The sequence below is a fragment of the Margalitia sp. FSL K6-0131 genome, assembly GCF_038008735.1.
GTDB classification, from domain to species: domain Bacteria; phylum Bacillota; class Bacilli; order Bacillales; family Bacillaceae_C; genus Margalitia; species Margalitia shackletonii.
In genome coordinates this window covers 5,015,419-5,130,761 of sequence record NZ_JBBOZS010000001.1, presented here as the reverse complement: position 1 = coordinate 5,130,761, position 115,343 = coordinate 5,015,419, and the positions used below count along the sequence as shown (strand labels likewise).

101 protein-coding genes, 3 rRNA genes, 2 riboswitches and 1 other annotated feature (2 of these 107 only partly in view) are annotated in these 115,343 nt (G+C 38.2%); of the genes, 79 read left to right on the top strand and 25 right to left on the bottom strand.

Annotation, left to right across the window (positions count from 1 at the left end):
- The 29 genes from NSQ59_RS25055 to NSQ59_RS28040 all read left to right on the top strand — a co-directional run.
- A protein-coding gene (locus tag NSQ59_RS25055; protein WP_340832984.1) for an FtsK/SpoIIIE domain-containing protein crosses the window boundary here: on the top strand, positions 1-526 show its end. The gene continues 857 nt to the left of window position 1, outside the view; only the last 526 of its 1,383 coding nucleotides appear in the window; its start codon lies off the left edge, out of view; it ends in the stop codon at positions 524-526.
- A 2-nt stretch (positions 527-528) separates the two neighbouring features.
- Positions 529-735, top strand: coding sequence for a DUF7695 domain-containing protein (locus NSQ59_RS25050; RefSeq protein WP_340832983.1), 207 nt, complete (start codon positions 529-531; stop codon positions 733-735).
- A gap of 287 nt (positions 736-1,022) precedes the next feature.
- Entirely contained in the window at positions 1,023-1,526 is a 504-nt protein-coding gene (locus NSQ59_RS25045) for a peptidase (protein WP_340832982.1), read from the top strand.
- Positions 1,507-2,535 carry a replication initiation factor domain-containing protein gene (locus NSQ59_RS25040; protein ID WP_340832981.1) on the top strand — a complete coding sequence of 343 codons (1,029 nt, stop codon included), beginning with the start codon at positions 1,507-1,509 and terminating at the stop codon, positions 2,533-2,535. The genes NSQ59_RS25045 and NSQ59_RS25040 overlap by 20 nt, the downstream gene beginning before the upstream one ends.
- 20 nt (positions 2,536-2,555) lie before the next feature.
- A complete protein-coding gene (locus NSQ59_RS25035; protein ID WP_340832980.1) occupies positions 2,556-2,762 on the top strand; it encodes a DUF3173 domain-containing protein in 207 nt (68 codons plus the stop codon).
- The gene (locus NSQ59_RS25030) at positions 2,759-4,006 is read left to right on the top strand and encodes a tyrosine-type recombinase/integrase (protein WP_340832978.1); all 1,248 of its coding nucleotides are present in this window, start codon (positions 2,759-2,761) and stop codon (positions 4,004-4,006) included. The genes NSQ59_RS25035 and NSQ59_RS25030 overlap by 4 nt, the downstream gene beginning before the upstream one ends.
- A 55-nt stretch (positions 4,007-4,061) precedes the next feature.
- A complete protein-coding gene (locus NSQ59_RS25025) occupies positions 4,062-4,454 on the top strand; it encodes a hypothetical protein (protein WP_340832977.1) in 393 nt (130 codons plus the stop codon).
- Positions 4,455-5,169: 715 nt separating this feature from the next.
- The gene (ltrA, locus tag NSQ59_RS25020; RefSeq protein WP_055737770.1) at positions 5,170-6,429 is read left to right on the top strand and encodes a group II intron reverse transcriptase/maturase; all 1,260 of its coding nucleotides are present in this window, start codon (positions 5,170-5,172) and stop codon (positions 6,427-6,429) included.
- A 224-nt stretch (positions 6,430-6,653) separates the two neighbouring features.
- Positions 6,654-6,755, top strand: a riboswitch (purine riboswitch).
- A 109-nt stretch (positions 6,756-6,864) separates the two neighbouring features.
- Entirely contained in the window at positions 6,865-8,193 is a 1,329-nt protein-coding gene (locus NSQ59_RS25015) for an NCS2 family permease (RefSeq protein WP_055741294.1), read from the top strand.
- 142 nt (positions 8,194-8,335) lie between these two features.
- Positions 8,336-9,178, top strand: a complete 843-nt coding sequence (gene glcT, locus NSQ59_RS25010) for a glucose PTS transporter transcription antiterminator GlcT (RefSeq protein WP_055741293.1) — start codon at positions 8,336-8,338, stop codon at positions 9,176-9,178.
- 189 nt (positions 9,179-9,367) lie between these two features.
- Positions 9,368-11,446, top strand: coding sequence for a glucose-specific PTS transporter subunit IIBC (gene ptsG, locus NSQ59_RS25005; RefSeq protein ID WP_055741292.1), 2,079 nt, complete (start codon positions 9,368-9,370; stop codon positions 11,444-11,446).
- A gap of 353 nt (positions 11,447-11,799) precedes the next feature.
- Positions 11,800-13,350, top strand: a 16S ribosomal RNA gene (locus NSQ59_RS25000).
- A gap of 188 nt (positions 13,351-13,538) precedes the next feature.
- Positions 13,539-16,473 (top strand): 23S ribosomal RNA (locus tag NSQ59_RS24995).
- A gap of 227 nt (positions 16,474-16,700) precedes the next feature.
- A 5S ribosomal RNA gene (gene rrf / locus NSQ59_RS24990) occupies positions 16,701-16,817 on the top strand.
- The 16S, 23S and 5S rRNA genes sit together here, the layout of an rRNA operon.
- A gap of 353 nt (positions 16,818-17,170) precedes the next feature.
- On the top strand, positions 17,171-17,368 hold the full coding sequence (locus NSQ59_RS24985) for an NETI motif-containing protein (protein ID WP_055741708.1): 198 nt from the start codon (positions 17,171-17,173) through the stop codon (positions 17,366-17,368).
- A gap of 86 nt (positions 17,369-17,454) precedes the next feature.
- Positions 17,455-17,555, top strand: a riboswitch (purine riboswitch).
- A gap of 130 nt (positions 17,556-17,685) precedes the next feature.
- Entirely contained in the window at positions 17,686-18,174 is a 489-nt protein-coding gene (purE, locus tag NSQ59_RS24980; RefSeq protein WP_340833202.1) for a 5-(carboxyamino)imidazole ribonucleotide mutase, read from the top strand.
- Positions 18,167-19,291 (top strand): 5-(carboxyamino)imidazole ribonucleotide synthase, encoded by a 1,125-nt coding sequence (gene purK / locus NSQ59_RS24975; protein WP_055741710.1) that lies wholly within the window; start codon positions 18,167-18,169, stop codon positions 19,289-19,291. The genes purE and purK overlap by 8 nt, the downstream gene beginning before the upstream one ends.
- Before the next feature lie 18 nt (positions 19,292-19,309).
- The gene (purB, locus tag NSQ59_RS24970; protein WP_055741711.1) at positions 19,310-20,605 is read left to right on the top strand and encodes an adenylosuccinate lyase; all 1,296 of its coding nucleotides are present in this window, start codon (positions 19,310-19,312) and stop codon (positions 20,603-20,605) included.
- A gap of 278 nt (positions 20,606-20,883) precedes the next feature.
- The gene (purC, locus tag NSQ59_RS24965) at positions 20,884-21,606 is read left to right on the top strand and encodes a phosphoribosylaminoimidazolesuccinocarboxamide synthase (protein ID WP_055741712.1); all 723 of its coding nucleotides are present in this window, start codon (positions 20,884-20,886) and stop codon (positions 21,604-21,606) included.
- On the top strand, positions 21,599-21,853 hold the full coding sequence (purS, locus tag NSQ59_RS24960; protein WP_055741713.1) for a phosphoribosylformylglycinamidine synthase subunit PurS: 255 nt from the start codon (positions 21,599-21,601) through the stop codon (positions 21,851-21,853). The genes purC and purS overlap by 8 nt, the downstream gene beginning before the upstream one ends.
- Positions 21,850-22,533 carry a phosphoribosylformylglycinamidine synthase subunit PurQ gene (gene purQ / locus NSQ59_RS24955; protein WP_340832975.1) on the top strand — a complete coding sequence of 228 codons (684 nt, stop codon included), beginning with the start codon at positions 21,850-21,852 and terminating at the stop codon, positions 22,531-22,533. Before purS ends, purQ begins: the two co-directional genes overlap by 4 nt.
- Complete coding sequence (gene purL, locus NSQ59_RS24950; RefSeq protein ID WP_055741715.1) at positions 22,517-24,739, top strand: phosphoribosylformylglycinamidine synthase subunit PurL; 2,223 nt, start codon at positions 22,517-22,519, stop codon at positions 24,737-24,739. The genes purQ and purL overlap by 17 nt, the downstream gene beginning before the upstream one ends.
- Positions 24,724-26,145, top strand: a complete 1,422-nt coding sequence (purF, locus tag NSQ59_RS24945) for an amidophosphoribosyltransferase (protein WP_055741716.1) — start codon at positions 24,724-24,726, stop codon at positions 26,143-26,145. The genes purL and purF overlap by 16 nt, the downstream gene beginning before the upstream one ends.
- Before the next feature lie 11 nt (positions 26,146-26,156).
- Positions 26,157-27,197 carry a phosphoribosylformylglycinamidine cyclo-ligase gene (purM, locus tag NSQ59_RS24940; protein ID WP_340832974.1) on the top strand — a complete coding sequence of 347 codons (1,041 nt, stop codon included), beginning with the start codon at positions 26,157-26,159 and terminating at the stop codon, positions 27,195-27,197.
- Positions 27,197-27,796 carry a phosphoribosylglycinamide formyltransferase gene (gene purN, locus NSQ59_RS24935; RefSeq protein WP_340832973.1) on the top strand — a complete coding sequence of 200 codons (600 nt, stop codon included), beginning with the start codon at positions 27,197-27,199 and terminating at the stop codon, positions 27,794-27,796. Before purM ends, purN begins: the two co-directional genes overlap by 1 nt.
- Positions 27,777-29,306, top strand: a complete 1,530-nt coding sequence (gene purH / locus NSQ59_RS24930) for a bifunctional phosphoribosylaminoimidazolecarboxamide formyltransferase/IMP cyclohydrolase (protein ID WP_340832972.1) — start codon at positions 27,777-27,779, stop codon at positions 29,304-29,306. The genes purN and purH overlap by 20 nt, the downstream gene beginning before the upstream one ends.
- A 280-nt stretch (positions 29,307-29,586) precedes the next feature.
- Positions 29,587-30,843 carry a phosphoribosylamine--glycine ligase gene (gene purD, locus NSQ59_RS24925; RefSeq protein WP_126647648.1) on the top strand — a complete coding sequence of 419 codons (1,257 nt, stop codon included), beginning with the start codon at positions 29,587-29,589 and terminating at the stop codon, positions 30,841-30,843.
- A 390-nt stretch (positions 30,844-31,233) separates the two neighbouring features.
- The gene (locus tag NSQ59_RS24920; protein ID WP_340832971.1) at positions 31,234-32,409 is read left to right on the top strand and encodes a histidine kinase dimerization/phospho-acceptor domain-containing protein; all 1,176 of its coding nucleotides are present in this window, start codon (positions 31,234-31,236) and stop codon (positions 32,407-32,409) included.
- On the top strand, positions 32,379-32,480 hold the full coding sequence (locus tag NSQ59_RS28040; protein ID WP_445669223.1) for a hypothetical protein: 102 nt from the start codon (positions 32,379-32,381) through the stop codon (positions 32,478-32,480). The genes NSQ59_RS24920 and NSQ59_RS28040 overlap by 31 nt, the downstream gene beginning before the upstream one ends.
- Before the next feature lie 56 nt (positions 32,481-32,536).
- Here NSQ59_RS28040 and NSQ59_RS24915 read toward each other — a convergent pair whose 3' ends face one another.
- Entirely contained in the window at positions 32,537-32,875 is a 339-nt protein-coding gene (locus NSQ59_RS24915; RefSeq protein ID WP_437177122.1) for a YgaP family membrane protein, read from the bottom strand.
- A gap of 115 nt (positions 32,876-32,990) precedes the next feature.
- On the opposite strand from NSQ59_RS24915, the gene NSQ59_RS24910 reads away from it, so the two are divergent.
- From NSQ59_RS24910 to NSQ59_RS24875, 8 genes are all read left to right on the top strand, one after another.
- On the top strand, positions 32,991-34,733 hold the full coding sequence (locus tag NSQ59_RS24910) for an adenine deaminase C-terminal domain-containing protein (protein WP_055741723.1): 1,743 nt from the start codon (positions 32,991-32,993) through the stop codon (positions 34,731-34,733).
- A 189-nt stretch (positions 34,734-34,922) separates the two neighbouring features.
- On the top strand, positions 34,923-35,960 hold the full coding sequence (locus NSQ59_RS24905; protein WP_055741724.1) for a DUF3048 domain-containing protein: 1,038 nt from the start codon (positions 34,923-34,925) through the stop codon (positions 35,958-35,960).
- A gap of 21 nt (positions 35,961-35,981) precedes the next feature.
- Positions 35,982-36,293, top strand: coding sequence for a YerC/YecD family TrpR-related protein (locus NSQ59_RS24900; RefSeq protein WP_055741725.1), 312 nt, complete (start codon positions 35,982-35,984; stop codon positions 36,291-36,293).
- 613 nt (positions 36,294-36,906) lie between these two features.
- Entirely contained in the window at positions 36,907-38,166 is a 1,260-nt protein-coding gene (gene ltrA, locus NSQ59_RS24895; RefSeq protein WP_055737770.1) for a group II intron reverse transcriptase/maturase, read from the top strand.
- Between the two features lie 349 nt (positions 38,167-38,515).
- A complete protein-coding gene (locus NSQ59_RS24890; RefSeq protein ID WP_055741726.1) occupies positions 38,516-39,466 on the top strand; it encodes an ABC transporter permease in 951 nt (316 codons plus the stop codon).
- Positions 39,459-40,406 (top strand): iron chelate uptake ABC transporter family permease subunit, encoded by a 948-nt coding sequence (locus NSQ59_RS24885; protein ID WP_055741727.1) that lies wholly within the window; start codon positions 39,459-39,461, stop codon positions 40,404-40,406. Before NSQ59_RS24890 ends, NSQ59_RS24885 begins: the two co-directional genes overlap by 8 nt.
- Complete coding sequence (locus tag NSQ59_RS24880; RefSeq protein ID WP_055741728.1) at positions 40,403-41,161, top strand: iron ABC transporter ATP-binding protein; 759 nt, start codon at positions 40,403-40,405, stop codon at positions 41,159-41,161. The genes NSQ59_RS24885 and NSQ59_RS24880 overlap by 4 nt, the downstream gene beginning before the upstream one ends.
- 177 nt (positions 41,162-41,338) lie before the next feature.
- Entirely contained in the window at positions 41,339-42,286 is a 948-nt protein-coding gene (locus tag NSQ59_RS24875; protein ID WP_055741729.1) for a siderophore ABC transporter substrate-binding protein, read from the top strand.
- Positions 42,287-42,946: 660 nt separating this feature from the next.
- Here the strand turns inward: NSQ59_RS24875 and katA are convergent.
- Positions 42,947-44,398: a catalase KatA gene (gene katA / locus NSQ59_RS24870; protein ID WP_055741730.1), complete on the bottom strand. Its 1,452-nt coding sequence runs from the start codon at positions 44,396-44,398 to the stop codon at positions 42,947-42,949.
- A gap of 362 nt (positions 44,399-44,760) precedes the next feature.
- Here katA and NSQ59_RS24865 point away from each other — a divergent pair, with 362 nt between their 5' ends.
- From NSQ59_RS24865 to NSQ59_RS24850, 4 genes are read left to right on the top strand one after another with little or no spacing between them, the layout of a single operon-like run.
- The gene (locus NSQ59_RS24865; RefSeq protein WP_055741731.1) at positions 44,761-45,324 is read left to right on the top strand and encodes a 2-phosphosulfolactate phosphatase; all 564 of its coding nucleotides are present in this window, start codon (positions 44,761-44,763) and stop codon (positions 45,322-45,324) included.
- A gap of 1 nt (position 45,325) precedes the next feature.
- Positions 45,326-46,183, top strand: a complete 858-nt coding sequence (locus tag NSQ59_RS24860) for a phosphotransferase (RefSeq protein WP_055741732.1) — start codon at positions 45,326-45,328, stop codon at positions 46,181-46,183.
- The gene (locus NSQ59_RS24855; RefSeq protein WP_055741733.1) at positions 46,183-46,788 is read left to right on the top strand and encodes a GNAT family N-acetyltransferase; all 606 of its coding nucleotides are present in this window, start codon (positions 46,183-46,185) and stop codon (positions 46,786-46,788) included. Before NSQ59_RS24860 ends, NSQ59_RS24855 begins: the two co-directional genes overlap by 1 nt.
- 11 nt (positions 46,789-46,799) lie before the next feature.
- On the top strand, positions 46,800-47,204 hold the full coding sequence (locus NSQ59_RS24850; RefSeq protein WP_055741734.1) for a hypothetical protein: 405 nt from the start codon (positions 46,800-46,802) through the stop codon (positions 47,202-47,204).
- 25 nt (positions 47,205-47,229) lie between these two features.
- Here NSQ59_RS24850 and NSQ59_RS24845 read toward each other — a convergent pair whose 3' ends face one another.
- From NSQ59_RS24845 to NSQ59_RS24835, 3 genes are all read right to left on the bottom strand, one after another.
- Complete coding sequence (locus NSQ59_RS24845) at positions 47,230-47,412, bottom strand: hypothetical protein (protein WP_055741735.1); 183 nt, start codon at positions 47,410-47,412, stop codon at positions 47,230-47,232.
- An 11-nt stretch (positions 47,413-47,423) separates the two neighbouring features.
- Positions 47,424-48,689 carry a helix-turn-helix domain-containing protein gene (locus NSQ59_RS24840; RefSeq protein ID WP_055741736.1) on the bottom strand — a complete coding sequence of 422 codons (1,266 nt, stop codon included), beginning with the start codon at positions 48,687-48,689 and terminating at the stop codon, positions 47,424-47,426.
- Positions 48,690-48,866: 177 nt separating this feature from the next.
- Positions 48,867-48,992 carry a hypothetical protein gene (locus NSQ59_RS24835; protein WP_268888408.1) on the bottom strand — a complete coding sequence of 42 codons (126 nt, stop codon included), beginning with the start codon at positions 48,990-48,992 and terminating at the stop codon, positions 48,867-48,869.
- A gap of 347 nt (positions 48,993-49,339) precedes the next feature.
- Between NSQ59_RS24835 and NSQ59_RS24830 the strand changes: the two genes are divergently transcribed.
- The 7 genes from NSQ59_RS24830 to NSQ59_RS24800 all read left to right on the top strand — a co-directional run bounded on the left by NSQ59_RS24830 (position 49,340) and on the right by NSQ59_RS24800 (position 59,695).
- On the top strand, positions 49,340-50,029 hold the full coding sequence (locus tag NSQ59_RS24830) for a heptaprenylglyceryl phosphate synthase (RefSeq protein WP_055741737.1): 690 nt from the start codon (positions 49,340-49,342) through the stop codon (positions 50,027-50,029).
- A gap of 57 nt (positions 50,030-50,086) precedes the next feature.
- A complete protein-coding gene (pcrA, locus tag NSQ59_RS24825; protein WP_055741738.1) occupies positions 50,087-52,300 on the top strand; it encodes a DNA helicase PcrA in 2,214 nt (737 codons plus the stop codon).
- Between the two features lie 29 nt (positions 52,301-52,329).
- Positions 52,330-54,336, top strand: coding sequence for an NAD-dependent DNA ligase LigA (gene ligA / locus NSQ59_RS24820; protein WP_055741739.1), 2,007 nt, complete (start codon positions 52,330-52,332; stop codon positions 54,334-54,336).
- 233 nt (positions 54,337-54,569) lie between these two features.
- Complete coding sequence (locus tag NSQ59_RS24815) at positions 54,570-55,718, top strand: CamS family sex pheromone protein (protein WP_055741740.1); 1,149 nt, start codon at positions 54,570-54,572, stop codon at positions 55,716-55,718.
- 303 nt (positions 55,719-56,021) lie between these two features.
- Positions 56,022-57,614, top strand: coding sequence for a malate synthase A (gene aceB / locus NSQ59_RS24810; protein ID WP_055741741.1), 1,593 nt, complete (start codon positions 56,022-56,024; stop codon positions 57,612-57,614).
- A gap of 15 nt (positions 57,615-57,629) precedes the next feature.
- A complete protein-coding gene (aceA, locus tag NSQ59_RS24805; protein WP_055741742.1) occupies positions 57,630-58,907 on the top strand; it encodes an isocitrate lyase in 1,278 nt (425 codons plus the stop codon).
- 161 nt (positions 58,908-59,068) lie between these two features.
- The gene (locus NSQ59_RS24800; protein WP_055741743.1) at positions 59,069-59,695 is read left to right on the top strand and encodes a Rok-like winged helix domain-containing protein; all 627 of its coding nucleotides are present in this window, start codon (positions 59,069-59,071) and stop codon (positions 59,693-59,695) included.
- Between the two features lie 277 nt (positions 59,696-59,972).
- Here NSQ59_RS24800 and brnQ read toward each other — a convergent pair whose 3' ends face one another.
- Complete coding sequence (gene brnQ, locus NSQ59_RS24795) at positions 59,973-61,310, bottom strand: branched-chain amino acid transport system II carrier protein (RefSeq protein WP_055741744.1); 1,338 nt, start codon at positions 61,308-61,310, stop codon at positions 59,973-59,975.
- A gap of 107 nt (positions 61,311-61,417) precedes the next feature.
- Positions 61,418-61,760: a binding site (T-box leader), on the bottom strand.
- Between the two features lie 336 nt (positions 61,761-62,096).
- Between brnQ and NSQ59_RS24790 the strand changes: the two genes are divergently transcribed.
- The 9 genes from NSQ59_RS24790 to NSQ59_RS24750 all read left to right on the top strand — a co-directional run bounded on the left by NSQ59_RS24790 (position 62,097) and on the right by NSQ59_RS24750 (position 69,942).
- Complete coding sequence (locus NSQ59_RS24790) at positions 62,097-63,302, top strand: MFS transporter (protein WP_055741745.1); 1,206 nt, start codon at positions 62,097-62,099, stop codon at positions 63,300-63,302.
- 301 nt (positions 63,303-63,603) lie between these two features.
- The gene (gene gatC / locus NSQ59_RS24785) at positions 63,604-63,894 is read left to right on the top strand and encodes an Asp-tRNA(Asn)/Glu-tRNA(Gln) amidotransferase subunit GatC (RefSeq protein ID WP_055741746.1); all 291 of its coding nucleotides are present in this window, start codon (positions 63,604-63,606) and stop codon (positions 63,892-63,894) included.
- A gap of 13 nt (positions 63,895-63,907) precedes the next feature.
- On the top strand, positions 63,908-65,365 hold the full coding sequence (gatA, locus tag NSQ59_RS24780) for an Asp-tRNA(Asn)/Glu-tRNA(Gln) amidotransferase subunit GatA (RefSeq protein WP_055741747.1): 1,458 nt from the start codon (positions 63,908-63,910) through the stop codon (positions 65,363-65,365).
- A 12-nt stretch (positions 65,366-65,377) separates the two neighbouring features.
- A complete protein-coding gene (gene gatB, locus NSQ59_RS24775; protein ID WP_055741748.1) occupies positions 65,378-66,808 on the top strand; it encodes an Asp-tRNA(Asn)/Glu-tRNA(Gln) amidotransferase subunit GatB in 1,431 nt (476 codons plus the stop codon).
- Positions 66,809-67,004: 196 nt separating this feature from the next.
- Entirely contained in the window at positions 67,005-67,190 is a 186-nt protein-coding gene (locus NSQ59_RS24770; protein WP_055741749.1) for a hypothetical protein, read from the top strand.
- A 68-nt stretch (positions 67,191-67,258) separates the two neighbouring features.
- A complete protein-coding gene (locus NSQ59_RS24765) occupies positions 67,259-67,822 on the top strand; it encodes a thioredoxin family protein (protein WP_055741750.1) in 564 nt (187 codons plus the stop codon).
- Between the two features lie 286 nt (positions 67,823-68,108).
- The gene (locus tag NSQ59_RS24760) at positions 68,109-68,912 is read left to right on the top strand and encodes an arylamine N-acetyltransferase (protein ID WP_235950744.1); all 804 of its coding nucleotides are present in this window, start codon (positions 68,109-68,111) and stop codon (positions 68,910-68,912) included.
- Positions 68,912-69,436, top strand: coding sequence for a DUF402 domain-containing protein (locus NSQ59_RS24755; RefSeq protein WP_055741752.1), 525 nt, complete (start codon positions 68,912-68,914; stop codon positions 69,434-69,436). The genes NSQ59_RS24760 and NSQ59_RS24755 overlap by 1 nt, the downstream gene beginning before the upstream one ends.
- Positions 69,424-69,942: a GrpB family protein gene (locus tag NSQ59_RS24750; RefSeq protein ID WP_055741753.1), complete on the top strand. Its 519-nt coding sequence runs from the start codon at positions 69,424-69,426 to the stop codon at positions 69,940-69,942. The genes NSQ59_RS24755 and NSQ59_RS24750 overlap by 13 nt, the downstream gene beginning before the upstream one ends.
- Here the strand turns inward: NSQ59_RS24750 and NSQ59_RS24745 are convergent.
- From NSQ59_RS24745 to NSQ59_RS24735, 3 genes are read right to left on the bottom strand one after another with little or no spacing between them, the layout of a single operon-like run.
- On the bottom strand, positions 69,939-71,033 hold the full coding sequence (locus tag NSQ59_RS24745) for an acetyl-CoA C-acyltransferase (RefSeq protein ID WP_055741754.1): 1,095 nt from the start codon (positions 71,031-71,033) through the stop codon (positions 69,939-69,941). The two genes, NSQ59_RS24750 and NSQ59_RS24745, sit on opposite strands and share 4 nt — an antisense overlap.
- Positions 71,030-72,490, bottom strand: a complete 1,461-nt coding sequence (locus NSQ59_RS24740; protein WP_055741755.1) for an AMP-binding protein — start codon at positions 72,488-72,490, stop codon at positions 71,030-71,032. Before NSQ59_RS24740 ends, NSQ59_RS24745 begins: the two co-directional genes overlap by 4 nt.
- Before the next feature lie 21 nt (positions 72,491-72,511).
- Positions 72,512-73,069, bottom strand: coding sequence for a biotin transporter BioY (locus tag NSQ59_RS24735; protein WP_340832970.1), 558 nt, complete (start codon positions 73,067-73,069; stop codon positions 72,512-72,514).
- 190 nt (positions 73,070-73,259) lie between these two features.
- Here NSQ59_RS24735 and NSQ59_RS24730 point away from each other — a divergent pair, with 190 nt between their 5' ends.
- The 5 genes from NSQ59_RS24730 to NSQ59_RS24710 all read left to right on the top strand — a co-directional run bounded on the left by NSQ59_RS24730 (position 73,260) and on the right by NSQ59_RS24710 (position 77,425).
- Positions 73,260-73,805, top strand: coding sequence for a sigma-70 family RNA polymerase sigma factor (locus tag NSQ59_RS24730; protein ID WP_055741757.1), 546 nt, complete (start codon positions 73,260-73,262; stop codon positions 73,803-73,805).
- Positions 73,802-74,257, top strand: a complete 456-nt coding sequence (locus NSQ59_RS24725; RefSeq protein ID WP_055741758.1) for an anti-sigma factor family protein — start codon at positions 73,802-73,804, stop codon at positions 74,255-74,257. The genes NSQ59_RS24730 and NSQ59_RS24725 overlap by 4 nt, the downstream gene beginning before the upstream one ends.
- The gene (locus NSQ59_RS24720; protein ID WP_055741759.1) at positions 74,257-75,333 is read left to right on the top strand and encodes a hypothetical protein; all 1,077 of its coding nucleotides are present in this window, start codon (positions 74,257-74,259) and stop codon (positions 75,331-75,333) included. Before NSQ59_RS24725 ends, NSQ59_RS24720 begins: the two co-directional genes overlap by 1 nt.
- The gene (locus tag NSQ59_RS24715; RefSeq protein WP_055741760.1) at positions 75,330-76,241 is read left to right on the top strand and encodes a LiaF transmembrane domain-containing protein; all 912 of its coding nucleotides are present in this window, start codon (positions 75,330-75,332) and stop codon (positions 76,239-76,241) included. Before NSQ59_RS24720 ends, NSQ59_RS24715 begins: the two co-directional genes overlap by 4 nt.
- A gap of 266 nt (positions 76,242-76,507) precedes the next feature.
- The gene (locus NSQ59_RS24710; protein WP_055741761.1) at positions 76,508-77,425 is read left to right on the top strand and encodes a diacylglycerol kinase; all 918 of its coding nucleotides are present in this window, start codon (positions 76,508-76,510) and stop codon (positions 77,423-77,425) included.
- 204 nt (positions 77,426-77,629) lie between these two features.
- On the opposite strand, the gene putP is transcribed toward NSQ59_RS24710, so the two are convergent.
- A complete protein-coding gene (gene putP, locus NSQ59_RS24705) occupies positions 77,630-79,108 on the bottom strand; it encodes a sodium/proline symporter PutP (RefSeq protein WP_055741762.1) in 1,479 nt (492 codons plus the stop codon).
- A gap of 274 nt (positions 79,109-79,382) precedes the next feature.
- On the opposite strand from putP, the gene NSQ59_RS24700 reads away from it, so the two are divergent.
- Entirely contained in the window at positions 79,383-80,390 is a 1,008-nt protein-coding gene (locus tag NSQ59_RS24700) for a DUF3231 family protein (RefSeq protein ID WP_055741763.1), read from the top strand.
- 686 nt (positions 80,391-81,076) lie between these two features.
- Positions 81,077-82,285: a threonine--tRNA ligase gene (gene thrS / locus NSQ59_RS24695; protein ID WP_055741764.1), complete on the top strand. Its 1,209-nt coding sequence runs from the start codon at positions 81,077-81,079 to the stop codon at positions 82,283-82,285.
- Positions 82,286-82,372: 87 nt separating this feature from the next.
- Here the strand turns inward: thrS and nagZ are convergent, their stop codons facing one another.
- Positions 82,373-84,001: a beta-N-acetylhexosaminidase gene (gene nagZ / locus NSQ59_RS24690; RefSeq protein WP_083489492.1), complete on the bottom strand. Its 1,629-nt coding sequence runs from the start codon at positions 83,999-84,001 to the stop codon at positions 82,373-82,375.
- 263 nt (positions 84,002-84,264) lie between these two features.
- Between nagZ and rlmD the strand changes: the two genes are divergently transcribed.
- The 6 genes from rlmD to NSQ59_RS24660 all read left to right on the top strand — a co-directional run bounded on the left by rlmD (position 84,265) and on the right by NSQ59_RS24660 (position 90,240).
- Positions 84,265-85,647 (top strand): 23S rRNA (uracil(1939)-C(5))-methyltransferase RlmD, encoded by a 1,383-nt coding sequence (gene rlmD, locus NSQ59_RS24685; RefSeq protein WP_055741765.1) that lies wholly within the window; start codon positions 84,265-84,267, stop codon positions 85,645-85,647.
- Positions 85,648-85,658: 11 nt separating this feature from the next.
- A complete protein-coding gene (locus NSQ59_RS24680; protein WP_055741766.1) occupies positions 85,659-86,510 on the top strand; it encodes an MBL fold metallo-hydrolase in 852 nt (283 codons plus the stop codon).
- Between the two features lie 291 nt (positions 86,511-86,801).
- The gene (locus NSQ59_RS24675; RefSeq protein WP_055741767.1) at positions 86,802-88,058 is read left to right on the top strand and encodes an MFS transporter; all 1,257 of its coding nucleotides are present in this window, start codon (positions 86,802-86,804) and stop codon (positions 88,056-88,058) included.
- 116 nt (positions 88,059-88,174) lie between these two features.
- Positions 88,175-88,933, top strand: a complete 759-nt coding sequence (locus tag NSQ59_RS24670) for a MerR family transcriptional regulator (RefSeq protein WP_055741891.1) — start codon at positions 88,175-88,177, stop codon at positions 88,931-88,933.
- 233 nt (positions 88,934-89,166) lie between these two features.
- The gene (locus NSQ59_RS24665) at positions 89,167-89,670 is read left to right on the top strand and encodes a universal stress protein (protein ID WP_055741768.1); all 504 of its coding nucleotides are present in this window, start codon (positions 89,167-89,169) and stop codon (positions 89,668-89,670) included.
- Between the two features lie 237 nt (positions 89,671-89,907).
- Positions 89,908-90,240, top strand: a complete 333-nt coding sequence (locus NSQ59_RS24660) for a hypothetical protein (protein ID WP_055741769.1) — start codon at positions 89,908-89,910, stop codon at positions 90,238-90,240.
- Between the two features lie 52 nt (positions 90,241-90,292).
- Here the strand turns inward: NSQ59_RS24660 and NSQ59_RS24655 are convergent, their stop codons facing one another.
- Genes NSQ59_RS24655 through NSQ59_RS24645 form a run of 3 tightly spaced genes read right to left on the bottom strand, consistent with a single transcriptional unit; the run spans position 90,293 to position 91,538 of the window.
- Positions 90,293-90,640 (bottom strand): DMT family transporter, encoded by a 348-nt coding sequence (locus NSQ59_RS24655; protein ID WP_055741770.1) that lies wholly within the window; start codon positions 90,638-90,640, stop codon positions 90,293-90,295.
- A gap of 23 nt (positions 90,641-90,663) precedes the next feature.
- Positions 90,664-90,990 (bottom strand): DMT family transporter, encoded by a 327-nt coding sequence (locus NSQ59_RS24650; protein WP_055741771.1) that lies wholly within the window; start codon positions 90,988-90,990, stop codon positions 90,664-90,666.
- Positions 90,990-91,538: a TetR/AcrR family transcriptional regulator gene (locus NSQ59_RS24645; RefSeq protein WP_055741772.1), complete on the bottom strand. Its 549-nt coding sequence runs from the start codon at positions 91,536-91,538 to the stop codon at positions 90,990-90,992. The genes NSQ59_RS24650 and NSQ59_RS24645 overlap by 1 nt, the downstream gene beginning before the upstream one ends.
- A gap of 238 nt (positions 91,539-91,776) precedes the next feature.
- Here NSQ59_RS24645 and proP point away from each other — a divergent pair, with 238 nt between their 5' ends.
- Entirely contained in the window at positions 91,777-93,264 is a 1,488-nt protein-coding gene (gene proP / locus NSQ59_RS24640; protein WP_055741773.1) for a glycine betaine/L-proline transporter ProP, read from the top strand.
- Positions 93,265-93,348: 84 nt separating this feature from the next.
- On the opposite strand, the gene NSQ59_RS24635 is transcribed toward proP, so the two are convergent.
- Positions 93,349-94,137 carry a MurR/RpiR family transcriptional regulator gene (locus tag NSQ59_RS24635; protein WP_244885897.1) on the bottom strand — a complete coding sequence of 263 codons (789 nt, stop codon included), beginning with the start codon at positions 94,135-94,137 and terminating at the stop codon, positions 93,349-93,351.
- A gap of 130 nt (positions 94,138-94,267) precedes the next feature.
- Between NSQ59_RS24635 and pfkB the strand changes: the two genes are divergently transcribed.
- The 3 genes from pfkB to lacD are packed head-to-tail and all read left to right on the top strand — an operon-like array spanning position 94,268 to position 98,065.
- Positions 94,268-95,191 carry a 1-phosphofructokinase gene (pfkB, locus tag NSQ59_RS24630; RefSeq protein ID WP_055741774.1) on the top strand — a complete coding sequence of 308 codons (924 nt, stop codon included), beginning with the start codon at positions 94,268-94,270 and terminating at the stop codon, positions 95,189-95,191.
- Positions 95,192-97,078 carry a fructose-specific PTS transporter subunit EIIC gene (locus NSQ59_RS24625; protein ID WP_055741775.1) on the top strand — a complete coding sequence of 629 codons (1,887 nt, stop codon included), beginning with the start codon at positions 95,192-95,194 and terminating at the stop codon, positions 97,076-97,078.
- Positions 97,079-97,093: 15 nt separating this feature from the next.
- Entirely contained in the window at positions 97,094-98,065 is a 972-nt protein-coding gene (gene lacD, locus NSQ59_RS24620; protein ID WP_055741776.1) for a tagatose-bisphosphate aldolase, read from the top strand.
- Between the two features lie 748 nt (positions 98,066-98,813).
- On the opposite strand, the gene NSQ59_RS24615 is transcribed toward lacD, so the two are convergent.
- Positions 98,814-99,671 (bottom strand): Cof-type HAD-IIB family hydrolase, encoded by an 858-nt coding sequence (locus NSQ59_RS24615; protein WP_055741777.1) that lies wholly within the window; start codon positions 99,669-99,671, stop codon positions 98,814-98,816.
- A 128-nt stretch (positions 99,672-99,799) separates the two neighbouring features.
- Positions 99,800-100,156: a MerR family transcriptional regulator gene (locus NSQ59_RS24610; protein WP_055741778.1), complete on the bottom strand. Its 357-nt coding sequence runs from the start codon at positions 100,154-100,156 to the stop codon at positions 99,800-99,802.
- 86 nt (positions 100,157-100,242) lie between these two features.
- Here NSQ59_RS24610 and NSQ59_RS24605 point away from each other — a divergent pair, with 86 nt between their 5' ends.
- Positions 100,243-100,563 (top strand): hypothetical protein, encoded by a 321-nt coding sequence (locus NSQ59_RS24605; RefSeq protein ID WP_055741779.1) that lies wholly within the window; start codon positions 100,243-100,245, stop codon positions 100,561-100,563.
- Positions 100,564-100,600: 37 nt separating this feature from the next.
- Here the strand turns inward: NSQ59_RS24605 and NSQ59_RS24600 are convergent, their stop codons facing one another.
- Positions 100,601-100,999 carry an acyl-CoA thioesterase gene (locus tag NSQ59_RS24600; RefSeq protein WP_055741780.1) on the bottom strand — a complete coding sequence of 133 codons (399 nt, stop codon included), beginning with the start codon at positions 100,997-100,999 and terminating at the stop codon, positions 100,601-100,603.
- Between the two features lie 354 nt (positions 101,000-101,353).
- Here NSQ59_RS24600 and NSQ59_RS24595 point away from each other — a divergent pair, with 354 nt between their 5' ends.
- The 3 genes from NSQ59_RS24595 (at position 101,354) to NSQ59_RS24585 (ending at position 108,205) form a co-directional block, all read left to right on the top strand.
- On the top strand, positions 101,354-102,634 hold the full coding sequence (locus NSQ59_RS24595; RefSeq protein ID WP_340832969.1) for a hypothetical protein: 1,281 nt from the start codon (positions 101,354-101,356) through the stop codon (positions 102,632-102,634).
- Between the two features lie 193 nt (positions 102,635-102,827).
- Positions 102,828-107,000 carry a S8 family serine peptidase gene (locus tag NSQ59_RS24590; protein WP_055741782.1) on the top strand — a complete coding sequence of 1,391 codons (4,173 nt, stop codon included), beginning with the start codon at positions 102,828-102,830 and terminating at the stop codon, positions 106,998-107,000.
- A gap of 230 nt (positions 107,001-107,230) precedes the next feature.
- Positions 107,231-108,205 carry a quinone oxidoreductase family protein gene (locus NSQ59_RS24585; RefSeq protein ID WP_055741783.1) on the top strand — a complete coding sequence of 325 codons (975 nt, stop codon included), beginning with the start codon at positions 107,231-107,233 and terminating at the stop codon, positions 108,203-108,205.
- Between the two features lie 80 nt (positions 108,206-108,285).
- On the opposite strand, the gene NSQ59_RS24580 is transcribed toward NSQ59_RS24585, so the two are convergent.
- Positions 108,286-109,512, bottom strand: a complete 1,227-nt coding sequence (locus NSQ59_RS24580; RefSeq protein ID WP_126648958.1) for a helix-turn-helix domain-containing protein — start codon at positions 109,510-109,512, stop codon at positions 108,286-108,288.
- A 153-nt stretch (positions 109,513-109,665) separates the two neighbouring features.
- Between NSQ59_RS24580 and NSQ59_RS24575 the strand changes: the two genes are divergently transcribed.
- Positions 109,666-110,424, top strand: coding sequence for an SDR family NAD(P)-dependent oxidoreductase (locus tag NSQ59_RS24575; RefSeq protein ID WP_055741785.1), 759 nt, complete (start codon positions 109,666-109,668; stop codon positions 110,422-110,424).
- A 71-nt stretch (positions 110,425-110,495) separates the two neighbouring features.
- On the opposite strand, the gene NSQ59_RS24570 is transcribed toward NSQ59_RS24575, so the two are convergent.
- The 6 genes from NSQ59_RS24570 to NSQ59_RS24545 form a co-directional block, all read right to left on the bottom strand.
- On the bottom strand, positions 110,496-110,726 hold the full coding sequence (locus NSQ59_RS24570; protein WP_055741786.1) for a hypothetical protein: 231 nt from the start codon (positions 110,724-110,726) through the stop codon (positions 110,496-110,498).
- 192 nt (positions 110,727-110,918) lie between these two features.
- Positions 110,919-111,794, bottom strand: coding sequence for a COX15/CtaA family protein (locus tag NSQ59_RS24565; RefSeq protein WP_055741787.1), 876 nt, complete (start codon positions 111,792-111,794; stop codon positions 110,919-110,921).
- Positions 111,795-112,026: 232 nt separating this feature from the next.
- Positions 112,027-112,332: a cytochrome o ubiquinol oxidase subunit IV gene (locus NSQ59_RS24560; protein ID WP_055741788.1), complete on the bottom strand. Its 306-nt coding sequence runs from the start codon at positions 112,330-112,332 to the stop codon at positions 112,027-112,029.
- Entirely contained in the window at positions 112,333-112,938 is a 606-nt protein-coding gene (gene cyoC, locus NSQ59_RS24555; protein ID WP_055741789.1) for a cytochrome o ubiquinol oxidase subunit III, read from the bottom strand.
- Between the two features lie 12 nt (positions 112,939-112,950).
- Positions 112,951-114,903, bottom strand: coding sequence for a cbb3-type cytochrome c oxidase subunit I (locus NSQ59_RS24550; RefSeq protein WP_055741893.1), 1,953 nt, complete (start codon positions 114,901-114,903; stop codon positions 112,951-112,953).
- Positions 114,904-114,960: 57 nt separating this feature from the next.
- Positions 114,961-115,343 carry the end of a ubiquinol oxidase subunit II gene (locus NSQ59_RS24545; protein WP_055741894.1) on the bottom strand. The gene runs 511 nt beyond the window's last position, so only the last 383 of its 894 coding nucleotides appear in the window; its start codon lies beyond the right edge, outside the window — the gene reads right to left on this strand; its stop codon occupies positions 114,961-114,963.

Sequence of the window (115,343 nt, the reverse complement as noted above, 5' to 3'; positions counted from 1 at the left end):
TGCAACAGAAGCTAACCAAATATGTCGAATTCTTAGGGAAACTGTTGAATTGATGGAGCAAAGGTACACAGATTATTTTAATGATGTATCAGCCTTTGGGAAAACTTATCGAGATTTTGGTCTTCCGCCGGTCATAATAATTTTCGACGAGTTCTCAGCGTTCATACACTCAGTAGATAAGAAGGTAGCGAAGGAAGCCTTAGATTATGTATTTGTTCTAGTTATGAAAGGCCGTGCCGCAGGAGTGACAATTGAAATACTAATGCAAAGACCATCAGCAGATGACCTCCCTACAAATATTAGGGCACAGATGGGTTTTAAAGCAGGTTTGGGAGCTATGGACTCCATTGGCTATAATATGATATTTGATACTAATAATGTTGAATATAAGACCGTTACAGAAAAAGGTGGAGGGTATATTCAAATAGACGGAAAACACACCGCCCCTGTATATTTCGAAACGCCTTATATTCACAAGGATTTTGATTTCATAGCGGAGATAGAAAATTTAATGCAAGGAGGGTAAGCATGAAGGTAATTGTGAATAAGGTAAAGTGCAAAAAATGCGGAAGTATTATCGAATCGAAGTATACCCATGATTTTCAACGCTGTGTATGTGGTGCTATTGCTATTGATGGAGGTAGAGAATATCAAAGGTTACATTGGCCAGCTGGGAAGGAAATGGATGATTGTATTGACTTTAGTTACTCAATATATGCAGATAACAGCAAGTAGAGTATTTTCATGCAACAACTCCTCCCCGAAATGAGCGTAACTTTTTGCGAGTGTTTCGGTGGCGACGATAGTCGACAAACGGAGTGTCAAGAAACGCTCGTGAAAAGTTACGCAACGGTGGGCGTTCTTTGCCCAACGCAAAAATTTGCTTAGCAACCAGTGGGTAACACTGGTGATTCTCCCTCATTAAAGAACGGTAGATTTATTGTCGCTCTAAGCACGAAACACGTTTTTAAATCCCCGGGTTTCGGGATTTAAAATAATAAAAATTTAAAGGTGGTAAATTTATGACAAAACTTATTTTAAAATCTACTAAACTACATTCTTTAAACGATTCAGAAAATATCGAGTTAGGAGATTTTCATTTTGATATTAAGCAATTCAAAGTTCCTACAGCAATGTTAGTGCAAAAAGATGGCTTTGCTGCACGAATCGAAAAAGAGAAAAATCTAAATGGTGAGCTTGTTGAAACAGGTAAATATGCATTAACTTTTAAAGTTTATGATAGACCGTTTATTGAACTTGTCTTACAAAATGGTGGTACTGAAATAGGCTCGCCTATTACGGTAGTCGTTGAGAAACAGGATAGTCTTCCTATTTTTGATAGTTTTGAAGATGGTGAATTCATTCCTATATCTTTTACAGGACTTAAAATTAAGCCTAAAAAAGTCCAAAAGAAGACATTCGTGGGACAAGGTAAGCCAATGATTGATACATGGCAGTATTCAGACATCAAGATAGAAGCTGATAGTTATACTATCGGTGAAGCAGATGAGCCAAGAGCAAAGTAATCATTGCCTAATTGATTACTTTCGTTGTTCGATTCCAAATAGTGAATTTCCGACAATCGCTGATGGAATTTTAGGAATCCCTATCTCCGAATTTTCTTCGGAGATCAAGGGTTCCCCTTACCCCACTTATGATATATGTATTAGTTTTGCAAATATAAAGCTTCATTCCTCAAAAAGTCATAATAGCGTTCTTATAGATATGGCTGGGCAAGCATGCAGACAATATGAAGAATATATGTCTAGGGTTGATGGTTGGCACTGGCATAAATTCATTTCTTTTATCTTAGAAAAGCAAGGTAAAGTATCAAGAATTGACCTAGCTTTAGATATTTTTGATGATGCTACTCCATCTGTAAAAGTGTTACAGGATTATGTAAAACGTGGACAGTTAAGCACGAAAAGTCACAAATTCATTGAAATAAATAGTGGTAGAATTCTTGATGGAAAATTGACGGGATTCACGTTGTATATTGGTGCATCTCCCCAAATATTACGAATCTATGATAAAAAACAGGAAAGAAAAGATAATGCAGATGAAGTTGTAAATGTTGAAAAATGGGTCAGATGGGAACTAGAATTGACCGGAAAAAAGGCAATGCAAGTAGCTCTCAATATATCGAATGGAAAACCACTTAATGTAATAGTTAAAGGTATTTTATCAGCTCATTATTGCTTCAAAACACAACCTAAAAGTGTTAGTGACTTTCATAATAAAGATAGACTTTCTACAATGAAATGGTGGCAAAAGTTTGTAGATGGTATTGAAGCAATTCCTTTAAAAGTTAAACGTGAAAAACTTACTTTAAAGAAAAAGAAAAATTGGGTTGAAAATTCTACAGTAAAATCAATAAGTATGCTTTATGAGTCATTTAGGCGTGTATATGGCGAAAAATATGCAGAGCTTTATTTGAAAGAGTTAATACATATGGGGAAGGAAAAAATCACTGAATCAGACCAAACATTAATCGAGCAACGAGTATTAGAACTTATGAGCGAAGATGAGTATTAGCGTGGAAAGGGGTTGTTGTGATGGGTACAACAATATGTAAAGATGATTTAATCAAATTAGGATATAAGAAATATCAAGCTATTTCACTAATTAGACAAGCAAAAGCAATTATGGTGCAAAAAGGTTGTCCTTATTATAACAACAAAAGATTGGGAAGAGTTCCAAGAGACGTGGTTGAATCCATTTTAGGAGTTTCCCTAATTTTAGAAATGACTAATTCCCAATGAAAAATAGAACACAACAAACAACTAAATATCCTGGTGTGTATGTTGACGACAAAGGCAACTTCTTTTATCAATCAGAATTTGGCATTGACCGTATTACAGGAAAACGAATACGAAAAAAAGGAAGAAAAGACGTTAATGGCAAGCCTTTTTCTTCCGCATTTGAAGCTAATAAAGAGTTAACTCGGTTAAAAAGAGAATATCATAAAATCAATAGTTACGCTAACTATAAAATGACTTACGAGCAATTTATGAATAATGTATATATACCTTACTATCAAACAGATGTTGAAGAAAGTACCTTCTCCGTTCGGCGAAGAATATTAGAAAAAATAAGGGATAGATTTGCTTCTGTCCCCCTTCGTTCTATTTCAGTTGAGGATGTACAAAATTTTCGTACATGGCTTTTAACAAGTCGAGAAAATGGAGGAGCTGGGTATTCTCAATCGTATGCTAGTCTAGTTTTTGGAACGTTTCGTAAAAGCTTAGATAAAGCTGTAGAAATGCAATATTTAGAATACAATATTTCGAAAAAAGTTAGAGCAATCAATAAAGGAAAGGCGATTGTACCATATTGGACAAAACAAGAATTTGAAAAAGTGATAAGTCAAATTTATATCGGTGATCTCTATGAACATTTGAATTTCGTTATGCTATGGGTTTATTACATGACTGGAATTCGAGTAAATGAAGGTACTGCTTTATATTGGAATGATATTGATATTAAAAAGAAACGTTTACGTGTTCATCATATGTTAGTAATAAAATCAAGAAGCGACTGGAAAAGAAATTCCTATACTAAAACGGAAGATGGAAAAAGAATAATTGCCCTTGATGATGATACTATAAACATTTTAACGAGATGGCGTAAAAGACAATCAGAAATAGGATTAGGCAACGAAAACGACTTTGTTTTTAGCTATGATGGGCTACCAATGATTAAATCAACAATATCTCGAATTATTGAACGCTATTCAAAATTTGCAGGAGTGAAAAAGATACAAGCAAAAGGCTTGCGACACTCCCATGCTTCATATCTTATCAATGAATTCAACGTTTCGGTTCTTGTTCTATCTCAACGTATGGGGCATTCAAGTCCAGAGATTACTTTAAAACACTACGCTCATATGTGGAGTGGTGCTGATACTGCAATTGCTGATGCAATGACTGGAAACATAGAAATCAAAACTGCTGAACGAACAAAAATCAAATTTAATGGGAATCAAGCTGTTAAAAAGATGCAATAGCATGGTTTGTACTATATACTATTCAAAAAAAAGAATAACGAAATGGGGGAGCTATATGTTGACTTATGACCATTATTTAAAAATGAATGATAGTCTGACTTTTCAAGAAGCAATTGATATACATTCAAAGATTTTGCAAACTGCGAATACAAAAGATGAAGATTTCCAAGAACTTTTGGAAGATGTTATTAAAGCAGCGAATAACTACGCAAATATACGAGCTAACTGGAGTATTCAAACAACTGATGAAAGGAAAAATATTGATGAAGCAAGAACTATTCAGCATAATGATTTCATGGCAACTTTGAAAATACTAGCAAGATATATGAAAAATCAAGGCTGGGACTCTGAATGGATGGACAAGTTAGGAACTATAGAAAATGATAGAAAACGGTTTGGTGACTTTGCCTGTTATATGGTTTGCGTTAATTCTCTAAATGCTCGATAATTTGTTTTTGCCCACCGAATAACCCACCAAATTAACTTAAACAGTTGAGAAAACTAGAATTTCAAAGGGTTTTCTGTGACCGTATATAATTGAGTGGGAATAAATCAAATTCCTTGAATGGGATGGGGGACTGGTCCCCCATCCCATTATTATTGTGCGCCCGGCATGGGTGTAGTCTCTAGGGTGAAAGTCCCGAACTGTGAAGGCAGAAGTAGCAGTTAGCTTAACGCAAGGGTGTCCGTGGTGACGCGGAATCTGAAGGAAGCGAGCGGCAAACTTCCGGTCTGAGGAACACGAACTTCATACAAGGCTAGGTATCATTGGATGAGTTTGCAATACAAAACAAAGTCCTTTCTGCCGAAGGTGATACAAAGTAAATGAAGCAGATAGATGGAAGGAAAGATTGCACTCTTACCCGGGGAGGTCTGGTTGATACGCCAAGTACACTTGGTAACCTATCTAGTAATGGATAGCTGAACAATCAGAAGTCAGCCGAAGTCGTAGTACTTGGTTTGCTCGAGAGAATCAAGGAAGGACTGAACCATTTTAGGAGAACAAACACTCGGCAAACGGTTCTTTATGTATGAAAGCAGAAAATTCTTACGGAACCTACCTGAAAGGAAGAAATGGTGAATTCCATGGGGGACTTCGGGAGGGCTTAGTAAAGAACCCACTTAATGAGAATGTATTGTTCACGTAGAAAGGATAAATCTCAATGTTAATGGAACGAATGTTGTCACGGGAAAATCTTTTATTGGCATTAAAGCGAGTAGAAAAGAACAAAGGAAGTCATGGAGTAGACAATATGTCCGTAAAAGACCTACGAAGACATATTCTCGAAACGTGGGATACACTTAAAACATCCTTAATGGAGGGTACTTATCAACCTTCTCCTGTCCGTCGGGTTGAAATCCCAAAACCGAACGGTGGAGTAAGGTTATTAGGTATCCCAACCGTGACAGACCGTTTCATCCAACAGGCGATTACTCAGATTTTAACCCCTATCTTCGACCCGACTTTTTCAACACAGAGCTATGGTTTTCGACCAAACAAACGAGGTCATGACGGTGTTAGACAAGCGAAGAAATATATCGAAGAGGGATACCGATGGGTAGTCGACATGGACTTGGAGAAATTCTTTGATAAAGTCAATCATGATAGATTAATGCGGACTCTATCCAAAAGGATTCAAGACAGAACGCTCCTATCACTAATTCGGAAGTATCTACAGTCTGGCATTATGATTAATGGAGTCATAACGAAATCCGAGGAGGGTACGCCCCAAGGTGGACCATTAAGTCCTTTACTCTCCAATATCGTTCTAGATGAACTAGACAAAGAGTTAGAAAAGAGAGGGCACAAGTTTGTCCGATACGCAGATGATTGTAATATCTACGTAAAATCGAGAAGAGCCGGAGAGCGAGTAATGGACTCGATTACTACTTTCATTGAATTTACTCTAAAACTAAAGGTGAATCGAGAAAAGTCAGCTGTAGACAGACCTTGGAAAAGAAAGTTTTTAGGTTTTAGCTTCACATTTCATAAGAAACCGAAGGTGCGGATGTCAAACCAAAGTATTCAACGTGTCAAGAAACGGATACGAGAATTAACTTCAAGGTCAAAACCAATTCCAATGGATTATAGAATAGAGAAGCTGAATCAATATTTGATTGGCTGGTGCGGATATTATGCATTAGCAGATACACCCACTATTTTCAAAGAATTAGACGAATGGATTAGAAGGCGTCTCAGAATGTGCCAATGGAAAGAATGGAAGAAACCAAAAACCAAAGTAAGAAAACTCATTGGATTAGGGATTCCAAAAGAGAAGGCATACGAATGGGGAAACTCTAGAAAGAAATATTGGAGAATAGCCAGAAGCCCAATCCTACAGAAAACCCTCACAAACTCCTATTGGGAGATGCGAGGGCTGAAGAGTCTTTATGTGAGATATTCTCAACTACGTCAGACATAAATGGAACCGCCGTATACGGAACCGTACGTACGGTGGTGTGAGAGGTCGGGGGTTAGTCACCTCCTCCTACTCGATTGTTGATCAACAAACAGCGTTAATAAAGACAAATAAAAACGTAATTTAACAAAAATAGCATAAATACGAACGTAAGTATAAAAAAATATAAAAACGTTCGTATTTTTTATTGACAGAATGAATAGCCGTTGGTATGATACAAATGTACTAATTAATCATTAATATTGTGTCGTATAATGTTGGGAATATGGCCCAAGAGTTTCTACCGAGCTACCGTAAATGGCTTGACTACGAGGCAATTGTGATAGGGGATTTTTTCTTTCTATCTATACATATGCCTATAGTCAAACGCTTCGGTGGATACCGAAGCGTTTTTTTAGTTCAGCATAGTTAAATGAAAAATTATAGGGGGAAATACACATGCAAAAGTATTTTCAGTTCAGGGAACTGGGAACAAGTTATCGTCAAGAATTTTTGGGCGGTTTAACAACTTTTTTAGCAATGGCATATATTCTAGTCATCAATCCATTAACATTATCTCTTTCTAGTATTAAAGATTTGCCGGATGCGATGCGAATGGATCAAGGTTCTGTATTCGTAGCAACAGCCATTGCATCAGCTGTCGGTTCTATTATTATGGGACTTTTAGCGAAATATCCTTTAGCTTTAGCGCCTGGAATGGGATTAAATGCATTTTTCGCTTACAGTGTTGTGTTAGGAAGCCATATTCCATGGCAGCATGCACTTGGAGCAGTTCTTATTTCCGGAGTTTTCTTCTTCCTATTAACACTTACAGGATTACGTGAAAAAATTATCAACGCGATTCCTGTTCAATTAAAGCATGCGGTTGGTGCAGGTATTGGTTTGTTTATAACTTTCCTCGGATTGCAAAATGCTAAAATTATTGTAAATAATGATGCAACCCTTGTTGGATTAGGGGACCTAACCAATGGTGATACATTACTTGCGATTTTCGGGATTTTTATTACCGTCATTCTCATGACAAGAAATATAAAAGGCGCAGTCTTTTATGGAATGATTATTACAGCTATAGTAGGAATGATTTTTGGCTTAATCGATGTACCTCATAAAGTAGTAGATAAGGTTCCAAGTGTGAGCCCTACGTTTGGTGCGGTGTTCTCCTCCTTTGGAGATAGTTCGTTTTGGTCAACAAGCATGATCGGCGTGGTTTTAACGTTTTTATTTGTTGATTTCTTTGATAACGCCGGAACACTCGTTGCGGTTGCGAACCAAGCTGGTTTAATGAAGGATAATAAGCTTCCGAACGCAGGAAAAGCTTTAGTATCTGATTCCATTGCAACGATGGTGGGAGCGGTTCTAGGAACATCCACTACAACATCTTTTGTTGAGTCAACATCTGGAGTAGCTGCCGGTGCAAGAACAGGATTTGCTTCATTGGTAACAGCGGCATTCTTTATACTTGCTTTATTCTTCTTTCCGTTATTATCGGTAGTAACAGCACCAGTAACGGCACCTGCTCTTATCATTGTTGGAGTACTAATGGTTTCTTCCTTAAGACATATTGAATGGGATAAATTTGAAATTGCAGTACCTGCTTTCTTGACAATGATAGCAATGCCATTATCTTATAGTATCGCAACCGGAATTGCGATTGGCTTTATTTTTTACCCAATTACGATGATTGTAAAAGGAAGAATCAAAGAAATTCATCCTATTATGTACTTCTTCTTTGTTATCTTCTTGCTCTACTTTATTTTCTTGAAATAATAATAGAAAAGGGAGTCGCGGATCATTCCGCGGCTCTATTTTGTCTCTGAATGAAGTAATCAAAATTGATTACAGTGAAATTTTTCGATACACTTAGGCTACTATTGTAGTTTTCGGTAAAACTGCTGGGGAGATAAGAAGAATGGAAGCATTTACTATAAAAAAGGCATTAAATAATAACGTATTGATTGTAACGCATCCAATATATGATGAGGTTGTGCTTATTGGCAAGGGAATTGGTTTTAACCGTAAAAAGGGCGACCATATTTCTAAAGAGTCAGTAGAAAAGATGTTTGTTTTAACAAATGAAAAGGAACAGGAACAATATAAGAAACTGTTGCCTTATATTGACGAAGATATGCTCGGCGTAATTATTTCAGCCATTGAGTTAATACGAAAACGAACAGCTTCTATTTTAAATGAACATATCCATGTCGCCTTAACCGATCATATCCTATTTTCTATTAATCGTTTAATGAGTGGGTTATCGATTAAAAACCCGTTTCTAGCAGAAACGAAAGTGATGTATCCTGCAGAGTATGCAATTGCGGAAGAAGTAATTGATTTTATCAATGACGCCGTAAATATTACACTGCCTGAAGGAGAAATAGGTTTTATTGCCTTGCATATTCATAGTGCAGTAACGAATAAGGACTTATCGGAAGTGAATCAATACTCTCAGTTAGTGGCGAAATTGATTCAAATTATTGAAGAGCAATTTCAAATGAAGTTAAATAAGGAAGATATTCACTATATGAGACTTGTTCGTCATCTACGTTATGCCATAGAAAGGGTTATTAAGGGTGAAAAAATTAATGAACCGGATAAAATCACACTATTCTTGAAACAAGAATATCCCTTAAGCTATAATCTTGCTTGGAAGATAATCAAGATCATGCAACAAACGCTGAAAAAGCCAGTGTATGATGCAGAAGCAGTATATTTAACAATGCATCTACAAAGGATTCAAAATAAGTTGAAGTAGTTATGTTGTAAAATGTAACCACTTCCAAGAACTAATCTAATATAATACGTGTTACTGATTCAATCAGGCATGAGAAAAGAACTAATGAAATTGGGATACAGGCGTAATCTAACTCTATTTTCACTCTTCTTTTTTCATGCGTTTTTTGCTTTCTTATATAATTTTCAATAAATAATGGAGATTTCACTTATGTTTAAGAAGATCTTTGGTGTTTTGCAAAAAGTCGGTAAAGCATTAATGCTACCAGTAGCGATTTTGCCGGCTGCCGGTATTTTGTTAGCTGTTGGTACAGCATTAACAAACCCGACTCTTTTAAATGTAGCTCCCTTATTAGATGTAGCATGGGTAAAGCATATTGCAGATGTAATGGCCAATGCTGGGAATATAATCTTCAGTAACTTAGCGTTGCTATTTGCAGTTGGGGTTGCCATTGGATTATCCGGTGGAGAAGGTGTAGCTGGATTAGCAGCAATCGTAGGATATTTAATTATGAATGTTACGATGGGTGTAGCAAAGGGGCTTTCTCTTGGAGATGTTACCGGTGACCACGTGAATCCTGCAAATGCATTAGTACTAGGTATTCCCACACTTCAAACAGGTGTGTTTGGAGGGATTATTGTTGGTCTAATTGCTGCCTATATGTATAGTAAGTTCTTTGAAATTGAATTGCCATCTTATTTAGGATTCTTTGCAGGTAAACGGTTTGTGCCAATTGCTACGGCAGGTTCTGCTGTTGTTTTAGGATTAATCATGTTAGTTGTTTGGCCGCCTATCCAAGTAGGGCTTAACCATTTCTCTAACTTTATGTTAAATTCACAGCCAACTTTGGCGGCGTTTATCTTTGGATTAATTGAACGCTCATTGGTTCCATTTGGTTTACATCATATTTGGTATTCGCCCTTCTGGTTTGAGTTTGGTTCCTATACACCACATGGTGCATCAACTCCTGTACATGGTGATCAAGCTATCTTTATGGCAGAAATTAAAGATAGGGTTCAACATTTAACAGCTGGTACGTTCCAAACAGGAAAATATCCATTCATGATGTTTGGTCTTCCTGCAGCTGCATTAGCGATCTATCACGAAGCACGTCCAGAACATAAAAAATTTATAGCAGGAATTATGGGTTCTGCAGCCTTAACTTCCTTTTTAACAGGTATTACAGAACCTATTGAGTTTTCCTTCTTGTTTGTTGCACCTGTATTATTTGGTATCCACGCGGTATTCGCTGGTTTATCCTTTATGGTGATGCAATTATTAAATGTAAAAATTGGGATGACTTTCTCTGGAGGATTAATTGACTTTGTTTTATTTGGAGTCTTGAATAAACAAACACACTGGTGGTGGGTTATTCCAGTAGGTTTAGTGTTTGCAGTCATATATTACTTTGGTTTCCGTTTCGCAATACGCAAGTTCAATCTAAAAACACCTGGACGTGAAGATGAAGAAGAGGATACAGAAGAAACTACAATTGGGACAACGTCTGACTTACCATACGATATATTACAAGCAATGGGTGGGAAAGAAAATATTATAAACCTAGATGCTTGTATTACAAGATTGCGTGTTCAAGTAGTGAATGTAAAAAAAGTAAATAAGAATCGATTAAAAAGATTAGGTGCAGCTGGTGTTCTTGAGGTAGGAAATAATATTCAAACTATTTTTGGCCCGCAATCAGATACCCTAAAATCGCAAATGAAGGATATTATTTCTGGCAAAAGACCTCGTAAAATAGAAACAAACCCTGATTCAGTTGTAAAACAGCAAATGGAAGAGGTGCAACCGAGAGTTCTTCGATTTGAGGGTAAACAGATTCATGAATCATTTATATCTCCAGCTAAAGGTGAAATCAAGCCTATTACTGAGGTACCCGATCAACTGTTCTCAGAAAAAACGATGGGTGATGGATTTGCTGTTCTTCTGGAAGAAGGTGTTATCACTTCACCGGTAGACGGAAAAATTGTCATTGTCTTCCCGACTAAGCATGCAATTGGATTAATGTCAGATGCCGGAAGAGAGATTTTAATTCATGTAGGTATTGATACTGTTAACTTAAAAGGTGAGGGCTTTGAGATACTAGTGAGTGAAGGTGAGCGAGTAGAAGCTGGACAACAACTAATGAAAGTAGACCTCGATTTCTTGAAAGAAAGAGTACCGTCAATCATAACTCCGATTGTCTTTACTAATTTAAAAGAAGGCGAAACGGTAGTAATTGAAAAAGAAGGTCTTGTTGAATTGAAAGAAGCTAATATTATTTCTATTAAATAAGTGATGTTTTTCCGATCCTATTATGGGGATCGGATTTTTTATTTAAAGTGGATGAATGGATTTATTTACCATGTATATTTTGTTGACCGAATGTTAGATAGGTGTTATTATATAAAAACCGGCAAGAGAAACGGCCGGAGAAAAATAAAAGTTAAAAAGCTGTTGACAATATGTTTCTGAAGTGATAAGATATTAAATGTCGCTTCTGATGAAATGAAAAAAGTTGTTGACACGAAAGATTTAAAATGATATTATATAAAAGTTGCTTCTTAAAAAAGTAACTGAGAATTGATCTTTGAAAACTGAACAGAACGAAACGTCAATGTTTTAATTAATGAGCTATATCAAACACTTTTTTGGAGAGTTTGATCCTGGCTCAGGACGAACGCTGGCGGCGTGCCTAATACATGCAAGTCGAGCGGACTTTTAAAAGCTTGCTTTTAAAAGTTAGCGGCGGACGGGTGAGTAACACGTGGGTAACCTGCCTGTAAGACTGGGATAACTCCGGGAAACCGGGGCTAATACCGGATAACTTCTTTCCTCGCATGAGGAAAGATTGAAAGATGGCTTCGGCTATCACTTACAGATGGACCCGCGGCGCATTAGCTAGTTGGTGAGGTAACGGCTCACCAAGGCGACGATGCGTAGCCGACCTGAGAGGGTGATCGGCCACACTGGGACTGAGACACGGCCCAGACTCCTACGGGAGGCAGCAGTAGGGAATCTTCCGCAATGGACGAAAGTCTGACGGAGCAACGCCGCGTGAGTGATGAAGGTTTTCGGATCGTAAAACTCTGTTGTTAGGGAAGAACAAGTATCGTTCGAATAGGGCGGTACCTTGACGGTACCTAACCAGAAAGCCACGGCTAACTACGTGCCAGCAGCCGCGGTAATACGTAGGTGGCAAGCGTTGTCCGGAATTATTGGGCGTAAAGCGCGCGCAGGCGGTTTCTTAAGTCTGATGTGAAAGCCCACGGCTCAACCGTGGAGGGTCATTGGAAACTGGGAGACTTGAGTGCAGAAGAGGAGAGTGGAATTCCACGTGTAGCGGTGAAATGCGTAGAGATGTGGAGGAACACCAGTGGCGAAGGCGACTCTCTGGTCTGTAACTGACGCTGAGGCGCGAAAGCGTGGGGAGCGAACAGGATTAGATACCCTGGTAGTCCACGCCGTAAACGATGAGTGCTAAGTGTTAGAGGGTTTCCGCCCTTTAGTGCTGCAGCTAACGCATTAAGCACTCCGCCTGGGGAGTACGGCCGCAAGGCTGAAACTCAAAGGAATTGACGGGGGCCCGCACAAGCGGTGGAGCATGTGGTTTAATTCGAAGCAACGCGAAGAACCTTACCAGGTCTTGACATCCTCTGACAACCCTAGAGATAGGGCGTTCCCCTTCGGGGGACAGAGTGACAGGTGGTGCATGGTTGTCGTCAGCTCGTGTCGTGAGATGTTGGGTTAAGTCCCGCAACGAGCGCAACCCTTGACCTTAGTTGCCAGCATTCAGTTGGGCACTCTAAGGTGACTGCCGGTGACAAACCGGAGGAAGGTGGGGATGACGTCAAATCATCATGCCCCTTATGACCTGGGCTACACACGTGCTACAATGGATGGTACAAAGGGCTGCGAGACCGCGAGGTTAAGCCAATCCCATAAAACCATTCTCAGTTCGGATTGCAGGCTGCAACTCGCCTGCATGAAGCCGGAATCGCTAGTAATCGCGGATCAGCATGCCGCGGTGAATACGTTCCCGGGCCTTGTACACACCGCCCGTCACACCACGAGAGTTTGTAACACCCGAAGTCGGTGAGGTAACCTTTTGGAGCCAGCCGCCGAAGGTGGGACAGATGATTGGGGTGAAGTCGTAACAAGGTAGCCGTATCGGAAGGTGCGGCTGGATCACCTCCTTTCTAAGGATAATGGAAAACCACTTACGTGGTTATAAGAAGACGTTTTTAAGTTCTGTTCAGTTTTGGATGATCAATTCATCCAGGATAATTTGTTCCTTGAAAACTAGATACTGATAGAAGAAACCAAGTAAAACCGAGAATCGCCACTTTATGGATTTCATCCAATTTAAAGTAGTAATAACCTTATAGGTTAAGTTAGTAAGGGCGCACGGTGGATGCCTTGGCACTAGGAGCCGATGAAGGACGGGACTAACACCGATATGCTTCGGGGAGCTGTAAGCAAGCTTTGATCCGGAGATTTCCGAATGGGGGAACCCACTGCTCGTAATGGAGCAGTATCTTTACCTGAATACATAGGGTAATGAAGGCAGACCCGGGGAACTGAAACATCTAAGTACCCGGAGGAAGAGAAAGCAAACGCGATTTCCTGAGTAGCGGCGAGCGAAACGGAAGAAGCCCAAACCAAGAGGCTTGCCTCTTGGGGTTGTAGGACACTCTATACGGAGTTACAAAGGAACGGAGTAGATGAAGAGGTCTGGAAAGGCCCGTCAAAGAAGGTAACAACCCTGTAGTTGAAACTTCGTTCCCTCCAGAGTGGATCCTGAGTACGGCGGGACACGTGAAATCCCGTCGGAAGCAGGGAGGACCATCTCCCAAGGCTAAATACTCCCTAGTGACCGATAGTGAACCAGTACCGTGAGGGAAAGGTGAAAAGCACCCCGGGAGGGGAGTGAAAGAGAACCTGAAACCGTGTGCCTACAAGTAGTTAGAGCCCGTTAATGGGTGATAGCGTGCCTTTTGTAGAATGAACCGGCGAGTTACGATTTCATGCAAGGTTAAGCTGATGAAGCGGAGCCGCAGCGAAAGCGAGTCTGAATAGGGCGAATAAGTATGAGGTCGTAGACCCGAAACCAGGTGATCTACCCATGTCCAGGGTGAAGGTAAGGTAACACTTACTGGAGGCCCGAACCCACGCACGTTGAAAAGTGCGGGGATGAGGTGTGGGTAGCGGAGAAATTCCAATCGAACTTGGAGATAGCTGGTTCTCTCCGAAATAGCTTTAGGGCTAGCCTCAAGATGAAGAGTATTGGAGGTAGAGCACTGTTTGGACTAGGGGCCCTCATCGGGTTACCGAATTCAGACAAACTCCGAATGCCAAATACTTATGCTTGGGAGTCAGACTGCGAGTGATAAGATCCGTAGTCAAAAGGGAAACAGCCCAGACCACCAGCTAAGGTCCCAAAGTATACGTTAAGTGGAAAAGGATGTGGAGTTGCTTAGACAACCAGGATGTTGGCTTAGAAGCAGCCACCATTTAAAGAGTGCGTAATAGCTCACTGGTCGAGTGACTCTGCGCCGAAAATGTACCGGGGCTAAACGTATCACCGAAGCTGTGGATGGACACCTGACAGGTGTCCGTGGTAGGAGAGCGTTCTAAGGGCGGTGAAGCTAGACCGGAAGGACTAGTGGAGCGCTTAGAAGTGAGAATGCCGGTATGAGTAGCGAAAGAAGGGTGAGAATCCCTTCCACCGAATGCCTAAGGTTTCCTGAGGAAGGCTCGTCCGCTCAGGGTTAGTCGGGACCTAAGCCGAGGCCGAAAGGCGTAGGCGATGGACAACAGGTTGATATTCCTGTACCACCTCTTCACCGTTTGAACGATGGGGGGACGCAGGAGGATAGGGTAAGCGCACTGCTGGTTATGTGCGTCTAAGCAGTTAGGCTGGTTACGAGGCAAATCCCGTAACCGTGAAGGCGGAGCTGTGATAGCGAGGGAAATATAGTACCGAAGTTCCTGATTCCACACTGCCAAGAAAATCCTCTAGTGAGGTGAAAGGTGCCCGTACCGCAAACCGACACAGGTAGGCGAGGAGAGAATCCTAAGGTGAGCGAGAGAACTCTCGTTAAGGAACTCGGCAAAATGACCCCGTAACTTCGGGAGAAGGGGTGCTCTGGTAGGGTGCAAGCCCGAGAGAGCCGCAGTGAATAGGCCCAGGCGACTGTTTAGCAAAAACACAGGTCTCTGCGAAGCCGCAAGGCGAAGTATAGGGGCTGACGCCTGCCCGGTGCTGGAAGGTTAAGAGGAGGGGTTAGCGTAAGCGAAGCTCTGAATTGAAGCCCCAGTAAACGGCGGCCGTAACTATAACGGTCCTAAGGTAGCGAAATTCCTTGTCAGGTAAGTTCTGACCCGCACGAAAGGCGTAACGATCTGGGCACTGTCTCAACGAGAGACTCGGTGAAATTATAGTACCTGTGAAGATGCAGGTTACCCGCGACAGGACGGAAAGACCCCGTGGAGCTTTACTGCAGCCTGATATTGAATTTTGGTACAGCTTGTACAGGATAGGTAGGAGCCTTTGAAGCCGGAGCGCCAGCTTCGGTGGAGGCGTCGGTGGGATACTACCCTGGCTGTATTGAAATTCTAACCCGCACCCCTGATCGGGGTGGGAGACAGTGTCAGGCAGGCAGTTTGACTGGGGCGGTCGCCTCCTAAAGAGTAACGGAGGCGCCCAAAGGTTCCCTCAGAATGGTTGGAAATCATTCGTAGAGTGTAAAGGCACAAGGGAGCTTGACTGCGAGACCTACAAGTCGAGCAGGGACGAAAGTCGGGCTTAGTGATCCGGTGGTTCCGCATGGAAGGGCCATCGCTCAACGGATAAAAGCTACCCCGGGGATAACAGGCTTATCTCCCCCAAGAGTCCACATCGACGGGGAGGTTTGGCACCTCGATGTCGGCTCATCGCATCCTGGGGCTGTAGTCGGTCCCAAGGGTTGGGCTGTTCGCCCATTAAAGCGGTACGCGAGCTGGGTTCAGAACGTCGTGAGACAGTTCGGTCCCTATCCGTCGTGGGCGTAGGAAATTTGAGAGGAGCTGTCCTTAGTACGAGAGGACCGGGATGGACGCACCGCTGGTGTACCAGTTGTCTTGCCAAAGGCATCGCTGGGTAGCTATGTGCGGAAGGGATAAGTGCTGAAAGCATCTAAGCATGAAGCCCCCCTCAAGATGAGATTTCCCATAGCGCAAGCTAGTAAGATCCCTGAAAGATGATCAGGTTGATAGGTTCGAGGTGGAAGTGTGGCGACACATGGAGCTGACGAATACTAATCGATCGAGGACTTAACCAAAATATAAAGCGGAAGCGCCTTGCTCATCGGCGTATGAATTTCGTAGTCGCAGGCTCGAGATAAAGGAAACACAGTGAGGTAGTTCACGAACTGATGTTGACTTATCGTAGGGAGGAGACGGAGAAATTCACTAGCCGATAGGCGCTGGAGCTGGATTGAAAAAAGCGAAACTCAGTTTTACTTCTTCTTCTGCAGTATTTAGTTTTGAGGGAACAAACCTCATATAGTCTGGTAATTATGGCGAGAAGGTCACACCCGTTCCCATCCCGAACACGGAAGTTAAGCTTCTCAGCGCCGATGGTAGTTGGGGGCTCTCCCCCTGCAAGAGTAGGACGTTGCCAGGCAAACAGAGAAAGTCACAGATTTCGATCTGTGGCTTTTTTATTTCTGTATGAGGGGTTCAAAGTCCTGGATCGTGCAGTTCGGGGATAACTTCGTGCAATTTACTTTAATTTTCGTGCAGTTCCGTTAGGATTTATTCAGTTTTTGCTATTTTTCGTGCGGTTCTATTTAAAGTTGAATGAAATAATATGAGTTGAATAGAAGGGATTAAAGAAAATTCATAAGAACTAATGACAATTGAACCTTTTATGTTAAAATGATGGGAAGATTATATAATAAAAATAAAAATTGATGTAAAGATCAGCTTAATAAGTTAATCAAGGGTAAAGTTTATTAAGGAAGGAATATATCATCAATGCCTAACACTAAAAAACAATTCGAAGTCCAAGAAAACGAATCAATAGAAACCTGTCTAAATCGTATGGAGCAAGAAGGATATCGTCCTGTAAGAAGATTAGAAAAACCAATTTTTAAAGAGGTTTCCCGGAATGGAAAGGTAGATTACGAGCCAGCAGGAAGGAAAATAATCTTCGAGGGGCGGAAAATCGACTAAAATCCGAACGTTAATATTATATTTAATATCAATGTTCGATTATTGTGTTGACTCTTATTACATAACCTGTTAAGATGTAAGTGTCAAAGATGAATAGTATAGTACCTCATATATAATGGGAATATGGCCCATACGTCTCTACCCAGACACCGTAAATGTTTGGACTATGAGGGAAAGTGGATATATTGGGGATTTTTTATTTATTTTTGTTTTTATGGATCCGGTTTTATCACCCAGATAAACTGCTTTCTCTCACACTGAGGGTGCAGTTTACCTGGGTTTTTATTTTATAAAAGTTAAAAAGGCGGACTGAGATGATGTCGATTGAAGTCGGAGTAATCATGGGAAGTACATCTGATTGGGATACAATGAAATTCGCATGTGATATTTTAGAAGAATTAAAGATTCCTTTTGAAAAAAAAGTAGTATCAGCACATAGAACACCTGATTTGATGTTTGAATATGCCGAGAATGCCAGAGAAAGAGGGATAAAGGTCATCATCGCAGGTGCTGGGGGTGCAGCCCATTTGCCGGGAATGGTAGCAGCCAAAACCACGCTTCCCGTAATTGGTGTACCAGTACAATCAAAAGCGTTGAATGGCCTTGACTCCTTACTATCTATCGTCCAGATGCCTGGCGGTGTACCAGTTGCAACAGTTGCCATAGGGAAAGCAGGAGCAACAAATGCAGGACTGTTGGCAGCTCAAATATTATCTACAAATAATGAAACAATCGCTATTAGATTAGAAGAAAGAAGAGAAGCTCTAAAAAAACAAGTAATCGAAAGCAGTGATCAACTTGGATAAAACATTCATACAACCAGGAAAAACCATTGGAATTATTGGCGGTGGCCAGCTTGGAAGAATGATGGCTCTAGCCGCTAAAGAGGCTGGATATAGAGTTGCCGTGCTTGATCCAACGAAGAATTGTCCTTGTGGCCAGGTAGCAGATATTCAATTAACTGCCGACTATGATGATAAACAAGCACTGCTTCAATTATCGGAAAATAGTGATGTGATCACTTTTGAATTTGAAAATATTGATTATGATGCATTACAGTGGTTAACTGAAATAGCGTACGTTCCACAAGGTGCAGAAATCATCAGAATTACACAGGACCGGATTTTGGAAAAGAACGCTTTAGATCATTCAGGTGTGAAAGTCGCACCATACTGGGTGATTGAAACCGTTGAAGATCTCCAAAATGGTGCCGAACAGCTTGGGTTTCCATGTGTATTAAAAACAGCTCGCGGAGGCTATGATGGAAAGGGTCAATTTATTTTAAAAGACGAAGAGGATATAGAGGAAGCATCGGCATTACTTCAACACGGAAACTGTGTATTAGAGTCATGGGTTCCATTTGAAAAAGAAGTTTCTGTTATTGTCACAAGAAATGTTTCTGGTGAAATGAAATGTTTCCCAATTGGTGAAAATATTCATGTGAACAATATTTTGCATGAAACGATTGTTCCTGCAAGAACAACAGATGAAGTAATGAAAAATGCCTATACATTAGCGAAAAAAATAGCAGAACACCTGAATCTGGTCGGTACTTTAGCTGTTGAAATGTTTTTAACTCGCGATGGTGAGTTATTCGTTAATGAACTGGCGCCAAGACCTCATAATTCGGGACACTATTCTATCGAGGCTTGTGAAATTTCCCAATTTGCTCAGCATGTTCGGGCGATATGTAACTGGCCATTAAGAGAGCCACGCCTATTAAGTCCAGTGATTATGGTAAATATTTTAGGGCAGCATGTTGATAAGGTGTTGGAGCAAATTCCGCAACAGCCGAAGTGGTCCATTCATCTATATGGGAAAGAAGAACCTAAATATCAAAGAAAAATGGGTCATGTGACTGTTTTAACAGAAGATGTAGAAAGCACATTGCTGGAATTAGAGCAAAGTAATATTTGGAAATAGAATCGGAGGAAAACATTCATGATCGAACGTTATACACGACCAGAAATGGGCGCAATTTGGACAGAGGAAAATCGTTTTCAAGCATGGCTGGAGGTTGAAATCTTAGCATGTGAGGCATGGGCAGAGCTTGGCGATATTCCGAAAGAGGATGTCCAAAAAATACGCGAAAATGCAACCTTCAAGGTGGAGCGTATTAAGGAAATTGAAGAAGAAACGAGACATGATGTTGTTGCTTTTACAAGAGCAGTTTCAGAATCTCTTGGGGAAGAAAGAAAATGGGTGCATTATGGTTTAACGTCGACAGATGTTGTTGATACAGCCCTTTCCTATATATTGAAGCAAGCAAATGAGATTATTTTACGAGACCTTGAAAATTTTATTGACATACTAAAAGAAAAAGCGAAAGAACATAAATATACCGTTATGATGGGGAGAACCCATGGAGTGCATGCAGAACCAACGACATTCGGATTAAAAATGGCACTTTGGTATGAAGAAATGAAACGCAATTTGGAACGCTTTAAACAAGCTGCAGCAGGAGTGGAGTTTGGAAAGATTTCCGGAGCGGTCGGTACTTATGCTAATATCGACCCATTCGTTGAAAAATATGTATGTGAAAAATTAGGATTGCAGCCAGCTCCAATTTCAACGCAAACATTACAGCGAGATCGCCATGCACAATACATGGCTACCATTGCATTAATTGCTACTTCTATTGAAAAATTTGCAGTAGAGGTTCGCGGGCTGCAAAAGAGTGAAACACGTGAAGTAGAAGAATTTTTTGCAAAAGGTCAAAAAGGTTCATCAGCGATGCCGCATAAGAGGAATCCAATTGGTTCGGAAAACATGACAGGAATGGCAAGAGTTATTCGCGGTTATATGTTAACGGCATACGAAAATGTTCCGCTATGGCATGAAAGAGATATTTCTCATTCTTCCGCAGAGCGAATCATACTTCCGGATGCAACGATTGCTATTAACTATATGCTTAATCGCTTCGGTAATATCGTGAAAAACTTAACGGTATTCCCAGAAAACATGAAGCGAAATATGGATCGTACTTTAGGGTTAATCTATTCACAACGAGTATTATTAGCGCTAATTGATAAAGGAATGGTCCGCGAAGCAGCATATGATACTGTTCAGCCAAAGGCAATGGAAGCATGGGAGAAACAAGTGCCATTCAGACAATTAATCGAAGCTGACCCAATTATCCAAAGCAAATTAACGAAAGAAGAAATTGATGATTGCTTTGATTATAATTATCACTTAAAAAATGTAGACACCATATTTGAAAGACTAGGTTTGAAATAAGAAAGGCGGAAGCACCTTGCCCATCGGCGTACGGATTTCGTAGTCGCAGGCTCGAGATAAAGGAAACACAGTGAGGTAGTTCACGAACTGATGTTGACTTATCGTAGGGAGGAGACGGAGAAATCCGCTAGCCGATAGGTGCTGGAGCTAGACAGAGTATATCTTACTAATAATGTTTGAAATTAGAAACTTATACTTTCTTATCTTAAAGAAAGTTTGTTCAGAAGAGACTGCTCTTCTGAACAAACTTCTTAAATCAACTGGTGAGGTGTGAAGACATGGAAAAGAATGAGCTACTGTATGAAGGGAAAGCAAAAAGAATATATGCAACAGATGAAACAGGCGTTTTATGGGTAGAGTACAAAGATTCTGCCACTGCTTTTAATGGGGTGAAAAAATCCGAAATAACAGGGAAAGGCATTTTAAATAACGAGATTTCTAGCTTGATTTTTGCCAATCTTCAGGAAATGGGGATTGAAAGTCACTTTATCCGTAAAATTTCGGAAACGGAACAACTCGTAAAGCAGGTTTCCATTATACCTTTAGAAGTTGTTACTAGAAATGTCATTGCAGGCAGTTTAGCAAAACGGCTTGGAATAGAAGAAGGCACACCTTTAAAAAAACCAGTTGTGGAATTTTATTATAAAAATGATGATCTAGGCGATCCCCTCATTACAGAGGATCATATTGGAATATTAGAAATTGCTAGTTTAGAAGAAGTAAATCTATTAAGAAATAAAGCTCTTAAAATTAATGAAGTGTTATCGGATTTGTTTTTACAGCTTGGTATTCGCTTAGTAGACTTTAAGCTTGAGTTTGGAAAAGATGCAAATGGCGAAATTTTACTTGCGGATGAAATCTCTCCAGATACTTGTCGCTTATGGGACGTAAATACCAACGAGAAGCTTGATAAAGATGTATTTCGCAGAGATTTAGGTGATCTGACAACTGTTTATACAGAAATTTTAAACCGCTTGAAAGGGGAAACAGCACATGTATAAAGTAAAAGTTTACGTAACACTAAGGGAAAGCGTTTTGGATCCTCAAGGAACGGCTGTTAAGCAATCACTACACACAATGAATTATCAAGAAGTTCAAGATGTACGAATCGGCAAGTATATGGAATTAACGATTGAAAAAGCAGATCGTAATATTGAAGAGGTTGTAAATGAACTTTGCACTCGCCTCCTTGCAAATCCCGTAATTGAGGATTATCGATATGAAATTGAGGAGTGTGTTGCTCAGTGAAATTCGCGGTAATCGTCTTTCCAGGATCTAATTGTGATGTTGATATGTACCATTCAATAAAAGATGAACTGGGCGAAGAAGTAGAGTATGTATGGCATGATGCTGATAATCTTGATGAATTCGATGGGATTTTACTGCCAGGTGGTTTCTCTTACGGTGACTACTTACGATCAGGAGCCATTGCTCGTTTCTCCAATGTAATGCAGGAAGTAGTAAAAGCTGCCGAGGCTGGCAAATCTGTGCTTGGTGTTTGCAATGGATTTCAGATTTTACTCGAATCCGGGTTACTGCCGGGGGCAATGCGCCGCAATGAAAGCCTGCAATTTATGTGCCGTACGGTTGAACTAAAAGTAGAAAACAACAACACCATGTTTACCTCTTCTTTAAACCAAGGTGATATTATTCGTATCCCAATTGCACATGGTGAAGGAAATTATTATTGTGATGAAGCTACACTTCAACAATTAATGGATAATAATCAAATTGTTTTCACATATAAAAATAATCCTAACGGAAGCGTGTCAGATATTGCAGGGATTATCAATGAAAAAGGAAATGTCCTTGGTATGATGCCGCACCCTGAACGTGCAGTGGATGAACTTTTAGGTAGTGCTGACGGATTAAAACTTTTCCAAGCGATCGTAAGAAACTGGAGGGAAGCACATGTCGTTAATGCTTGAACCAAATCCAATCCAAATTAAAGAAGAAAAGCTTTACCGTGAATTAGGTTTAACCGATCAAGAATTTTCCATGATTGAAAACATATTAGGAAGAATTCCTAACTATACAGAAACAGGGTTATTCTCTGTTATGTGGTCTGAGCACTGCAGTTATAAAAATTCTAAGCCAGTCCTAAAGAGATTTCCGACATCAGGTGAGAAAGTACTACAAGGGCCGGGTGAAGGTGCGGGTATTGTAGATATCGGTGATGAGCAGGCGGTCGTATTTAAAATTGAAAGCCATAACCATCCATCTGCAATTGAGCCTTATCAAGGTGCCGCAACAGGTGTAGGCGGAATTATTCGTGATGTATTTTCAATGGGAGCGAGACCAATTGCTCTTCTAAATTCGTTACGATTTGGGGAGCTTGATTCTCCAAGAGTGAAGTATTTGTTTAAAGAAGTCGTAGCGGGAATTGCCGGATATGGAAATTGTATTGGTATTCCAACGGTAGGCGGAGAAATCCAATTTGATCCTTCTTATGATGGAAACCCACTTGTGAACGCAATGTGTGTTGGCTTGATTGACCATAAAGATATTCAAAAAGGGCAAGCAAAAGGGATTGGGAATACTGTCATGTATGTTGGAGCGAAAACGGGTCGTGACGGTATACACGGTGCAACCTTTGCTTCAGAGGAACTAAGTGAGAAATCTGATGAAAAGCGTCCAGCTGTTCAGGTAGGCGATCCATTTATGGAGAAGCTTTTATTAGAAGCATGCTTGGAATTAGTTCAAAATGATGCCCTTGTTGGTATTCAAGATATGGGTGCGGCCGGATTAACCAGTTCTTCAGCTGAAATGGCAAGTAAAGCGGGATCAGGAATCGAAATGAACCTTGATCTAATTCCACAGCGTGAATTAGGGATGACCGCATATGAAATGATGCTTTCTGAATCACAGGAAAGAATGTTAATTGTAGTGAAAAAGGGAAGAGAACAAGAAATAATGGATCTCTTCTTAAAGTATGGATTAGAAGCTGTAGCGGTAGGAAAGGTTACGGACGATAAGCAATTGCGTCTTTTACATCATGGAGAAGTAGTGGCAGATGTTCCGGTGGATGCACTTGCAGAGGACGCACCTGTTTATCATAAACCATCTGTAGAGCCTGCTTATTTCCGTGAATTTCAATCCATAGAAAATGAGATTCCAAGTGTGGCAGATTTTAAGGAAACATTGCTTCAGTTGTTGCAGCAACCAACCATTGCAAGTAAGGAATGGGTGTATGGCCAGTATGATTACCAAGTTCGTACAAATACGGTTGTAACACCGGGATCGGATGCAGCAGTGGTAAGAATCCGTGGAACACGTAAAGCATTAGCGATGACAACCGATTGTAATTCACGTTACTTATATCTAGATCCTGAAACAGGCGGAAAAATTGCTGTGGCAGAAGCAGCGCGTAATATTGTTTGCTCTGGTGCCGAGCCATTAGCCATTACGGATTGCTTGAACTTCGGAAATCCTGAGAAGCCAGAAATCTTCTGGCAAATTGAAAAAGCAGTAGACGGTATGAGCGAGGCATGCCGAGTGTTAAACAGTCCTGTCATTGGAGGGAACGTTTCCCTTTACAATGAGACAAAAGGTACGGCTATTTATCCAACACCTGTAGTGGGGATGGTTGGTTTAATCGAGGACCTTGATCATATTACTACTCAAAGCTTCAAGAAAGCAGGAGATTTGATTTATGTCATAGGGGAAACAAATCCTGAGTTCGGGGGAAGCGAACTCCAAAAATATCAAAACGGCAAGATTTTTGGTAGAGCACCAGAATTGAACTTAGATAAAGAACTTAAAAGACAGAAACAATTATTAGCCGTCATTAAACAAGGCTTGGTTTCTTCTGCACACGATATTGCGGAAGGCGGAACAGCAGTGGCGCTGGCAGAAGGTCTATTTGGTACAGACAATCTTGGGGCGGATGTACTTTTACAAGGGGATGCAACAGTCGCTTTATTCAGTGAAACACAATCACGTTTTATTGTTTCAATTCGTCCGGAGTTTAGAGAGGAATTTGAAAACATAGTTGAGGATGCAAGATTCATAGGGACGGTTACGAACACGGGAGAACTTTTCATAAAGGATGAGCAAGGAGAAATAATCATTCAAACGAACGTGCAAGAATGTGAAGAAGCTTGGAGAGGAGCGATTTCATGCTTGCTGAAATAAGGGGATTGAACGAGGAATGCGGTGTATTTGGAATTTGGGGACATCCGGATGCAGCGAAAATCACGTATTATGGGTTACACAGTTTGCAACATCGTGGTCAAGAAGGTGCGGGAATTGTCGTTACAAATGGTGAGAGCTTGTACGGTATAAGGGGAGAAGGGCTGCTCACGGAAGTATTTAATGAAGGTAAACTAGAAAATTTACAAGGATATTCAGCGATTGGTCATGTTCGGTATGCAACAGCTGGCGGAGGCGGGATTGAAAATGTTCAACCGCTTCTCTTCCATTCGCAAACAGGCAGCATGGCGCTTGCCCATAATGGAAATTTAGTCAATGCGAACGGTCTTAAACATCAGCTTGAAGCACAAGGCAGTATTTTTCAAACTAGCTCAGATACAGAGGTGTTCGCACATCTTATAAAAAGAAGCGGGTACATTTCTCTTTCGGATAAAATGAAAAATGCACTAACGATGGTAAAAGGTGCATATGCATTTCTTTTAATGACAGAAACGGAATTAATGGTGGCACTGGATCCAAACGGATTGCGCCCACTATCGATTGGTCGTGTTGGGGACGCATATTGTGTGGCGTCTGAGACTTGTGCCTTTGATATTATCGGGGCTAAGTTTGTAAGAGATGTGATGCCGGGAGAATTACTGACCATTAATGATAATGGCCTTCACTCGGAACCATTTACTCTTTCCACCAACAGTGCTATTTGCACGATGGAATATGTTTATTTTTCAAGACCGGATAGCAATATACACGGAATTAATGTGCATACGGCTCGTAAAAATATGGGAAAACGCCTTGCTGCGGAAGCGCTTATAGAAGCAGATGTAGTGACAGGTGTACCGGACTCCAGTATTTCCGCAGCGATTGGATATGCGGAGGCGGCAGGTATTCCATATGAAATGGGACTAATTAAAAATCGTTATGTAGGAAGAACGTTTATTCAACCATCTCAATCGTTAAGGGAACAAGGCGTAAAAATGAAGCTTTCGGCTGTAAGAAAAGTCGTGGAAGGCAAACGGGTAGTAATGGTGGATGATTCGATCGTCAGGGGAACCACAAGCAGACGAATTGTCTCCATGCTAAAGGAAGCCGGGGCAACGGAAGTTCATGTTTGCATCAGTTCACCTCCTATGAAGAATCCTTGCTTTTATGGAATTGACACTTCCACACATGAAGAACTGATTGCGTCCACGCATAGTGTTGAGGAGATTCGCGAGTTAATTGGTGCAGATTCCTTAACCTTCTTAAGTGTCGAAGGAATGTTAGAAGCGATTGGCAGACCAAAGATGAATGAAAGCTGCGGTCAATGTTTGGCTTGCTTTACGGGAAAATATCCTACTGAAATTTACCCGGATACAGTATTACCTCATGAGAAAGAACTTGTGCGCTAGGAGGCTTATAAATGGCAAATGCATATCGACAAGCGGGAGTAGATATCGAGGCAGGATATGAAGCGGTAGAAAGAATAAAAAAACATGCAGACAGGACAAAGCGGCCTGGAGTTTTAGGTCAGCTTGGCAGCTTTGGAGGAGTGTTTGATCTTTCTGCTTTAAATATGAGGCAGCCGGTTCTTGTTTCCGGAACAGATGGTGTTGGAACGAAGCTAAAGCTGGCTTTTTTAATGGATAAGCATGATTCAATTGGAATGGACTGTGTTGCAATGTGTGTCAATGATATCGTGGTGCAAGGAGCTGAACCGCTGTATTTTCTTGACTACATCGCATGCGGAAAAGCGAGCCCCGTTAAAATAGAGCAAATTGTGAAAGGGATTGCCGATGGCTGTGAGCAAGCAGGCTGTGCATTAATCGGTGGAGAAACAGCTGAAATGCCAGGATTGTATCAAGAAGAGGAATATGACTTGGCAGGCTTTTCTGTCGGTGCATGTGAAAAAAGTGAGCTAATAACTGGTGAGACCATTCAAGAAGGAGATGTCCTTATAGGACTTTCTTCCAGTGGAATTCATAGTAATGGCTATTCTTTGGTTAGGAAAATCTTCTTTGAAGATCACACTTTCTCATTAGAAGAAAGCCTGCCAGAACTAGACCGTCCACTTGGTGAAGAGTTGCTGGTACCAACCAAAATTTATGTCAAGCCTGTTTTAAAAGCCATTAGAGAGTTCGAAATAAAGGGAATGGCACATATTACAGGCGGCGGGTTCGTTGAAAATATCCCGAGAATGCTTAACGGAGATTTAGGTGTAGAAATAGAGCAAGGTACTTGGACAATCTTGCCAATATTCGAGGTACTGGAGAAGTATGGAGAAATTCCCCACGCGGAAATGTTTAATATTTTTAACATGGGGATTGGCTTTGTGGTAGCAGTGGATAAATCCATTGCAGACACTGTTGTTGAATTTTTTAATAAGAATGGCGAGTCTGCTTATCGAATTGGCCAAGTTACAAAAGAACCTGGAGTACGTTTTACAGGTAAGGGGTCATGGTAATGGTGAAAATAGCAGTATTTGCTTCTGGGAGCGGCAGCAACTTTCAATCTATCGTGGATTCCGTTAAATCTGGTCAGTTGGATGCGTCAGTGGAACTCCTAGTGTGCGATAAATCAAATGCTTATGTGATTGAAAGAGCCGAACAAAATGGGATTGAGGCATTTGTTTTTAACCCCAAGGAATACCAATCAAAAACGGAATATGAAAAGAAAATTGCTCTGGAGCTCCAAAAGAGAGACATTGAATATCTGGTCTTAGCAGGATATATGAGGCTGATTGGCCCAACGCTTCTCCGTGAATTTGATAATCGAATCATTAATATACATCCATCCTTGCTCCCGATGTTTCCAGGAAAGGATGCAATTGGTCAGGCTATTGCTGCAGGTGTAAGTCTGACGGGAGTAACGATTCATTACGTAGACGAAGGCATGGATACAGGACCTATTATTGCCCAAGAGTCTTTAACTATTACGGAGCATGATACAGCAGAAACGCTAGCGGAAAGAATTCACGAAATAGAACATCGCTTATATCCAATAACATTACAAACTATATTTAACCGTGGAGGTGTCAGGCACCATGAAAAGAGCGCTCATTAGTGTTTCAGATAAGACAGGTGTAGTGGAATTTGCAAAAGGGTTAGTAGAAGTTGGATTTGAGATCATTTCGACAGGCGGTACAAAAAAAGCATTGGAGGAAGCAGGTTTAGCTGTCATTGGAATTGATGATATTACCGGATTTCCTGAAATGTTGGAGGGTCGAGTGAAAACTCTGCATCCTAATGTTCATGGCGGTTTACTTGCAAAGAGAACTCCGGATCATCTGAAACAAATCGCAGATCAAGGCATTCATCCAATTGATTTAGTTTGTGTTAATTTATATCCGTTTCAGCAGACCATTTCCAGGCCGGATGTTACGGAAGCGGAAGCGATTGAAAATATTGATATCGGCGGACCATCCATGCTGCGTTCTGCAGCGAAAAATCATGCGTATGTTACCGTGGTAGTAGATGCGAATGATTATGATACGGTGCTTTCAGAGTTAACGGAGTTTGGAGATGTTACAACACTAACAAAGAAAAAACTAGCTGCGAAAGTATATCGCCATACTGCTTCTTACGATGCAATTATTGCGGATTACATGACAACTTTGGTTGGTGAAGAAAATCCTGAGCGAGTGACGTTTACTTATGAACGTAAGCAATCGCTTCGTTATGGTGAAAATCCACATCAACAAGCAACTTTTTATGTCAATCCACTTGGCTCTACTTTCTCCATTGCACATGGTAAGCAATTACATGGTAAAGAGCTTTCCTACAATAATATTCGCGATGCAGACGCAGCATTGCAAATCGTGAAAGATTTTTCAGAACCAGTGGCGGTAGCGGTTAAGCATATGAACCCTTGTGGTGTGGGAACAGGAAACACTATTTTAGAAGCATATAAAAAGGCATATGAAGCGGATTCTACTTCCATTTTTGGCGGCATTGTCGCTTTTAATCGCGAGGTTGATGCAGAAACCGCAAAGCTATTACATGAAATATTCCTTGAAATTATCATTGCTCCTTCCTTTTCTGAAGAAGCATTATCTATTTTGACTTCTAAGAAAAATATTCGTTTATTAGCAGTGGAAACAAGTGAAAAGAACAAACAGGAAAAAGTAATGACCTCCGTAGAAGGCGGATTACTAACGCAAGATTTAGATACTTATACATTAGAGAATGCCGACATCACCATTCCAACGAAACGAAAACCTACAGACGCTGAATGGGAAGCATTGAAGCTTGGCTGGAAAGTTGTGAAACATGTGAAATCCAATGCGATTGTTGTAACGAATTCCGATATGACTTTAGGGATTGGTGCAGGTCAAATGAACCGCGTGGGAGCGGCGAAAATTGCACTTGAACAAGCGGGAGCTAGAGCAGAAGGTGCTGCACTTGCTTCAGATGCTTTCTTCCCAATGGATGATACGGTTGAGGCAGCGGCCAAAGCGGGAATCACGGCAATCATTCAACCGGGTGGTTCTATTAAAGATGCCGATTCTATCAAAAAGGCGGACGAATACGGTATAGCAATGGTCTTTACAGGGATTCGACATTTTAAACATTAAGCAGTTGCGTGAATACAAATAAGCGGACAGAGAATCCGTTATTTTAATAAAATGACCATCATTTAAAGGTTTAGGGGACACAGATTCCGTTATTTGAGAAAAAACATGAAGAATTCACTGCTTTTTGCAAAATAACGGAATCTGTGTCCGCAAACATAGGTAAATAGCCCGATTTGTCACAGATAACGGAACTAGTGTCCGGCAAATTTATTAAATATAGTTAATGATACCCCTTGCATTGTTGTTCAACACTAAGATTTGAACCGGAAAGGCGGAGCATATGAAGGTATTAGTAATCGGAAGAGGCGGCAGGGAGCATGCCATTTGTAAAAAAGTAAAGGAAAGCAGACAAGTCACAAAAGTATACTGCGCTCCCGGTAATGGGGGAATCAGCGAGGATGCAGAGCTTGTTCCAATTTCAGAACATCAATTTTCTGATTTAATTTCTTTTGCCAAAGAAAATCAAATTGACTTAACAATTGTAGGTCCGGAAGATCCATTAACAGCAGGAATCGTAAATGAGTTTCAAGAAGCTGGTCTGAAGATTTTTGGGCCAAAAAAAGAAGCGGCCATTATAGAAGGAAGTAAAGCATTTGCGAAGGATTTAATGCAAAAATACAATATTCCAACTGCCGTCTATCAAACCTTCCAAGACTATGGAGCTGCAAAAGCATACATCGAAAATACTGGTGCGCCAATTGTAATAAAAGCAGATGGACTTGCCGCTGGTAAAGGTGTTGTTGTTGCAATGACGGAACAGGAAGCATTAGCAGCCTTGAAAGAAATGATGTTAGATGAAAAATTCGGGGAGGCATCTGCTAGTGTAGTGATTGAAGAATTCCTGCAAGGGGAAGAATTTTCTTTAATGGCATTTGTGAATGGCACAGATGTTTACCCAATGGTCATTGCACAGGATCATAAGAGAGCATTTGATGGAGATAAAGGACCTAATACAGGCGGTATGGGTGCTTATTCTCCGGTTCCGCATATTCCTGAACAAGAAGTGGAACGTGCTGTCCAGGAGATTTTACTTCCTACTGCAAAGGCGCTAGTGGAAGAAAACAGAAGCTTTTGCGGTGTATTATATGCGGGGCTAATTTTAACAGATAAAGGTCCGAAAGTAATTGAATTTAATGCGCGTTTTGGCGACCCTGAAACGCAGGTTGTATTATCTCGTTTACAATCAGATTTTGTAAGTATTATTTTAGATCTGTTAGATAAAAAAGAACCAGAAATAGTATGGAATAACGATTCGATTGTGGGAGTAGTGCTTGCATCAAATGGCTATCCAGAGCAGTACAAAAAAGGAGTTGTGCTTCCCGAATTAGAGATGCTTTCTGAAGGAACCTCTGTATTTCATGCGGGAACGGATAAAGCTGGGAATCAATTTGTTTCTAATGGCGGACGTGTTCTATTAGTAGCATGTAAAGGTAATTCGTTGAGAGAAGCAATAAGAACAGTTTATGCTGAAATGGATAAACTGCAATCTAGCGAATTTTTCTATCGAAAAGATATTGGCAATAAAGCAATTTTATAGGTAAAGTCCTGTTTTACACTATTTAAGTGAACTTTCGAACTGTTTAAGTATGAATTCACGCGGTTCATTGAAGGACTTACACAAAAATGCCGGACAAGGTTGTTGTCCGGTGTTTTTCTTCTATTCAAGTAAACTTCCTATCGTTTGGAGTGTTTTAATTTTTTCATAGGAGATAAAAAATACTTGTTAGAAAAGAAATGGTTAGAGGTAATGATATAAATTTTAAAACTGGACGTGCTTTCCCCTTTCCTTGTGGGGGTTTTTTGTATTGATAATTAATTTTTATTCTCCCATTCTCCACTAATAGACAATAGGTTATTAAAACATTACAATTATAACAATCATACTTTTGTAATATTCAAACTACTGTGACTAAAGGGGTAGATTACATTGTTAGCTGTAGCAAGTGATTTACTATTTAACTTACTGGTGATTCTTATCACGATGATTGTGCACCAATTTTGGATTGAAAGTAAACCAAATTGTAAGCTTGTCATAAAATATTCCATTTTAGTCACATCCGGATTAGCAATTTTTATTTGTATGGTGTTTTCTTTTTACGAATATGAAGGTGTGCGCTATGATTTGCGACGGATACCATTATGGTTCGGTACTATTTATGGGGGACCAATTGTAGGATTTGTTCTTTTAGTACTTACTAGTGTTATTCGATTCATACAAGGTGGAACAGATGTATATTCATCGATTATGAACACCGCACTGATGTTTTTTTCGACTGTTATGATTACTCCATTATATTTTCGTTTAGGAACCTATAAGAAAATAGTTTTAAGTACATTTATGAATATTTTCTTTTCATTCCTTGTTTTAATAGCGTTCACTTTTCTTCATCATGATTCATTTAAAATAGATTATTGGTTCGAATTTTTAATCATCAATGCAATTGGAATCATACTGGTCAGCCTATCAGTTGAAATGATTCAAAGCAATTATGAATGGCGAATGAAGGTGATCTATGCTGATAAATTAGATGTGATAGGTCACCTAGCAGCTGCGGTTAATCATGAAATCAACAACCCTTTAACGACTATTCGGGGACTGATTCAACTTGTTAAAGAGGACCCCGGCCTTACAGTAGAAAAGGAGCAAACCTTTTTACAGTTGGCATTAGAGGAAGTGGATAAAGTGAACCATATAATAAAAGATTATTTGACTTATGCGAGGCCGTATCCCACAACAAATGAGGTATTTCAACTGGACGAAGTACTGCATAATTCCATTAATATTGTAAGGCCTTTAGCGGAGATGGAAGATGCATTGATAGTAATGGGTGATACTCCAGCCTGCTGCTTAATGGGGGATCCGAAGCAATTAGTTCAAGCACTTGTAAACCTATTAAAAAATAGCATTAACGCAGTAAAAAAAGGGGGCAATATCGAATTAAAGGTGAAGGTAAAAAATAAAGAATGCTATATTTACATAATAGATAATGGAATCGGAATGGATAAAGCGTTGCAGAAAAGGCTTGGAGAACCTTACTTCACAACACAAGTAGGGGTACTGGGCTTGGACTTATGGTTGTCTATAGGATTGTCGATAGTATGAAGGGCGAAATAAAAATAGACAGCAGGCAAGGCGTAGGAACAAAGGTTTTACTAAAGTTGCCAATCCTATAAAAACCGGGTAAAATAAGTCACCCGGTTTATTTCTAACTATATTTTAGAGAAAGTTTTTACTCTAATGCATTCTTTAATGAATCAGCAAGTTCCGGTGGAATATTTGGCTGATCCTGCTTTTTATTTTCCTGTTTATTTTGTGAAGGCTGCACATTTTGTTGCTGGCCGTTAGCCTGTCCCATCATCCCTTGCCCCTTCTGAAACAGTTCGGTAACAGGGCAATAGCGTACAATTCCTTCTGCAACCTTCATAGCTCCTATAATAATCATAATTAAATAGGAGTTACACCAAGGTTTTCTGGATAATTTTGCTGTAAAAAAGGCAACCATCGTAAGCCCGCAGGTTATACGAATTAGAGCGTTAATGATTCCAATATTAGGAGAAGTTTTCATCATTCACACACCTTCACAAATTTTTTACATTTTTTTTCAAAACTTTAATGCGTTAAACGGTTTAATATGTTAACATATTAACAAATAGAGAGACGATCTCCCTAGGGAGGAATACTTAATGTTAGATCAACGTTATCGATGGAAAAACAAGCAGATTCGTGACCATGTTGCAATTGTAAGCGGACACAAATCACCGACATTGCTTTTAAAAAATGCACGTTTTCTTCATTCCATTCTTCGTAAATGGATAGTAGGAAACATATGGATTCACGATGACCGTATTGTATATGCAGGAGATAAAATGCCTGATAATATTCATGATTGTGAAGTAATGGACTGCAAAGGACTTACACTAGTTCCAGGATATATAGAACCACATGTTCATCCGTTTCAATTATATAATCCCCAAACATTTGCGAGGTATGCATCTCAAACAGGGACAACCACAATTATTAATGATAATATTATGTTAGTTTTATTATCAGGAAAAAAGAAAGCGTTTTCTTTATTGAAACAATTGAGACATTCACCAGTTTCCATGTATTGGTGGAGTCGTTTTGATTCTCAAACGGAATTGCGCGAAGAGGAAACGGTATTTTCCCACAGTGAAGTGAAATCATGGTTAGAACATGATGCAGTTCTTCAAGGGGGAGAATTGACAGGATGGCCAAAGCTTTTAGATGGGGATGATTTAATCCTTCACTGGATACAAGAAGCGAAAAGAATGAGGAAAAGAATTGAAGGTCATTTTCCTGGTGCTTCAGAAAAAACACTTGCTAAAATGATGTTATTTGGTGCTGATTGTGATCATGAAGCAATGACGGGTAAAGAAGTGTATGATCGTTTATTACAAGGTTTTACAGTTTCTTTAAGACATTCCTCTATCAGACCGGATCTTCCAGTGCTTTTAAAAGAAATGAATGAGCTTGGAATTAACCAATATCAATCGATGTTTTTTAATACGGATGGGTCAACACCGGCATTTTATGAAGACGGCATCCTTGATATGACGATTCGCATGGCTTTAGAGAATGGAATCCCGACAATTGATGCTTATCACATGGCTTCTTATAATGTAGCCAGATATTATAATATTGAGCATTTACACGGCATGATTGCAACGGGTAGGGTTGCTAGCATTAATTTTCTTGAAAGTGAAATGAATCCTACACCGATTCATGTTCTTTCAAAAGGAATATGGCTGAAAAAAGATGGGGCGGCCACCGTACAGGATCAATATATTAATTGGGATGAGGCAGGTTTTCCACCGTTAGAGTTAAATTGGAAATTAGATCATGATGATTTACAATTTTCGATGCCTTTTGGTATTGAAATGGTGAATGATGTAATAACAAAGCCTTATTCTGTAACATATGATGTGTCAGTAGATGAGCTACCCACTGACCATAACGAAAGTTTTCTCGTCCTGCTTGATCGTAAAGGAGAATGGAGAACTAACACCATAGTAAAAGGCTTTGCCGATAAAGTTATGGGATTTGCCTCATCGTTTTCTAATACAGGCGACATCATATTAATCGGGAAAAATAAAGAGGATATGGCTATTGCCTTTAATCGCATGAAGGAAATTGGCGGGGGAATTGTGTTAGTTGAAAATGGAGAAGTGATTCACGAAATCCCATTGACATTAGCAGGGGTAATGTCTGATAAGGATATGGAAACACTTATTGAAGAAGAAAAGCAATTAAAAAATCTGCTTAAGGAACGCGGATATCCTTTTGGGGATCCAGTCTATTCATTACTGTTTTTTTCAGCTACGCATTTGCCGTATATCCGAATTACACAACAAGGCATTTACGACGTGATGAATAAAACAGTACTCTTTCCGACTATAATGCGTTAAAATATTAAAGTGATTGTCATAAGGCTATTTTCTTATTGAGAATCTTGAGGGTTTTCTTATTTTATTCAAGCACGATATCTTTTTTAAGCAAAGATGCCCCGAAACGTAACCTTAATACGGTTTTAAAATACGAAAAGCAACTATTTAACGAAAACAGTCTTATATACCAAAGGGGTTGGGCATAGAATAATGCACAAAAAGTTGTATATGTTTGCTGTTATATTGTTATTAGCTCTATCAGGATGTGCTCATAAGGAAAAAACGGTCCATAATGAGCCCAATAAACCTCCTGAAAGCGGGGAAGTTTCCGAAAATGAAAAGGAATCATTGCCAAAGTATTCCTACCCGTTAACTGGAGCAGAAGCAAAAGAGCCTTCTGAAAATCGTTCTGTAGCGGTCATGATTAATAATTACCCGGCAGCAAGACCACAATCAGGACTGGCAGAAGCGGATATTGTGTATGAAGTATTGGCAGAAGGCGATATTACAAGATTTTTGGCTATCTATCAAAGCGAAAAGCCGAAAAGAATCGGCCCAGTCAGAAGTGCCAGGGATTATTTTATCCATTTGGCAAAAGGGTATAGCAGTCTTTATATTGCTCATGGATATAGTCCGGAGGCACGTAAAATGCTTTCCTCTGGATATATCGATAATATTAATGGGATGCAATATGATGGAACACTATTTAAACGTTCTAGTGACCGGAAACCGCCGCATAATTCTTATATCTCTTATGAGAATATTTTAAAAGGTGCTAAGTTAAAGCATTACCAGATGAACACTCCACCGAGTGGCTTGGACTTTATGAATGCTGCTGAAACAATGCAAGTACATGGACAGGATGCCAAAAACGTTAGAATTCACTATTCGCATGAACCATTATTTAATGTGGAATATGAGTACAATGCAGATTCAGAAAAATATAAGCGGTTTTCCGGAGGCGAGCAAACGGCTGACCTCGAATCAAAAAGACCCGTACTTTTAGATAATTTATTTATTGTGGAAACAAAACACAAGGTTATTGATGGAAAAGGACGCCGCGATATAAACCTAACATCTGGCGGTAAAGCGTATCTATTCCAAAAGGGAAAGTATCGTGAGGTAGAATGGCGAAATATAGATGGTCGTATTCTTCCATTTGAGAATGGTGAAAAAGTGAAATTTGTACCAGGAAAAACATGGATTAATATTGTGCCGAACTTAAATATAGTTGGAATTGACAAGTAATAGATAGAAGGAGATTACAATATGCAAATTGAAAAATTAAGGGGAAAAGCGTTAGATCAATTATTTCAATCCATATTATCATTAAAAGATGTCGAAGAATGTTATCGATTTTTTGATGATCTTTGTACGATAAATGAAATTCAAGCACTTGCACAACGCCTGGAAGTTGCAAGAATGCTTCAGGAAAAAAAGACGTATCATGTAATTGAAAAAGAAACTGGTGCCAGTACAGCAACCATTTCACGTGTAAAAAGATGCTTGAATTATGGAAATGATTCCTATCAAATGGTGTTAGATAGGATTAAAGAAAAGGAATCAGATGTTTCACAGTAAATGAATAATAGCTTATGAGAAGGAGTGGATGCTATGTCACTCCTTTTTTATTGTGCGCCCGGCATGGGTGTAGTCTCTAGGGTGAAAGTCCCGAACTGTGAAGGCAGAAGTAGCAGTTAGCTTAACGCAAGGGTGTCCGTGGTGACGCGGAATCTGAAGGAAGCGAGCGGCAAACTTCCGGTCTGAGGAACACGAACTTCATACAAGGCTAGGTATCATTGGATGAGTTTGCAATACAAAACAAAGTCCTTTCTGCCGAAGGTGATACAAAGTAAATGAAGCAGATAGATGGAAGGAAAGATTGCACTCTTACCCGGGGAGGTCTGGTTGATACGCCAAGTACACTTGGTAACCTATCTAGTAATGGATAGCTGAACAATCAGAAGTCAGCCGAAGTCGTAGTACTTGGTTTGCTCGAGAGAATCAAGGAAGGACTGAACCATTTTAGGAGAACAAACACTCGGCAAACGGTTCTTTATGTATGAAAGCAGAAAATTCTTACGGAACCTACCTGAAAGGAAGAAATGGTGAATTCCATGGGGGACTTCGGGAGGGCTTAGTAAAGAACCCACTTAATGAGAATGTATTGTTCACGTAGAAAGGATAAATCTCAATGTTAATGGAACGAATGCTGTCACGGGAAAATCTTTTATTGGCATTAAAGCGAGTAGAAAAGAACAAAGGAAGTCATGGAGTAGACAATATGTCCGTAAAAGACCTACGAAGACATATTCTCGAAACGTGGGATACACTTAAAACATCCTTAATGGAGGGTACTTATCAACCTTCTCCTGTCCGTCGGGTTGAAATCCCAAAACCGAACGGTGGAGTAAGGTTATTAGGTATCCCAACCGTGACAGACCGTTTCATCCAACAGGCGATTACTCAGATTTTAACCCCTATCTTCGACCCGACTTTTTCAACACAGAGCTATGGTTTTCGACCAAACAAACGAGGTCATGACGGTGTTAGACAAGCGAAGAAATATATCGAAGAGGGATACCGATGGGTAGTCGACATGGACTTGGAGAAATTCTTTGATAAAGTCAATCATGATAGATTAATGCGGACTCTATCCAAAAGGATTCAAGACAGAACGCTCCTATCACTAATTCGGAAGTATCTACAGTCTGGCATTATGATTAATGGAGTCATAACGAAATCCGAGGAGGGTACGCCCCAAGGTGGACCATTAAGTCCTTTACTCTCCAATATCGTTCTAGATGAACTAGACAAAGAGTTAGAAAAGAGAGGGCACAAGTTTGTCCGATACGCAGATGATTGTAATATCTACGTAAAATCGAGAAGAGCCGGAGAGCGAGTAATGGACTCGATTACTACTTTCATTGAATTTACTCTAAAACTAAAGGTGAATCGAGAAAAGTCAGCTGTAGACAGACCTTGGAAAAGAAAGTTTTTAGGTTTTAGCTTCACATTTCATAAGAAACCGAAGGTGCGGATGTCAAACCAAAGTATTCAACGTGTCAAGAAACGGATACGAGAATTAACTTCAAGGTCAAAACCAATTCCAATGGATTATAGAATAGAGAAGCTGAATCAATATTTGATTGGCTGGTGCGGATATTATGCATTAGCAGATACACCCACTATTTTCAAAGAATTAGACGAATGGATTAGAAGGCGTCTCAGAATGTGCCAATGGAAAGAATGGAAGAAACCAAAAACCAAAGTAAGAAAACTCATTGGATTAGGGATTCCAAAAGAGAAGGCATACGAATGGGGAAACTCTAGAAAGAAATATTGGAGAATAGCCAGAAGCCCAATCCTACAGAAAACCCTCACAAACTCCTATTGGGAGATGCGAGGGCTGAAGAGTCTTTATGTGAGATATTCTCAACTACGTCAGACATAAATGGAACCGCCGTATACGGAACCGTACGTACGGTGGTGTGAGAGGTCGGGGGTTAGTCACCTCCTCCTACTCGATTGGATTTAATATTATCCCTTATTTCATCCGGATCTTGCTTTTACAGCCTTAAATATTTGAAAGGGACTTTCATATCAAAAAAAAGTTGACATAAATACTTTAAATAGTTAATAATATAATTGAAAATGAATCTCAATATCAATAAGACTGGAAGAGTGAATCCAATTTTGAGGTATTCATTTTTTTAATAATTATAGTTGATAATGAATCTCATTATCATAATTTGTCTACATAACTCTAATCATCTTCAAAAAGAGAAAAGTAGGTTTTTTATATGAAAAAGATAGTTTTAATTATCTTATTTGTTGTATTATCTATCGTTTCCTTATTTGTTGGAGTAAAGGGTATTACACCCTTTGAACTCTTTCATCTAAATGAGGAACAACAAGATATATTTTTTATTAGCAGGTTCCCTCGATTAATAAGTATTATTATCGCAGGTGTAAGCATGAGTATATGCGGGCTTATCATGCAGCAGCTTTCCCGCAATAAATTTGTGTCACCGACAACTGCGGGGACAATGGATTCGGCAAGATTAGGAATTCTTGTTTCTCTAATTTTATTTTCCTCTGCAACCATGCTTACGAAAATCATCATTGCATCGATATTTGCTTTAGTTGGAACTTTCTTGTTTATGAAGATATTAGACAATATTAAGTTCAAGGATGCGATTTTTATTCCTTTAGTAGGTTTGATGTTCGGAAATATTATTAGTTCCATCACTACCTTTTTCGCTTATAAACATGATTTGATTCAAAGCATCTCAGCCTGGCTTCAAGGCGATTTTTCCATGGTGATGTCAGGAAGATATGAAATGATCTATATTAGTGTTCCGCTTGTCATCATTGCCTATCTTTTTGCGAACAAATTTACCCTTGCAGGAATGGGAGAAGATTTCTCTACTAATCTGGGTTTAAATTACCGACTTGTCGTAAATATTGGATTAATCATCGTTGCGTTGTCCACAGCTGCTGTTTTACTTACGGTAGGAACCATTCCTTTTCTTGGTTTAATCGTTCCAAACATTGTCTCCCTATACAATGGTGATAACCTGAAAAAAAACTTATTTCAAACCGCCTTACTTGGAGCGGACTTCTTGCTGTTTTGCGATATATTAGGCCGTATCATTATTTATCCATACGAAATTCCAATCGGCTTAACAGTAGGAGTAATAGGAAGCGCTATTTTCCTTTACTTATTAATAAGGAGAAGGGCTTATGCGTAATAAAATTAAATTAACTATATTAGCCGCAATTACTATTGCTTTAATTTTGATCTTTTTGTTTACAGATATCGGAAACTATTGGGAGTATGTGGTGCCGAGGCGGGCAATTAAGATACTGGCAATTATTTTAACAGGTGCTTCCATTGCGTTTTCAACAGTTGTTTTTCAAACAATCACGAATAACAGAATTCTGACGCCGAGTATTATTGGGCTGGATTCTCTTTATATGTTAATCCAAACCTTTTTAATATTTGTATTTGGTGCAACAAGCGGAATCGTCATGAATAAAAATCTTAACTTCCTTATTTGTGTAGTATTAATGATCTTATTTGCAGGGCTTCTATATAAGTTTCTTTTTAAAAAAGAAGGTAAGAATATTTATTTTCTCCTGCTAGTTGGATTGGTAATGGGAACTTTATTCCAAAGCTTCTCATCCTTTATGCAAGTCATTATTGACCCAAATGATTATATGGTCATTCAGGATCGAATGTTTGCAAGCTTCAATAATATTAATACGGATTTATTAACGTTGTCTATCGTATTAATTGCAATCATTTCCATCTACTTTGTGAAATTTATTAAATATCTTGATGTGCTCTCGCTAGGAAGAGAAGAAGCGATTAATCTCGGGGTTGACTATGATTATGTTGTGAAAAGACTCTTAATCATTGTTGCAATTCTAATTTCCATTTCCACTGCATTAGTTGGACCAATTACCTTTTTAGGGTTGCTTGTTGCGAATGTATCCTACCAATTTTTAAATACTTATCGTCATTCTTACTTAATAACGGGTGCAGTTTTTATTAGTATTATTGCACTGGTAGGCGGTTTGTTGATTGTAGAGAGAGTATTTACATTTTCAACCACTTTGAGTGTGATCATTAATTTTATCGGCGGTGTTTATTTTATCTATTTACTGTTAAGGGGGAGTAAGGCGTGATTACAATCCAAAATGTTTCTAAAAGGTACGGGAATAAAAGTGTAGTAAACGATGTTAATTTAACGATCGAAGAAGGTAAAATTACCTCTTTTATTGGACCTAATGGAGCGGGAAAGAGTACTCTTTTGTCCATGGTGAGTCGTCTTATTCCAAAAGATTCGGGTGAAATTATAGTAGATGGCAAAGAAATTAGTAAATGGAAGCCAAATGAGCTTGCCAAAAAACTTTCTATCTTAAAGCAATCCAATCATATCAATATTCGTTTGACCGTAAGAGAACTCGTTTCTTTTGGGCGTTTTCCTTATTCAAAAGGGAAATTAACAAAGGAAGACTGGAAATATGTAGACGAGGCAATTACCTATATGGAGCTTGAATCCATCCAAGACAAATTTTTGGATCAGCTAAGCGGCGGACAGCAGCAAAGGGCATATATTGCCATGGTCATTGCACAGAACACGGAATATATTTTACTGGATGAACCACTAAATAATTTGGATATGAAGCATTCTGTACAAATTATGAAGGTGTTAAGAAGATTAACGGATGAGTTAGGAAAAACAGTTGTTATTGTTATCCATGATATCAATTTTGCTTCCTGTTATTCCGATCATGTCGTTGCTCTTAAAGATGGAACCGTAGTTCAAGATGGACCAACAGAGAATATAATTGATTCGTCTGTCTTAGGCGATATTTATGAAATTGATATTGCGATTCAAGAAATTAATGAAAATAAAATTTGTGTTTACTATGCATAAAGAAGTAGTTTTGAAATTTTAGGATATACTTTGTGATGATGCTAATCAAAGATAACAGAATGAGCGGAAGGTGCCCGTGTTCTGTTATCACACCTCGTATTGAGAATGAATTTCAATATCATCTAAATAGCGGTCACAATTAAATAAATAAATTTTAATAAAAGAGGGGTAATCATAATGAAAAGAAAATCAATCTTACTTTTTATAATCTCTATGTTTGCCATATTTGCGGCAGCATGTGGTTCTAATAATGCAGAAAAGAAAACGGTCAGTAAAGAAGATGTGATGGTGATTAAACATCAATTAGGAGAATCTAAAGTAACGAAAAATCCGAAAAAAGTAGTTGTATTTGATATGGGAACATTAGATACATTGGATAAACTAGGTCTAGGGGATCGAGTAGCAGGAGTTCCACAAGACAGTATCCCATCTTATCTAAAAAAATATAAAAGCTCCAAGTATAAAAATGTAGGAACCTTGAAAGAACCTGATTTTGAAGCAGTGAATGCCATTAAGCCAGATTTAATTATTATTTCTGGAAGACAGCAAGATTCATATGATAAGTTCCAAGAAATTGCCCCAACTATTTTCTTGGGAGTCGACAATAAAAAATATATGGAGTCATTCAAAGAAAACGTAACAACTATTGGTAAAATATTTGGGAAAGAAAATCAAGTGAAACAAGAACTAACAAATATTGATAACGATATTGCTAGCTTAAAAGAAAAGGCAAATACAAGTGATGCGAAGGCTTTAATTACGTTAACAACTGGTGGAAAGGTTACTGCATATGGACCAGCCTCAAGATTCGGGTTAATTCACGATGTATTTGGGATTAAAGCATCAACAGCTGACCTTAAAGCTGACCCTGTGCACGGACAAAATATTTCAATGGAGTTCATTTTAGAGAAAAACCCTGACATTCTTTACGTTATTGACCGTGACGCTGCCATTGGTGAGGGAAATAATGCGAAAGAAGTAATTGAAAATAGTTTAGTGAAGAAAACAAAAGCATATAAAAATGGCAAAATCATTTACCTTGACCCAGGCTACTGGTATTTATCAGGCGGAGGATTAGAATCTGTATCTGAAATGGTGAAAGAAGCTGCGAAAGGGTTAGAATAGAAATTCGAATTAAGGCATCCTTCGTTGGGTGCCTAATTTTGTTTTGTAGTATCGTGTAGCAAGGTTGATGCAAGAGCAAGGGGAAAGAAGGTAGTACAGTTGCCATTGAGGTGAATCGTGCCGGAAAATGAGAATGGATTGCGAGAACGGTAACGATCAGGGGCTGAATGTACCCGAAAATGGGCAAGGAACACGGGAACGGTAACAAACAGTGGATAAAAGTGCCTGATAATGAATCAACGGAACAATAAAACAGTAATAATTATTGATAATTCGCAACCATAAATGAGAAAGGAGGAATTCGGACGAATCTCTTTAAATTTCGATAATATTTTACCAATTAATAGTTTAATCAAACGTTTGTTTAAATTACCGAAAACCTAATAACTCACTAGATTTATAGTAATTATGCAGCGCAAGAGATGTTAAATATTGACGGATAAATAAAGCAACCCATCGAAAAAAATATAACAATTTACAAATTTCAACATGGAAAGTTTTTATCAAACGTTTGATTAAAACTAAAAAAACATTGTATATAAAACATTTCCCGAGCAATAATGCCTGCAAAAAAGGGAATTTATTGACCAATGAATTAAATAATTTTTCGACAAAATGAAAAGGTATCCGCATTCAAATGTGGATACCTTTCAAAATATATCAAACTAGTTGTGGTACTGACAATCCGAGACCCTCTGCGATACGAGTACCATATTCAGGGTCAGCTTTATAGAAATGTGCTATTTGACGAAGTTTAATTTCATCTTTTGTTACTGGCTTCATTGCTTCCACGATATTTTTAACAAGTCTTGTTTTTTCGTCCTTACTTAATAAACGGTATAGATCGCCAGCTTGTGTATAATGATCATTATGGTCATACGCTACACTATCCGCAACCCCTGAAACAGTGTAGGCAGCTTGCTTATCTTCTGCAGATTCTTTAGGGCCGCCAAAACTATTTGGTTCATAGTAAACGGAACCGCCGCCATTATTATCAAAACGCATTTGTCCATCACGTTGATAATTATTTACCTCATTTCGGGCACGGTTAATCGGTAGTAACTGATGATTAGCTCCAACACGATATCTATGTGCATCGTGATAAGCAAATAAACGTCCTTGCAGCATTTTGTCAGGGGAGACATCAATGCCCGGCACTAATGTTCCTGGTGAGAAGGTAGCTTGCTCCACTTCAGCAAAGTAGTTTTCAGGATTTTTGTTCAATACCATCCGACCTACTTCAATTAATGGATAATCCTTTTGAGACCAAACCTTTGTCACATCAAATGGATCAAAACGGTACGTATTGACATCTTCTAAAGGCATGATTTGAACATAAAGCTTCCATGCAGGGAAATCGCCTTTTTCAATCGCATTATAGAGATCCTCTGTATGATAGTCAGGATTTTCTCCTGCAAGTTTTGAGGCAACGTCTACTGCCAAGTTCTTCACACCTTGTTCTGTTTTGAAATGGTATTTAATCCAAACACCATCACCATCTGCATTTACCCATTTAAATGTATGACTTCCATATCCGTGCATATGACGGAAAGTTGCTGGAATACCACGGTCACTCATTAAAATCGTAACCTGATGCAAGGACTCAGGTGATAATGACCAGAAGTCCCAAACAGCATCTGGGTTCTTTAAGTGTGTAGCAGGATGTCTTTTTTGTGTATGAATGAAATCAGGAAACTTAATTGCATCACGAATGAAGAATACAGGTGTATTGTTTCCGACAATGTCATAGTTTCCATCTTCAGTATAAAACTTCACTGCAAATCCACGAGGATCACGTACAGTATCGGCAGATCCATTTTCACCCGCAACAGTAGAAAAGCGAATAAATAGTGGAGTCTTTTTCCCTACTTTTGATAAAAACTTTGCCTTTGTGTATTTCGTTACATCATTGGTTACTTCAAAATATCCGTGTGCCCCTGCACCTTTTGCATGAACAACTCGCTCAGGTACCCTTTCTCTGTTAAAATGGGCAAGTTTCTCAAGTAAATGAACATCCTGTATTAATGTTGGCCCACGTGATCCAGCGGTCAATGAATTTTGATTATCTCCAACCGGTGCTCCCCAACTAGTAGTAAGTTTATTTGTACTCATGTTAAAATCACCTCTTCAGATTTTTATAGCTTACTATCATTATAACTATAATAAATTAAAAATCAATATTTATTTAAAATAATTATAAACAAATATTAATTGTAAGTATAAAGACTTAATAAAGATAGGGGTTGACCTCCTATATATTTATTAAGCTTGTAATCAAAATATGATTCGAAAATGAAATTTGTAGTTGAAAAAATAGTTCATTTATTGATAATACCCATAATTTTTTTGTGCGTAACATTTTTTATTTTTTTCGATTCCGCATTTTATAGAAATGGTATAATTTTTAAAAGACTTAGATATTGAGTGAGGTGAAATCATTTGTTTGATCAATCTCCTTTTCAATGTAGGATGGAATGGGGCGCACGAGGTGCAAGAGAAGCGGCAGAACGGAATCGGTGAAGCTTGGTAATCCAACCCTTTCACCTGTTACCTTCAATCAAACTCACAAACACAAAAAATATGTTTTATGTTCTTTGAATGGTGCTCTTTGCTCATGGGTTGCCGCGAAAGTTCCTGCGCTCTTAATTGGCAGCCTATTGAATGCCTCCTCCGTCGCGACTTACGCTAGTAAGCTACAATCACAAACTAATACGGATATTACAGTAATCTCATGTGGAGAGCAGTGGGAAGATGTTTTCGATAGGGAAAATAAGCTGCGGCCTGCTATGGAGGATTATTTAGGGGCAGGGGCTATTTTATCTAAACTAAATGGAGAGAAATCTCCAGAGGCTGAGCTTTGTGCAAGTGCTTTTAAAAGTGTTGAAGAAAGAGTGCAAGATCTCATTTGGGATTGTGGAAGTGGAAGGGAATTAAGATTAAAGGGCTTTGAAAAAGATGTTCTCCATGCTGCTCAGATAGATGCTTTTAAGAATGTTCCTATTTTAACAGATTCCTATTTTATTAATGCAGAGGTGTAGGGTGGAATCGATTATAAAAGAATTGATTAAAAAAGGAATTATTGATAAAAATGTTTTAGATTTTAAGCTTTTTAATGGCGGAACATCCAGTCAAATAGGCTGCCTTCGGATGGAGGATGGCAAAAAAATTGTGGTGAAGTCTAATGTACCGAAAGTTTTAGAGGCAGAAATCTACTTTTTGAATTTTTATCAAGACGTTTCTCTTTTCCCAAAAATTATTTATGCAGATCCAGCATTTAAATATATTTTGTACACATATGTTGAGGGAGAGATGTCTGGAGACTTTCAAAGAAAAGATGCATTAAAGGATTTAGTTCATAAGGTTATTAACCATTACAAACCGGCAGAAACCCATAATATTTGGGGATTGATGGAGGAGCCTGTTAGTTCGTGGCAGGATTTTCTTTCAGCGGAGGTAGAGGTTGCGGATGAACGACTGTCCGCTATATTAAGCAAAGAGGATTATCGTCTTATTAAGTCTTTCGTTATGAATTCTAATCGAAATGAATTGGACACTCCTTATTTGCTTCATGGTGATTGTGGAGTTCATAATTTTTTATTTAAAAATAGTAACTTAATTGGAGTAATTGACCCGACTCCGATTATAGGTATGCCTATTTACGATTTAGTTTTTGCTTTTTGCTCCTCACCAATTGATTTATCTTGGGAAACGATAACAGAAGCAGCAGAGGAATTAAAATTTCCGATTATGGAAGAGAATTTGATTAAAGAAGTGATGATTGGATTATATATTCGTATTTCAAGATGCGTAGCCTATCATCCGAATGATTTACCTATGTACTTAAAAGCATGGAGTGAATGGAAAGAAATATTAAAGCGAAAAGGTGGAACATGCTGATGAATAACCTATTTGAAAAGCAACCAGTATTAGACCACAAACAATTGAGGTTATTACCGATGGAGGAAGTGCATGTAAAGGATTTGTTTGATATTAATGATCCGAGTGTATGGAATTATATGCTGCTGCAAGTGGATACTCTTGAAAAGATGCAAAATTGGGTCCATGCTGCATTGACGGGAAAAGTACATAACCAAATTTTACCTTATGTTGTACAGTTGAAGGAAACTGGAAAAATCGTAGGGACGACTCGAATTTATGGATTGGATTTTCAGAATCGTTCCTGTGAAATAGGATCAACCTGGTATGCACCTGAATTTCAAAGAAGCTTTGTTAACACAGCGTGTAAACTAACCCTGTTCCAATTTTGCTTTGAAGAACTTAACATGATCCGGGTACAGCTCAAAACCGATGAACGAAATGTACGATCCCAAAAAGCTATTGAAAGAATAGGGGCCAAAAAGGAAGGGATTCTGCGTAACGAAAGAATTTTAGAAAATGGATATATTAGAAATGCATGTGTATATTCCATTACTGCGGAGGAATGGCCAGGTGTGAAGAAGGGGTTGTTGGAGAAAGAGAAGTACTACGAAACACGATTATAGGGAGAATTTAAATGAAATTTTATATAGCTTCAAGTTTTCAAAATGTAGAGACGGTAAATGCCCTTTCTAGTAAACTTGTCGAAAATGGTTTCCAGCAAACTTATGATTGGACCCAAAATGAAAAATCTGTAGGAATAGAAGAACTTAAGGAAATTGCGATAAAAGAGAAAGAAGCTGTTATGGAATGTGAACTCTTTATTCTCCTTTTGCCGGGCGGGAAGGGAAGTCATACAGAGTTGGGAATTGCCTTGGGCTCTGGTGTAAAGAGTATCTACATATTTGCTCCGCATTCTGAAAATAAAAAGGACAGTTTAGCAACGACGTTTTATCATTTACCGGAAGTGCAGATATTTTGCGGGTCGATGGGGGAGTTTGTGGATAAGATTTTAAAGATTTTGGATAATAAAAAAAGATAACCATGAAGTTATCTTTTTTTATTAATCATAGTTCAACTGAAAAAGCGGAGGCACTATAAGTAGAGAAAAGACGTGGTTCTTTTTCACCGATTGCTACATTTTTAGTATCTGAACTCTTATCATTATTATTTTGCAAAGTTTGAGATGTAACGAATGCTCCACTCATAAGTAATGCACCTATCCCTAATGATAATATAATTTTTTTCATGATTTACCCTCCTAAATATGCGTGATTTGTTTATATGAGAAGTTGACAAGCTTATAATATTTGGTAGCATTTTTATATTTATGTAAATTTTCAAAATGGCTTGCTAAAAACTCTGCATATACTGTCAACTTTGCATAATCCTTTTGTTCCTCTAAATAGGGAATAAATTCTTCGACCATCATTTTCTCAAATTTTTCGTGTTGTTCTTCAATCATATATAAAAATGCTCTTATTTCGTGATAAAACATTACATGTTTATCTTTACCATCTAAATCAATCCATTTGAGACCTTCAGAAATTCTTTGTTTAGCTTCTTTAAAATAACCATTTTGGTAATATTCTTTAACTATAGTAGTTAGGGCCGAAAGACGGTCTTCTAATAATGATTCGTCTTCATTGATAATCATATCTAAATGATCAATTGCTAAATTAGTATCACCTTGTACGGAATACAAATAGCCAAGATTTAAGTGTGTTAATTGAATAATATCTTTATTATTTGTATGCTCAGCTAATTGTTTAGCTAATTGGTAATTTTTTATTGCCTTTTCATGATTGTGAATGCGTCTATAGGAAATACCCAGTATCAAATGGCATTCTGCACAACGTGAAAAATGATAAATCTGTCTATATAAGTCCAAAGCTTTATATGCGGCTCTTAATGCTAACGATGTAATCCTTAACTTACTATATGTTAGTGCTAATGAGTATTCCAAATCAGCATTTTCTTCTTCGGAAACATCAAGATGTGCTATAAAATCTTCAGATAAAGTATAAAATTTAAGAGCCTCATTATAATCTTCTTTTAAATAATAGTAGTTCCCATTAAATTTATTCCAAAAATACTTTTGCTCAGTTGTAAAAGTATTGCTGAAATCTTTTAAATGATTAATTTGTTCAAATGCAGGATCTAGTTTTCCTAGTTTTAAATAGTATCTTATCAAATGAATTTTTAATAGAATTTGCAATTCAACATCTTCTATAGTATTAGTTAATTCATTTATAATGTTATACTTCTCTTTTAACTTCTCAACATCAGTACATGACAATAGCAATCGAAACCATTCGTGACATAGTGCTTTTGTTTCGTCATCGATTTGTCTGTTAATTTCTATGCCCAGCCTTAGGCAAAGGAGTTTGATGACTTCGTCGTTTGGTTCGATTTTACCGTTTTCAATTTTTGATAGGTATGAAATTGATATGATTCCTTCGGCTAGCTCTTCTTGCGTCAAGTTTTGTTTGATTCGATTCAATTTAATAATTGCACCAATGTTCATATATTAACCACCTAGAATATATTATAGCTTAAATATTATTTAAAGTGGTAATAATAAGAAAATTCCCGAGAGAAATTATTTATTTTTCATTTAAATGCTATGCAGGGAATGATATTATTCCCTGCATATGAGAAGATTGTTTCTATTAATGATAAGTAATTTAGTCTGTGTCAAAGGTCATACTGATACTTTCACTTTTTGAAGATTTGAATCTTTTTTATCATTCAGCAGAATATCAATTTTGTAAATTAAGGAATCAATGTCTCTTTTTGTAATCTTCGTTGGGGTCTTTTTCTTACGCATTATAACTCCTCCTTACAAATTTTTTTGCTGGGTATAACTTCTTATTGTTATCATAACACACTTTATAGGACAATTAACTTGGGAAAATAACATGAAATATAGAGCAAAAAATACTCATTTTCTTTCAAGTTTTCCTAAATGAAACACAAAAATCAAGAAAATAGATGACATTTTTCCTATGATTTAATGAAAGTGTAAAAAAATTAATGCAACTGTAACTTCGGTCGTATATATTTTTGCATTTTTCAATAAATGGCGTAGCCCAAATGTCTTGCGGAAAATCTTTTTTGTAGCATATAACAAATGCTATAATGTTGTATGGAATATAGGAATGGAGGATACGCTCGATGTACGACGTTCGCGAATGGCGACACGCCTTTAAGTTGGATCCTAATAAGGAAATTTCCGATAAAGATTTAGAAAAAATATGTGAATCCGGTACAAATGCCGTTATTATTGGAGGAACAGATGGTGTAACATTGGAAAATGTTCTACATTTAATGGCGCGAGTGCGGAGATACACAGTTCCATGTGTGTTGGAAATTTCTAACTTTGAATCTATTACACCTGGTTTTGACCTATATTTTATCCCATCCGTCCTAAATAGTGAAAATGTGAAATGGGTAACTGGTTTGCATCACGAAGCAGTGAAGGAATACGGAGAGTTAATGAACTGGGACGAGATATTGGTAGAAGGCTATTGTATTTTAAACAGTGACTGTAAAGCTGCAAAGCTCACGCAATCGAATACAAATTTAAGTGTAGAAGACGTAGAAGGATATGCTATGATGGCAGAAAATTTATTTAAGATGCCTATCTTCTATTTAGAATATAGCGGTTCTTACGGAGATGTAGAGGTAGTAAAAGCCGCAAAAGGCCACTTAACAAATACTAAATTGTTTTATGGCGGCGGTATTGTGTCCGAGGAGCAAGCTAAAGAAATGAGCAAGTATGCAGATGTCATTGTAGTTGGTAATATTATTTATGAGGATTTAAATCAAGCTTTAAGAACAGTGCAAGTAGTAAATGAAATATAGACTTTATTGGTTTAAAAAATATATAATAAGAACAAATGTTCTGGTGGTGAATAAGCAATGCAATTTCTAAAAGATCGCCTGCTTTCTGGATTAAATCCTGAGCAACAAGAAGCGGTGAAAACAACGGACGGCCCCCTTTTAATTATGGCAGGTGCGGGAAGTGGTAAAACACGTGTGTTAACTCATCGTGTCGCTTATTTAATGGTGGAAAAGGGAGTCAATCCTTATAATATCTTGGCTATTACCTTCACCAATAAGGCTGCACGTGAGATGAAGGAACGGATTGAAAAAATTATGGGTGGTGCAGCAGAAGAAGTTTGGATATCCACTTTTCACTCTATGTGTGTAAGAATTCTGAGACGAGATATTGATCGGATTGGGATAAATCGCAATTTTACCATTTTAGATCCTACCGATCAGCAATCAGTTATTAAGGGGATTTTGAAGGATAAAAATATTGATCCGAAAAAATTCGAGCCTCGGGCTATTCTTGGTACCATAAGCAGTGCAAAAAATGAATTAGTAACTCCTGAGGAGTATTCGAAGCTTGTTGGGGGTTTTTACGAACAAGTTGTGAGTGACGTTTACGAAGAGTATCAAAGACGTCTCCGCAAAAATCAAGCGCTTGACTTTGATGATCTCATTATGATGACGATTCATCTATTTCAGCGTGTGCCGGAAACATTGGAATTTTATCAGAGAAAATTTCAATACATTCATGTAGATGAGTATCAAGATACAAATAGGGCTCAATATATGCTTGTTAAAATGCTCGCATCCCGATTCCAAAACATTTGTGTCGTTGGGGATTCAGACCAATCCATCTATCGCTGGCGCGGTGCAGACATCGCGAATATCCTCTCTTTTGAGAAAGATTATCCTCGTGCAAAGGTTATCATGCTTGAGCAAAATTACCGTTCTACCAAGAGAATTCTTCATGCAGCAAATGAAGTAATTAAAAATAATGCAAACAGAAAACCGAAAAAATTATGGACGGAAAACGCCGAAGGGCAAAAAATCAGCTATTACCGAGCAGACAGTGAACAATCCGAAGCACAATTTGTGGCGGGGAAAATTAAAGAAATGGTGGATTCAGGAGATCGTAAATTCTCCGACATCGCGATTCTTTACCGTACAAACGCCCAATCACGTGTAATGGAAGAGGTTTTACTGAAATCTAATATTGATTATCACATTGTTGGCGGAATTAAATTCTATGATCGTAAAGAGATTAAGGATATTCTTGCTTACTTGCGTCTAGTGGCTAACCCAGATGATGATATTAGCTTACAGCGGGTCATCAATGTACCAAAGCGCGGAATTGGTTCTACCTCACTAGATAAAATTGCTCGTTATGCTGCAGATAATGATATTTCTATTTATGCAGCATTGAAGGAAATTGATTTTATAGGCGTAAGCCCGAAAATTGCCAAAGCTGCATATGAGTTCTATGAATTAATCAGAAACTATACTCAAATGCAGGAATATTTATCGGTTACGGAACTTGTAGACGAAATTTTAGATAAATCTGGCTACCGCGAAATGCTAAAAGCGGAAAAATCATTAGAAGCACAAAGCAGACTTGAAAATATCGATGAATTTTTATCCGTTACCAAAAGCTTTGAGGAAGGCAGTGAGGATAAAAGCTTAGTTGCTTTTTTAACAGATCTTGCATTAGTGGCAGATATTGATCGGTTAGATGAAAAAGAAGAAAACAACAATGATGCGATTGTTTTAATGACATTACATTCAGCAAAGGGATTGGAATTCCCAGTTGTCTTTTTAATTGGACTCGAGGAAGGGGTTTTTCCGCATAGCCGTTCTTTAATGGAAGAGGCTGAGATGGAAGAGGAAAGACGCCTTGCTTATGTAGGAATTACCCGTGCAGAACAAGAATTATTTTTAACCAATGCCGCTATGCGAACATTGTTTGGCCGGACAAATATGAACCCTGTTTCCCGATTTATTAACGAAATTCCGGAAGATCTTCTTGAAGGCTTGAATAAAGAAGTAAAACCACAAACTAGCCCATTCGGCTCCGGGCAAAAAAGACCTGTCAGTCGTCCGGTGTCACGACCAATTCCAACAAGTACTGGTGCAAATGATTTGGAATGGAAGGTTGGCGATAAGGCTGAGCATAAGAAATGGGGAATTGGAACGGTTGTCAGTGTGAAAGGCAAAGATAAATCGATAGAGCTTGATATTGCTTTTCCGAGTCCTGTCGGTATCAAACGATTACTCGCAGAATTTGCGCCAATTCAAAAAGTATAATATTGGAATGATGACAAGGGGCTGTAGCTATGGATAAACAAACTGCGGAGCAGCAGGTAAAGGAACTTCATCGTCTCTTAACTCAATATAATTATGAGTATCATGTGTTGGACAACCCATCAGTTCCTGATGCGGAATATGATCGTCTTATGAGAGAACTGCTTGAAATTGAAAAAGCGTTCCCTGATTTAGTAACTCCTGATTCGCCTTCACAGCGGGTAGGTGGTGAGATTCTTTCCGCCTTTGATAAGGTAGTACATCAAATCCCGATGCTAAGTCTTGGAAATGCCTTTAATGAGGGGGATCTCCGTGACTTTGACCGCCGTGTAAAACAAACCGTTGGGGACGATGTGGAGTATGTATGTGAATTGAAAATCGATGGGCTGGCTATTTCTCTTAGGTATGAACAAGGCTTATTTCGTCAAGGGTCTACAAGGGGCGATGGAACGATAGGAGAGGATATTACTTCCAATCTTAGAACGATACGCTCGATTCCTCTCCGTCTTCATGAACCAATGTCGATTGAAGTTCGTGGTGAGGCATATATGCCAAAGAAATCCTTTGAAAATTTAAATCGACAAAAGGAAGAGAACGGAGAAGAGCCATTTGCAAACCCAAGAAATGCAGCAGCAGGTTCTTTAAGGCAACTTGATCCGAAAATAGCAGCATCAAGAAATTTAGATATTTTCTTATATGCAATTGGCGATTTCACAGAAACAGGTGTGACAACTCATAGCAATGGGTTGGATCTTTTGGAGAAGCTTGGGTTCAAAGTGAATAAAGAACGAGAAAAGTGTTCCAATATTGATGAGGTCATCGAATATGTGAAAAAGTGGACAGAAAGGCGTCCTAATCTTCCGTATGAAATTGATGGAATTGTTATCAAAGTAAACTCTCTAGAACAGCAGCAAGAGCTTGGAACTACTGCAAAAAGTCCGAGATGGGCAATTGCCTACAAATTCCCAGCTGAAGAAGTAGTAACAAAGCTGCTCGATATAGAATTAAGTGTGGGAAGAACCGGTGTTATTACACCAACAGCGATTCTTGAGCCAGTGAAAGTAGCAGGAACAACGGTAAAACGCGCATCTCTTCATAATGAAGATTTAATTCGTGAAAAAGATATCATGCTCGGCGATCATGTTGTGGTCAAAAAAGCAGGCGATATCATCCCTGAAGTAGTGAATGTTCTAGCAGAACGCAGAACAGGTGAGGAAAGGCAGTTTTCTATGCCAACACATTGTCCGGAATGTGAAAGTGAGTTAGTGCGTTTAGAAGGAGAAGTGGCATTACGCTGCATTAATCCGAAGTGTCCTGCTCAAATCCGGGAAGGCCTAATTCATTTTGTTTCACGAGATGCAATGAACATAGATGGATTAGGGGAAAAGGTTATTAGTCAGTTATTTAGCCATGAATTAATTCAGGACGTGGCAGATATTTATGGTTTACAAAAGGATCAGCTCCTTGCATTAGAAAGAATGGGAGAGAAATCCGTTACAAACCTACTTGATGCGATTGAAAAGTCCAAAGAAAATTCATTGGAAAGACTGTTATTTGGATTGGGGATTCGCCATGTTGGAGCAAAAGCTGCTAAAACACTGGCCCAGCGTTTTGATACGTTGGATCAATTAATGTCTGCAACCAAGGAAGAACTGACAGGTGTTCAGGATATCGGAGAAAAAATGGCTGACTCCATCTACACGTATTTTGAAAACGAGGATGCTCGTGAATTAATAGATGAATTAAAGGCTGCTGGTTTAAATATGACCTATCTAGGGCCAAAACCAGTTGATGCTAAAAATATTGATTCCAGTTTAGCGGGAAAAACGGTCGTATTAACCGGAAAACTGGAAAAGATGAACCGTAATGAAGCGAAGGAAAAGCTTGAAGCCCTGGGTGCCAGTGTTACTGGAAGTGTCAGCAAGAAAACGGATATTGTTATCGCAGGCGTTGATGCCGGGTCAAAATTAGCGAAGGCAGAGGAACTTGGTATAGAAATTTGGGACGAAGAAAAAATGCTGCAAGAATTTGGGCAGTGAGTTGAAACATTTCTTATGCTAAAGTAGTCTTAATAAGAGGATAAGAAAGTATAAAATTTTTAATCATATAAGATATTTAACAAGTTAAGTCTATGTCTAGCTCTAGGTGAAATTTGCACTTCCATTTCAATAGCGCCTATGGCTAGCGGATTTCTAAATAGTTTTATACTACTTTGCAAAATAGAAAATAAGTGTGAACGGGCACTTATTTATGAAATAAAGGTGGCATTTTCATGAAAAAGTGGTTACCGGTGCTCCTAACTGTCATTTTAACGGCGGGTTGTGCGCCCCATTTTAGTAAGCAGGATCAAATTGTACAAAAGAAAAACGATAAAAAGGAAACAGCGATAGTTCCAAATTATCAAATTTCCAATCAATATTACCGAACTATTCTTCCATTTAAGCCAAGTAAATCAAGAGGACTAACGGTAAGCAATTTAAATACTCGCTATGATATAGATGAGTTTGAAACAGGTCTAATGCGTGTGGCTCAGAAACAATATTCACCAAATGATTATTTGTTTCAGGAAGGCCAATATTTAGATAAGAATACAGTTGTTTCTTGGCTTAATCGGAAATATACAGCTAGTCAATTAAAAGCGCAAAAATTAAAGCCGGCCGATAATCTTGGATTAAATCCAGTTGCAAGCGGCAAGGATGCTGCAAGTACACCAATTTACTTAGCACATATTTTAGAACAGGATTATTTAATTAAGAGTAATAAAAATACAGTTAAGCTTGGTGGAGTAGTAATTGGACTTGCCTTGAATTCTGTCTACTATTATCAAAAACAGCAATATGGTGCTACTTATGATAAAACGATTAGCCATGCGCAAGTAGCGAGTCATGGAAAAAGTATTGCTCAGGAAGTAATTAAAAGGCTTCGCAATATTAGTGGATTGAAAAATGTACCAATTACAATTGCTCTATATGAGCAAAAGGGAACAGATTCTGTCGTTCCTGGGAACTTTTTTGCCTATACAACGGTATCTAATGGAAGCACATCTATCGATAATTGGAAAACGGTAAATGAAAAGTATTACTTGTTTCCATCAGATCAAGCGACGAAGGATTATCGTGATGACTCTCAATCATTTAGTAATTTTAAAGACGATGTGGAAAAATACTTTCCAAATTATAATGGTGTAGTTGGCCGTGGACTGTATGAAGATGGGCAATTAACGAAATTAAACATCGAAATCCCGATGCAGTTTTACGGACAATCTGAAGTAGTTGGCTTTACCCAGTATGTTGCTGGAATAGTAAGTGACTTTCCAGATCATATATCTTTAGAGATTAGTGTAACTTCCGTAAATGGTCCAAAAGCACTTATTGTCCGAGAACCGGGTGAGAAAGAACCATTTGTTCATATTTACGATTAGTAAGAAAGCTGCTGACAATAAATTGTCGGCAGCTTTTATTATTGTCTAGGGAAAACATTGTGTGTTGAAAGGGAATCAAGAGGGATTTGTGCCTAAATCAGGGGGGATTTACTGTGATGGAATGTTAAATTAAGCGAGCAGTTTCGCTTATCAATTGTAAAGGAACTTGGCCGTTTAGTAATCTCGATAAATGTCGAAAGAACACGAGCGAAAATATAGAAATAAAGGTTCCTTTTTTGATTTTCTGTTATATAATACATTTAAGTTTAATAGTCTGTATTATAACATGTAAGAGGTGATGAAATGAGCACACAAACAAGCGGAATAACAGTAATAGGGCAAATGAAGCCTGGGTTTGAACAAATACTTACTCCGGCAGCATTGCATTTTATTGAACAGCTTGAAAGACATTTTGGTGAAAAAAGAAGGAGACTGTTACAGTACAGAATACAAAGACAAAAGGAAATCGATCAAGGAACCCTTCCTCACTTTTTGCCGGAAACAAAGCATATTCGTGAGGGGGAATGGACAATTTCGCCATTGCCAGATGATTTGCGAGATCGCCGCGTGGAAATTACCGGCCCTGTTGACCGTAAAATGGTTATTAATGCACTAAACTCCGGAGCGAATGTATTCATGGCATGCTTTGAAGATGCAACATCACCTACTTGGGACAATGTAGTTGAAGGACAAATTAATTTAAATGATGCTGTAAATAAGACGATATCCTATGAAGGTCAAAATGGGAAAAAATATGAATTGAATAAGAAAATAGCTGTATTAGTAGTTCGACCGCGCGGATGGCATCTGGAGGAAAAACATGTGCTAATCGATGGAAAGCCGATTTCCGCAAGTCTTTTTGACTTTGGTTTATATTTTTTTCATAATGCTGCCCGTCTGACACAAAATGGAACGGGGCCATATTTTTATTTACCAAAACTGGAAGGTCACCTCGAAGCAAGGCTTTGGAATGATATTTTCTCCTTTTCGCAAAAATATATTGGAATTCCAAAAGGAACGATTAAAGCGACTGTATTAATTGAAACCATTATGGCTGCATTTGAAATGGATGAGATTTTATATGAATTGAAGGATCATTCAGCGGGTTTAAATTGCGGGCGTTGGGACTATATTTTCAGTTTTATCAAGAGACTGCGGAATCATGAAAATGTGATTTTACCGGATCGATATTTTGTAACCATGACCGTTCCGTTTATGAGGTCGTATTCACTATTAACCATTCAAACCTGTCATCGCAGGAAAGCACCTGCTATTGGCGGAATGGCAGCGCAAATTCCGGTGAAAAATGATCAGAGGAAAAATGAGGAAGCATTTGCAAAGGTAAGAGCGGATAAAGAAAGAGAAGCACGCGACGGTCACGACGGAACTTGGGTGGCACATCCGGGGCTAGTACCTATTGCAATGGAAGTCTTCAATCGCGAAATGCCGACACCAAACCAGATCCATACATCGAAACAGCAGCATATTCAAATCAAAGAATCTGATTTATTAGAAATTCCTGGTGGAGTCATTACAGAGGAGGGAGTAAGGCAAAACATAAGTGTCGGAATTCGATATATCGAATCATGGTTGAGTGGAAAGGGCGCGGCACCTCTTGACCATTTAATGGAGGATGCGGCAACAGCAGAAATTTCCCGAGCACAAGTTTGGCAATGGATACGTCATCCGAAAGGTGTTTTAGAGGATGGACGGAAAATAACGATGGAAATGTATCAGGAATTAAAAGCAGAAGAGTTAGAAAAAATTCACTGTGTTGTTGGTGAAAAAGAGTATAGAACTAGACGATATGAAGAAGCTGTGCATTTATTTGATAGGCTAATCCAGGATGGGAATTTTATAGAGTTTTTAACATTACCAGGTTACGAGATTTTGTGAGGAGGATGGTTAAGAATGAAAGAGAGAGTAATGAAGCTGCAAAACGAATGGGAATTAGCAGAGAGATGGAAGGGTGTTACTAGAACTTATAGTGCTGAAGAGGTCATTAAGTTAAGGGGCTCCATCGATATTGAGTATACTTTGGCACGGCGCGGTTCGGAAAAACTGTGGGAAATACTGCATACGGAGGATTATGTTCCTGCACTAGGCGCTTTAACGGGTAATCAGGCGGTTCAGCAGGTAAAGGCTGGGCTTAAAGCAATTTATCTTAGCGGCTGGCAGGTGGCAGCTGATGCAAACTTAGCAGGTCATATGTATCCGGATCAAAGTCTATATCCAGCAAATAGCGTCCCACATGTGGTAAAGCGGATCAATCAGGCGCTGCAACGTGCAGATCAAATTGAGCACGTAGAGGGCAACACGAAAATGGATTGGTTTGTCCCGATTGTTGCCGATGCGGAAGCAGGATTTGGCGGTCAGTTAAATGTGTTTGAATTAATGAAAGCGATGATTGAAGCGGGTGCAGCAGGGGTTCATTTTGAGGACCAACTTTCCTCTGAGAAGAAATGCGGTCATCTAGGCGGAAAGGTTTTACTTCCGACACAAACAGCCATTCGAAACCTAATTTCTGCTCGCCTTGCTGCAGATGTGATGGGTGTTCCAACGGTATTAATTGCACGGACAGATGCAAATGCCGCCGACTTAATTACGAGTGATGTGGACCCATATGACGCACGCTTTATTACTGGTGAAAGAACACCTGAAGGTTTTTACCGTACAAGGGCAGGGATTGACCAAGCGATTTCCAGGGGATTAGCTTACGCCCCTTATGCGGATCTTATTTGGTGTGAAACATCGGAGCCGAACCTTGCAGAAGCGAAGCGATTTGCGGAGGCAATTCATGAAAAGTTTCCAGAAAAACTATTAGCCTATAATTGTTCACCGTCTTTCAACTGGAAAAAGAAATTAAGCGAAGAAACGATTGCATCTTTCCAAACAGAACTCGGAAAAATGGGCTACAAATTCCAATTTGTCACTTTAGCAGGATTCCATGCCTTGAACAATAGCATGTTCGAACTTGCGAAAGGATATAAAGAAAGAGGGATGTCGGCATATTCGGAGCTTCAACAAGCGGAATTCTCTAATGAACGATTCGGGTACACTGCGACGCGTCATCAAAGAGAAGTGGGTACCGGATATTTCGATGAAGTGTCCATCATAATTTCTGGAGGAGAGTCTTCCACAACGGCACTAAAAGGGTCAACCGAGGAAGAACAGTTTTCAAGTCTATAATCTTAAAAAATTCATCCTTTAGCAGGATGAATTTTTTCTTTTAAACATGCAAAATAGTTAAGAGAGTAAATATACATAATTTTTTAATATTTTCTAGCAATAGGAAACTAATCCTTGTAAAATAGGAGATAAAATACAGAAATTGAAAAGAGGTGGACTATTTGAATTTAGAGAATGACTGGAATGAGAGAAAGGCGATTCAATTACGAATGCTCCAGTTGCAAGAGGATTCACAGGCTATTCGTGCGGAATATGAAAGATTATTTAATCGGTTGCGAGAATTAGATTCTCAGGAAAAAACAGTCTCAAATTTTCAGGAAAACGAAAAAATGAATAATATTTTTTCAAAAGACAAGGAACCTCAATTGGAATTAAAGATGAACAAGAATGACGACGACATCTTCTCTAGAATTGAAGAAATAAAAAGAAGTATAAGCGGTCAAGGTTCGTTATCTAATATAAATGGACAAAAACAAGATGCCTCTATGGTTCAAGAGGAGGTTGCAGCAACGAAAATCAACTTCTCCTCAAAAGTGCTTAAGAAAAGGGTAACTGCAGCGGAAATTTTAAATAAACCGCCAAGTAAAGAAAAGTCGAATTATAAGGATTACCTTATTTTGTCTCATTTAAAATTAAAAAGAAAGCTAAGAAGCTCGGAAATTAAAGAGCTCTTAAGTGAACATTCCTTAAATGTTAAAAACACAACCGTTTTATTAAAAAATTTAATGGACAAATATTCCGAAATCACAAAAGCCGGACATGGAATCTATCAATGGAGAGAACAATAATCATTTTTAAACAGCTTACTGATTTTTAGGAGCTGTTTCTTTTCTTTTATTTTATTTAAGGGGTAATTAAGGAAAGAACCTTCTTTTTAAAAGGCCCTTTTCTTAAACATTGGTGTGTTTTTTATGAAAATCCCAATTAATTTTTAATGGATGCAATATTAAGTAAGGATGTCGGAAACTATACCGTTTTAGTATTTTGCACAATGAACGAAAAGCAACAATGTGTACAAAAACAGCCTCTTAAAAAAGAGGCGTCCATCTTATTATTACTTAGTACTCACATTTCATTGGTCTTAACTTTTTCCGGTGTAGATGATGGTCGACTTACTTTTTCCACTATAAATCCTGCCACTCCTCCTGCAATCGCGGGAATAACCCAGCCTAGTCCCACAGATGCTAAAGGAAAATGCCCAAAAAATGATTCAATAAGGCTCCATTTTAGGCCAAACATTTGTAGTCCATCATTCACGCTTACAATCCCAGTTAGAAGCATGGCGCCTGCATAAACTTTACGAGACCCTCCAAAGAAACGATGGAAGAATGCCAAAGTAACAAGTACGATCGTTAACGGGTAAGCCATGACAAGAAATGGAACGGACACAGAAATGATTTCGTTTAATCCTAGATTTGCTATCAGGAAGCTTACTAGTGTAGTAAGGGTAACGACAACTCGGTAACTGACTTTAGATACAATTTTGGAAAAATACTGTCCGCATGCAATGGTTAATCCTACACAAGTGGTAAAGCAGGCAAGGGTGAAAATACCGCCAAGTAGAACTTTACCGGCATTGCCTAATAGAATGGTAGAAGCCTTTGATAAAATAGCAGTACCATTATCAAACGTTCCGTAGCCTGCCATTTTTGCCCCCAGAAAGCCAATCGTAACATAGACTAGGGCGAGAGCTATTCCAGCAACAAAACCGGCTTTAATCGTATATTGGGTTAATTTCCTTTTATCCTGTACTCCTTTTTGTTTTAAAGTGGTTAAAATAACAATTCCAAACGCAAGTGCTGCCAGTGCATCCATCGTAGAATAGCCATCTATAAATCCTTTAAATAACGAAGCAGATTGATAATTTTCAGTCGGTGCCTTTAATGGCTGATTAAGTTTTACGAATCCAGTTACACAAAGGACAACGATGGATACTAAAAGAACAGGGGTAATAATACGTCCCATGTAATCTACCACTTTGGTTGGATTTAAGCTTAGTAAATAGACTAATAAAAAGAATACAAAGGTAAATCCGAATAAAAGAATAGATTGGTTTAAAGATACACTTCCAATAAAGGGTTTAATACCCATTTCAAATGCCACATTGGCATTTCGGGGGATGCCGAAGAAAGGCCCGATGGATAAATAAACTACAATGGTAAAAATGACCCCGAACCACGGATGGACGCGACTGCCTAGCGTATTCACACCATCCTTGACTCTTGCGATTGCAATCAGAACAATAAGCGGCAATCCTACTCCAGTTAGAATGAAGCCAATAATAGCGGGCCAAAAGGATGTTCCTGCCCCCATTCCTAAATACGGTGGGAAGATAAGATTACCAGCTCCGAAAAACATCGAAAAAAGCATTAGTCCTACGAAAAAAGTATCCTTCTTGTTCATAATATCTCTCCTGTTCTCTATGATGTTTACAAGAATTGCTCTGATTTCAATATGTTATTGCAAATAGCATACTTCCCAGAGTGGAAAATAAAAAAGCCCGCCCCCAATGAAGGGACGAGCTAGCTCGCGTTACCACCCTACTTCCGAAATAGGCAAAAACCTATACGGCTCTCGATCAACGTACTATCATACGCGGTCCATGTTAACGGTGGACTTTTCCGGCAAAAGCTTACTTTGGTGTTTGGTGAACAATAGAATTTAGACCGAGGGGTAACCCTTTAAAAAATATTGTCCACATCTAGCAGCAGCGCCTATCGGCTTGCGCATTTGTATTTTTCAGCTTTGCATCTCAGAGATGATTTTCACCCGTATCCTGACATCGGCTTTCACCACCCGCCGACTCTCTTTAGTGCAAGACATACGTACTACTCTTCTCGTCATTGATGTTATAAAAATCAGAATTAATTGTAATATAGTCATTATATTATTTTCTAATAGTTTTTCAACCCCTAAATTTTGCATAGAACCTATAGAAATCGTTTACAAGTATGATATTACAATAAGAAAAAATTATAAAACTATTTAATAGAAAATATTTAATTGCCGACGTATTTTAATTTGTTATAATATTTCTAACAATATTCGAGGAGGAAAAGTAAATGTCAAAAAATCAAACAAGATTACTAAATCAAGAAGCGGGAGTGAATCATTTTTAATTGAATAATAAACACTCCTGCTTCTTCTTCATCAAAAACAAACAAATTTTGATTGAAGTGGGAGAAAATAATGAAAAAGAATACAATTGCAAAGCATAATATAAAGGTTTTATTTTGGGCTCAGTTCTTTTCAACAATGAGTTTTTTACAGCCTGTATTGACGCTTTTTTATATGGAAAGAGGGCTTAGTGAAAAAGAGATTTTGATTGTGTTAATGTGCTGGAGCGGGGCTGTTATGCTCGGTGAAGTGCCTTCCGGTGTTTTTGCGGATCGCTTCGGGGCAAAGAAGTCCTTTTTAACTGGTGCGCTAATTAACATTGCAAGCTATAGTTTATTGTTTTTTGCACATGAGCCATGGGTTTTCTTTTTATATAGTGCGTTAAATGGCTTTTCTGTTACTTTCTTTTCGGGAGCAGATGAGGCGTTGATTTATGAATCCTTAAAGGAAAGTGATGAACAGCATTTAATGGATCGTGCAATGGGGAAAATTCAGTCTGCAGGATTTATTTCCGCAATGATGGCTGTCCTTTTCGGAGCATATATTGCCAAGGATTTAAAAGAAGCCCAGTTCCAGCTTTTAATAGCTTTAGGCATTGTCTTCTATACCATTCAGCTGTTTTTACTATTTTGGATTAAGAATCCGAGCTCTTTTACGGCATACAGAGAAAACCCTTTTCAACAAGTAACGGAAGGTTTAAAAGTAATTAAAGAAGCCCCCCAGCTGTTAAGCATGTTTTTAAATGTGACGTTGGTGTTTATTCCAGCAAGTGCAGTGTATGAGAATTTCAATCAGCCATTGTTTACGCACGCTGGCTTACCGGTATATCTAATCGGAATTGTGTACGCGATTGCTGCGATTGTTGGCTATTTTGCCTCTAATTCTGTTGGTTGGCTTTGTGAGCGATTTTCCAGAATCCTATTGCTGAATATTACTGGAGCGTTAGCAGTAGTTGGTCTATTATTATCTGCAATATACGGTCAAACACTTTGGATTGTTTTGGGAGCATTCTTTATTTTAAAATTGGTTCGCGCGGTCAGATACCCTATTTATTCACAGTTAAGTAACGATATTATTCCGTCCGAGGTAAGGGCAACAACGATATCTTTGCTTTCAATCTTAGATTCAGTTTGTGATTTGATTGTTTTTGGAATTATTTCCGCCATTGCGATAAAAGGGTTAATCGGTATTTTCATTGGCTGTGCAACACTTGCTTTAATAGGGACATTGCTCCCGATAAAAACAATTAAGACGAAGGTAAAATTAGAAAATAGTTAAGGGTAGAAGGGACAAGTCGAAAAGACTTGTCCTTGCCTATTTGCGCACGATTCTGCTATTATCAGTACAAAAGCGGAAGCGCCGTAGTTCTAGCGTACGGATTTCGTAGTCTTCGACGCAAGATTTAGGAAACACGGCGAGGGAAGAGTAGATGTTGACTTACCGTAGGGAGGAGACGTAGAAATCCGCTAGCCGATAGGCGCTGTAGCTAGACATAGACAGCTTTTATAAAAGGTTATCCATATTGTGAAATTTTATCTTTTTAAAGCAAATTAAATTATTATCGCGAGGTGACGCCACGATGTCAAGGATTTCAAAGGAACAGGTTTATCATGTTGCAAATTTAGCGCGACTGGAGATAAATGATCAGGAAGCAGAAAAATTCACAAAGCAATTAGATGATATTATTAATCTGGCAGAATTGCTGAATGAAGTGGATACATCGAATATCAAACCAACCTCTCACGTATTAAATATTCAAAACGTAATGCGCGAAGATGTGGCAGAAGAAGGTTTGCCGCGCGAGGAAGTATTGAAGAATGCACCGGATCATAAGGATGGTCAAATACGAGTGCCATCTATAATTGAATAAGGAGGGGAATAGTGTGTCTCTTTTTGAACATAAGATTTCTGAGCTGCATGAATTTATACATAAAAAAGAAGTCAAAATCTCCGAATTGGTAGATGAATCGTTTAAACGAATTGGGGAAGTAGAAGAAAAGGTCCAAGCATTTTTAACATTAGATGAGGAAAATGCACGAGAAAAAGCGAAACAATTAGATGACAAAATTGGTACAGAAGAATCCAACCATCCACTATTTGGATTGCCGATTGGTATTAAAGACAATATTGTCACGAAGGGATTGCGCACAACCTGTGCGAGTAAAATTCTTGAAAACTTCGATCCTATTTATGATGCGACTGTTATAGGTAAGTTACATAAAAGCGGAACTATTACGATTGGAAAATTGAATATGGACGAGTTTGCAATGGGGTCGTCAACAGAAAACTCGGGCTTCCATAAAACATTTAATCCATGGAATTTAGATGCAGTACCAGGTGGCTCCTCCGGTGGTTCGGCGGCGGCGGTTGCTGCGGGTGAGGTTCCATTTTCATTAGGGTCTGATACTGGGGGATCCATTCGCCAGCCGGCAGCTTTTTGTGGGGTAGTAGGATTAAAGCCTACATACGGACGTGTTTCACGTTTTGGTCTTGTTGCCTTTGCATCATCATTTGATCAAATTGGACCTATTACGAGAACAGTGGAAGACAATGCATATCTTTTACAAGCCATTTCTGGTGTTGATCCGCATGATGCTACATCTGCAAATGTAGAGGTGCCAAATTACCTTCAAGCTCTTACTGGTGATGTAAAAGGGTTGAAAATCGCGGTACCGAAGGAGTATTTAAATGAGGGAGTAAGCCCAGAGGTTCGGGAATCTGTGCTGGCTTCTTTAAAGGTTCTTGAAGGCCTTGGGGCAACATGGGAAGAAGTATCCCTGCCTCATTCTAAATATGGAGTAGCAGCATATTACCTTTTATCTTCATCCGAAGCATCTTCTAACTTGTCTCGTTTTGACGGGGTGCGTTACGGATACCGAACTCCAAATGCCGAGAACTTAATGGAGCTTTATAAAAAGACGCGTTCTGAAGGCTTTGGGGAGGAAGTAAAACGCCGGATTATGCTTGGAACCTTTGCTTTAAGCTCTGGCTACTATGATGCTTACTATAAAAAAGCACAACAGGTTCGTACATTGATTAAAAAGGATTTTGATGATGTTTTTGCAAAATACGATGTCATCATAGGACCAACAGCTCCAACTCCTGCCTTTAAAATTGGGGAAAAAATTGATGATCCTTTAACGATGTACGCAGAGGATTTATTAACCATCCCTGTGAATCTTGCCGGTGTTCCGGGAATTTCTATTCCATGCGGATTTGCGAACGGCTTGCCAATGGGCTTGCAAATCATTGGAAAACATTTTGATGAAAGCACTGTCTATCGTGTTGCCCATGCTTTTGAGCAAGCAACGACTTATCATACACAAAAACCGCAGCTGTAAGGGGTGAAAAAAATGAACTATGAAACGGTAATCGGACTCGAAGTCCATGTGGAATTGAAAACAAATTCAAAGATCTTTTCTTCAGCACCAGCTCATTTTGGTGCGGAGCCAAATACAAATACGACGGTTGTTGACCTTGGTTATCCAGGTGTTTTACCGGTATTGAATAAACGTGCAATTGAATTTGGTATGAAAGCTGCGATGGCGTTAAACTGCCAAATTGCAACGGAAACAAAATTTGATCGCAAAAACTATTTTTATCCGGATAATCCAAAGGCATACCAAATTTCCCAATTTGATCATCCAATCGGGGAGCATGGTTGGATTGAAATTGAAGTCGATGGGTATAAAAAGAAAATTGGTATTACCCGCATTCATTTAGAAGAGGATGCAGGAAAGCTAATGCATACTGGTGATGGATATTCCCTTGTAGATTATAACCGACAAGGAACACCATTAATTGAGATTGTATCTGAACCAGATATCCGCACACCGAATGAAGCATATGCCTACCTGGAAAAGTTGAAATCTATCATACAATATACTGGTGTTTCAGATTGTAAGATGGAAGAAGGCTCTTTACGTTGTGATGCGAATATTTCCTTACGACCAGAGGGACAGGCGGAGTTTGGAACAAAAACAGAATTGAAAAACTTAAACTCCTTCAACTTTGTTCGGAAAGGATTAGAGTTTGAACAACAACGCCAAGAGGAAGTTCTTCGTTCCGGCGGTGTGATTGAACAAGAAACACGCCGTTTTGACGAAGCAACGGGCCATACTCTATTGATGCGAGTTAAAGAGGGTTCTGACGATTATCGCTATTTCCCAGAGCCGGACTTAGTCCCAATTTTTATCGATGAAGAGTGGAAAAATAGAGTTCGTGCAGAAATACCAGAGCTTCCGGACGAGCGCAAAAAGCGCTATGTAGAAGAGCTTGGTTTGCCTGCTTATGATGCGGGTGTTTTAACGGTGACAAAGGAAATGGCTGATTTCTTCGAAGCGACCGTTGCAGCAGGAAGTGAAGCAAAACAAGCATCAAACTGGATGATGGGTGAACTATCTGCTTATTTGAACGCAGAGCAAAAAGAGCTTCATGAAATACCACTGACACCGGAAAGTCTTGCAGGTATGATTAAGCTTATTGAAAATGGAACGATCTCTTCGAAAATTGCGAAGACCGTATTCAAGGAACTGGTGGAAAACGGTGGAGATCCAGCACAAATCGTAAAGGAAAAGGGACTTGTTCAAATCTCTGACGAAGGTGCCCTTTTGAAAATCATTACGGAAATTTTAGATTCGAATCAGCAATCTATTGATGATTATAAGAACGGTAAAGCGAAAGCAGTTGGTTACCTGGTTGGTCAAGTAATGAAAGCAACTAAAGGTCAAGCGAACCCGCCAATGGTAAATAAATTATTGGTGCAGGAATTGAATAAACGATAGGTATAATGCGAGGTAGATTCCAAGGAATCTACCTCGTTTAACGTATAGAAAAGTTGATAAGGAAACCGCTGAACTTCGACAATATCCCAATAGTAACAGAATTTTGTCGAAAATTAGTCATGCACTTCTAAGTTAATTTTAATCTTCAAGTGGTAAAAAGAAGATGTAAATAAATTTAAGGGTGTGAGTACAAACAATGTGTAAAGGTCAATTTAATTTTACCCAAACATGCGCATATTGTTTGAGAAAAACAGGTGAGGGAATTGATTTTGTATTACCTGTTTATGACTGGAAAAGTGACAAGCTACTTGGTTACTTCTGTAAAGAGCATTATTTAAAAGTGAAAAGTCAAAACATGATTCAATATAATAAAGCAAATTAAATTCGTCTATAAATGAAAAGTGAAATTTCTGCAATTGTCTATTATAATGAAAAAAAGGAGTGATCGACATGACTAGTTTAAATGAATGGTTTGAAAAAGGAATGACCTCCAAGGAATATATCGAATCTATGAAGGTGCACAAAGAAAATTTATTATCTATTTATGAGGGCTTCCGTCTGCCTAAGGAAGATGAGCCTTTTTTCAAAGCACTCAGTGAAAAAGGTTTAAGAGCCATTGTTATTACAGAGGATTGGTGCGGAGATGCAATGGTAAATACACCAATTCTTTTAAGACTTGCGGAAGCAACAAATATTGATGTACATATGGTATTAAGAGATCAAAATTTAGAACTGATGGATCAATATTTAACTAATGGAACAGCTCGTTCGATTCCAATTTTTATTTTTATTGATAAAAAGGGTGTAGAAGTAGCAAAATGGGGCCCTCGCGCACCGAAAGTTCAAGAGATGGTGACAGAAATGCGCTCTGGGTTACCGCCAAAAGAAGATCCAAGCTTCGATGAAAAACAAAAAGAAGTATACGCAAAGCTGCAAGCTGCATTTACACAAGATACTTCTGTCTGGGAAACAATATATAGCAGCTTAAAATCAACATTGAATACGGTGTTGTAATCCAAACGAGGTTTGCGTCTATGACGTGAACCCTTTTTATTTTTTCGCAGAGGTGGTTATTCTCGTTGGCTCAGCAAAAAAATGGTTACTAAATAGTCATAACGTGCCCGTTGAAGCAAGAAAAGCAGAGGAACGATCGCATTCAGAGTTCTACTTTTCATTTTTAATACAAAATAATTAAATCTAGTTTAATTGCTATATTTCTTATAACAAAATATTACCAAAATGATATAATTTTTAATAATAAAGCAAGAATGGTCCTTTAATGAGGAAGGATGGATCAACTTTGGAAACAATTCTGACATACTTAAAATATTTAAAAATAGAAAGAGAAACACCGTCGTTAAACTATTTACAGCGATTAATTCATCATCACTTATCCATGATTCCTTATGAAACCTTTAGTAAATTTCATTACTTTCAAGAAAAAATGAACTTTGTTCCATCATTAGAGACATTTGTAGAAAACCTGGTGGAAAGAGGATGGGGCGGAACGTGCTACACATTGAATATCAATTTTTCGAGACTTCTATCTTCTTTGGGCTTTGAATGCTCATTAGTAAGGGTAATACCCGGGCACGTGGCTATTATGGTGACTATTGATGGTCGAAAATTTTATGTGGATGTTGGCTACGGTTCGCCGATTATGAAGCCTGTTGAGCTGGATTCGAAAAGGAGGCATGTTCTCCATGGATTCGGTGAAGAGATTATTTTCGAAAAGAGAACATCGGATCGCTTCGAAATCGATCGTCGTTCTAATGGAAAATCATTTGTTCGTAAGGAAATTGAATGGATTCCTCTAACAGAGGAAGATATTACAGAAGATATTGATTCCTCTTATTTTGACCATGACCACAATACAACGATGAGGCGCATCACGGCGGTCCGTTTTAATGGGCATGAATGCTATTTTCTTCGTGATCGTACCATTAAAGTGATGACCTATCGAAATATAAGAGAAATTCAACTAAAAGATAGGAACAAATGGTTAAAGCTTGTTCAGGAAGTCTATCAAATTGATGAAACCTCCTTAATAGAATCGATTGGTTTTTTGGAAACACGTGGGGTTCATTTATTTGGAGGAGCATGATGGAGAAAAAATATGCGGATCGCCTTCATTGGAAAAGAGTAACGGAAAGAAATTTTCAGATACAAAGAGTGCAACAAGGCACTGTCACATGCTTAAGTATTCATAAAGTACGTGAGCCGTTATTAGTTACATATGAAAAACTGCACTGCATAGCGGATAATGAGTATAAGTGGTTTCAAGTTTTTCAGGAAGATCTTTCATATACCCTTACCATTGTTGAAAATAACAGTGAAGAAATTGTTCAATATTATTATGATTTATGTTTAGATCAAGGATTTGATAAGGAACGCAATAGTCCGTGGTTTTTGGATGCGTATCTTGATGTCGTTTATTTACCAAGTGGCGAAATATTTATTTTGGATGAGGATGAGCTTCAGGAAGCTCTTCTTAAAGAAAGAATTACACAGGAACAAGTGTTAAAGGTACAGGATGTTACAAATCAAATAATTAATAGCTTAAAATCAAGGAATGAGCCTTTAATGAAAATATATGAAAAATCAAGGAGTACTGTATGCGCAAAGTAGAGGTGGTCCCATACAATCATCAATGGCCGCAAATATTTGAACAAGAAGCTGGAAAAATAAAAACGATCATGAATGAAATTGTGGTGGAAATTGAACATATGGGCAGTACATCCATACCCGGCATGTCCGCTAAGCCGGTGATTGATATTTTAGTTGAAGTTAATTCCATTGAAAAGGTAGATTTGTATAATGTCGAAATGATCGAATTGGGCTATGACCCTAAAGGAGAAAACGGTATTCCAAATAGACGGTATTTCTCCAAGGGAGGAGATAACCGAACGCATCATGTCCATATTTATCAAACGGGAAATCCGGAAATCGCACGGCATTTACAATTTCGGGATTACTTAACGGCACATCCCGAGGATGCAATATTATATAGTGAGCTCAAACAGTCACTTGCTAAGCAATTTCCAGCAGACATAGACCAATATATTTTGGGAAAAGATGCTTTAGTAAAAGAACTAGATGAGAAAGCGAAGCTGTGGAGGCTAAGGATGGGCTAAGAAATCACCTCAAACATCATAGCTAAGCCGATTCCTCCACCACTTCCAATGGCGGCTATTACATACCTGCAATCTTTCCTGCGCTGGACTTCATAAAATAAACGAGTGATCAATATGCTCCCCGAGGCGCTATAGGGATGCCCTATTATAATACTCCCTCCTCTTGTATTCAATTTTTCATAGGGTATATCAAGTTCTTTTGCGCAAGCGACGACCTTTGAAGCGAAAGCCTCGTTAATTTCAAATAAATCGACATCACGAATATCTAAATTTCTCTTTTCTAATAGACTTCTAATTGCAAATACAGGGGCAATTCCTGGATAAAAAGGATGCACTCCAGTTACTTCACTATCAACAAAGCGCAATATAGGTTGTAAAGTGAGACTTCTCGCCTTATCCTCACTCATCACTACCACAGCACATGCACCATCATTGATGCTGCAGCTATTTGCTGCAGTTACAGTACCGTTTTTTACAAATATAGGAGCGGATCGAGATAAGAGACGTGTCATATCTCTTTTTCGGATGAATACTTCATCGATAAAATGTCCTTCAATCGGAAGGATTTCTGGTTTATACATTCCTTTTTCAAATGCTTCCCAAGTTCGTTCAAAGCTTAGGCTTGCATATGCATCTTGCTCTTCACGGGTAATTTGGTATTTATTTGCTACATGTTCCGCTGCCACGCCCATATCGGGATCGCCGATTTCATCAGGGGAAAATCGTGCTCTTTTTTCAAAAGGAGATGTACTAACGCTTTCAACTCCACCCGCAATATAACAATCACCTGCCCCTGCCTCTACAAGGTAGCAAGCAAGTCTAATCGCCTCCAACCCCGCACTGCATTGTCTGTCGATGGTTAATCCGGGTACTTGGATTGGAAGACCTGCTTGTAAGCTGGACAATCTAGCAATGTTTCCGCCCGGACCGACAATATTGCCTATAATGACATCGTTCAAATGCTCTTCTAATCCTTCGCTCAAATGCTTTAGAAGGGGGGCTAATAAATGTTGGACCTCTACGTTTTTGAAATAGCCGTTCTCTTTCCCAATCGCACTTCGTTTCGCTCTCACGATGACTGCTTTGCTCATTTCTTCACGACTCCATCGGCAAGCATTTTCCTTACTTCTACGCGTGCAATTTTTCCGCCGGTTGTATGCGGCAACTCATCGACGAAGATCCACTTACGAGGAATTTTATAATTGGCTAATTTCCCCTTGCAATATCTCCTTAATTCGCGTTGTTCACTTGTTCCCTTAATTACTGCTGTTACGATTTCTCCCCAATATGGATCCGGTGTCCCAATTACTGCAACTTCTTCAACCTTAGAGTGGGAATGGAGGACGGATTCTACTTCTTCGGGAAAAATATTAATCCCGCCATAAAGAATCATCGAATTTTCCCTTCCCATAATGTATAAAAATCCATCTTCATCAAGATATCCCATATCCCCGACTGACATCCATTCCTCCGTCCTTTGTGGGGGCATTTCATCTGGACTTGTTAAATAACCGATAAAAATCATCTCGCTTTTGACGAATATTTTTCCGATCTCATTTGGCGCTGCAACTTCTTCTTCATTTATTACGACCTTAATCTCTACATTATGGCACGGTTTTCCAACGGAAGTTGATTTCCTGCTAAAGTCTTTTTGTGTTAAAACCGATACAAAGCTTAATTCAGACGCCCCGTAAAATTCGTAAAGCATTGCTGATGGAAAGAGTAATTGTAATTTTGCTTTTGATTCCTTTTCCCATTTTGCACCGGAGGAAAAAATTTTGAATGGTCTTGTGATCCTTTTCTCCTCTTTTAATATAGCCTCTACCATAGTAGGAACCGAATACAAGACCGAAATTGGTTCGCTTTCTAAAATATTTAGCGTCATCGAGGGATTAAAGCTTTCTAAAAGATGTACAGTTCCTCCTAAAAATAGGGTACTGATAGCTCCGTATAAAAAATGAGAGTGAATAAGAGCTCCCGGCACCAGAACATGTTCCTCTTCCTTCATATGAAAATCCACTATGTTGCAATCAAAGCTCTTAACCCATGAACGATGAGATCGAATAAATGCCTTCGGTTTTCCTGTTGAGCCGGACGTAAAGCCCATATAAAAAGGCTCTTCCTCGCTGACCACAGGCTGAGTAAAATTGGGCACGACTTCATGAAGCGCCTCATGAAACTCGTCAATATGAAGAACATGGTGATTTGTTTGGGCTAAACTTTCAAAGCGTTGATCGGAAATGATAATAATATCCGGCTTACATATTTCAATTCTATCCTGTAATTCTGATAGACTCCATTTAACATCGAGAGGAACTGCAGTCCATCCCGCATGTGCAGCTCCAGTAAAAACTTGAAGAAAGGATAAACCATTTGGCAACAAAATGCCTATTCGTTTTGTTTTAGCAGGCTGTGCTTGGAGCCAGCTGCAAGTGAGTGAAACAAGCCGAAACCACTGCTCGTAAGTTATTAGTTCATTCTTTGTCTTGATGGCAATGCGATTTGGTGAATGCTTAGCATGTAAATAATATGTATCTGTAATGGTCATGATTTTCCCCGTCCTATCAATTTATTTTTCAATGGAATATGGAAGCAATCTTCTTGGCAGCCGCCTTCTTATACTAAGCGTCAACAGGGAAGCAAGAACTGCTTTTACAATGTCGCCTGGAATGTAGACAAGTCCAAGCTTTGCCGCCTGTATAAGTTTGATTTTCATTACAAGAGCTTGAACCGGAATACCGACGCAATAAACAAGGATTATTCCACCAATAATGTTTACTGTTAAAATCTTTGCGAATGTCGGTTTTCTGAACTGCATAATCCCCCAGCCAATGATAAAAGCCGCGATTGTATAACTAAAAATAAACCCTGCACTTGGTCCTACTAAAACACTTAATCCGCCTCTGCCTCCAGAAAGGATTGGTGCACCTGCTGCTACAAGGAGTAAAAATACTAACTGACTTAATCCTCCCAGTCTAGCTCCTAATATACTTCCAGACAGCATAACTCCCAATGTCTGCAGAGTAATTGGGACTGGTGTAAACGATAAAAAGATAGGTGGAACAAAGCCTAAAGCAGCCATAATTGCTGTAAAAAGTGCTACAAAAACCATATCTCTGATTTTCATCATCGATTCTCCTTTTTTATTTTATAGTAAAATAGATTAGAACATAAACATTCTATAAATCTTTTGTTCTTATTGTCAACTAAGATTAAAAATTGGTTAACAATATATTTTTTATAAAATTACTGTAGGGGTATTTCATCCTAATATCGTTTATAAAGGGTGAATGGAATAGAAAGGGGGGAGAGCGCACTTGGATGCAGCATTAATTGAAAAAGCGAAAACCGGAAATGAACATGCGTTTCGACTGTTGGTTGAAAAATATCGTATGCATGTCTTCCACACCGTATTCGCGATTCTTCGCAATCAGCAAGACGCTGAAGATGCAGCCCAAGAAGTGTTTTTGAAAATCTATGCTTCTCTCCCCCAATACGAGAATCAAGGTTTTAAAACATGGATAACAAGAATTTCAGTCAATCATGCGATTGATATGAAAAGGAAGAAGACTAGAAGACAAGAAGAAGCAGTGATAGAGTTTCAGCCTGAATTCCATCATGCAGGAAAAGCAGAAACAGCAGAGGTCATTGTTTTAAAAAAGGAACAAAAGATATTTTTTGAAAAACGTTTAGGAGAAATACCAGACAATTATCGCGATGTCATTGAAGGATTTTATATAAAAGAAAAGTCTTATCATGAATTGGCAGAAGAGCAGCAGGTTCAAGTGAAAACTATTGAAACAAAGCTTTATCGTGCAAGACAGTGGATGAAAAAGCATTGGAAGGAGGACGATTTCAGGTGAATCATATTTCTTATGAAAAATGGCTTCAGTATGTGAGAGGTGAATTAGATTCCGCTACCGAAAAGCAGTATGATGATCATTTATATGGCTGTGACCAATGCTTGTCCATTTACTTGGAGGCGGTCGAAGCAATGGAGCAGGCGCTGCCAATCATGAGCAACGAGGACATATTCACGGATATGGTAATGCAGCGATTGGAAGGACAAAAGAAGAAAACGATCACGAAATCACCAAAACAAAGCTTTTATCAAAAAGCCATCTTTCATTATTTCGTGGCTGCGGCCATGACTGTTATTTTAATGACTTCGGGTGTATTTTCCCATCTGACAAATGCGTTCAATGATTTTGAAACGAATAAAAAGAAAGAGCCATCCTTTGTTATGGGTCTTATGAATAAATCGGTTTCATTAATTGATAAGGTTGAAAAAGAATCTAAGGAGGGAAATAAATAATGAATAACAACAAGAATCCTATAACAGCGTTTTTGCTCGGGTTTTTTCCGGGTATCGGGTTGATTTATTTAGGGAAGGCATTTGGCTTATTTTATACGGTATCTGTTTGCGGTCTTGCTTTTTTTGCTATGTTTGCTGCGTTTATAGGGCATGCAGGCTTCCCGGCTTTTTTTGCTACGATTATTGGATTTGGCATTTACGTTATCAGTATTATAGCTACATTAGTAAGTGCATCAAAACTTCAGCAAACAAAGGAGGAAGTAGGTGCAGCGTATACAAAAAATCACGATTCTGAACGTTTTTACACAATATTACTATCCTTCATTCCAGGACTAGGCCATTTCCAGCTAGGCTTAATGAACCGTGGACTTACCATTCTGACATCCTTTCTCGGAATGGGAGTAATGGTTGTCTTTATTACAGCTCTTACGCATCGTGCCGAATTTATGGTTTTCCTTGCTTTCTTGCCGATTATTTGGGTTTATGGTTTTTTCGATGCGACCCGTCAGCTGTCAAAAAAACAAAACGGCGAGGAATTAGTAGATCGCTCGATTTTCGAGGAGTTTGAGATGAGACGAGAAGATGGGAAAAAGAGCAAGTCAATTGCAACCTTCCTATCCATCTTTCCAGGAGCGGGACATCTATATTTAGGTATGCAAAAACGCGGTATTCAATTAATGGCAGCATTCCTTTTCTCTATCTATATATTGGATATTTTGAGATTGGGAATATTCCTATTCTTAGTTCCGATTATTTGGTTTTACAGCTTTTTTGATGGCCTGCAAAAGGCATCAAAGTACGGAAAGGAAGAAATGGAGGATAAACCGGTGATTTCTTATTTAATCAACCATCAAAAATGGGTAGGGATTGGACTAGTCATTCTTGGTCTCTATTATTTGATTTCTAATATTGTTCTACCAGTTGTTTCTCCGATGATATACAGCGCTATTCATATTGATATAAGCTACTGGTTCAGTAATTACTTCCAAACAGTATTTGTTTGTATTCTCCTAATTGGCGGAGGGATAAAACTTATGTTTGGCACAAAGAAGAAAGGAGAAGAAAAAAATATATGAAATCATGGAGAGTCGGGAGTATATCAATGGGAGCAGCTCTAGTTTTTCTAGGGATGTTCCTGTTATTGTCGCAAGTGCTTCATTGGAATATAGCTAATGTATTAATAGCTTGGTGGCCGCTTCTGTTGATAATATTAGGAATAGAAATTTTACTTTCCTTGTATTTTTCGAAGCATGATAAGCCTATTGTAAAATATGATATCCTCAGCATCTTTTTCATCGGCATCATTGGCATGTGCGGGATTGCTTTTACCATATTCAGTTCTACAGGAATTTTAAATAAGGTTACCTATGCAATGGCTGCTGAAACAAAAACGCTAGATTTACCGAAATATAATAAAACGATGGATAATCATATTAAAAGAATTGTGGTGGAAACGCAAAATCAGCCGGTAACAATTGAGTCCACGAAGGAAAAATCTATCTCAGCCTTTGGAACGTATACAGCGGAAACGGTAGAGAACCATTCTGCCATTAAGACGGTGGATGATTATTTAATGTTGGAGGAAAAGGGAGATACCGTCTATTTAAAATTGAAAGATGGACCAAATCAGCATGATCCTTTTTCTAATGGGACTCAAGTTTCTGCAACAGTTCTGATCCCTGAAAATGTAAGGCTGGAAGTCGAGGGGAGTTTTAATCCTATTACATTAAAAGTAAGAAATCTATCAAATAATTGGTATTTGAACAGTTTATCAGATGTTACTATTCAAGTAATGGGTAAGCCGGATCTTTTGGTAGATGCAAATCAAGCTGATCAGCTGTCAGGGGATAGCTGGATAGAAATGAAGGAAAAAGGCCATAATGGTGATATTGAGAAGAAAAGTGGAAAAATGACATTTGGGGATGGAACACATCATATCGTAATAACGAAATCGTCCGCCATTTCAGTCACACACTTGCCATAAGAGATGGACATCTGTTCACTAGATTTTTACATTAAAAAGAGTTATGATATTCGAGAGACAATTTTGAATCTGGCTTATGGCCAGTTTTTCTTTGCAATTTAGAAAAGCGAATGCGCCTTGCTTATCTGATAACCGATAGGCAGCTTGCGCTAGAGAGATACTTCATTAGGGAAACGAAGCTTAAATTTACGGATCAATATTACCCTCCCCATGAAAAAATACATACAAAAATTCATCGTAAAAGATTTTAGATTAGGATGATGAACATGAAAAGAGCAAGAATTATATATAATCCAACTTCCGGTCGTGAGCTTTTTAAAAAGCATCTTGCAACTGTATTGCAAAAGCTTGAAATGGCTGGATATGAAACATCCTGCCATGCGACAACTGGTGCAGGGGACGCTGTTGAAGCAGCAAAAATAGCGGTTGCACGCCAATATGATTTAGTTGTTGCGGCTGGCGGGGACGGTACCATCAATGAGGTTGTGAATGGACTCGCGGAGCAAGATTATCGTCCAAAACTTGGAGTCATTCCAGTTGGAACTACGAATGACTTTGCTAGGGCATTGCATATACCTCGTGACATAGAGGTTGCAGCGGATATTATTGTCAAAGGGGATACAATTCCCGTCGATATCGGAAAATATAATGACGGATATTTTGTCAATATTGCCGGTGGAGGAAGAATTACCGAGCTAACCTATGAGGTACCCAGCAAGTTAAAAACAATGATTGGCCAGTTGGCATATTATTTAAAAGGTATTGAAATGTTGCCTTCGATTCGTGCCACCGATATGCGCATTGAGTATGACGGAAAGCTTTTTGAAGGAGAGGCCATGTTATTTTTGGTCGGATTAACGAACTCTATTGGCGGTTTTGAAAAACTAGCACCTGATTCCTCTATCAATGATGGCTTGTTTACGCTGATGATTTTAAAGAAAACAAATCTTGCTGAATTTATTCGGGTGGTTACCTTGGCGATTCGCGGAGAGCATGTAAATGATCCGAACGTAATTTATGCTTCCGCAAACAGAATAAAGGTGAGCTCTAGTGAGAAAATGCAGCTCAATATTGATGGCGAATTTGGCGGACTGGTTCCAACAGAATTTGAAAATTTATATCGCCATTTAGAAGTTTTTGTACCGATTGATAAAATTCGTCCGCAGGATATGGTGGAATCATAAGAAAAAACGTTTACCATTGGGGTAAACGTTTTTTGGTTGCAAAGTTGTTAGTTTTTGAAAGATCAATTAATGACATCTGGTATTTCAAAGGGTAACTCCAGAAGTTTTGGAGATTAGCTTTTGAAACGGTGCCTTAATTTCAACATTTTAAAGTTAATTCAGCGGAACTTAACAATAATTCCGCCGAAATACGATTGGCTCAACTTACCCATGTTTCAACAGGGAAACACTCTCCTGAAACTCTTTCTCAATCTCCTCATTATGTTTATGGGTAGCTAGGCTTACAATAACACTGACAATTAGGTTGGCAACAAAGCCGGGAACAATTTCGTAAAGGGTATTGCCAAGCCCTGTATTTTTCCAGACGATGACGGTAATGGCACCGACAATCATTCCAAAAAGCGCTCCCCAGTGGTTCATCTTTTTCCAATATAGACTTAGGAATACAACCGGTCCGAACGATGCGCCAAATCCTGCCCATGCGTACGCAACCAACTCCAAAATCGTTGCATTTTTATCAAATGCAAGGATCGCCGCAATTACCGCCACGGCTAAGACAGCCATTCTTCCAAAGAAAACTAGCTCTTTATCTGATGCTTCTTTACGGAAAACTAATTTATAAAGATCCTCTGTTAAAGCACTGGATGTGACAATTAATTGTGATGAAATAGTACTCATAATGGCAGCAAGTACAGCTGCTAGTACAAAACCAGCTACAAGTGGGTGGAACAAGATTTGCCCCAACTGAATAAATACCGCCTCAGAATCACTTAACTTAACATTTGTATGATTATGGAAGTAGGCAATTCCAATTAAAGCAGTTAAGGATGTTCCAAGAAGGGATAGAATCATCCAACTCATCCCAATCCGTCTGGCACTCTTTGTCTCCTTGATGGTTTTAATCGCCATAAAGCGCACGATAATATGCGGCTGACCTACATAACCAAGTCCCCAAGCCAACGAAGAGATTAATCCCAAAATTGTTGTTCCTTTAAAAAAGTCTAAAAGTGTTGGGTCAATTGATTTTATAGTATGGAATGTTTCAATTGGTCCTCCTGTTTTGAAAAAGCCCATCGCAGGAACAAGCAATAAAGCAATAACCATGATAAGACCTTGAATAAAATCAGTCCAACTAACGGCAAGAAATCCGCCAAATAATGTATAGGCAACTACAACCCCTGCCACAATGAACAGACCTGTACGGTAATTTAGATGGAAGGAGCTCTCAAAAAAGACTGCTCCTGAGACCATTCCGGATGATACATAAAAGGTGAAAAAAACTAAAATAACAAGAGATGAAACAATTCGCAAAAGCTTCGTTTTATCTTTGAAGCGGTTTTCGAAAAAGGATGGAATGGTTATAGAATCATTAGCAACCTGTGTATAGGAACGTAGTCTTGGCGCAATGAGAACCCAGTTTAAATAAGCACCAATGGTAAGCCCAATCGCAATCCAGGCATCAGCGAGGCCTGACAGATAAATCCCCCCTGGCAATCCCATTAAAAGCCAACCACTCATATCAGCAGCACCAGCGCTTAATGCCGTTACGGCGGGACCTAATGATCTGCCGCCTAACATATAGTCCGTTAAATTACTTGTTTTACGAAATGCGTACCATCCAACTAAAAGCATCATCAGCATATATAGCCCGATGGCAATCAACTTGTAAGTTTCCTGTGTCATATGATCATCTCCTCATGTTGCATTATTGGGAATAGTCTATCATTTACTGGCGCAAAATTATAGTAATATTTTTTTAATAGGAAAAATGTCATATTGATGCTGATTAAATAGTCCTGAATTAATTTTTGAAAATAATATTTTCAAAATATAATTTGTTTTCATTTCATGGTTAATTAAGTCAGTATTTAAGTATCTCAGCCACCAATTGCATCATGTATATTCCCCCTAATTGGTGACAGAATAACGTTATGTATAAGAAAGGGGACAAAGGGTTATGCAGACGGAACATAATATTAAGTTAACTTCCAGTGAAGTTGCCCAGTTGTGGTCAGGCTATATGAATAGCAGCTTATGTAATTGTCTGTTTACGTATTTTATTGAAATTGTAGAGGATACACAGATTAAAGCCCTTGTTGAAAAAGGTATGCTTCTTTCCCGAGAGCATCTTCAGAAATTGAATACCATTTTTACGAATGAAGGGTATCCAGTTCCATGTGGGTTTAATGTTAAAGAAGATGTGAATCTTCAAGCGCCGAGATTATTTTCAGACCCTTTTATCCTTTATTTCATTCATCACATGGGTGAAATGGCCTTAGGATTTTACCCAATAGGAAAAACTATTTGTTCCCGTGCAGATACCCAGGAATATTTCTCCACATGCTTGCATGAACTGGATGAATACGATACGTTGGCTACTAACTTGCTGTTATCTAAAGGATTATATATACGATCCCCACACATTAACCCTTCCGAAAAAGTGCATTTTGTAAAAAATGAGCACTTTTTAGGAGGATGGTTTGGAAGAAGAAAAACATTAACCGTAATGGAAATTTCAAATTTAGTGGTGAATATGCAAAGAAATGCATTAGGGAAAGCAACGATGATTGGATTCAGTCAAGTTGCAAATTCCAAAGAGGTACGCGAGTTTATGTTAAGAGGCAAGCAAATTGCGGAAAAACATATTAATGTATTCGGAGAGGCTTTAAAAGAAAGTGATCTTCCAGTTCCAATGGGGTGGGAAACCGGTATCACCTCTTCACAAATTGCTCCTTTTTCAGACAAAATGATGATGTTTATTACGACGGCATTAATAGGATTAAGCATAGGATTTTATGCGACTAGTATGGCAACATCCTTCAGGAAGGATTTGTCGCTGCATTATGTAAGGCTTTCTGCAGAAATCGGGACCTATGCCGAAGACGGGGCAAAATTAATGATTAAAAACGGGTGGCTGGAAGAACCTCCGCTTTCCGATGATCGGAACCGACTGGCGAAACATTAGCAGATAGAAAAATTTTTTATTCAAACGTTTGATTAAAATATAATTTCGTCAATAAAAAATATAAAAGAATAAATTTTTTGAGAATTGACTCTTGCATATTATGGATCCTTGTGCTAAGATACATTTCAATTAACAATAACATAATTTTACGCAATGAAGAGGACATGAATCATTCATAAAATTTCTTTACAAGAGAACAGGGCCACCGGCTGAAAGCCCTGTAAGAAAGAGAATGGTTTACCACCTTGGAGCAATGATGGGGAAATGTGAAAAGCAGAATATCCATCATCGGAGAAACCGTTATTTATTTGAGCATATGTACAATTTTGGGCATATGGAATTAGGGTGGAATCACGACCGCACTCGTCCCTTGTAGGGGATGGGTGCGTTTTTTATTTAATATAGTTTATGCGAAGAAGAGGACATGAATCATTCTTAATGTTTCTTTACAAGAGAACGGGGTCACCGGCTGAAAGCCCCGAAGAAAAGAGGATGATTTACCACCTTGGAGCAATGATGGGGAAATGCGGGGAGCAGAATAACCATCATCGGGAGAACCGTTATTTTTACTTAAGCATAAAGCATATTTAATGTGTTTTATGGAATTAGGGTGGAACCACGACACACTCGTCCCTTTAGAGGATGAAGTGTGTTTTTTTTTATATAAACTTTTAGGAGGAATGAAAATGTCAATGCAGATTGAAGTGGAAAAGAGAAATCATCGCAAATTAGGTCAAGAGTTAGAACTGTTTGCATCCATGGAAGAGGCTCCGGGAATGCCATTTCTTTTACCAAACGGGATGGTACTTCGCAACGAGTTAGAAAATTATTGGAGGAAAAAGCATCAAAAAGCTGGCTATCAAGAAATCAAAACACCGATTATGATGAAGCAGGAGCTCTGGGAGCAGTCAGGTCATTGGGATCATTATCATGAAAATATGTATTTTTCCGATGTAGACCAGCAGCGCTATGCTATAAAACCGATGAACTGTCCGGGGGCTATTTTAATTTTTAATCATAAAAAAAGAAGCTACCGTGAACTGCCTATCCGTTACGCAGAATTAGGTTTGGTTCACCGTCATGAATTATCTGGTTCATTAAATGGTTTGCTAAGAGTTCGGTCCTTTACTCAGGATGACGCCCATATCTTTGTTAGAAACAATCAAATCGAAGCGGAAATTGGAAAGGTTTTAGATTTAATTGATGAGATATACTCCCATTTTGGTTTTGAGTATAAAATAGAGCTTTCTACTCGTCCGGATGAGTTTATGGGCTCTATAGAGATGTGGGATCAAGCAGAACTGGCATTGGAGTCTGTTTTAAAAGAAAAAGAACTAAACTATCAAGTTAATCCAGGGGATGGTGCCTTTTATGGCCCGAAAATTGACTTCCATATATTAGATTCACTTGGACGAAGCTGGCAATGCGGAACAGTACAGCTAGATTTTCAAATGCCGGAAAAATTTAATTGTTCCTATGTCGGGGAAGATGGCAAACTGCATCGTCCTGTATTGATCCATCGAGCGATCTATGGCTCCATTGAGCGGTTTATGGCCATTTTGATAGAACACTTTGCAGGTGATTTCCCGCTCTGGCTTGCACCAGTTCAAGTGAAAGTACTTCCAATCGCTGAACCTCATAAGGACTACGCTTATTCCATTAAATCAATGCTGGAATTAGCGGGTGTACGAGTAGACGTTGACGAAAGGGATGAAAAAATAGGCTTAAAAATAAGGGAAGCCGAAAAACAAAAAATCCCTTATATGCTTGTGGTAGGAGACAAAGAGGTTGAAAATCAATCAGTCGCCATCAGAAATCGAATAGACAAGAGCCAAAGCTCTATGAGTGCAGAGGAGGCATTTTATTATTTGAAACAGGAGATTATGAAGCAATAACAATTGATTAAAAAACAGTACAAATAGAGACAAATTCCAGATGAATTCGTCTCTATTTTATGGCTGTAAGTCATTCGATGTTTTACGCTATTTAGGCGGACTGTAAACAGAGTAGTGATCTAATACTGCGTTTTGACTGTTAATAGAAAAGACAAATTTCAACGCATAAGCACCATGCGAATAGCTGAGTATTTCTTCGCTATTTTCAGTTGTAACATCTGAGATTGGTGAACCAAAGTAATTTTTTATATCAATAAGGGTTAAATTTTTCAACTTGGGATCAAAGGACCGGATTTCAAATAATAGTCGCTCTTTATTATATGCAACGACTACATGTTTTTTGCTGTAAGTGCTGTACGTCCCTTTAGCTGCTGCTACATAATCGCGTTTTTCCTCTTCTCCCCATTCTTTTCTAACGGTATCTATTGTGCTTCCAAGGTGAAACTCAGCATTTATGATTTCTCTCTTTTTCGCTTTCGAAGCAATATCATGGAGAAGAATATTTTTTGTTGAACCAGTTGTAGAGGAACCAGTTGAAATAGCTTTCTTAATTTGTGCATTCAGCTTCGTTATATTGACAGATGGAACTTTATTATTCGTAAGTTTATATTTTCGCTTAAGGGATAAAATCCTGTAGACACTCTTATTAATGGTGCTTTCGGAAATGGTGTGATTTTTGGCCGCTTTGTATAGACTGTTGTATACAGTACTAACATTTTCTTTTCCGTGTCCAACTAGAATCATATCACTTCCGGCATTTACTGCCTTCACAGCTGCATCTTTTAGATTATAGTGTTTAGCAATCGCTCCCATTGTCATGTCGTCTGTTATAACAACTCCATCGAAACCTAGTTGCTTTCGTAAAAGCCCTGTAATAACCGTTTTAGACATAGAAGCTGGATACTTAGAATCTAATTTTTTCATCAATATATGGGCAACCATTACCATATCTGCATTGTTTTTAAAGGCATTTCGGAACGGTATTAGTTCCAATTTATTTAAACTAGCTAAATCTTTATTCACTACTGGAAGCGCTAAATGAGAGTCAATAGAAGTATCTCCGTGTCCGGGAAAATGCTTGACTACCGGAATGATGTTTCCAGAACGAATTCCCTTCATCATAGCTGCTCCCTGTTTAGAGACAATATTTGAATTGGAACCAAATGAACGATCGCCAATTACGGTGTTTTTAGGATTACTCTGTATGTCTAGCACAGGAGCAAAATCGACGTTGAACCCAAAAGATGTTAACTCATTTGCAATTACGTTTCCGATATTATACGCATATTTTTCATTATTTGTTTCTCCGATTGATCTTGCGCGTGGGGTGTTTATTATTGATGCAGGCATACGGTTAACTCTCCCGCCTTCCTGGTCAGTGGAGATAAAAAGAGGTACCTTATTATTGGAATTAGCTGTTTTCAGCGCATTTGTTAAGTTCACCAATTGGGTCTCGCTTTTTATATTTGTACCAAAAAGGATTAGCCCACCTAATTTGTATTCTTTTATGAGATCGGCAGCATCAGTCGTTACGCTAGTCCCCTCAAATCCGCCAATAATCATCTGTCCAATCTTTTCAGATAAAGACAATCTATTAAGTTCTTCTTGAACGGGATCTGCATTATTTTTTATTGGTTTTTCGTTTTTCATTCCACACCCTGTTATTAGAAAAAGAGTGCTTACTATTACTAAAATTTTCGTTAAATAAGTTTTCATGTTATATTCCCTTTCATTGAATAGTTGATTTAAAGGAATTTGATTTAAAATACTTATATTTTCTAGTTTGGGATTAGGTTATACATTATTCCTGTTGCAATCCATTAGTATATGTAGAATCTAAAGTTTTGCAAACTGTCTATATAATTTATTTTAAGTGAAACGATGAGATAGGTAGAAAAGATACCAAAAACTTCTCAATTTAGCAATGAACTCTTTGTTATGGTACAATCATTTCATCAAAAATTAAAGGAAGACAATCTATGACCAATCAAGTTCCAGTTCAAAAAAACGAATATATAGATGTAAAGTTTGAAGATTTAACCCACGAAGGAAATGGAGTAGCAAAGGTAGACGGATATCCGCTCTTTGTTCCCAATTGCTTACCCGGTGAAAAAGCAAAAATTAAAGTAGTGAAAGTAAATAAAGGCTATGGTTTTGGCCGCCTCATAGATCTATATGAAAAAAGTCCGGATCGTGTAGAACCTGATTGTCCAATCTATAAGGAATGCGGTGGCTGCCAGCTTCAACATTTAAGCTATCCCGGCCAGCTAAAAGCAAAGCATAAACAAGTCAAGGAAGTGCTGACTCGTATCGGAAAACTGGAAAATGTCGTTGTTCATCCTGTCCTGGGAATGGAAGATCCTTGGAAATATCGGAATAAAGCACAAGTTCCAGTCGGTGAACGAGAGGGCGGATTAATCGCAGGATTTTATCAAAAACGAAGCCACGATATTATTGATATGGAAGCCTGCCTCATTCAGCAGGAAAAAAATGATAAAGTCATTCAAAGTGTCAAACGTATTTGTGAAAAGTATGGGGTTCAAGCATACAATGAACAAACTCACAAAGGGACTTTACGTCATATCATGGCACGTTACGGGATCAAAACAGGTGAAATCATGGTTGTACTGATTACTCGTACCCCTAATCTCCCAAATCAAAACCAATTAATACAAGAAATAATCGATTCTAATCCCGATATAAAATCAATTGTTCAAAATATCAATCCAAAGAGAACAAATGTAATTTTTGGAGATGAAACAAAAGTCCTTTGGGGAGACGAATTCATCTACGATTATATTGGTAACATAAAGTTTGCCATCTCAGCCCGCTCTTTTTACCAGGTTAATCCTGAGCAAACAAAGGTCCTTTACGATCAAGCACTAAAATATGCAGGATTAAATGGGGAAGAAACCGTCATTGATGCGTATTGCGGAATCGGTACTATATCCCTTTTCTTAGCTCAAAAAGCCAAGAAAGTATACGGAGTTGAAATCGTACCAGAGGCAATTGAAGATGCAAAGCGAAATGCCAAACTAAACGGAATTGAAAATGTGGAATTTGCAGTTGGGGAAGCTGAAAAAGTCATTCCAAAATGGTACGAGGATGGAGTAATAGCAGACGTTCTTGTGGTCGACCCGCCACGAAAAGGCTGTGACGAAACATTGCTCCAAACCATCATGGAAATGAAGCCGGAAAAGGTCGTTTATGTATCTTGTAATCCTGCTACATTGGCAAGGGATTTAAGGATATTGGAGGATGGAGGATATACAACAGTTGAAGTGCAGCCAGTGGACATGTTTCCGCAGACGATGCACTGTGAGGCAGTTGCGCTTTTAGTTAGAGAAAAACACTCGAGTTAGGAGACAAAGATTTGCAGAAATTAATACGAATTTCAAATCGCCTTGTATATCTACCACCTTACCAGGAAACAGATCGTCCCATTCTACTTGCTGTAAAGGGAGATGAGAAAACACTTCTTATTGATGCAGGAAACTCCTCCACTCATGCCAGGTTGTTTCTTGAACAACTAGAGGAATATCAGATGAGGGGAGACTGGCTTGTCCTCACACATTGGCACTGGGATCATGTATTTGGAATGCGCGAAATGCATATGCCGAAGATTTGCCATGAAGAAACATATAACAAAATTAAAGAATTACAAACTCTATCTTGGGAGGATAGAGATCTTGATAAACGTGTAAAAGAAGGAACAGAAATTCCATTTTGTGCCAATGCGATGAAGAAAGAGCTTGGGAATCAGCGGGATATCGTTCTTCCTCTTCCTGATCTTACATTCCATCATCGAATGACAATCCATTTAGGCGGAGTGACTTGTACCATCGAACATGTAGGCGGAGACCATGCCGATGATTCTAGCATTATCTATATTCCCGAAGAAAAGGTTCTATTTTTAGGGGATTGTTTGTATGCAAATTTATATGCGGATGAATGGAATTATACCATGGAGAAAACCCTTCAGCTTGTTGATAGCATTGAAAAATATGACGACGCGGAGTTTATTTTCTTATCCCATCATAATGCCCCATTAACGAAAGAAGAATTTCAATTACACCTCCAATTTCTCAAAAACACGGCTCTTCTTACAGGAAAGTATAAGGGTGACGGGGAAGCGATTGCTGATGACATGTCTGTACAGTTGCAAAGATGTTTAAACGAGGAAGAGCTCGAAACGATTGGATACTTCGTTAATGGATATAAGTAAGTTTCATGTAAGATTGGTTATTTAAAGTGTATAAATGACAGTATGTTAAACCTGAGAAAAATCCGAAGTTGTACTTTTATCAAAAAAGACGCTCTTTTTTTAGAGCGTCTTTTTTATATAGAACATATGTTCTCTTTATGCGTTCTGTAAATAAAAAAGGTAAATACCTTATTTTTCATATTAATAGTATAAATGAAAAAATATTATAAGTCTATATTTAATTTAAAAAATATTCTATATTTTAGTAACCGGCCGGTACATTGTCATTTTAAAGCGGAAGGAGAGGGTAGGATGGGGTTTGTTAAAGTGCAGCAAAGGAATAGAAAAGTAACATTTTTTCAACTTTTTCAACAGTCGCCACAGTTTACCGCCTTGTTATTTGGACAAATTTTTTCATTGTTAGGGAGTTCCATTACGAATGTAATATTGCCAATTGTGGTCTTACGGGAATCAAAATCTGCGGCCATGATGGGAACGGTCATGGCCATTTATATGGTGCCAATTATTTTGCTCTTGCCAATTTCGGGTGTATTGGTTGATAAAATGAATAAAGTGAAAGTGATGCTTATTGTAGACTTTGTAAGATTCGCTTTAATGCTGACTCTTTCCATTATTACGTTTTTGAATCAATTAAATATGATGTCTTTATTTATCATCATGTTTTTTATGGGAGTCATGGAGAGTTTTTTTCAGCCTTCCTATTCAGGGGTAAGGGCAAAGGTTTTTACAAAAGAAATCCGCAATGCGGCAAATTCCCTGACTCAAGTAATGATGCAAGGATTGAAAATATTTGGTCCCATCCTCGGAGGAATTATCGTTTCTGCATTCTCTGCAGCCTGGGGATTTGGAATAGATGCAGTTACTTACATTATTTCATTCCTTTTTTTATTAACGCTGAGAAGGTTAAGTTTTCAAAGTGATGTGATTCAACCGACTGCTAAAAGTTCATTAAAAAAAGACTTTTTTGAAGGAATTGAAGTGGTAAAGCAACAGACATGGCTGTGGATCTCTATTCTTGTTTTTTCTTTGATTAACATTTTTTGGGGTGGCATTATGAAGGTTTTACTTCCATGGTTGATCAATGTCCATTACAAATTTGAGCCTACTGTGTTTGGGCTGGTGATTTCAGCATCTGGGGCTGGGGCGATTGTCTGTGGGATCATGTTTGGATTGCGCAAAAAGTGGAATAAAAGAGGGGTTCTTACCTATTCCAGTGTCGCGATAAGCGGTCTATCTCTTCTGCTTTTACCTGTTTTTGCAAGTGTTCCTTTTCTCATGCTGCTGATGTTTTTAATTGGAGCCTGCAATATGCTTGGCGGTCTCATTTGGGAAACAAGTCTTCAGGAACTTGTTCCGGAAGAGAAATTTGGTAGAGTCGCAAGTTTGGATATGTTAGGTACCGTTGCATTGTTGCCGGCTGGTTATCTGTTAACAGGCTGGGTAGCGGAAGGCATTGGGGAAATTACAACATTAATTGCCTTTAGTTCCGCCATTGTTTTCATTGCGATATTAGTACTTTTTAATAAAGGAATTAGGACTTTTAATTAAGGAAAAAAATAGACAGGGATCTACTTCTTTCAGTTTCTCGAAAATAACGTAAAAAGTTACAAAATACTATTGACCCTCCTCAAAGAGGAGCCCTTAAAGTTATAAGTGAGGTGGATATAATGTACACGGTAAAAGAATTATCAGATTTGGCAAAAGTGACAATCAAAACACTGCACTATTATCACAAGATAGGACTTTTATTACCATGTGAGGTGAGTGAAGCCGGCTATCGCCTTTATGGGATGAAAGAACTGGAAAGATTGCAGCAAATTCTATTTTATCGTGAACTGGATTTTCCTCTCAAAAAAATAAAGCAAATATTGGACGATGAGCCTGATCGATTATCGATCTTGTTTGAGCAAAGACAATTAATTGCTGCTCGCAAAGAAAGATTAGAAGAGCTCATGCAAACACTTGATCAATCGATTGCACATGCCAGGAAAGGAGAAGCAATGGACCAGCAAGAAATGTTTAAAGGGTTTAACACTGAAAAAGAATGGGAAAATGCTTTATTAGAACAAAGGGAGTATCTTAAGGAAAAATACAACTATGATGTCCTTGAGGGAAATTCAATAGATGTGAATGATATGAATGAATCAGCAATTGAAGCAAAGTATTTTATGGATAACATGGCGAGCGCACTCAGGGAAGGGTTAAGGTTTGATGATAAGAAGGTGCAACAGCTTATTTTGCAGCATCTAGATTTTTTAAATCATCATGGTCATAAAATGGATACCTCCATTTTTGCGGAGCAAGCCCGCTTTTTTCTAGCGGATGACTTTCATCGGACTATGCTCGAGCAACAGCAAAAGGGGTTATCCTATTATCTTTGCATTGCTGCTGAGGCACTTGCAACAGAAAATCGAAACAAATAAAAAAGAAAAGAACATCCATTTTGGATGAATAAAAGAATTGCTAAGCTCGTGATGATCGGGTCCTATTTTTGGGATTCGATCTCTTTTTATTTTTGGGAACTTACCTAATTTCCTGCTCCAGTAATGTATTCCGGTCGAATGATACTTACAAATACTAGTTCGATTCTATTATGTTTTTATACAAGAAATACGGGTATAAAGTTAGAAAGTCAGAAAATGAAAGGGAGATAAAAATGTATAAGCATATCCTTATTGGTTTTGATGATTCTAAGGACAGTATGAAAGCATTAGAAAGAGCTGCACAAATTTATTCCATGGATTCTGACTGTAAGATTACGGTAGCGCATGTCATTCAAGAATATACAAATGAACTAAGTTTTGATCATTATCATTTAAATTATCCGATTGGTCCTAGACCAGACGGAGGTGTTTATCCTGCTCGAATTATGTTCCGGGAGGATGAGCTTTCCCAAAATACAGAGGAGATTATATATGATTCCACTGAGGAAATTATGAATCACGCGAGGTCTTTTTTAAATCATCAGGGTGTTCCAGCGGAATTTAAAACACTAGATGGCAAGCCTAGTACAGATATATGTGATTTTGCCTTAGAGCAGCATGTTGACTTAATTATTGTTGGGAACAGTGGAAAAGGTCTTTTGAAAAAACTTTTGGTAGGCAGTGTAAGTGAAACGATCATGAAAAATGCGGAGATGGATGTTCTCGTCGTAAAATAATTGCCGTGGTTTATTCGAAATATCCCTAATAGTAAGCGAGTAATCTGTCTATTATTAAGGGATATTTTTCTTAATAAAAAATTCTTATGGTAAAATTTATGTACAATATGACTGAACTGAATGAGCCAACGTACCGTTTAGATTGGATTCGATTGAATGGCTGGAAGGTTGCTCAGGAAAAAAAGTAATACATGTATGTAAAATGAATCTGTTATATGATTCGGAGGAAATTAGATTATGACGATTGGTGCATTTATACTTGAGCCACAAAATGATGTTGAAAAGTATTTTTACATTCCAGTTGCAACAGAGTCCTTTTTTAAAGAATTTTGGATACCTGCTATAGAATCACTAGGCTTACAATGGACAGACCTCTTTGTAGTAGGTGTTGAGGTTGAAGAGGAGGATGTCTCTACTATCGTGGAGGAACTTATGCAAATAAAAAGATGGGCGGAAATAAATTTAGTAGACAAGGAAGCAAGAGAAAAAATGTTAGAAAGAATACAGGGAATACAAGAAAAACTCCCACAGGCATTTCAGCGAAAGGATGCAGTTGTTTTCATAGGGTAGGACGATACTATATACAATGTTTATTTAGAAAAGGGAAACAGCAAGGAACCCATTACTTAGAAGTTTCTTTTGCTGTTTCCGTTTTGTTAGAGGTATTCAATAGTATAACGCCACCAATAATTAAGATAATTCCAGATAGCATAAGCGTGTTAAAAAGTTCACCCCATATTAATACCCCAATTAATGCAGTTAGTGCTGTTCCTACTCCTGACCAAATGGCATAAGCCAAACTTAGTGGAATCGTTTTAAGGGAAATACTTATCGAATAAAATGAAAGTGCATACCCGACAATTACTCCTATTGAGGGTAATAATATGGTAAATCCATCAGACATTTTGAGCATGGTGGTGGCAAATACTTCACTGATAATAGAAATAGCCAAAGTAATATAACCATTCATCTGAGATTTCTCCTTTTCATTTATTATGAATGGGCACCGCTGAAATTTAATAAAACAACTCCAGAGATAATGAATAGCAGCCCAAATACTTTTTTTAGATTAAATCTTTCTTTATACACGACTGTACCTACTATTGCCGTTAATGCTGTTCCTACTCCAGCCCAAATAGCATAAGCCGTTCCAAGCGGCAATGATTTTAGACTTAAAGATAAAGTGAAAAATGCAATTCCATATCCTAATACAACTCCTATAGAAGGTAAAAGTTTTTTAAAACCATTTGTTGCTTTCAGCATAGAGCTTCCGAATACTTCACTTAGAATCGCCAGGAGCAAAAGTCCATAAGCATACATCATGAATCCTCCCTTGTCATACGAACTAATTGCTGAATTACTTCATTTTGCCGCTCTTTATCCAAAGGAGCTATATGTAACATTTGTGAGTAATAAAGTCCATCTAATGCCAAGCGAATAATAGTCGCAGTTAAAGGATTGATGCCATCTTGTTCCAGTCTAGCAAGGATGGATTGGTAGCCGTCGGATATATTTTTAGATACTTCAGGGTCTAATAATGAAGCAGCAAAAACGCCGATATTTAATGCAGCATTATGCTCTAAGTCATGTTTTGAGGCTTCGATAAATGCACGAGTCCATTTTCCCTTTTTATTTGAATCGTTCTCAGCATATTTATGGAAGTTCACGCAAACCTCCTCAAAAATATATGCAGCCAACCCCTTTATTAAGGCATCTTTATTGGGAAAATGATATAGCAATCCGCCTTTGCTAATACCAGCTTGTTTTGCAACAGCATCTAATGTTAAAGCGTGAAAGTCGTGATCAAGAATAATTTGTTTGGCAGTGTCTAAAATAAGTTGACGCTTCAATTCTGCTTTGGAATCCACCTGAAACCCTCCAGATAAAATGAACACTTTTTATTTTATTGTACCGTCTGGACGGTTTTTAAATCAATAGATTTAATCAGGGTATAACAGTTCCTGACTTAATCAATATAGGAAAAGGTAAAGAAGTATTAGCTTAAATTAAAAAACATGATGAAGATTTCTTTTCTGAATAGCAATGGTGAAGCCAGCTCAAAATAACATTATGATTTGATTTTCAAAAGGAATTTAGGTGAGACAATTGGTTGATAATGTGGAAAAATGGCCGGGATCTAGAAAAAAGTCAAAAAGAAGATTAAAAAAAGATGATATTACCATTGTAGATACAGATGCAGCAAAAAAGGCAGTAATAGCAACAGCACTTGGAAATACAATGGAGTGGTTTGATTTTGGAATTTACTCTTATTTGGCTGTAACGATAGGAAAGGTGTTCTTTTCAGGTGTGACTGGGCCACTCCAAATAGTTTATTCGTTTGCTACTTTTGCCGTGGCGTTTATCGTTCGTCCTCTAGGCGGAATGTTTTTTGGTATGTTGGGTGATAAATTAGGTCGGAAAAAAATATTAACCATCACATTAGTGTTAATGTCTTTAGCTACATTATGTATAGGATTGATTCCGAGCTATGCAAAGATTGGAAATCTGGCTCCTATCCTCTTGCTTTTAGCCAGATTAGTTCAGGGATTTTCCGCAGGCGGTGAATATTCTGGTGCCATGACGTTTATCGCGGAATCTTCACCCGACAAGAAAAGAGGTTTTTTATCGAGCGGGTTAGAAGTGGGAACATTAGTTGGATATATTGCGGGTTCCGCCGTGGTGACGCTTCTGAGTTTTTTGCTTGGACCGGATAAAATGCTGGATTGGGGATGGCGTATTCCGTTTTTCATTGCGGCACCGATAGGTCTTATTGGTCTATATTTGAGAAATAACTTGGAGGAGACTCCTGTCTTCGAAGCAATGAATGAAGAAAAAAACAAAGAAAATGAAAAAGGGTTAATAAAAAAAGTGTTTGTTTTTCATTGGCCGCAGCTGCTTAAAGGAATGGTATTAGTTTTATTTTTTAATGTTGTGGACTATATGTTGTTATCGTATATGCCATCTTATTTAAATGTAGTCCTCGGTTATGAAGAAACAAAGGGTCTTTTGTTGATTCTAATTGTTATGTTTATTATGATTCCGATTGTTTTACTTATGGGTTATTTTAGTGATCGGATTGGAAATAAGCGCATTATTTTAGGAGGTTTGATAGGGGTAATTCTTCTGTCCATTCCATCGTTTAAGATGATTGAAAGTGGAAGTAATTTGACAGTTTTTTTGGGCCTGATGATTTTGGCTATTCTATTAGCTACCTTTGAAGCAACAATGCCGTCCATGCTGCCTTCTTTGTTTTTTACACAAGTAAGATATGTTGCACTGGCCATTACGTTTAATATTTCCGTTTCTTTATTTGGTGGAACAACCCCATTGGTTTTGGCGTGGCTTATTAAAGTGACAGATAACAAGATGGTTCCAGCATATTATATTATGGCTGCTTGCCTAATTGGTTTAGTCACCATGTTTTTTGTGAAGGAAACTACCGGAAAAGCGCTGCGGGGCTCGGCACCGGCAGTCGAGGAAAAACATGAAATTGCAGAGATTTTAGAGAATCCTCATGAGGCAATTTGGTGGAAAGAAGAAAAGGTAAATATTGAAGAGAAAATGGCTGAGTCGGAAAACGAAAATGAAAAATAGCTTAGTTTGGACGTTAAACTTTCTGAAAAAAAGCAACTAACCATTATGTTGGAAGTTGCTTTTTTGAGTGGAAACATCATTCCTTTAGCTAATCTTTCCCTCTGTCCGAATCGCATAAGCATCTAAAATGATACGGGCCATTACTTGAATAGGTAAACGTGATCGCACCTCATATTCCGGAAAGTAGGAGATCTCCGACTTAAAGCCAACGAGAGAGATTTCACAAAGCTCATATAAAGGACTGTTTTGATTACATGTTAGAAGAAGGGTGCTTACACCATTTTCTTGACAGTTACGGGCAGCCTCTACCAATTCCTCTGTTTTTCCATTTAGTGAAACAAAAATAACAATATCTTTTTTATCGATTTTCTTGCTGATTGTTCTTATAATATTCGGATCATCATGCAGCTCACAGCTTTTACCCAGGAGCTGAAATTTCACCATCATTTCCTTTGCAATCAACTCCGAGAAGCCGCGGGCAAAAAGGATTATTTTCCTAGAATGAATGATCTTTTGAAGAGCATCCTCAATGGTTCCGCTATCCAGTAACTGAATCGTTTTTACAACTTCTTGTTCATTTTTTAATATAGCTTCTTGAATCTTTTTATCGATCTTTTCCACAATGGAAAACTCCGTACTAGAATCAAAATCATCCTTTAAATGTATTTTAAAGGCAGTAAAACCGCTATACCCTAATTTTTGCATCGTACGAACAATCGTAGCGGTTGACACATTTGCCTGTTCGCTTAGTTTTACAATGGAGATTTGTGGAATGGTATCTAAATGCTGCTTAATATAATCGACTAAATATCGTTCGGTTTCACTTAGAGTGTTGTATTGGTTCTTCGCTCTATTTAAAAATGTCTGTGACACAGCTACCATCTCCATAATGAAAAGTTTTACAATGAAAACGTTTAATATTGTAAACATTTACATAACTTATTGTGCCACAATTAGAGTATAAAGTGAATCATTAGGGCAGCAAGGAAAGAAGGGAACAGACATGATTTATACTTGTACGATGAACCCAGCCATTGATTTATTTACAGAGTTTGAACAGTTTTCTCCCTTTGTAGTAAATCGCAGTAAATTCGAAGATTATCAAGCGAATGGGAAGGCAATTAATATTTCTTTTATGTTAAAAAAGTTGAATATTGATAGTACTGCCACTGGATTTTTAGGCGGGTTCACCGGAAAATATATCGAACAGGAACTAATCAAACATTCTATTGATGTAAATTTTATTAAAGTAGATGGAATCACGAGAATAAACACCTTTATTAGGTCAGGGGAATTGGAATATAAAGCAGTCAATAAGGGCCCTGAAATTAGCCTAAAAGCACAGGAAGAGCTGCTTCAATATATAAAAACTTTCACGAGTGAAGACATGCTATTCGTTTCTGGAAGCCTGCCTAAAGGAATAAAGGATGAAATTTTTGTAACGATCGCAAAACTCTCTCAGGAACAGGGTTTTTCCTTAATTCTGGATATCAGTTCCGATAGATTAATAGATTGTTTACCGTACCATCCATATTTAATCAAACCGAATGATGAAGAATTAGCTCATTTATTAGGAGTTCCAAAGCTAGAAACAGAACAGGAGCTTGTGAATGCCGCACAAAAACTCTTAGATAAAGGAGCTATGAGAGTATTGGTTTCTCGCGGTGAAAAAGGTGCTTTGTATGTTGATAAAGAGAATGTTTTATTTACTACGGCACCACGTGGAAAAGTGGTGAATACCGCTTGTGCCGGGGATACAATGCTTGCCGTATTTGTAGGGAAGATGTTACAAACCGGTGATTTAGAGGATGCATTAATTAGCGCCACAGCTGCCGGATCCTCTACCGCTTTTACAGCAGGTTTAAGCAATTTGGAAGATATACCACTGCTAAAAGAGCAAATTCAATTAAAAAAGGAGGTTGTATAAATGAAAACATATAAGATTATCGCCGCTACGGGATGTCCTACAGGAATTGCTCACACTTATATGGCACAAGAGGCATTAGAAGAAGCTGCGAAAAAAAGAGGCATAACGATTAAAGTAGAAACACATGGTCAAGAAGGAATAAAAAATGCGTTAACAGATGCGGAGATAGAGGATGCTGATGGAGTCATTATTGCAGCCGATAAAGATGTCCATGCAGATCGATTTATTGGCAAGCCTGTAATCAATGTTTCTGTAAGTAAAGGAATTAAAGAGCCTGATAAATTAATTGACGAAATTTTATCTGGTAATGTTCCAAAATATAAAGATGGTCAAGCTAGAACTCAGAATCAATCGGGGCAAGGCAGCCAAAAAACATCACTTTGGCATAGCCTCTATGTTTCTCTTATGAACGGTGTATCCCATATGCTTCCTCTTGTAGTAGCCGGAGGTGTTATGGTAGCTATATCTTTTATGTTCGGAATTAATTCTGCAGACCCGAAAAGTCCTGAATATAACCAATTCGCCTATTACTTAAAAACAATCGGCGGGGTTTCCATGAATTTAATGGTACCTATTCTATGTGCGTATATTGCGGAATCTATTGCGAAAAGACCGGGTCTTATTATCGGTTTTATTGTCGGAATGATTGCCTATATGAATGGTACTGGATTTTTGGGCGGTATTGTCGGAGGTTTTCTAACTGGGTATATCATGCTTGGGTTAGCGCATGTCCTCAAAGGATTGCCTAAGCAACTGGATGGTTTAAAAGCCATTTTCCTTTTCCCGGTGTTGGGAATCTTTATTGCCGGCTTTGCCATGTGGTTCCTATCCTCTCCAATGGAAGCAATAAATAAAGGAATGATGTCCTTCTTAAGTGGTTTTCAAAATTCAAGCCCAATCCTATTAGGATTAATTGTTGGCTGTATGAGTGCATTTGATATGGGTGGTCCTGTTAATAAAGCAGCATATGTTACAGGTACAGCTTTGTTAGCGCAAGGAAATTACTTCTTTATGGCTGGTGTTTCAGCAGCATGTATTGCACCACCATTAGCTACTGGTTTTGCAGTCCTATTTGGCGGAAAAGCCTATTCAGCAAGTGACCGCAGTGCAGGATATGTGAATTTCCTTCTTGGTTCTACTCATATTACAGAAGGAGCCATTCCATTTGCGGCAAAGAAACCTATTAAAGTAATCCCAATCCTTATGCTAGGTTCTTCGATTGCAGCTATCTTAACTTATCTTTTTAAAGTGCAAGTTCCTGCACCGCATGGCGGATTTATCGTATTACCAATCGTTACTCATGCGTTCCTATGGGTTCTAGCTATTTTAATTGGTTCTCTCGTAAGTGGACTCTTAATGGCTTGGGATCAAAAAAGAACAGTGGCAAAAGATAAGCAATCTGATCAAGTAACACAAGAAGTAAATGAATCGAAGAGCTTAGATTCTGTACTAGAAATTCGAAATATTCATTGTAATGTTCAAGCAGTATCTCAACATGAAGTGTTTGAAAAATTAGCAGAAATCTCTGTGGCAAATCATATCAGCAGTGATTCAAAAGCAGTTGTAGAAGGATTCATGGCAAGAGAAAAATTAAGCACAACCGGGATGGAGCAAGGTATTGCTATTCCGCATACCGAGCTTGATAGTATTCGGAAAGCGAGCATTGTGATTTTGAAATTAAATGAAGGCGTTGATTGGAATGCTCTTGATGGTCATCCAACGAATATCGTCATTGCCATGTTTATTCCTAAGGGCAAAGGCAATGATCACTTACGCTATTTATCAGAGGTTTCAAAGCTATTAATTCATCAAGAATTTATCGATCAATTACATCAGGCTAACAGTTCTGAAGAAATCTATCAAATGTTTACAGAAAAATTGCAATAAAAGGAGAGCTAGAAAATGAGAATAGTTAGCGAGAATAAAAGAAAAGCTTTGCAAAATTTAATGAACGATCAAGGAATCATCAGTGCTCTTGCTATTGATCAACGAGGTGCGTTAAAGAAAATGATGGGGGAAAAAGGAACACAAGCAGCAATGGAAGAATTTAAAGAGCTTGTATCGGAAATTTTAACACCCTATGCATCTTCCATTCTATTAGATCCGGAATATGGTTTACCTGCAGCGAAAAAGCGGGATGCGAATGCAGGATTGCTCATCGCATATGAAAAAACTGGCTACGATGCAACAAAACCGGGAAGATTCCCTGATCTTTTACCAATTTGGTCTGCTCGAAGAATCAAAGAAGAGGGAGCAGACGCTGTGAAATTCTTACTTTACTACGATATCGACGAACCAGCGGAAATTAATGACCAAAAGCATGCATTTGTTGAAAGGATTGGTTCTGAATGTGCAGCGGAAGACATCCCATTCTTTTTGGAATTAGTGTCCTATGACAGTAAAATCGAGGATGTAAAAATCAAAGAGTATGCAAAAGTGAAACCTCATAAAGTAAATGATATGATGGTAGAATTCTCTAAACCAAAATATAATGTAGATGTATTAAAGGTAGAAGTGCCTGTCAATATGGACTATGTGGAAGGTTACGGAACAGAAGCAGTATACACAAAGGAAGAAGCACAGCAATATTTCAAAAAGCAAAGTGAATCAACGGATTTACCATTTATCTTCCTAAGTGCCGGAGTAAGTGCGGAAATGTTCCAAGAAACATTACGTTTTGCTAATGAAGCAGGTTCCGATTTTAATGGAGTTCTATGTGGCAGAGCTACCTGGAAGGATGGAGTGCAGGTTTACGCCAATGAGGGTGTAGAAAAAGCTAGAGAATGGTTGCAAACACAAGGGAAAGCAAATATTGATGCATTAAATAAAGTTATTCAAGCAAGCGCATCTTCCTGTTTTGAAAAAATAAAATAAAGATGAATAAGGCAACGGTAAAATCATAACGGGTTCTCTTGAAGGGAACAAAATAAGTAAATCGTACACTTACTCGTATTGTTTGAGTAGGTGTTTTTTTGTTAATGCTAAGCCATTTATTATTAAAATCGTACCCGATTTAGCATTGAATTACACCTTGTACATTAACTGTTGTACAATGCTATTTTTCTGCGATTTTGATTACTGATTTTATGTTCATTTTTTATATCAGAGTCTCTATTATTTTTCATTGTTGATTTTCGTTAAGGTATGAGAATTGATAGGCGGAGATTTTCCGGCTATTGTATATAAGGGAGGCTAAAGAAGTAGATATAAGCGGAAATATTCCGATTAACTGCTCTAAATAGGACAAAATCTAAGGATTTCGATAAGATAAACGGAAAACCTCCTCTTATTTTTAAGGAAATAGGAGTATTTCCAAATTTAAACGGAATTTTTCCGTTTATTTTTCAAACAAGGTAAAATCTATATTTTAGTTATAACAGAACCATATTAAAAGATATTTCTACCAGATATTCAACCTATTTAGGGTTGAACTATTCAGCTTTTCCGAATAGTTGGTGTTTAATAATCACACGGTAAACAGTTGATAAATAAAGAAAAAAACTGCGATTTTTATAAAAACTGCAGTTTTTTTCTTTGCAAATTTATTGTGATTTCAAATGTTATTTTAGTTTTTTGTCCTCCAGAAAAAAAACCTTAGTAAAATCTCCGTTACTTTTCCTACTTAAGTTTCCATTACATAATTCCGCAAAGCGTAGGCTACTCCGTCTTCATTAAATTTCTTAGTAGTATAGGTGCTAATCTTTTTCGCCTCTTCAACGGCATTTCCCATGGCAATGCTCATTCCTGCAACCTTGAACATAGAAATATCGTTTAAATTGTCACCTATTGCCACTGTATCTTTTAGAGGGATGTTTAAAAAGTTTGCCATATAGGTTAATGCATTTCCTTTGCTTACCTCTGCGTGAGCAATTTCTAACTTAGTGCTACCAGAAGAAGTAAGGGATATATCTTGGCGGTTTCTTAAATTATTTTCAAGTTGTACTAGTTTTTCTCGATTAAAAGACAACACAAAAATTTTATATACTTCTAATTCGGGAATATTGATATCCTTGTAATCATTTATGTAGTGTAAACCGAATTGCTGAAATTGAATATCTCTTTCTTTGTTTGCCCACTCGAAAGGAAAATTCGCATCTTTTTCGAGTAGTGAGCGAATTTCTTCATCCAACTGTTCTTTTCCTTTTGTTAAAAGATGAATTCCTTGGTTTGTATATAACTCAAAGTAAAAGCCTTCTGATTCTAAAAAAGGAATAAGCTCTAATATAACATTATCAGGTATAATCAGTTTTCGGATAATCTCATTTCCATGATAAGCAATCGCGCCATTTCCGGTAATAACAGGGCAATCAATACCAGCATTTTCAAGAATCGCTTGCGTATCATGAAGAGACCTTCCTGAACAAATGGTTATGATGTCCCCCTGTTTTTGAACATCACGAATGGCCTCGGCATTTGTAGAGCTAATAGTCCCGTCCTCTGATAACAAAGTTCCGTCCAAATCAATAGCGATTAATTTCATTTTAAATCCTCCTAACTTGAAGCAAACAGTATCTGCAATGATTGATATATTTTGTTAGTGTTTATAAATTTCAGCATTGGTATGAATTTTTATTAAACAAATTCAATTTGCACATTATACTTTAATATTTATAATAATTCCTTTATTTCATCCAACTGTTTTTCTAGCTGAATTCTTCTGTTTTTAATTTCTTCTTCTTCCTGACGAAGTACTTCTAAATGGTTCGTTAACTGTATGACAACTTCGTTAATAAACTGGGAATCTCCACATCCAAATGAATGTTTCAACTTGAATAACAATTGAATTTCTTTAAGACTCAACCCCAAGCTTTTAAACTCCTTAATAACCTGATAATCTTGAATTTCTTTTTCTCCATAATCTTTCATGCTGCCTTTCCATTTTGGGGTCAGTAACTGCAAATCTTCATAATGTCTCACAGTATCTTTTGTTGTATTTAAATAAGCAATAAATTCTCCAATTCTCATTTTTATCACATCCTAAAAAGGTTGTTGACATGGGGTTAACCCCGCATATTTTAATGAAAATGTAAAAAGATAGGGGGTATGTGAGTATGATTTTGTTATGGATAGCAAAGGTGTTAACTTTTGGATATGGTGCATTATCCACATTAGCCGGCTCCTTGCAATGTCGAAAAAGAAATATTCCAACATGGTCGGCGATTGGAATGACAATCGTAGGTATAATCGTTATGGTTAGTTCAATATTTGTAAATATTATTCCAAATTCAATTATTATACTAATCTTTTGTTTTGTCCTGCTGCATATATTATCTATCGCAAATGGAAATCATCTTTACGGAAAAATAAATATAAAACATCATATAATCAGATTACTGTTTTCACTTGTTATTGTCCTATTATATATCGTTTAAAAGTTTGACACCCTTATAGAAAGGGTGCCAAATTCTTTTATGGCTTTACAAATAATGACCGTAATTCATCCGGAACTTCCCTGCTTTTTCGTGTTGCTGCATCCATAGCTACGCTTGTTACAAGTGCATCGGCACACTTTTCACCATGTTGATTGTAAATTTCCTGACGTAATACATAACTGCTTCCGCCGATCTTTTCAGGCTTCGTATGAATCGAAAGCCTATCATTTTGTCTGCATTCTTTCCGGTAATTGATGTTAATGTTCACCGTTACCGTTTGGATTCCCATTTCAAGAAACCGATCATACGGAAGACCGGCATTCTCATACCAATTTTCACGGCCCCATTCAAGATATTCTAAATACTTAGCATTGTTCACATGTCCGTTCACATCGATTTCAGTAGAGCGGACGATGATTTCCAGTACATCTTCCATTGTCGTGTTCACCTATTCTTGTCTTTTATTCCTATCATAGCATAATTTGATTGACCAGTGCTTCTCTTAAAGCGTTAGTAATCTGGTTATTAAGTGCCGAGAATTATAGCACATGTAATAAATTTCTTTTGCGATCGCAATTACATTGTTTATTTTCTCTATATAAAGAATTTCCTAAAATTAAGCGCGTAAGTCAGATATACTACAATGTACTCTTGATGGCAGAATATTTAAAAATTATATTCAAAAGAAAAGTAGATAATAAATACGGATCAATCTTTTCTTTCTAGCATTCTCCTATGTATTGATAGGATTTTCCCTCTATTTAATCTAAGAAAAAAGAAGGTATGTAAATTGAATATAACTTTGTTACATAATATTTTGCACCATATGCAGGAGCAAAACAGGAATATGACTCAACTAGCAAAAGAATCGAATATCCATATAAGTGAATTAAGTCGTATTTTCCATCATAAACAGTCACTTTCCTTGCACAATTTGGACAAAATCACTCTTGCATTAAGACTTAATGAAGGTGCTTTATATCCTTATTATGTTGAGGAATGCTTTAATGAAAGCAGAAATTTGGATAAACGAAAAAGTGAGCAATTCTTATATAAATGTGCTGTTATGGGGTATAGAGAACAACTTCACTTTATTTTGGATGCAGTATTGGAGGAGAGATCAAAAACGATCCGAAACAAAAACTTCGTTCGCATTTTTTCTGTGGCAGAGCAGCTTTTTGTAGAAGGAATGGAAGAACAGGCATTGTCACTGTATGAATTTATCATAGAGAACATGCCTGATCACTTTTCGCAAGAAGTAGCAATTTGTTATTTTAGAAGGTTTTATATAGTTCGTTTAACCGAAGAAGGACAATACGCCCTAGGGCATTTGTTAGAGCATATAGCTTATATGCCAGAGGAATTTCAGATATTATCCTATGTTTGGATTACTGCTACGTTTTATCTGCAGCAGGAATGGAAAAAGACTTTCTACTATGCTCGTAAATTAGAAAAAATGGCTAAAGAAGGAGAACATTATGGAAGAGCCCTTGTGTATCAGAGCCTTGCATTGCCACGCCTTGGAGGAACATTAGAAGAAGTATTAAATCTAATAAAACGATATGAGAAAGTTAGTGAATATTATGCAGATGCCGCTATAGGAAATCGATTTTGTGCTTTTTTAGATTTTGGTCATTTCGACTATGCTGATAAGTATTTAAGCTGGTTAGAAGGCAGGGATGATATGTTTGCCGGTTTACCGCGAGTGTTGGAGGCATATGTCCATCTGCATAGATTAGAGGATGTTGAGCAATTGTTGGATAGATTTCAAGAGATTATCAAAGACTGGGCCGCAAATATTCATCCCCATCAGAAGCAAATGTACCTACGTTTTCGTTATGCCTATGCCATGTACTATTTTGCCTGCAAAAGGTATTCGGAAGGGTTGGACGAGGTGTTGGATGTAGCTTATGCCGCAAAGGAAATCGGTATTACAGAAAGATTTAAACAATGTCTTCTTATCTATTGGGAATACAGATTTTTTGCGACAGTTGAACATGCGGAAAGATATAAAAAATTATTAAGTATAGATGAGTTTAATGAAATACTTCCAAATAAACTTACAAAGTGACACGGTGTATTTTGCTGCGCTTATAAATAGGTTCTATTAAAGAAGGCAAGAATTATATGTGTCATAGATTAACTCCATTTAAAATTCCTGTTTACTTAAAAAAATAGTGTTGATAGAATTTTTCAAAAAATAAAATTCCATCAACCTTATATAAAATGAGGATGTAACTAACACAGGAAGAGGGGAAATAGATATGAGGAGGAAGTTTTTAAAGAGTACGGCTATATTTGCGCTTAGCACAGGAGTTCTGTTTGGTGGCACTTTACCAAATATCAGCATCCATTCTTCAGTACTAGCAAAATCATCACCATCAATTGAACAAGTATTATCAAACTTAACGCCTGCTCAAAGAGAAGCTATTAAACAACTTAAAACGAGCGACCAAGGAGGCCTTCAATTATCTCCTGAGATTAATCTAAAAAGTGATGCTCCCGTTTCCGTCATTGTAGAATTTAAGGACAAGCCCGAAATAACCGCAGTGTTAGAAGCCCAAGCAGAAGGCAAAACTCTTTCTTCTGCTAAGGCAAAGCAGAGAGTAGATACAGCACATGAAACATTTCAAAACAATTTAAAAACGATTTTCAAAAATGAGTTGAAAGTAAAGAAGAACCCTTACACGATTAGGCGAGAATACAAGCATGCATTTAATGGTGTTGCTATGACACTTCCCGCTAACAAGGCAAAGGCATTGCTTCAATCCAAAGTAGTAAAGACTGTATGGAGTGACATGCAAGTACAGATAGAACCGCCAGTTACGGAGCAGGAATCAAAGAACCAGGCAGAGACTCATACGATGGTAACCTTTCCTGGCATCGAAAAACTTCATCAAGAGGGATTCACCGGAAAAGGTGTAAAGATTGGTATTCTTGATACAGGAATCGACTACAATCATCCAGATTTACAAGGAGCTTATAAAGGGGGATATGATTTCGTTGATAATGATAATGATCCGATGGAAACGACATATGATGATTGGTTGAAGTCTGGGCAGCTGGAAATAGCTAACGGTGAAACTTACTATACCGAGCATGGGACACATGTGGCTGGAATTATTGCCGGTCAAGGAAAAAATAATACCGATTATGCAGTAGAAGGAATTGCACCGGATGCCGATATCTATTCCTATCGGGTGTTAGGTCCATATGGCTCCGGTTCATCATCCGCTATTTTAGCAGGGATTGATAAAGCAGTTACGGACGGTATGGACATAATTAGTATGTCTCTTGGCGCTAATTATAACGATCCGTTGTATGTGACAAGCATTGCCGTTAATAATGCCGTACTAGCAGGAGTTACAACGGTTGTTGCTGCAGGAAACTCAGGTAATAACATGTATACACTAGGTGCTCCAGGCACTTCTCCGTTAGCAATCACTGTCGGAGCAAGCGATACACCTGTCACGGTTCCGACATATAAAGGGACTTTGCATGCAGACTCGGATGTATCAACTGATTTGAAACTGGTATCCAGTGGGTTTAGTGATAAAATAGAGGATTTTAAGGGACAAAACTTGCCAATCATAGATGTGGGACCTGGTGGTGCAACTTTTTATAAAAACAAAGATGTAAAGGGAAAACTTGTCCTTGTGGCTCGAGGAACTCTCGACATTAACAATATTATGAATACAGCAAAACAAAATGGAGCAAAGGCAGTTCTTTTATACAATACAAACCCGCCATTACAGGATGTATATTTAGGAGAAGGGTTTAACTATATTCCGATATTTTCTTTAAGTAATGAACAAGGGAATGTGATGAAGGAAAAGCTAGCTTCTGGAAACGCAACCTTCTCTTTTGATGATATGAGCCAAGAGGTAACCCAAGGAGATAAGCTGGCAGATTTCAGTTCTCGCGGCCCATCTCGTGTCCTTTATGATATTAAACCGGAAGTAACCGCACCAGGGGTTTCAATCTTCTCAACAGTGCCTTCCTATATGCATGGCCAGGACCAAGTCGGGAAATATCAATATGCATATGAACGCTTATCAGGCACATCTATGGCGACTCCAAATGTTTCGGGAGTAGCAGCACTTTTAAAGCAAGCTCATCCAAAGATGACACCTGCTGATATCAAAACAACACTCATGAACACGGCAGATCCATTAAATGGTGATTATAGCGTATTCGAGGTAGGGGCAGGGCGTGTCAACCCATACGAGGCAGTTCACACCCAAACCGAGATCCAAGTGGAAGATAGGACGGAAACACTGGGCAAAACCTCAGGAAATACAGATGACATTACTACTCTGGCTAGTAAAGGAATTAAAACGATTAAAAACAATACCGGTGCACTTAGCTTTGGTACTATTGCGCCTAACGGCAAAAATGTGAAAGATAAGCGCACTCTAGTTATCTATAACAATAGTGAGCAGGAAAAAACATTTAAAGTGGACGTTCAGTTCCAGACCGACCGAAGAGGTTCTAAGGATGCAACTGTAAATGGTGTTCAAATCTCAGAGGATAAGGAAATTACAGTAAAAGCAAATTCGAAACAGAATACCAATGTTTTTATTGATGTTCCGAAAACGGCTGCATTAGGCACGTATGAAGGGTATATCACGTACACAAACAAGGATAACCAAGAAGAAACATACCAAGTTCCGTTTGCGATTCATACAGTGAAAGAAGGAATCGATCATATCGCAGTAGATCCACCTGCATTTACGACGGCGGTTGAGGCAGGATATAATGGCATAAGATGGTCAGTTGGTCTCCTTTTCCAATTGAAATCTCATATGCGCACGATGGATCTGTTCCTTGTAGACCCGAAAACGAACCAAGAAATAGGATTCCTTGGTACATTGGACGGCACTGGTGCAGATGAAAATATTGAATACTATCTAAGAGGCTTGATGAACGAAGGGTATTATTATCCTTTAACAGGAAATTCGGATCACCCGATTGCCTATGATCATGAACAAACCAAACCAGGGTTGTACAAAATCAGGCTAGTAGGGACAAATGATCAGGGCAAAACCTTTAGTGCAGATGCTCCGGTGTACTATAGCGTTACGCAGCCAACACTCAATCTCAGTGCGGAATCTGGAGTATATGAATATAGCCCGGATCAACAAAACGTATCGTTAACAGGTTCTGTCTATGATCCTGGTGTCGCTGAGATGAAGGCTGGCGGCATGAATGTCTCTCAAGCTGATAATAAAGTTGTCTATACAGTACCGGGAAGCGGCGGCGGACTTGGTGGAGGAACAAAGAGCGTATCGGTTCCAGTAGACTCTAACGGTAAATTCACTGCACAAATCCCGTTGAATCCGAATATACAACCGTTCAAAGTGCAAATATATGCAGAAAATAAGGCGACAGTAAGGAACTATTATAGTAATAAATTTCTCTACTATGTGAAACAAGGAACTCCGTATGGAGCAGCTATTGCCGATAAACAGACAGTAAAAGCAGGCGATACAGTGACGGTTACTCTTTCCATGAATAATATGACAAGCATGAAAGAAGCTCAGTTTTCCTATATAGAAGCGAAGAATGTTGATGTGGTGAGTATTAAGCCTCATGCGACATTGGACGGCAAAGAGGATCTTAAAATACAGAAAGAAGGAACCGAGCCAAGCTTGGTAACGAAAATTACTGCAACATTGACTGGTGATACAGCAAAAAACGGAGTATCTGGAAAAGTTCCAATGGTAGATATCACATATAAAGTGAAAAGTGATTCTAATAGTGGAACCCTATCTTTACCACAATTCAATGTATCATATACAAGTACGGATGGCATGGCGAAATCCGCATTTGGTATTAGTATTCCATTTCAAGTAGAACGAACATACTCTTTTATGAAATCGTATGTCTATGCAGAGGCATTTATGCTGCCATATCTTGATGAACCATCTTCGGATTTGGATTATGTAAAGGCAGGCGCAAAAGTCAAAGTGACAGATGATACAGGAAAAGAATATTCAACCACGTTGGGCGGTGATTCATCGTTTTCTTGGCATCTATCATCTTACCTACCGCTGACGGATAAACCATTTACATTAGAAGTAGATATGCCGGGACATTTCATTGTAAAGAAAACCTTTACGATCGGGTTGAAAGAAAATGGAGAGGTTAAACCTTACTCGAAAGCACTTTATTACGAACATTCACCTGCAGGAGATGTGAACAAGGATAATGTTATCGATATTAAAGATGCGCTTTATATTCAATCCAATTGGAAAACAAACAAACGTGAAGCGGATATCAATTTTGATGGAGTGGTAGATGAAAAAGACATGCAATATGTAGTAAACAACTTTTTAATGCAAAATCCATGGATGTTGGATAAAGCTCCAAAACCAGAAACGAAATACAAAGGGAAAGCATTAAATGACATTCTTCACGAGGTGGGGATGCAATAATAACAAAGAGAGCAACGCCAAATAGGGCTGTTGCTCTTTTTTTCGGATAAAAAGCTGGAACCATTCACTGTTAAGGTACTTATAAGAAGAAATGAAGAAATAGAGGGTGTCCAAATTCACCCTCTATTACTTTTATTCATATAAGTATTTCTTATTGCATTATATAAATTTTTAAATCTATTCTTTTCCTACGCTCTATCATAGTATTAAGTAAAAGGGGTGGTAGAACAATGAAAGCAGTATTGGTTACTCAATTTGGCGGCACCGAGTTTTTACAATATGAGGATGTTGAGATCCCAACTATTGAAATGGATGAGGTGTTAATAAGAGTCGTTAAAACGAGTGTGAATTTTGCAGATATTAAATCGAGATATGGAAAAAAAGGCGGAAAGATACCGTTTATACCTGGTTTAGATGCTGCAGGATATATTGAAAAAATAGGTTCGCAAGTTACCAGTTTAAAAGAAGGACAAAGAGTCATCGCATTTCCTAAAAACGGATCATACGCGCAATACGTTGTTGCATCAGAAAAATTAGTGTTTCCGATACCGGATGAACTAGACTTTCAAACAGCTGCAGCTTGTCCCGTTGTTTCCTTCCTATCCCATCGATTACTCCAAAATGTTGCAAGGATTCAGGAAGGTGAATCAGTATTAGTTCATGCAGCAGCCGGAGGAGTAGGGACTACGGCTATCCAATTAGCGAAAATTATGGGGGCTGGTAAAGTAATCGGAACAGTTGGCAGTAAAGAAAAAATGAAAACAGCTAAAGAAAGTGGAGCCGATTACGTCATTTGTTATGAAGAGGAAAACTTTGCAGAACAAGTAAATGAAATAACAAATGGTAATGGTGTAGACATTATTCTGGATTCCGTTTCCGGCTCCGTCACAGAGAATAGTTTAAATTGCTTAGCACCTTATGGGAGGCTAGTGCACTTTGGTAATTCAAGCGGTGCGGACGGAAACATAAAAACGGTCGATTTACATTCAAGCTGCAGAGCTGTTTTAGGTTTTAGCCTTGGAACGACGCGGAAATTGAGACCGGAATTATTAAAGGAAACAGCTCAACAAGTCTTTCCGTATCTAGTTAATAAGCAGTTGGAAATAAAAATCGGACATGAATATTCTCTTTGTGATGCTGCAAAGGCCCATGATCTAATGGAAAAAAGATTAAATAAGGGGAAAATAGTATTAAATGTTCAGTAACTTTCTTCAATGTAATGGGGCAACTTTCATATTTGAGTTGCCCTAAGATAAAGCTTTTTGAATAAATATATATCTTTGACCTATTCTTGAAAACTATCCCGATACTTTTTCGGAGTCATTCCCGTATGCTTTTTAAATACTCTAATGAAATAACTTTGATCGTTAAAATTAAGCCAAGAGCCGATATCTGAGATTGGATATTTCGTTAAGGACAATAATTTCTTCGCTTCTTCAATGCGCTGGCTTTGAATGTAATGACTTATAGATGTCCCCATTTCTTTTTTAAAGAGGCTGGATAGGTAATTAGGACTTAAATGTGTAAGCTCTGCCAACATCTCTAATGTAATGTCTTCGTAAAGATGATTATAAATATAGTGCAGACACGATGTAATGGTTCTAGAGTATTTATTTTCTTTTGCTTGATGTACCCGATTGGTGAAATCATAAAGAACTTCCGACATAATGGCTTGGATTGCTTTGAGATTATCTTGCTCCTCCAGCTGCTGAATATAGAAATCACTTAACGTAAATGCTGTTTCTTCATTTAATCCACCTTCTACGGCGGCCCTGCAAATAAGGGCAACTCCTGTTATCATCAAATTTTTCTCACTTCTAATACGACTTCGTTTAGACAAAACACCAAGTTCGTCTTCGGAAAAGATGGAATAATTGACGACATCCGATAATTTTTCTATTTGTCCGTTTTTTACATAATGAAGTAAGACACGCTCATGGGAAAGATTCGAATGGAAGGAAAAATTCCGTCTTCCCTTGGATAGCTCCAAATCAGGGTGATCCGACAATTTTAAGGTGGAATCCAGTTCTTTGTTTTTTTTCAATACATACGATTTATCTAATAACTGCTCATAGAACAAAGAGAATGTTAACAATCCAATCGTAAGAAATTGTTCACTAGTTATTACAGGGAGTGCTTGATAAAAATCGAAAAGCGCTCTTTTATGAGGCAATTCTTTATATGAATCCATGATTGCATTCATTTTTTCTTCGGTTATTTCTGTATGAATGCAAGGACCTACAATGATTACTCCAGATGTTTGGTTCAAATGAATAGAGAAGAATTGCAAATTGGAATAAGAAAAGAAAATGGGTATTTCTATTGTTTCCTGTTGAGCTGTATATTCCATCATACGGAATTTCAAAGAATCGTAATAGGGACTTGTTTGAAATTGACTTGGAGAACATTCGAATTCAAATTCTCCGTATTGATTGATGTAAAAAACGGATAGATGGTGAGCTTCAAAAATTAATTGACATATGTAATGAATATTTTCTATCCTACCATTCATGCCATGGCCTCCCTTAAAAGAAAATTGAGAGCGTATTCAACTTTTATTTTAATAAGATAAAAAAGTACTATTTACCGTAGAATAGTACAATAAATACACTTGAACAAGCAATAAAATAAGGATGGAAACTCAAAGTTCAAGGAGGAATGAACGATGGATTTAAAAGATAAAATTGCCTTAATAACTGGTGCTGGAAGCGGAATTGGTCGAGCAAGCAGCTTGCTGATGGCAAAACAAGGTGCAAAAGTTGTACTGGTGGATTTTAATCAAGAAACAGGCGAAGAAACATTAAAAATGGTGAAAGAACAAGGCGGAGAAGGTGTCTTCGTACAAGCGGATGTATCGAAAGACGAGGATGTTCAAAGATATGTTCAAACAGCGGTAGATACATTTGGACGCATTGATGTGTTCTTTAATAATGCAGGAATTATTCAGAAGTTTGCTCCGCTTACAGAGGTTGAGGAAACGGAATTCGATCGGATCATGTCTGTAAACGTTAAAGGTGTATTCCTAGGCTTGAAATATGTATTAAAGGTTATGGAAAATCAAGGATGCGGTTCGATTATTAATACAGCTTCTACAGCAGGCGTTCGAAGTGAACATAGTACTTCTGTATACTCTGCAAGCAAACATGCAGTAATAGGGCTTACAAAATCCGCTTCTCTAGAATATGTGAAAAAAGGCATTCGTGTGAATGCGATCTGCCCTGGTGGAGTGAAGACCGCTTTAACAAATAGCGTTGAACAAATGTTTGTTCAATCTGGTTATGTACCAGAAGAAATACCAAACATGAGAATGGGACGTTATGCACAGCCAGAAGAGCTTGCAGAAATGGTTGCATTTTTGGCTTCCGATAAAGCTAGCTATATGACTGGTTCTGTTGTCGTTGTAGACGGCGGATTAACTTTATAATCATCAACTTTATAAAAAATAAAAGGATGGAATTTTCGAATTCCATCCTTTCTTTATTTTAAAAACGTATGTCATGTAGACTTAATATTTTTATTATCTTTTGAAGTAACTTCCTCCATCAACATGATGGACATACTAAAAATAAGGGTGATTAATGAAGCGATGACAACACCTACACCTGTTGCCGTATAAAAATATCCACCACTGGCAGCGCTTACAAAGAAACTTGCAATAAAAATAAGTACTCCTAAACAGACTCCACAAATGGATCCTTTAATAGCTTTTAGACTTTTTTCATGCATTAATACCATCTCCCTTACTGAATATTCTACCAATAATCACAAAATTGTCAAATATTTTTTCGAAAAAATTAACAAATAGGGGTGGAATAATTCTTATTTTTATGATTTGTTCTGTGATAATAGAGATGGTAACATACATTAGAATAAAACAAATACAAAATAAAAAATCCTAAACATTATATTTAGGATTTTTTATCTGCTATGGAAGCCAATAATGCTTAGAGTACCAACAAGTAAGGATATGATGGAAACATGGATAAGGACCGCACCTAAACTAAGATGAGTGTATATCAATAATGCTCCGCTTAATCCTTGAAGGAGAATAAGTATAAAACAAGTAATACTCAAACGGTAAATGTCTGGCCGAATAGCGCTGAATTTTTTCGCTCTCCATATAAGTATAAGAAAAAGAATGATTAATCCAAGCGCAAATGATCGATGAATGACATCTACCCAAAAAGCCATTCCGACTTCCGATGCATGTTCGGTCGGAAAAGGAAAACCTCGAAAAGAAGCTCCAGATCCCGTTTTGGAAACATACCCGCCAAAGTAAATTGCTGCATATGAAAAAATAAAAATGAACCAAGAAAAAACGGTAAAGGAAAGCGGTAATTTTCCATGGTCCTGTGTCTTTCTTTCACTCTGAAAAATAACATATGCAATATTTACTACCGCAGAAAAGGAAATAAGGGCAATCCCTAAGTGTGCGGCCAAAAGCAATGGTGAAAGGGAGACCATAACAGTTAATGCCCCTAAAGTCGATTCTCCGAGAATGCCTATTACGGCAAACAACACAAGCCATTTTATTTTAGGGGATTTAGATTTATATCGGAACCAAGCAATTGCTGAAACTACAAATAATAAGAGACTCGCAAGGCCAACTACTATTCGATGTGTATACTCAATAACGGAATGGTAATCGGAAAAGTCCGGAAATATACTTCCATTACAAAGTGGGTAACCACTTCCGCACCCCATTGCAGAATTGGTCATCGTATCAACAAAGCCGATAATATTTACTATAAATAGCAATACAGCTGAACTAACTGCAAGCCAAAAAAATTTCATGATTACACCTTCTTTATAAGGTCTAATGATCTTGTTCAGTATTGAACAATGTATAAAGAAAGAACTTCTCTTAGATACCAATGTGACGCACTAAGAGAAGCATTCTTCAAAGTTGTGTTTGTTTTGTATTTGTCTAGCGCAAGCAGCCACCGGCTAGCGGATTTCCACGTGTCATTCCCGCAGGTAATAAATTTACCATTGTACGCCGATGTGCAAGGCACTTCCGCTTGTCTTATTGAACAACTGAATTAAATGACATGATCCAGATTGCACCTACGACAATTGTTACTACGAAAATCAATCCTAAAACTAATGCCATTACATTGTAACGAGGTCCTTCTCCATCACGAATATGCATGAAGAAGAAGAGCTGAATAACAAATTGTAATACGGCTGCTATTAAAATAACAGGTAAAAGCACTGATTTTGCAAGCATATGATTTAACACAAGTACAAGCGGGATGATTGTCAAAATAATAGATAGGATAAATCCAATTACATAAGCTTTAATGGATGCAGTATGTTCATGATTTGACATTTACATCACCCCCATTAAATAAACAACAGTAAGGATGAAGATCCAAACGGCATCTAAGAAGTGCCAGTAAAGACTTATTACAGAGATCTTTCTTTTCGTTACAGTTGTAATCCCTTTACGAGATAGTTGAATCATTAATCCGATCATCCAGAAGATACCTACGGTAACGTGCAATCCGTGTGTTCCTACTAATGTAAAGAAAGAAGTAAGGAAAGCACTCTTAGAGATAGTTGCACCTTCATGAACCATATTAGTGAACTCGTTGATTTCAAGTCCCACAAACACTGCACCAAGGGCAGCTGTAACGATAAGCCAGCCCAATAGTGCTTTTTTATTTCCTTTGTGCATGAATAAAACAGCTATACCACTTGTAAACGAACTTATTAATAAGATAAAGGTTTCAATGATAAAACCAGGTTTATCAAATTCCTTCCCTGTAAATCCTCCATTTGTGTGAGTATGCAAAACAGCATAAGCTGCAAATAGAGTCGCGAAAAGGAGACAGTCGGTTACAAGGAAAATCCAAAAACCTAATATTTTTAACCCTTCCTGGTCTACATGACCATGATCGTGGTTAGAAACATGAGCAGAAACGCTTTGTTGCATGTTTAAAACCTCCTAATTTGCAGTTTGTTGAGCTGAAAGAACACGATTTCTATATTCATTTTCAGTTCGCTCTATCTCTTCCACAGGAATATAGTAATCTGTGTCATATTGGAATGAACGTACGAATAAAGTAACTACAACACCGATTAAGCCAGCAACTCCCATCCACATCCATTCAAATGTAAATCCGAATCCGGCAATAAAGAAGAAGCATGCCATGATGAATGGAACACCAGTGTTTTTCGGCATATGAATTGGCTCGTATTTAACCGGTTTTTCTTGATAGTCTCCATTTTTCATTTCTTGTTTTTTATACCACCATGCATCACGACCTTTTACTTCAGGTAGAATTGCAAAGTTGTATACAGGTGCAGGAGACGGGATAGACCATTCTAGTGTACGACCATCCCAAGCATCACCGGTTACATCACGTTCACCGTGTTTAATACTATAAACAATTTGCCATACTTGGAAGATGAATCCGATACCCATTAAGAATGCTCCGACCGTAGATATCATGTTGAGCGGTGCCCAACCCATATCCCATCCTGCAGAAGCATTATAGGTATAAATACGACGAGTCATTCCCATGAAACCAAGGGCATATTGAGGCATGAAGCAAACATAGAAACCAATTTGCCATAACCAGAATGCCCATTTTCCAAGACGATCATTTAACTTAATTCCAAAGATTTTAGGGAACCAATAATACATACCTGCTAAATATCCGAATACAACCCCACCGATTAATACTTGGTGGAAGTGGGCGATTAAGAAATAGCTGTTGTGATATTGATAATCCGCTGGTGCTGCGGCAAGCATAACGCCTGTTGCTCCTCCGACAAGGAAACACGGAACGAATGCATAAAACCAAAGCATCGGTTGAGTAATGCGCACCCTTCCTCGAAACATCGTAAAGAGCCAGTTAAATATCTTTACTCCGGTAGGAATTGCGATGATCATCGTACAAATAGCAAAGACAATGTTTACATCGGCTCCGGCACCCATTGTAAAGAAATGGTGTACCCAAGTGTAATAAGAAACAACACTTATGGCAATCATAGAAAATACCATGGAACTATAACCGAAGATACGTTTTTTCGAGAAGGTTGCTACTACTTCAGAGAACACTCCGAATGCAGGTAAGACAACGATATATACTTCAGGGTGACCCCACATCCAAATTAAGTTGACGTACATCATTGGATTTCCGCCAGCTGTTGATGTGAAGAAATGTCCGCCTAATAAACGGTCAATTGTTAACATAGCTAATGTTACTGTAAGAATAGGGAACGCACCTAAAATAGCGATAGAAGATGCCAATGTAGACCATGTGAAAAGTGGCATGTCACGTAATCGCATAGATGGCGTACGCATTTTTAAAATCGTAACGACAAAGTTAATTCCGGTCGCTAAACTTCCGATACCGGATATCTGAATGCCCCATATCCAGTAGTTTTGACCTGGACCTGGACTAAATGCACTTTCTGATAATGGTGGATAAGAAAGCCAACCAGCATTTGGTGAACCACCAATAACGAACGAAAGATTAAAGAGCATTGCTCCGATGAAAAATAGCCAGAAACTAATAGCATTTAAAGCTGGGAAAGCAACATCTCTTGCTCCAATTTGTAAAGGAACAACCATGTTAAATAAAGCAAACATAAATGGCATTGCCATAAATAGAATCATAATAGTACCATGAGTCGTAAAAATCTCATTATAATGCTCTGACTCTAAAAAGTGAGCATTTGGAACAGCGAGCTGTGCCCGCATTAAAAGGGCATCCACTCCACCGCGGAAGAGCATTAGTAAAGCGGCTAAAAGATACATAATACCAATTTTTTTATGATCAACGGTTGTGATCCATTCTCTCCATATCCAACCCCATTTTTTAAAATAGGTGAGGCAAAAAACAATCGCAACCACTGCTAATACAATCGAAACATCGGCTCCATAGATCATTGGATCGCCGGTGACAAAGAAATGCGATGTATCCAAAACGGATCTCCTCCTTATTTATTATTTTTTCATATCCATTCCATCCATTGAATGACTACCACTCATATCCATTCCGTCCATCGACTTGCCGTCGCCCATATGATTCATATGTTTCATATATTCTCCGCCGTTTTTATTCACAATGCCTTCATATAGACCTTTTGGATAGGATGAAAAGCTTAATTCTTTTTCTAAGCCTGGTTTTTCTAAGTTTTTATATCCTGCATTTGTTAAGGCAGGAGAGTTCTTTTTCACTTTATCTGCCCACTTATTGAAGTTTTCTTGTGTAACAGATTTCACTCTAAATTGCATGTGAGCAAATCCTTTACCAGTGAAGTTAGCCCCTGAGCCAAAATATTCACCAGTTTTATCAGCTTGAAGCCATAATCCCATTGACATACCTG

Coding starts and splice junctions, on each gene's coding strand:
- NSQ59_RS25050 (WP_340832983.1), top strand. CDS start 529: ATGAAGGTAATTGTGAATAAGGTAAAGTGCAAAAAATGCGGAAGTATT.
- NSQ59_RS25045 (WP_340832982.1), top strand. CDS start 1,023: ATGACAAAACTTATTTTAAAATCTACTAAACTACATTCTTTAAACGAT.
- NSQ59_RS25040 (WP_340832981.1), top strand. CDS start 1,507: ATGAGCCAAGAGCAAAGTAATCATTGCCTAATTGATTACTTTCGTTGT.
- NSQ59_RS25035 (WP_340832980.1), top strand. CDS start 2,556: ATGGGTACAACAATATGTAAAGATGATTTAATCAAATTAGGATATAAG.
- NSQ59_RS25030 (WP_340832978.1), top strand. CDS start 2,759: ATGAAAAATAGAACACAACAAACAACTAAATATCCTGGTGTGTATGTT.
- NSQ59_RS25025 (WP_340832977.1), top strand. CDS start 4,062: ATGTTGACTTATGACCATTATTTAAAAATGAATGATAGTCTGACTTTT.
- ltrA (WP_055737770.1), top strand. CDS start 5,170: ATGTTAATGGAACGAATGTTGTCACGGGAAAATCTTTTATTGGCATTA.
- NSQ59_RS25015 (WP_055741294.1), top strand. CDS start 6,865: ATGCAAAAGTATTTTCAGTTCAGGGAACTGGGAACAAGTTATCGTCAA.
- glcT (WP_055741293.1), top strand. CDS start 8,336: ATGGAAGCATTTACTATAAAAAAGGCATTAAATAATAACGTATTGATT.
- ptsG (WP_055741292.1), top strand. CDS start 9,368: ATGTTTAAGAAGATCTTTGGTGTTTTGCAAAAAGTCGGTAAAGCATTA.
- NSQ59_RS24985 (WP_055741708.1), top strand. CDS start 17,171: ATGCCTAACACTAAAAAACAATTCGAAGTCCAAGAAAACGAATCAATA.
- purE (WP_340833202.1), top strand. CDS start 17,686: ATGTCGATTGAAGTCGGAGTAATCATGGGAAGTACATCTGATTGGGAT.
- purB (WP_055741711.1), top strand. CDS start 19,310: ATGATCGAACGTTATACACGACCAGAAATGGGCGCAATTTGGACAGAG.
- purC (WP_055741712.1), top strand. CDS start 20,884: ATGGAAAAGAATGAGCTACTGTATGAAGGGAAAGCAAAAAGAATATAT.
- purS (WP_055741713.1), top strand. CDS start 21,599: ATGTATAAAGTAAAAGTTTACGTAACACTAAGGGAAAGCGTTTTGGAT.
- purL (WP_055741715.1), top strand. CDS start 22,517: ATGTCGTTAATGCTTGAACCAAATCCAATCCAAATTAAAGAAGAAAAG.
- purF (WP_055741716.1), top strand. CDS start 24,724: ATGCTTGCTGAAATAAGGGGATTGAACGAGGAATGCGGTGTATTTGGA.
- purM (WP_340832974.1), top strand. CDS start 26,157: ATGGCAAATGCATATCGACAAGCGGGAGTAGATATCGAGGCAGGATAT.
- purN (WP_340832973.1), top strand. CDS start 27,197: ATGGTGAAAATAGCAGTATTTGCTTCTGGGAGCGGCAGCAACTTTCAA.
- purH (WP_340832972.1), top strand. CDS start 27,777: ATGAAAAGAGCGCTCATTAGTGTTTCAGATAAGACAGGTGTAGTGGAA.
- purD (WP_126647648.1), top strand. CDS start 29,587: ATGAAGGTATTAGTAATCGGAAGAGGCGGCAGGGAGCATGCCATTTGT.
- NSQ59_RS28040 (WP_445669223.1), top strand. CDS start 32,379: ATGGTTGTCTATAGGATTGTCGATAGTATGAAGGGCGAAATAAAAATA.
- NSQ59_RS24915 (WP_437177122.1), bottom strand. CDS start 32,875: ATGATGAAAACTTCTCCTAATATTGGAATCATTAACGCTCTAATTCGT.
- NSQ59_RS24910 (WP_055741723.1), top strand. CDS start 32,991: ATGTTAGATCAACGTTATCGATGGAAAAACAAGCAGATTCGTGACCAT.
- NSQ59_RS24905 (WP_055741724.1), top strand. CDS start 34,923: ATGCACAAAAAGTTGTATATGTTTGCTGTTATATTGTTATTAGCTCTA.
- NSQ59_RS24900 (WP_055741725.1), top strand. CDS start 35,982: ATGCAAATTGAAAAATTAAGGGGAAAAGCGTTAGATCAATTATTTCAA.
- ltrA (WP_055737770.1), top strand. CDS start 36,907: ATGTTAATGGAACGAATGCTGTCACGGGAAAATCTTTTATTGGCATTA.
- NSQ59_RS24890 (WP_055741726.1), top strand. CDS start 38,516: ATGAAAAAGATAGTTTTAATTATCTTATTTGTTGTATTATCTATCGTT.
- NSQ59_RS24885 (WP_055741727.1), top strand. CDS start 39,459: ATGCGTAATAAAATTAAATTAACTATATTAGCCGCAATTACTATTGCT.
- NSQ59_RS24875 (WP_055741729.1), top strand. CDS start 41,339: ATGAAAAGAAAATCAATCTTACTTTTTATAATCTCTATGTTTGCCATA.
- katA (WP_055741730.1), bottom strand. CDS start 44,398: ATGAGTACAAATAAACTTACTACTAGTTGGGGAGCACCGGTTGGAGAT.
- NSQ59_RS24865 (WP_055741731.1), top strand. CDS start 44,761: ATGGGGCGCACGAGGTGCAAGAGAAGCGGCAGAACGGAATCGGTGAAG.
- NSQ59_RS24855 (WP_055741733.1), top strand. CDS start 46,183: ATGAATAACCTATTTGAAAAGCAACCAGTATTAGACCACAAACAATTG.
- NSQ59_RS24850 (WP_055741734.1), top strand. CDS start 46,800: ATGAAATTTTATATAGCTTCAAGTTTTCAAAATGTAGAGACGGTAAAT.
- NSQ59_RS24845 (WP_055741735.1), bottom strand. CDS start 47,412: ATGAAAAAAATTATATTATCATTAGGGATAGGTGCATTACTTATGAGT.
- NSQ59_RS24840 (WP_055741736.1), bottom strand. CDS start 48,689: ATGAACATTGGTGCAATTATTAAATTGAATCGAATCAAACAAAACTTG.
- NSQ59_RS24835 (WP_268888408.1), bottom strand. CDS start 48,992: ATGCGTAAGAAAAAGACCCCAACGAAGATTACAAAAAGAGACATTGAT.
- NSQ59_RS24830 (WP_055741737.1), top strand. CDS start 49,340: ATGTACGACGTTCGCGAATGGCGACACGCCTTTAAGTTGGATCCTAAT.
- pcrA (WP_055741738.1), top strand. CDS start 50,087: ATGCAATTTCTAAAAGATCGCCTGCTTTCTGGATTAAATCCTGAGCAA.
- ligA (WP_055741739.1), top strand. CDS start 52,330: ATGGATAAACAAACTGCGGAGCAGCAGGTAAAGGAACTTCATCGTCTC.
- NSQ59_RS24815 (WP_055741740.1), top strand. CDS start 54,570: ATGAAAAAGTGGTTACCGGTGCTCCTAACTGTCATTTTAACGGCGGGT.
- aceB (WP_055741741.1), top strand. CDS start 56,022: ATGAGCACACAAACAAGCGGAATAACAGTAATAGGGCAAATGAAGCCT.
- aceA (WP_055741742.1), top strand. CDS start 57,630: ATGAAAGAGAGAGTAATGAAGCTGCAAAACGAATGGGAATTAGCAGAG.
- brnQ (WP_055741744.1), bottom strand. CDS start 61,310: ATGAACAAGAAGGATACTTTTTTCGTAGGACTAATGCTTTTTTCGATG.
- NSQ59_RS24790 (WP_055741745.1), top strand. CDS start 62,097: ATGAAAAAGAATACAATTGCAAAGCATAATATAAAGGTTTTATTTTGG.
- gatC (WP_055741746.1), top strand. CDS start 63,604: ATGTCAAGGATTTCAAAGGAACAGGTTTATCATGTTGCAAATTTAGCG.
- gatB (WP_055741748.1), top strand. CDS start 65,378: ATGAACTATGAAACGGTAATCGGACTCGAAGTCCATGTGGAATTGAAA.
- NSQ59_RS24770 (WP_055741749.1), top strand. CDS start 67,005: ATGTGTAAAGGTCAATTTAATTTTACCCAAACATGCGCATATTGTTTG.
- NSQ59_RS24765 (WP_055741750.1), top strand. CDS start 67,259: ATGACTAGTTTAAATGAATGGTTTGAAAAAGGAATGACCTCCAAGGAA.
- NSQ59_RS24755 (WP_055741752.1), top strand. CDS start 68,912: ATGGAGAAAAAATATGCGGATCGCCTTCATTGGAAAAGAGTAACGGAA.
- NSQ59_RS24750 (WP_055741753.1), top strand. CDS start 69,424: ATGCGCAAAGTAGAGGTGGTCCCATACAATCATCAATGGCCGCAAATA.
- NSQ59_RS24745 (WP_055741754.1), bottom strand. CDS start 71,033: ATGAGCAAAGCAGTCATCGTGAGAGCGAAACGAAGTGCGATTGGGAAA.
- NSQ59_RS24740 (WP_055741755.1), bottom strand. CDS start 72,490: ATGACCATTACAGATACATATTATTTACATGCTAAGCATTCACCAAAT.
- NSQ59_RS24735 (WP_340832970.1), bottom strand. CDS start 73,069: ATGAAAATCAGAGATATGGTTTTTGTAGCACTTTTTACAGCAATTATG.
- NSQ59_RS24720 (WP_055741759.1), top strand. CDS start 74,257: ATGAATAACAACAAGAATCCTATAACAGCGTTTTTGCTCGGGTTTTTT.
- NSQ59_RS24715 (WP_055741760.1), top strand. CDS start 75,330: ATGAAATCATGGAGAGTCGGGAGTATATCAATGGGAGCAGCTCTAGTT.
- NSQ59_RS24710 (WP_055741761.1), top strand. CDS start 76,508: ATGAAAAGAGCAAGAATTATATATAATCCAACTTCCGGTCGTGAGCTT.
- putP (WP_055741762.1), bottom strand. CDS start 79,108: ATGACACAGGAAACTTACAAGTTGATTGCCATCGGGCTATATATGCTG.
- NSQ59_RS24700 (WP_055741763.1), top strand. CDS start 79,383: ATGCAGACGGAACATAATATTAAGTTAACTTCCAGTGAAGTTGCCCAG.
- thrS (WP_055741764.1), top strand. CDS start 81,077: ATGTCAATGCAGATTGAAGTGGAAAAGAGAAATCATCGCAAATTAGGT.
- nagZ (WP_083489492.1), bottom strand. CDS start 84,001: ATGAAAACTTATTTAACGAAAATTTTAGTAATAGTAAGCACTCTTTTT.
- rlmD (WP_055741765.1), top strand. CDS start 84,265: ATGACCAATCAAGTTCCAGTTCAAAAAAACGAATATATAGATGTAAAG.
- NSQ59_RS24675 (WP_055741767.1), top strand. CDS start 86,802: ATGGGGTTTGTTAAAGTGCAGCAAAGGAATAGAAAAGTAACATTTTTT.
- NSQ59_RS24665 (WP_055741768.1), top strand. CDS start 89,167: ATGTATAAGCATATCCTTATTGGTTTTGATGATTCTAAGGACAGTATG.
- NSQ59_RS24660 (WP_055741769.1), top strand. CDS start 89,908: ATGACGATTGGTGCATTTATACTTGAGCCACAAAATGATGTTGAAAAG.
- NSQ59_RS24655 (WP_055741770.1), bottom strand. CDS start 90,640: ATGAATGGTTATATTACTTTGGCTATTTCTATTATCAGTGAAGTATTT.
- NSQ59_RS24650 (WP_055741771.1), bottom strand. CDS start 90,990: ATGTATGCTTATGGACTTTTGCTCCTGGCGATTCTAAGTGAAGTATTC.
- pfkB (WP_055741774.1), top strand. CDS start 94,268: ATGATTTATACTTGTACGATGAACCCAGCCATTGATTTATTTACAGAG.
- NSQ59_RS24625 (WP_055741775.1), top strand. CDS start 95,192: ATGAAAACATATAAGATTATCGCCGCTACGGGATGTCCTACAGGAATT.
- lacD (WP_055741776.1), top strand. CDS start 97,094: ATGAGAATAGTTAGCGAGAATAAAAGAAAAGCTTTGCAAAATTTAATG.
- NSQ59_RS24615 (WP_055741777.1), bottom strand. CDS start 99,671: ATGAAATTAATCGCTATTGATTTGGACGGAACTTTGTTATCAGAGGAC.
- NSQ59_RS24610 (WP_055741778.1), bottom strand. CDS start 100,156: ATGAGAATTGGAGAATTTATTGCTTATTTAAATACAACAAAAGATACT.
- NSQ59_RS24605 (WP_055741779.1), top strand. CDS start 100,243: ATGATTTTGTTATGGATAGCAAAGGTGTTAACTTTTGGATATGGTGCA.
- NSQ59_RS24600 (WP_055741780.1), bottom strand. CDS start 100,999: ATGGAAGATGTACTGGAAATCATCGTCCGCTCTACTGAAATCGATGTG.
- NSQ59_RS24590 (WP_055741782.1), top strand. CDS start 102,828: ATGAGGAGGAAGTTTTTAAAGAGTACGGCTATATTTGCGCTTAGCACA.
- NSQ59_RS24585 (WP_055741783.1), top strand. CDS start 107,231: ATGAAAGCAGTATTGGTTACTCAATTTGGCGGCACCGAGTTTTTACAA.
- NSQ59_RS24580 (WP_126648958.1), bottom strand. CDS start 109,512: ATGAATGGTAGGATAGAAAATATTCATTACATATGTCAATTAATTTTT.
- NSQ59_RS24575 (WP_055741785.1), top strand. CDS start 109,666: ATGGATTTAAAAGATAAAATTGCCTTAATAACTGGTGCTGGAAGCGGA.
- NSQ59_RS24570 (WP_055741786.1), bottom strand. CDS start 110,726: ATGCATGAAAAAAGTCTAAAAGCTATTAAAGGATCCATTTGTGGAGTC.
- NSQ59_RS24565 (WP_055741787.1), bottom strand. CDS start 111,794: ATGAAATTTTTTTGGCTTGCAGTTAGTTCAGCTGTATTGCTATTTATA.
- NSQ59_RS24560 (WP_055741788.1), bottom strand. CDS start 112,332: ATGTCAAATCATGAACATACTGCATCCATTAAAGCTTATGTAATTGGA.
- cyoC (WP_055741789.1), bottom strand. CDS start 112,938: ATGCAACAAAGCGTTTCTGCTCATGTTTCTAACCACGATCATGGTCAT.
- NSQ59_RS24550 (WP_055741893.1), bottom strand. CDS start 114,903: ATGATCTATGGAGCCGATGTTTCGATTGTATTAGCAGTGGTTGCGATT.